Annotated in this window: 111 protein-coding genes and 1 pseudogene (1 of these 112 running past the window's edge); 39 read left to right on the forward strand and 73 right to left on the reverse strand. The window is 65.8% G+C overall.

Features of this window, described 5'->3' with window-relative positions:
- Window positions 1–194: 194 nt before the first annotated feature.
- The 12 genes from QZZ29_RS05900 to QZZ29_RS05955 are packed head-to-tail and all read left to right on the forward strand — an operon-like array spanning window position 195 to window position 11,442.
- Window positions 195–1,415 (forward strand): substrate-binding domain-containing protein, encoded by a 1,221-nt coding sequence (locus tag QZZ29_RS05900; protein WP_291382062.1) that lies wholly within the window; start codon window positions 195–197, stop codon window positions 1,413–1,415.
- A 19-nt stretch (window positions 1,416–1,434) separates the two neighbouring features.
- Window positions 1,435–2,199: an ABC transporter ATP-binding protein gene (locus tag QZZ29_RS05905; RefSeq protein WP_291382063.1), complete on the forward strand. Its 765-nt coding sequence runs from the start codon at window positions 1,435–1,437 to the stop codon at window positions 2,197–2,199.
- Window positions 2,196–2,945 (forward strand): ABC transporter ATP-binding protein, encoded by a 750-nt coding sequence (locus QZZ29_RS05910; RefSeq protein ID WP_291382064.1) that lies wholly within the window; start codon window positions 2,196–2,198, stop codon window positions 2,943–2,945. Before QZZ29_RS05905 ends, QZZ29_RS05910 begins: the two co-directional genes overlap by 4 nt.
- Window positions 2,942–3,817: a branched-chain amino acid ABC transporter permease gene (locus tag QZZ29_RS05915; protein WP_291382065.1), complete on the forward strand. Its 876-nt coding sequence runs from the start codon at window positions 2,942–2,944 to the stop codon at window positions 3,815–3,817. The genes QZZ29_RS05910 and QZZ29_RS05915 overlap by 4 nt, the downstream gene beginning before the upstream one ends.
- Before the next feature lie 2 nt (window positions 3,818–3,819).
- Window positions 3,820–4,959, forward strand: a complete 1,140-nt coding sequence (locus QZZ29_RS05920; protein ID WP_291382177.1) for a branched-chain amino acid ABC transporter permease — start codon at window positions 3,820–3,822, stop codon at window positions 4,957–4,959.
- On the forward strand, window positions 4,956–6,521 hold the full coding sequence (locus tag QZZ29_RS05925; protein ID WP_291382066.1) for an AMP-binding protein: 1,566 nt from the start codon (window positions 4,956–4,958) through the stop codon (window positions 6,519–6,521). Before QZZ29_RS05920 ends, QZZ29_RS05925 begins: the two co-directional genes overlap by 4 nt.
- On the forward strand, window positions 6,514–7,185 hold the full coding sequence (locus QZZ29_RS05930) for a TetR/AcrR family transcriptional regulator (protein ID WP_291382067.1): 672 nt from the start codon (window positions 6,514–6,516) through the stop codon (window positions 7,183–7,185). The genes QZZ29_RS05925 and QZZ29_RS05930 overlap by 8 nt, the downstream gene beginning before the upstream one ends.
- Window positions 7,182–7,931, forward strand: a complete 750-nt coding sequence (locus tag QZZ29_RS05935) for a 3-hydroxybutyrate dehydrogenase (protein ID WP_291382068.1) — start codon at window positions 7,182–7,184, stop codon at window positions 7,929–7,931. The genes QZZ29_RS05930 and QZZ29_RS05935 overlap by 4 nt, the downstream gene beginning before the upstream one ends.
- Window positions 7,928–8,842 carry an alpha/beta hydrolase gene (locus QZZ29_RS05940; protein ID WP_291382069.1) on the forward strand — a complete coding sequence of 305 codons (915 nt, stop codon included), beginning with the start codon at window positions 7,928–7,930 and terminating at the stop codon, window positions 8,840–8,842. The genes QZZ29_RS05935 and QZZ29_RS05940 overlap by 4 nt, the downstream gene beginning before the upstream one ends.
- Complete coding sequence (locus QZZ29_RS05945) at window positions 8,839–9,615, forward strand: CoA transferase subunit A (RefSeq protein WP_291382070.1); 777 nt, start codon at window positions 8,839–8,841, stop codon at window positions 9,613–9,615. The genes QZZ29_RS05940 and QZZ29_RS05945 overlap by 4 nt, the downstream gene beginning before the upstream one ends.
- Window positions 9,616–9,619: 4 nt before the next feature.
- The gene (locus QZZ29_RS05950) at window positions 9,620–10,261 is read left to right on the forward strand and encodes a 3-oxoacid CoA-transferase subunit B (RefSeq protein WP_291382071.1); all 642 of its coding nucleotides are present in this window, start codon (window positions 9,620–9,622) and stop codon (window positions 10,259–10,261) included.
- Window positions 10,258–11,442 carry an acetyl-CoA C-acetyltransferase gene (locus tag QZZ29_RS05955; RefSeq protein ID WP_291382072.1) on the forward strand — a complete coding sequence of 395 codons (1,185 nt, stop codon included), beginning with the start codon at window positions 10,258–10,260 and terminating at the stop codon, window positions 11,440–11,442. The genes QZZ29_RS05950 and QZZ29_RS05955 overlap by 4 nt, the downstream gene beginning before the upstream one ends.
- Window positions 11,443–11,512: 70 nt before the next feature.
- Here QZZ29_RS05955 and QZZ29_RS05960 read toward each other — a convergent pair whose 3' ends face one another.
- The 5 genes and pseudogenes from QZZ29_RS05960 to QZZ29_RS12770 form a co-directional block, all read right to left on the reverse strand.
- Complete coding sequence (locus QZZ29_RS05960) at window positions 11,513–12,628, reverse strand: bifunctional 2-methylcitrate synthase/citrate synthase (protein WP_291382178.1); 1,116 nt, start codon at window positions 12,626–12,628, stop codon at window positions 11,513–11,515.
- A 48-nt stretch (window positions 12,629–12,676) separates the two neighbouring features.
- The gene (gene prpB / locus QZZ29_RS05965) at window positions 12,677–13,570 is read right to left on the reverse strand and encodes a methylisocitrate lyase (RefSeq protein ID WP_291382073.1); all 894 of its coding nucleotides are present in this window, start codon (window positions 13,568–13,570) and stop codon (window positions 12,677–12,679) included.
- Between the two features lie 23 nt (window positions 13,571–13,593).
- Entirely contained in the window at window positions 13,594–15,102 is a 1,509-nt protein-coding gene (locus QZZ29_RS05970; RefSeq protein WP_291382074.1) for an MmgE/PrpD family protein, read from the reverse strand.
- Window positions 15,099–15,518: an FCD domain-containing protein gene (locus QZZ29_RS12765; protein WP_366479169.1), complete on the reverse strand. Its 420-nt coding sequence runs from the start codon at window positions 15,516–15,518 to the stop codon at window positions 15,099–15,101. Before QZZ29_RS12765 ends, QZZ29_RS05970 begins: the two co-directional genes overlap by 4 nt.
- A 33-nt stretch (window positions 15,519–15,551) precedes the next feature.
- Window positions 15,552–15,758: pseudogene (locus tag QZZ29_RS12770) on the reverse strand (GntR family transcriptional regulator); the annotation flags it as partial.
- Window positions 15,759–15,974: 216 nt separating this feature from the next.
- On the opposite strand from QZZ29_RS12770, the gene QZZ29_RS05980 reads away from it, so the two are divergent.
- The gene (locus QZZ29_RS05980) at window positions 15,975–16,097 is read left to right on the forward strand and encodes a hypothetical protein (protein ID WP_291382076.1); all 123 of its coding nucleotides are present in this window, start codon (window positions 15,975–15,977) and stop codon (window positions 16,095–16,097) included.
- A 149-nt stretch (window positions 16,098–16,246) separates the two neighbouring features.
- Window positions 16,247–16,567 (forward strand): hypothetical protein, encoded by a 321-nt coding sequence (locus tag QZZ29_RS05985; protein WP_291382077.1) that lies wholly within the window; start codon window positions 16,247–16,249, stop codon window positions 16,565–16,567.
- A 106-nt stretch (window positions 16,568–16,673) separates the two neighbouring features.
- Here QZZ29_RS05985 and QZZ29_RS05990 read toward each other — a convergent pair whose 3' ends face one another.
- From QZZ29_RS05990 to ppdK, 4 genes are all read right to left on the reverse strand, one after another.
- Entirely contained in the window at window positions 16,674–17,840 is a 1,167-nt protein-coding gene (locus tag QZZ29_RS05990) for a glycine C-acetyltransferase (protein WP_291382078.1), read from the reverse strand.
- A 25-nt stretch (window positions 17,841–17,865) separates the two neighbouring features.
- Window positions 17,866–18,915: an L-threonine 3-dehydrogenase gene (tdh, locus tag QZZ29_RS05995; protein WP_291382079.1), complete on the reverse strand. Its 1,050-nt coding sequence runs from the start codon at window positions 18,913–18,915 to the stop codon at window positions 17,866–17,868.
- Window positions 18,916–19,064: 149 nt separating this feature from the next.
- Entirely contained in the window at window positions 19,065–19,244 is a 180-nt protein-coding gene (locus QZZ29_RS06000; RefSeq protein WP_291382080.1) for a hypothetical protein, read from the reverse strand.
- 51 nt (window positions 19,245–19,295) lie between these two features.
- Entirely contained in the window at window positions 19,296–22,019 is a 2,724-nt protein-coding gene (gene ppdK / locus QZZ29_RS06005; RefSeq protein WP_291382081.1) for a pyruvate, phosphate dikinase, read from the reverse strand.
- Window positions 22,020–22,316: 297 nt separating this feature from the next.
- Between ppdK and QZZ29_RS06010 the strand changes: the two genes are divergently transcribed.
- Window positions 22,317–23,492 carry an aminotransferase class I/II-fold pyridoxal phosphate-dependent enzyme gene (locus tag QZZ29_RS06010; RefSeq protein ID WP_291382082.1) on the forward strand — a complete coding sequence of 392 codons (1,176 nt, stop codon included), beginning with the start codon at window positions 22,317–22,319 and terminating at the stop codon, window positions 23,490–23,492.
- An 18-nt stretch (window positions 23,493–23,510) separates the two neighbouring features.
- On the opposite strand, the gene QZZ29_RS06015 is transcribed toward QZZ29_RS06010, so the two are convergent.
- Entirely contained in the window at window positions 23,511–25,253 is a 1,743-nt protein-coding gene (locus tag QZZ29_RS06015) for a DEAD/DEAH box helicase (protein ID WP_291382083.1), read from the reverse strand.
- A 132-nt stretch (window positions 25,254–25,385) separates the two neighbouring features.
- Here QZZ29_RS06015 and QZZ29_RS06020 point away from each other — a divergent pair, with 132 nt between their 5' ends.
- The 4 genes from QZZ29_RS06020 to nrdG all read left to right on the forward strand — a co-directional run bounded on the left by QZZ29_RS06020 (window position 25,386) and on the right by nrdG (window position 30,690).
- Window positions 25,386–26,567, forward strand: a complete 1,182-nt coding sequence (locus tag QZZ29_RS06020; RefSeq protein ID WP_291382084.1) for a GGDEF domain-containing protein — start codon at window positions 25,386–25,388, stop codon at window positions 26,565–26,567.
- A gap of 74 nt (window positions 26,568–26,641) precedes the next feature.
- Window positions 26,642–27,730: a hypothetical protein gene (locus QZZ29_RS06025; protein ID WP_291382085.1), complete on the forward strand. Its 1,089-nt coding sequence runs from the start codon at window positions 26,642–26,644 to the stop codon at window positions 27,728–27,730.
- A gap of 156 nt (window positions 27,731–27,886) precedes the next feature.
- Window positions 27,887–30,118, forward strand: coding sequence for an anaerobic ribonucleoside-triphosphate reductase (gene nrdD, locus QZZ29_RS06030; protein ID WP_291382086.1), 2,232 nt, complete (start codon window positions 27,887–27,889; stop codon window positions 30,116–30,118).
- An 11-nt stretch (window positions 30,119–30,129) separates the two neighbouring features.
- Complete coding sequence (nrdG, locus tag QZZ29_RS06035) at window positions 30,130–30,690, forward strand: anaerobic ribonucleoside-triphosphate reductase activating protein (RefSeq protein ID WP_291382087.1); 561 nt, start codon at window positions 30,130–30,132, stop codon at window positions 30,688–30,690.
- Here nrdG and QZZ29_RS06040 read toward each other — a convergent pair.
- The 5 genes from QZZ29_RS06040 to QZZ29_RS06060 form a co-directional block, all read right to left on the reverse strand.
- Window positions 30,687–31,286 (reverse strand): hypothetical protein, encoded by a 600-nt coding sequence (locus QZZ29_RS06040; protein WP_291382088.1) that lies wholly within the window; start codon window positions 31,284–31,286, stop codon window positions 30,687–30,689. The genes nrdG and QZZ29_RS06040 overlap by 4 nt on opposite strands.
- A gap of 314 nt (window positions 31,287–31,600) precedes the next feature.
- Window positions 31,601–31,762 (reverse strand): hypothetical protein, encoded by a 162-nt coding sequence (locus QZZ29_RS06045; RefSeq protein ID WP_291382089.1) that lies wholly within the window; start codon window positions 31,760–31,762, stop codon window positions 31,601–31,603.
- A gap of 81 nt (window positions 31,763–31,843) precedes the next feature.
- Window positions 31,844–32,356, reverse strand: a complete 513-nt coding sequence (locus tag QZZ29_RS06050) for an ATP-binding cassette domain-containing protein (RefSeq protein WP_291382179.1) — start codon at window positions 32,354–32,356, stop codon at window positions 31,844–31,846.
- A 133-nt stretch (window positions 32,357–32,489) separates the two neighbouring features.
- Complete coding sequence (locus tag QZZ29_RS06055; protein WP_291382090.1) at window positions 32,490–34,055, reverse strand: SDR family NAD(P)-dependent oxidoreductase; 1,566 nt, start codon at window positions 34,053–34,055, stop codon at window positions 32,490–32,492.
- A gap of 129 nt (window positions 34,056–34,184) precedes the next feature.
- Window positions 34,185–35,108 carry a LysR family transcriptional regulator gene (locus QZZ29_RS06060; RefSeq protein ID WP_291382091.1) on the reverse strand — a complete coding sequence of 308 codons (924 nt, stop codon included), beginning with the start codon at window positions 35,106–35,108 and terminating at the stop codon, window positions 34,185–34,187.
- A 101-nt stretch (window positions 35,109–35,209) separates the two neighbouring features.
- On the opposite strand from QZZ29_RS06060, the gene QZZ29_RS06065 reads away from it, so the two are divergent.
- Window positions 35,210–38,626 carry a proline dehydrogenase family protein gene (locus QZZ29_RS06065; RefSeq protein WP_291382092.1) on the forward strand — a complete coding sequence of 1,139 codons (3,417 nt, stop codon included), beginning with the start codon at window positions 35,210–35,212 and terminating at the stop codon, window positions 38,624–38,626.
- Window positions 38,627–38,666: 40 nt separating this feature from the next.
- Here QZZ29_RS06065 and QZZ29_RS06070 read toward each other — a convergent pair whose 3' ends face one another.
- From QZZ29_RS06070 to QZZ29_RS06080, 3 genes are read right to left on the reverse strand one after another with little or no spacing between them, the layout of a single operon-like run.
- The gene (locus QZZ29_RS06070) at window positions 38,667–39,419 is read right to left on the reverse strand and encodes a gamma-glutamyl-gamma-aminobutyrate hydrolase family protein (RefSeq protein WP_291382093.1); all 753 of its coding nucleotides are present in this window, start codon (window positions 39,417–39,419) and stop codon (window positions 38,667–38,669) included.
- Window positions 39,416–40,183: a glycerophosphodiester phosphodiesterase gene (locus tag QZZ29_RS06075; protein WP_291382094.1), complete on the reverse strand. Its 768-nt coding sequence runs from the start codon at window positions 40,181–40,183 to the stop codon at window positions 39,416–39,418. Before QZZ29_RS06075 ends, QZZ29_RS06070 begins: the two co-directional genes overlap by 4 nt.
- A complete protein-coding gene (locus tag QZZ29_RS06080) occupies window positions 40,180–41,109 on the reverse strand; it encodes an alpha/beta hydrolase (RefSeq protein WP_291382095.1) in 930 nt (309 codons plus the stop codon). The genes QZZ29_RS06075 and QZZ29_RS06080 overlap by 4 nt, the downstream gene beginning before the upstream one ends.
- 81 nt (window positions 41,110–41,190) lie before the next feature.
- On the opposite strand from QZZ29_RS06080, the gene QZZ29_RS06085 reads away from it, so the two are divergent.
- From QZZ29_RS06085 to QZZ29_RS06100, 4 genes are all read left to right on the forward strand, one after another.
- Window positions 41,191–42,585 (forward strand): MFS transporter, encoded by a 1,395-nt coding sequence (locus QZZ29_RS06085; protein ID WP_291382096.1) that lies wholly within the window; start codon window positions 41,191–41,193, stop codon window positions 42,583–42,585.
- A 72-nt stretch (window positions 42,586–42,657) separates the two neighbouring features.
- Window positions 42,658–43,086 (forward strand): OsmC family peroxiredoxin, encoded by a 429-nt coding sequence (locus QZZ29_RS06090; protein WP_291382097.1) that lies wholly within the window; start codon window positions 42,658–42,660, stop codon window positions 43,084–43,086.
- A 32-nt stretch (window positions 43,087–43,118) separates the two neighbouring features.
- Window positions 43,119–43,601: a hypothetical protein gene (locus QZZ29_RS06095; protein WP_291382098.1), complete on the forward strand. Its 483-nt coding sequence runs from the start codon at window positions 43,119–43,121 to the stop codon at window positions 43,599–43,601.
- Between the two features lie 27 nt (window positions 43,602–43,628).
- On the forward strand, window positions 43,629–44,414 hold the full coding sequence (locus QZZ29_RS06100) for an EI24 domain-containing protein (protein WP_291382099.1): 786 nt from the start codon (window positions 43,629–43,631) through the stop codon (window positions 44,412–44,414).
- Here the strand turns inward: QZZ29_RS06100 and QZZ29_RS06105 are convergent.
- Entirely contained in the window at window positions 44,411–44,905 is a 495-nt protein-coding gene (locus QZZ29_RS06105; protein WP_291382100.1) for a MarR family winged helix-turn-helix transcriptional regulator, read from the reverse strand. The genes QZZ29_RS06100 and QZZ29_RS06105 overlap by 4 nt on opposite strands.
- Window positions 44,906–44,983: 78 nt before the next feature.
- Between QZZ29_RS06105 and QZZ29_RS06110 the strand changes: the two genes are divergently transcribed.
- The 9 genes from QZZ29_RS06110 to QZZ29_RS06150 all read left to right on the forward strand — a co-directional run bounded on the left by QZZ29_RS06110 (window position 44,984) and on the right by QZZ29_RS06150 (window position 53,910).
- Entirely contained in the window at window positions 44,984–46,405 is a 1,422-nt protein-coding gene (locus QZZ29_RS06110) for an RNB domain-containing ribonuclease (protein WP_291382101.1), read from the forward strand.
- Window positions 46,402–47,001, forward strand: a complete 600-nt coding sequence (locus tag QZZ29_RS06115) for a class I SAM-dependent methyltransferase (protein WP_291382102.1) — start codon at window positions 46,402–46,404, stop codon at window positions 46,999–47,001. Before QZZ29_RS06110 ends, QZZ29_RS06115 begins: the two co-directional genes overlap by 4 nt.
- A gap of 85 nt (window positions 47,002–47,086) precedes the next feature.
- A complete protein-coding gene (locus tag QZZ29_RS06120; RefSeq protein ID WP_291382103.1) occupies window positions 47,087–47,233 on the forward strand; it encodes a hypothetical protein in 147 nt (48 codons plus the stop codon).
- A 35-nt stretch (window positions 47,234–47,268) separates the two neighbouring features.
- Window positions 47,269–47,853, forward strand: a complete 585-nt coding sequence (locus QZZ29_RS06125; protein WP_291382104.1) for a CDP-alcohol phosphatidyltransferase family protein — start codon at window positions 47,269–47,271, stop codon at window positions 47,851–47,853.
- 23 nt (window positions 47,854–47,876) lie between these two features.
- A complete protein-coding gene (locus tag QZZ29_RS06130) occupies window positions 47,877–48,299 on the forward strand; it encodes an FHA domain-containing protein (protein ID WP_291382105.1) in 423 nt (140 codons plus the stop codon).
- A gap of 8 nt (window positions 48,300–48,307) precedes the next feature.
- The gene (locus QZZ29_RS06135) at window positions 48,308–49,030 is read left to right on the forward strand and encodes a MerR family transcriptional regulator (protein WP_291382106.1); all 723 of its coding nucleotides are present in this window, start codon (window positions 48,308–48,310) and stop codon (window positions 49,028–49,030) included.
- Window positions 49,031–49,130: 100 nt separating this feature from the next.
- Window positions 49,131–49,694 carry a MerR family transcriptional regulator gene (locus tag QZZ29_RS06140; protein WP_291382107.1) on the forward strand — a complete coding sequence of 188 codons (564 nt, stop codon included), beginning with the start codon at window positions 49,131–49,133 and terminating at the stop codon, window positions 49,692–49,694.
- 190 nt (window positions 49,695–49,884) lie between these two features.
- Entirely contained in the window at window positions 49,885–53,295 is a 3,411-nt protein-coding gene (locus QZZ29_RS06145) for a pyruvate carboxylase (RefSeq protein WP_291382108.1), read from the forward strand.
- A gap of 117 nt (window positions 53,296–53,412) precedes the next feature.
- Window positions 53,413–53,910 (forward strand): flavodoxin domain-containing protein, encoded by a 498-nt coding sequence (locus QZZ29_RS06150; protein WP_291382109.1) that lies wholly within the window; start codon window positions 53,413–53,415, stop codon window positions 53,908–53,910.
- A gap of 203 nt (window positions 53,911–54,113) precedes the next feature.
- Here QZZ29_RS06150 and QZZ29_RS06155 read toward each other — a convergent pair whose 3' ends face one another.
- A complete protein-coding gene (locus QZZ29_RS06155; RefSeq protein WP_366479141.1) occupies window positions 54,114–54,647 on the reverse strand; it encodes a MarR family transcriptional regulator in 534 nt (177 codons plus the stop codon).
- A gap of 83 nt (window positions 54,648–54,730) precedes the next feature.
- Between QZZ29_RS06155 and QZZ29_RS06160 the strand changes: the two genes are divergently transcribed.
- Window positions 54,731–57,838: an efflux RND transporter permease subunit gene (locus QZZ29_RS06160; RefSeq protein ID WP_291382110.1), complete on the forward strand. Its 3,108-nt coding sequence runs from the start codon at window positions 54,731–54,733 to the stop codon at window positions 57,836–57,838.
- Window positions 57,839–58,209: 371 nt separating this feature from the next.
- Here the strand turns inward: QZZ29_RS06160 and QZZ29_RS06165 are convergent, their stop codons facing one another.
- Window positions 58,210–58,569 carry a helix-turn-helix domain-containing protein gene (locus QZZ29_RS06165; protein WP_291382111.1) on the reverse strand — a complete coding sequence of 120 codons (360 nt, stop codon included), beginning with the start codon at window positions 58,567–58,569 and terminating at the stop codon, window positions 58,210–58,212.
- Between the two features lie 106 nt (window positions 58,570–58,675).
- On the opposite strand from QZZ29_RS06165, the gene QZZ29_RS06170 reads away from it, so the two are divergent.
- The 5 genes from QZZ29_RS06170 to QZZ29_RS06190 all read left to right on the forward strand — a co-directional run bounded on the left by QZZ29_RS06170 (window position 58,676) and on the right by QZZ29_RS06190 (window position 62,039).
- Window positions 58,676–59,095: a DoxX family protein gene (locus tag QZZ29_RS06170; protein ID WP_291382112.1), complete on the forward strand. Its 420-nt coding sequence runs from the start codon at window positions 58,676–58,678 to the stop codon at window positions 59,093–59,095.
- Between the two features lie 164 nt (window positions 59,096–59,259).
- Window positions 59,260–59,607 carry a luciferase family protein gene (locus QZZ29_RS06175; protein WP_366479144.1) on the forward strand — a complete coding sequence of 116 codons (348 nt, stop codon included), beginning with the start codon at window positions 59,260–59,262 and terminating at the stop codon, window positions 59,605–59,607.
- A 59-nt stretch (window positions 59,608–59,666) separates the two neighbouring features.
- On the forward strand, window positions 59,667–60,521 hold the full coding sequence (locus QZZ29_RS06180) for an SDR family oxidoreductase (protein WP_291382113.1): 855 nt from the start codon (window positions 59,667–59,669) through the stop codon (window positions 60,519–60,521).
- A 562-nt stretch (window positions 60,522–61,083) separates the two neighbouring features.
- On the forward strand, window positions 61,084–61,218 hold the full coding sequence (locus QZZ29_RS06185) for a hypothetical protein (RefSeq protein WP_291382114.1): 135 nt from the start codon (window positions 61,084–61,086) through the stop codon (window positions 61,216–61,218).
- Between the two features lie 485 nt (window positions 61,219–61,703).
- Window positions 61,704–62,039 carry an RNA polymerase-binding protein RbpA gene (locus QZZ29_RS06190; RefSeq protein ID WP_291382115.1) on the forward strand — a complete coding sequence of 112 codons (336 nt, stop codon included), beginning with the start codon at window positions 61,704–61,706 and terminating at the stop codon, window positions 62,037–62,039.
- Here QZZ29_RS06190 and QZZ29_RS06195 read toward each other — a convergent pair.
- The 52 genes from QZZ29_RS06195 to QZZ29_RS06450 form a co-directional block, all read right to left on the reverse strand.
- Window positions 62,036–62,773, reverse strand: a complete 738-nt coding sequence (locus tag QZZ29_RS06195; protein ID WP_291382116.1) for a polyprenol monophosphomannose synthase — start codon at window positions 62,771–62,773, stop codon at window positions 62,036–62,038. The genes QZZ29_RS06190 and QZZ29_RS06195 overlap by 4 nt on opposite strands.
- The gene (lnt, locus tag QZZ29_RS06200) at window positions 62,770–64,308 is read right to left on the reverse strand and encodes an apolipoprotein N-acyltransferase (RefSeq protein ID WP_291382117.1); all 1,539 of its coding nucleotides are present in this window, start codon (window positions 64,306–64,308) and stop codon (window positions 62,770–62,772) included. Before lnt ends, QZZ29_RS06195 begins: the two co-directional genes overlap by 4 nt.
- A gap of 22 nt (window positions 64,309–64,330) precedes the next feature.
- Window positions 64,331–67,075: a DEAD/DEAH box helicase gene (locus QZZ29_RS06205; RefSeq protein WP_291382118.1), complete on the reverse strand. Its 2,745-nt coding sequence runs from the start codon at window positions 67,073–67,075 to the stop codon at window positions 64,331–64,333.
- A gap of 9 nt (window positions 67,076–67,084) precedes the next feature.
- A complete protein-coding gene (locus QZZ29_RS06210) occupies window positions 67,085–68,014 on the reverse strand; it encodes a diacylglycerol kinase family protein (RefSeq protein ID WP_291382119.1) in 930 nt (309 codons plus the stop codon).
- Window positions 68,011–68,739, reverse strand: coding sequence for a twin-arginine translocase subunit TatC (tatC, locus tag QZZ29_RS06215; protein ID WP_291382120.1), 729 nt, complete (start codon window positions 68,737–68,739; stop codon window positions 68,011–68,013). Before tatC ends, QZZ29_RS06210 begins: the two co-directional genes overlap by 4 nt.
- 28 nt (window positions 68,740–68,767) lie before the next feature.
- Complete coding sequence (gene tatA, locus QZZ29_RS06220; RefSeq protein ID WP_291382121.1) at window positions 68,768–68,983, reverse strand: Sec-independent protein translocase subunit TatA; 216 nt, start codon at window positions 68,981–68,983, stop codon at window positions 68,768–68,770.
- Between the two features lie 35 nt (window positions 68,984–69,018).
- Entirely contained in the window at window positions 69,019–69,936 is a 918-nt protein-coding gene (locus tag QZZ29_RS06225; RefSeq protein ID WP_291382122.1) for a WYL domain-containing protein, read from the reverse strand.
- The gene (locus QZZ29_RS06230) at window positions 69,929–70,942 is read right to left on the reverse strand and encodes a WYL domain-containing protein (protein ID WP_291382123.1); all 1,014 of its coding nucleotides are present in this window, start codon (window positions 70,940–70,942) and stop codon (window positions 69,929–69,931) included. Before QZZ29_RS06230 ends, QZZ29_RS06225 begins: the two co-directional genes overlap by 8 nt.
- A complete protein-coding gene (gene hisG / locus QZZ29_RS06235) occupies window positions 70,943–71,785 on the reverse strand; it encodes an ATP phosphoribosyltransferase (RefSeq protein ID WP_291382124.1) in 843 nt (280 codons plus the stop codon).
- A 9-nt stretch (window positions 71,786–71,794) separates the two neighbouring features.
- Window positions 71,795–72,058 (reverse strand): phosphoribosyl-ATP diphosphatase, encoded by a 264-nt coding sequence (locus tag QZZ29_RS06240; protein WP_291382125.1) that lies wholly within the window; start codon window positions 72,056–72,058, stop codon window positions 71,795–71,797.
- Between the two features lie 79 nt (window positions 72,059–72,137).
- A complete protein-coding gene (gene ribH, locus QZZ29_RS06245) occupies window positions 72,138–72,608 on the reverse strand; it encodes a 6,7-dimethyl-8-ribityllumazine synthase (protein ID WP_291382126.1) in 471 nt (156 codons plus the stop codon).
- Window positions 72,605–73,846, reverse strand: a complete 1,242-nt coding sequence (ribA, locus tag QZZ29_RS06250; RefSeq protein ID WP_291382127.1) for a GTP cyclohydrolase II — start codon at window positions 73,844–73,846, stop codon at window positions 72,605–72,607. Before ribA ends, ribH begins: the two co-directional genes overlap by 4 nt.
- A complete protein-coding gene (locus QZZ29_RS06255) occupies window positions 73,843–74,436 on the reverse strand; it encodes a riboflavin synthase (RefSeq protein WP_291382128.1) in 594 nt (197 codons plus the stop codon). The genes ribA and QZZ29_RS06255 overlap by 4 nt, the downstream gene beginning before the upstream one ends.
- A complete protein-coding gene (ribD, locus tag QZZ29_RS06260) occupies window positions 74,436–75,470 on the reverse strand; it encodes a bifunctional diaminohydroxyphosphoribosylaminopyrimidine deaminase/5-amino-6-(5-phosphoribosylamino)uracil reductase RibD (protein ID WP_291382129.1) in 1,035 nt (344 codons plus the stop codon). Before ribD ends, QZZ29_RS06255 begins: the two co-directional genes overlap by 1 nt.
- Window positions 75,458–76,111, reverse strand: coding sequence for a ribulose-phosphate 3-epimerase (gene rpe, locus QZZ29_RS06265; protein ID WP_291382130.1), 654 nt, complete (start codon window positions 76,109–76,111; stop codon window positions 75,458–75,460). The genes ribD and rpe overlap by 13 nt, the downstream gene beginning before the upstream one ends.
- Window positions 76,112–76,120: 9 nt before the next feature.
- Window positions 76,121–77,476, reverse strand: a complete 1,356-nt coding sequence (locus QZZ29_RS06270) for a transcription antitermination factor NusB (protein WP_291382131.1) — start codon at window positions 77,474–77,476, stop codon at window positions 76,121–76,123.
- On the reverse strand, window positions 77,473–78,405 hold the full coding sequence (gene fmt / locus QZZ29_RS06275) for a methionyl-tRNA formyltransferase (RefSeq protein WP_291382132.1): 933 nt from the start codon (window positions 78,403–78,405) through the stop codon (window positions 77,473–77,475). Before fmt ends, QZZ29_RS06270 begins: the two co-directional genes overlap by 4 nt.
- A 21-nt stretch (window positions 78,406–78,426) precedes the next feature.
- Window positions 78,427–80,328, reverse strand: coding sequence for a hypothetical protein (locus tag QZZ29_RS06280; RefSeq protein ID WP_291382133.1), 1,902 nt, complete (start codon window positions 80,326–80,328; stop codon window positions 78,427–78,429).
- On the reverse strand, window positions 80,328–81,491 hold the full coding sequence (gene metK, locus QZZ29_RS06285) for a methionine adenosyltransferase (RefSeq protein ID WP_291382134.1): 1,164 nt from the start codon (window positions 81,489–81,491) through the stop codon (window positions 80,328–80,330). The genes QZZ29_RS06280 and metK overlap by 1 nt, the downstream gene beginning before the upstream one ends.
- A 59-nt stretch (window positions 81,492–81,550) precedes the next feature.
- On the reverse strand, window positions 81,551–82,783 hold the full coding sequence (gene coaBC, locus QZZ29_RS06290; protein WP_291382135.1) for a bifunctional phosphopantothenoylcysteine decarboxylase/phosphopantothenate--cysteine ligase CoaBC: 1,233 nt from the start codon (window positions 82,781–82,783) through the stop codon (window positions 81,551–81,553).
- A gap of 6 nt (window positions 82,784–82,789) precedes the next feature.
- On the reverse strand, window positions 82,790–83,056 hold the full coding sequence (rpoZ, locus tag QZZ29_RS06295) for a DNA-directed RNA polymerase subunit omega (protein WP_291382136.1): 267 nt from the start codon (window positions 83,054–83,056) through the stop codon (window positions 82,790–82,792).
- 53 nt (window positions 83,057–83,109) lie between these two features.
- The gene (gene gmk, locus QZZ29_RS06300; protein WP_291382137.1) at window positions 83,110–83,664 is read right to left on the reverse strand and encodes a guanylate kinase; all 555 of its coding nucleotides are present in this window, start codon (window positions 83,662–83,664) and stop codon (window positions 83,110–83,112) included.
- Window positions 83,661–83,975, reverse strand: a complete 315-nt coding sequence (mihF, locus tag QZZ29_RS06305; protein WP_291382138.1) for an integration host factor, actinobacterial type — start codon at window positions 83,973–83,975, stop codon at window positions 83,661–83,663. Before mihF ends, gmk begins: the two co-directional genes overlap by 4 nt.
- Window positions 83,976–84,012: 37 nt before the next feature.
- On the reverse strand, window positions 84,013–84,870 hold the full coding sequence (gene pyrF, locus QZZ29_RS06310; protein WP_291382139.1) for an orotidine-5'-phosphate decarboxylase: 858 nt from the start codon (window positions 84,868–84,870) through the stop codon (window positions 84,013–84,015).
- A 51-nt stretch (window positions 84,871–84,921) separates the two neighbouring features.
- Window positions 84,922–88,242: a carbamoyl-phosphate synthase large subunit gene (gene carB, locus QZZ29_RS06315; RefSeq protein WP_291382140.1), complete on the reverse strand. Its 3,321-nt coding sequence runs from the start codon at window positions 88,240–88,242 to the stop codon at window positions 84,922–84,924.
- The gene (gene carA, locus QZZ29_RS06320) at window positions 88,242–89,390 is read right to left on the reverse strand and encodes a glutamine-hydrolyzing carbamoyl-phosphate synthase small subunit (RefSeq protein ID WP_291382141.1); all 1,149 of its coding nucleotides are present in this window, start codon (window positions 89,388–89,390) and stop codon (window positions 88,242–88,244) included. The genes carB and carA overlap by 1 nt, the downstream gene beginning before the upstream one ends.
- On the reverse strand, window positions 89,387–90,685 hold the full coding sequence (locus tag QZZ29_RS06325; RefSeq protein ID WP_291382142.1) for a dihydroorotase: 1,299 nt from the start codon (window positions 90,683–90,685) through the stop codon (window positions 89,387–89,389). Before QZZ29_RS06325 ends, carA begins: the two co-directional genes overlap by 4 nt.
- Entirely contained in the window at window positions 90,682–91,638 is a 957-nt protein-coding gene (locus QZZ29_RS06330) for an aspartate carbamoyltransferase catalytic subunit (RefSeq protein ID WP_291382143.1), read from the reverse strand. Before QZZ29_RS06330 ends, QZZ29_RS06325 begins: the two co-directional genes overlap by 4 nt.
- A complete protein-coding gene (gene pyrR, locus QZZ29_RS06335) occupies window positions 91,635–92,180 on the reverse strand; it encodes a bifunctional pyr operon transcriptional regulator/uracil phosphoribosyltransferase PyrR (RefSeq protein ID WP_291382144.1) in 546 nt (181 codons plus the stop codon). Before pyrR ends, QZZ29_RS06330 begins: the two co-directional genes overlap by 4 nt.
- A 51-nt stretch (window positions 92,181–92,231) precedes the next feature.
- Complete coding sequence (nusB, locus tag QZZ29_RS06340) at window positions 92,232–92,663, reverse strand: transcription antitermination factor NusB (RefSeq protein ID WP_291382145.1); 432 nt, start codon at window positions 92,661–92,663, stop codon at window positions 92,232–92,234.
- Window positions 92,664–93,227, reverse strand: a complete 564-nt coding sequence (gene efp / locus QZZ29_RS06345) for an elongation factor P (protein WP_291382146.1) — start codon at window positions 93,225–93,227, stop codon at window positions 92,664–92,666. It lies immediately after the preceding gene.
- Window positions 93,228–93,267: 40 nt separating this feature from the next.
- Complete coding sequence (gene aroQ / locus QZZ29_RS06350) at window positions 93,268–93,711, reverse strand: type II 3-dehydroquinate dehydratase (protein ID WP_291382147.1); 444 nt, start codon at window positions 93,709–93,711, stop codon at window positions 93,268–93,270.
- Window positions 93,712–93,759: 48 nt separating this feature from the next.
- Window positions 93,760–94,890, reverse strand: a complete 1,131-nt coding sequence (gene aroB, locus QZZ29_RS06355) for a 3-dehydroquinate synthase (protein WP_291382148.1) — start codon at window positions 94,888–94,890, stop codon at window positions 93,760–93,762.
- Entirely contained in the window at window positions 94,887–95,402 is a 516-nt protein-coding gene (locus QZZ29_RS06360) for a shikimate kinase (RefSeq protein WP_291382149.1), read from the reverse strand. Before QZZ29_RS06360 ends, aroB begins: the two co-directional genes overlap by 4 nt.
- On the reverse strand, window positions 95,402–96,586 hold the full coding sequence (gene aroC / locus QZZ29_RS06365) for a chorismate synthase (RefSeq protein ID WP_291382150.1): 1,185 nt from the start codon (window positions 96,584–96,586) through the stop codon (window positions 95,402–95,404). Before aroC ends, QZZ29_RS06360 begins: the two co-directional genes overlap by 1 nt.
- 65 nt (window positions 96,587–96,651) lie before the next feature.
- A complete protein-coding gene (locus QZZ29_RS06370) occupies window positions 96,652–97,500 on the reverse strand; it encodes a hypothetical protein (RefSeq protein ID WP_291382151.1) in 849 nt (282 codons plus the stop codon).
- A gap of 3 nt (window positions 97,501–97,503) precedes the next feature.
- Window positions 97,504–98,217: a PilN domain-containing protein gene (locus tag QZZ29_RS06375; protein ID WP_291382152.1), complete on the reverse strand. Its 714-nt coding sequence runs from the start codon at window positions 98,215–98,217 to the stop codon at window positions 97,504–97,506.
- A complete protein-coding gene (gene pilM / locus QZZ29_RS06380) occupies window positions 98,214–99,275 on the reverse strand; it encodes a type IV pilus assembly protein PilM (protein WP_291382153.1) in 1,062 nt (353 codons plus the stop codon). The genes QZZ29_RS06375 and pilM overlap by 4 nt, the downstream gene beginning before the upstream one ends.
- Before the next feature lie 49 nt (window positions 99,276–99,324).
- Window positions 99,325–100,107, reverse strand: a complete 783-nt coding sequence (locus QZZ29_RS06385; RefSeq protein WP_291382154.1) for an A24 family peptidase — start codon at window positions 100,105–100,107, stop codon at window positions 99,325–99,327.
- A 9-nt stretch (window positions 100,108–100,116) separates the two neighbouring features.
- Entirely contained in the window at window positions 100,117–101,646 is a 1,530-nt protein-coding gene (locus QZZ29_RS06390) for a hypothetical protein (RefSeq protein ID WP_291382155.1), read from the reverse strand.
- Between the two features lie 17 nt (window positions 101,647–101,663).
- Entirely contained in the window at window positions 101,664–102,332 is a 669-nt protein-coding gene (locus QZZ29_RS06395) for a type II secretion system protein (RefSeq protein WP_291382156.1), read from the reverse strand.
- Entirely contained in the window at window positions 102,325–104,148 is a 1,824-nt protein-coding gene (locus QZZ29_RS06400; RefSeq protein ID WP_291382157.1) for a prepilin-type N-terminal cleavage/methylation domain-containing protein, read from the reverse strand. The genes QZZ29_RS06395 and QZZ29_RS06400 overlap by 8 nt, the downstream gene beginning before the upstream one ends.
- 100 nt (window positions 104,149–104,248) lie before the next feature.
- The gene (locus QZZ29_RS06405) at window positions 104,249–104,698 is read right to left on the reverse strand and encodes a type II secretion system protein (protein ID WP_291382158.1); all 450 of its coding nucleotides are present in this window, start codon (window positions 104,696–104,698) and stop codon (window positions 104,249–104,251) included.
- 98 nt (window positions 104,699–104,796) lie between these two features.
- A complete protein-coding gene (locus QZZ29_RS06410) occupies window positions 104,797–106,026 on the reverse strand; it encodes a type II secretion system F family protein (protein ID WP_291382159.1) in 1,230 nt (409 codons plus the stop codon).
- 18 nt (window positions 106,027–106,044) lie between these two features.
- The gene (locus tag QZZ29_RS06415) at window positions 106,045–107,391 is read right to left on the reverse strand and encodes a PilT/PilU family type 4a pilus ATPase (RefSeq protein WP_291382160.1); all 1,347 of its coding nucleotides are present in this window, start codon (window positions 107,389–107,391) and stop codon (window positions 106,045–106,047) included.
- Between the two features lie 37 nt (window positions 107,392–107,428).
- The gene (locus QZZ29_RS06420; RefSeq protein ID WP_291382182.1) at window positions 107,429–109,096 is read right to left on the reverse strand and encodes an ATPase, T2SS/T4P/T4SS family; all 1,668 of its coding nucleotides are present in this window, start codon (window positions 109,094–109,096) and stop codon (window positions 107,429–107,431) included.
- 78 nt (window positions 109,097–109,174) lie between these two features.
- Window positions 109,175–110,050 (reverse strand): shikimate dehydrogenase, encoded by an 876-nt coding sequence (locus QZZ29_RS06425; RefSeq protein ID WP_366479162.1) that lies wholly within the window; start codon window positions 110,048–110,050, stop codon window positions 109,175–109,177.
- Entirely contained in the window at window positions 110,029–111,147 is a 1,119-nt protein-coding gene (mltG, locus tag QZZ29_RS06430) for an endolytic transglycosylase MltG (protein ID WP_291382161.1), read from the reverse strand. The genes QZZ29_RS06425 and mltG overlap by 22 nt, the downstream gene beginning before the upstream one ends.
- Entirely contained in the window at window positions 111,140–111,607 is a 468-nt protein-coding gene (gene ruvX / locus QZZ29_RS06435; protein ID WP_291382162.1) for a Holliday junction resolvase RuvX, read from the reverse strand. The genes mltG and ruvX overlap by 8 nt, the downstream gene beginning before the upstream one ends.
- The gene (gene alaS, locus QZZ29_RS06440) at window positions 111,600–114,269 is read right to left on the reverse strand and encodes an alanine--tRNA ligase (RefSeq protein ID WP_291382163.1); all 2,670 of its coding nucleotides are present in this window, start codon (window positions 114,267–114,269) and stop codon (window positions 111,600–111,602) included. The genes ruvX and alaS overlap by 8 nt, the downstream gene beginning before the upstream one ends.
- 93 nt (window positions 114,270–114,362) lie before the next feature.
- On the reverse strand, window positions 114,363–114,989 hold the full coding sequence (rpsD, locus tag QZZ29_RS06445) for a 30S ribosomal protein S4 (protein WP_291382164.1): 627 nt from the start codon (window positions 114,987–114,989) through the stop codon (window positions 114,363–114,365).
- Between the two features lie 123 nt (window positions 114,990–115,112).
- Window positions 115,113–115,343, reverse strand: the end of a protein-coding gene (locus QZZ29_RS06450; protein WP_291382165.1) for a replication-associated recombination protein A. 1,101 nt of this gene lie beyond the right edge of the window; the window shows 231 of its 1,332 coding nt (coding positions 1,102–1,332); its start codon lies beyond the right edge, outside the window; it ends in the stop codon at window positions 115,113–115,115.

The raw sequence follows: 115,343 nt of genomic DNA on the forward strand, positions 1-115,343 counted from the left end.
CGGACTTTCAAGAAGCCGCATAACCCCGTGTCCACTGAACGGGGTCAGGGCCAAAGAGGCAACGCATGGTGCTACGCGGAGGTCTCTCATGAGTCAACGCGCTCACTTGACATTGCGCTGTGCGGCTCTTACCTTTACAACGAACCTGAATCACCTGTCAGGTTTGGATCCTTCCAAAGGCGAAAGGTACGCACATGCGGCTCAATTCCAAGGTATTCGCGGGGAGTGTCGCGGCTGTCGCCGCGCTGGCACTGACCGCGTGCGCCCCAGGCGAAACGACCCCCACGACGACGTCTAGCGCGTCCAACTCATCGTCAGCACCCCCCGGCATCACGGACGTGACGGTGGGAGTCCTCACCAGTCAGTCAGGCCCGTTGGCGGGCTACGGCCAGCAGTACCTGGATGGCTTCAAGGCAGGTCTGGACTACGCGACCGACGGCACAAATTCTGTCAACGGCGTCTCCATCAACGTCGAGTATCGCGACGATGCAGGCGACGCTGACACGGCGGTCACCGCAGCCAAGGAACTGATCGGTTCGGGCGTCAACATTCTTGCCGGAACCGTCTCCTCCGGCGTGGCCCTTGCTCTCGCCGAGCAGGCGGATCAGAACAAGGTGCTCTACATTTCCGGGCCCGCCGCAGCCGATGCGATTACCGGTGTCAACCACTACACGTTCCGTTCCGGTCGCCAGAGCGCCCAGGACGTGGCAACTGCGGGAACGTTCCTGAACGACATCGAGGGCAAGACCATCACGGTCTTTGCTCAGGACACGGCATTTGGCCAGGGCAACGCGGCCGCCGTGGATGCCATCCTTGGCGCCAAGGGTGCCACGGTGAACTCGATCCTCGTCTCAGAGGACGTCACCGAGTTCACGACGTTCGCGCAGCAGGTCATTGACGCTAAGCCCGACCTGGTGTTCGTCGCATGGGCCGGAGCCACCTCGGGTGCCATGTGGCAGGCGCTGAGTCAGCAGGGCGTCCTGGACCAGATTCCGGTGGTCACCGGGCTGGGCGACTCCGCGACGTTTGGCGCCTACGGTGACGCTTCGTCGAAGATCAAGTTCCTCAACTACTACTTCCCCGGCGCTCCGGACAACGCGGTCAACACCGCGATGGTCGACAGCATCACCGCGGCAGGTGGAGCTCCTGATCTCTTTAGCCCCGATGGCTTCAACGCGGCGATCATGATCGTTCACGCGATCGAAAGCGGTGCCGGTGACGTGGAGGCGATGATCTCCTCACTCGAGGGCTACACGTTCGACGGTCCTAAGGGAAGCATCACGGTTCGCGCCAGCGACCACGCGATGATTCAGGACATGTATCAGGTGCAGCTTGTCGCCAACGGCGACTCCTACGCACCTGAGTTGCTCGCGACGGCATCCGCCGCCGACGTCGCTCCTCCCGAGATGCCGTAGCGTACCGGTACGGTTCGATATGGCTACCTCAGTCCCGCCCGCGCTGCGCATTGCCGGCCTCGGCCTGCGCATCGGCGGCGCCACCATTCTTGACAATGTCGACCTCGAGGTCGCGCCCGGCTCTATCATCGGCGTGATCGGTCCCAACGGTGCAGGAAAAACCACGCTGTTCAATGTGGTTTCCGGCGTCATGCGGCCAACGGCTGGCACTGTCGAGATGGATGGCGCGGACATCACATCGATGTCAGTGCCGATGCGCGCGCGGGCGGGACTGGGGAGGACATTCCAAACCTCCAACTATTTTCCCCGACTCAGTGTGCTGGAAAACGTCCGCATCGCGGCCCAGGTCTCGCTGGGCGGGAACTACTCCGTGCTCCACTTTCCCCGCCGCGGCGATGAGGCAACGCAACGCGCCCGCGCGCACCTCACATCGGTGGGACTTGGCCACCGCGAGCACGACCTCGCCGGAGACATCTCCCATGGTGACAAGCGCAAGTTGGAGATCGCGGTGTTACTTGCGACGGATGCCCAACTGGTCTTGCTTGACGAGCCGATGGCGGGCGTGGGTTCCGGCGACGTGAGCGGGCTGGTCAACAACATCCGAACGCTTCACGCAGAAAAGGGATGCACTGTCCTGATGGTGGAACATCACATTGACGTCCTGATGGGCCTGGTGGACAAGGTTGCGGTCCTCAACTTTGGTCACATCATCGCGTTCGACACGCCGCAACGCGTCATGGAGGATCCAGTCGTCCAGCGCGCCTACCTGGGCACTGCAGCATGAGCGACGGCACGACCGACGGCTCGATCCTGACGGTGCAGAACCTGTCGGCATCCATCAACGGTCAGCAGGTGGTCGAAGACGTCTCGCTCTCTGTTCCCGCCACGGGAATCACTGCCGTACTTGGGCGCAACGGCGTGGGCAAGACATCGACGCTGCGGGCCATCCTCGGACTGATCTCCAGGAGTGGCGAGATACGACTCGCGGGCGAGCGAATCGACGGCCTGCGTACGCACCGCATCGTCCAGAGCGGTGTGGGCTATGTGCCCGAGGATCGTGAAGTGTTTGCGCGGCTCACCGTTGCCGAGAACCTTGCGCTAGCCGAGCGCCAACGCGAACCCGCGCGCGAACTGGTGAACGAGTTGTTCCCGGATCTGGTTCAGCGCCGGAATCAGATGGCTGGAACGCTGTCAGGTGGACAGCAGCAGATGCTTTCGGTGGCTCGCGCACTCATCAACGACAACCGCATCTTGCTGGTCGACGAACCCACCAAGGGGCTTGCTCCCAAGATCGTCGCCGACGTGACCATCGCGCTTCGCCGGGCGGCGGAGAAGGTGCCGATTCTGCTTGTCGAACAGAACCTTGAGGTGGTGCGCCAGCTCGCTGGCGACGCCATCGTCATCAGCGGTGGGCGCGTTGTCCACACCGGGCGCGCGGTCGAATTCCTCGATGACGAGGCACTCATCAAGCGGCTCCTGGGAGTGTATGCAGAAGCCCCCGCCGGCAACGGTAGCGAGGAATCCGCATGAGTTCTCTCATCCTCGTCACCCTCACTGGAATAGGGCTCGGCGCGCTGTACTTTCTTGTGGCGTCGGGACTCAGCCTGATCTATGGGCTGATGCACGTGCTGAACTTCGCGCACGGCGCCTTCCTCACCTTTGGCGCCTTCATCGGCTGGGAGGTAGCCCGCCGTCTCGACAGCGAATCGTGGTGGGTGTTCGCGCTGTCCATCCTGGTGGGCGGCGTCGTGGGTGCGGCGGTGGCGAGCCTCACCGAACTCGCCCTGATCAGACCGCTGTATGACCGACACATCGAGCAGGTGCTGGTCACCGTGGGTCTCGCCTTGGCGGCGGTGGCGCTGTTCGAGGGAATCTGGGGTGCGGATCCGATCTACATCGCGGGTCCCGCGTGGCTTAAGCAGACCACGGACGTCTTCGGAGCTTCGATCCCGAACACGTATTGGGTGCTGATGGGGGCTGCGACCGCGCTGCTCGTCAGTCTGGTGTTTTTCCTGCGCTATACCCGTTACGGAATCATCATCCGCGCAGGCGTCGAGAACCGGCCGATGGTCACCGCCCTCGGTATCGACGTGCGTCGTGCGTTTACCGTGGTGTTCGCCATCGGCGGTTCCGCGGCGGGGGTGGGCGGGGTCCTTGCCGCGCACTACACGGGCTACGTTTCACCGCACCTGGGTTCGACGCTCCTGATCTTCGCGTTCATCGTCACCGTCATTGGCGGCGTCGGCTCCCTGACAGGCGCCGCCGTCGCTTCCGTCCTGGTCGCGGTGCTCCAGCAATTCGCCAACTACTACCTGAACGGGACGGGCGACTTCATCGTCGTCATCCTGCTCGCCGCGGTGCTCCTGGTGCGACCCGCCGGGCTCATAGGACGGAGGGCATGAACATGACGGAGGCCTCACACGGTTCTGGACGTTCGACTCTGCGCCGCGCGGCACCCCTGGTCGCCGGGGGAGCCTGCGTGGCGCTGCTCGCCACGTTGCCACTCCTCAATATCCGGGTTCCAGGAATCCTGCCCACGGCGACCTACCAACCCGGCACCCTAGCGCTGCTGTCCCTCGCGATGATCTTCGCGGGCCTGGCGCTGTCCTACAACATGCTGCTGGGCACCGCGGGCATGCTGTCCTTTGGGCATGCGCTGTACTTCGGAGCTGGCGCCTACGGTCTCGGAATCGTGCTCGAGAACCTCTCCGTGCCGCTGTGGCCCGGCATCCTCATAGCCTTGGTGGGCGGCCTGGTGATCGCGCTCGTCACCGGGGCGGTGAGCATCCGAGTGACAGGCATCCCTTTTGCCATGGTGACTCTTGCCTTCGCCCAGGGGGGTTCCGTCTTGGTGCGGCGCAACGCCGCCGTCACGGGCGGGGACGAGGGATTGAGCCTCAATACCGATCACGTGCCGGACTTCTTCCTGGGCGTCATCAATACCCGCAATATGTACTGGCTGACGCTCGCGATACTGGTCTTCGTGTACCTCGTTGCGCTGTGGATCGACCGGTCCCGTCTCGGTCACCTGTCGAGAGCCTCTCGCGAGAACGACCTGCGCCTTCAAGTGCTCGGCCTGCGTCCCGCCTACGCGAAACTCATCACGTTTGCCGCGGCCGGCCTGTGCGCATCGCTCATGGGCGTCGTCTACGTGCTGTTGCAGTCGGGAACGACGCCCACGGCCGTCTCGGCGGATCTCACCATCACGATCCTGGTGATGGTGGTGCTCGGCGGTGTGGGGTTCAGGTGGGGCGCCATCGTGGGAGGCGTCCTCTATACGCTGCTGGACCAGCGGCTCACGGTATTGGCGGGCTCCGACGTGATTGCGTCGCTTCCGGACGTATTGCGGGTTCCGCTGTCACAGCCGCTGTTCATTCTTGGCGTGCTCTTTATTCTGGTGGTCATGTTTCTGCCTGGGGGTATCGCCGGAACGGTAGACGCATGGTGGCGCCGGAGGCGGGGACGCGCGCGTGCGACATCCCTGCGCGCGCTCGACGCGGAAAGCGCTGGCGCACCTGACATTGCGCAGGAGGCACGGCCATGACCATTCCCGATGCGGCGTACGGGCAGGCGGCGGAGCCCCACACCATCGGCCGCTGGCTTCTTGGTCGAGCAGCGCAGGATCCCGGCCGCATCGCGATCGACGACCGCGGCGTCACGGTCGACTACCGCACGCTCGCCAGGCGCGCGTCGGATCTGGCGGAGCGGCTGGCGGCGGCGGGCTACGGCGCGGGGCATCGGATCGCCACCATCTCCGGTAGTTCGACCGACCACGTGGTGGCGTTCTTCGCGTGCGCGTTGAGCGGCATCGCGTTTGTGCCACTGTCGTGGCGGCTCACCCCGAGGGAGCTCACGGCGGCGCTGACACGCACGGAACCCGCGCTCGTACTGGTGGACGACGAGCACGGAGCCCTCGCGTGGGAGGCCTTGAGAGCGATGGACCCGGAGCCCCCGGTCGCGAACCTCGGCACCACGGGAGTCGAGGCTGCGGCGCCTCATGCCCGCAGCGTGAAGCCGGCTCGCCCCGTCCGTGATGACGACCCCCTGCTGGTGATCTTTACCTCAGGATCCGAGGCGGAGCCCAAGGGTGTGGTGCTCACGCACGCGAACTGCTTCTGGAACAATCTCGCGTTGGCGCACTCGTTACCAGTACAGCCAGACGACGTGGTGCTCGTGGTGCTGCCTCAGTTCCACGTGGCGGCCTGGAACGTGCAGCCGCTGCTCGCGTGGTGGGTGGGCGCCAAGGTGGTGCTCGAGCGCTCCTTCCAACCTTCGCGCGTCCTGCAGTTGATCGAGGAGCGTCGCGTCACCTGCATGATGGGCGTGCCCACCCAGTACCGAATGCTCGAAGCCGACCGGGACTGGGAATCGGCTGATCTTTCGAGCCTGCGTACGGCCCTGATCGGCGGCGCCACGGCCTCGGAGGCGCTCCACAAGGCCTGGCGGGATCGGGGTGTTCCCCTCACTCAGGGCTACGGGCTCACCGAGGCTGCGCCAAACGTTCTTTATCTCCCGGCGGACGAGGTCGCGGACCACCACGGCGCCGTCGGCCGGCCCTACCCGTATGTGGAGGTCTGCATCGCGGACCCGGAGACCGGATTGCCGCTCGAGGGCGAGGCGTCCGGGGAGCTCTGGGTGAGCGGACCCAGCGTCTTCGCGGGCTATCTGAGCGACCCCGAGGCGACACAGCGCGCCCTGAACGGGCAGTGGCTGAGGACGGGGGACCTAGTTCATCGCGACCAGGATGGCTTGTTCAGCATCGTGGATCGACTGAAAGACATCTACATCTCTGGTGGCGAGAACGTGGCCCCGGCGGAGGTGGAATTCGCGTTGGCTCTGCACCCGCTGGTCGCGCAGGTCGCCGTGGTGGGCGTGCCTGATTCCGTGTGGGGGGAGCGGGGGGTGGCGTTCGTTGTCGCCACGCGGGGCGCCGCGGTCTCCGAGGACGAGATCCTCGCGCACGCGCGTCGCAATCTGGCGGGCTTCAAGGTTCCCGTCCGCGTCGTATTCGTGTCGCGGTTACCCCATTCGGCTACGGACAAGGTCGTGAAGGCCAGACTGCGTGACCGGGCGATCACGCTGATGGAGGAGGCACATCATGACTGAGTTGCATGAGGCCGAAGAGGTGTCGTCCACGGCCGGCCGGCCCCTCACCAGGCGGGGCGAACAGACGCGCGCCAAGCTCTTGGAGGCGGCCGAGCATGTGGTCGCGGACATCGGCTATCACGAGGCGTCGATCGTGAAGATCACCGAACGTGCGGGCGTGGGGATGGGCACGTTCTACCTCTACTTCGACTCCAAGCAGACGGTGTTCGAGGCACTCGTGGTGGACCTCAACCGGCGGGTGAGGCATTCCATGGCCGCCGCGATGGAGGGGACGGGCTCGCGGGTCGAGGCGGAACGTGCCGGCTTCTCCGGGTTCTTTCGCTTCACGGCCCAGCACCCCGCCCTGTACCGCGTGGTGCGCGAGGCGGAATTCGTCTCCCCTCAGATGCTGCGGCTGCACTACACGCGCATCGTCGAGGGGTACATCGCGGGGCTCGAGGCGGCACAGGGCGTGGGCGAGATTGACCCCGGACTCGATCCGGAGGTGACCGCTTGGGCGCTCATGGGCATCGGCGAGCTCATCGGAATGCGCTACCTGCTGTGGGAAAGAGACTCTGACGGTCGGCCGCCTGTGGACCTCGATCCGGACGTCTTTGAGGCGATGATGCGATTCATTCAAAACGCCCTGACGCCCCCGCGTCGGGCGGAAAGCGAGGAGTCATGACGGACAGCATGAAGGGCAAGCGCGCGCTCGTCACCGGCGGTGCCAGCGGCATCGGCAGGGCGTGCGCCGACGCCTTCGCGACGCGCGGAGCCTACGTGACGATCGCCGATATCAACGCCGACGCAGCCGACGAGGCGGCGGCCGCCGTCGGGGGAGAGGCGTGGCATGTGGACCTATCGGACACACACTCCCTCGACGACCTGACGCTTGACGTGGACGTCCTCGTCAACAACGCGGGTTTGCAGCATGTCAGCCCCCTCGAGGAGTTTGACCCCGACAAGTTCCGGCTGCTCCACAGCATCATGCTGGTGGCGCCCTACCTGCTGATTCGCGCGGCGCTGCCGGCCATGTATGAGCGGGGCTGGGGGCGGGTCATCAACATTTCCAGCGTCCACGGCCTGCGGGCGAGCGCGTTCAAGTCCGCCTATGTTTCGGCCAAGCACGGGCTCGAAGGCTTGTCCAAGGTGACTGCTCTTGAGGGCGGTCCGCATGGCGTCACGAGCAACTGCATCAATCCTTCCTACGTCCGTACCCCGTTGGTCGAGAAGCAAATAGCGGACCAGGCGCGGGTGCACGACATACCGGAGGACGACGTGGTCTCGACGATCATGCTCGGGGAGACCGTCATCAAGAGGCTCGTTGAACCGCACGAGGTCGCCTCACTCGCGCTCTGGCTGGCGTCGGAGGACGCGGGCATGGTGACCGGGTCCTCGTACACGATTGACGGAGGGTGGACGGCGAAATGAGCAGTCACGACTACCGCACGGTGGACGTCCCCGTCGAGGGTGGCGCCCTGCGCGTGGGCGTCTGGGAGCCGATCGGCGAACACACCGCTGACGTGCTGATGATCCACGGAGTCACGTCCTCCCACCTGGCTTTCCCGTTCGTGGCCCGCCACCTTCCCGGCGTGCGGGTGATCGCCCCGGACCTTCGCGGACGCGGCCGCAGTTCCGAAGTCGAGGGGCCTGCCGGGATGGATGCGCACGCCCGCGATATGGGTGCGGTGCTCGATCACTTCGCGATCGATCGCCTGGTGGTCGTCGGCCACTCCATGGGTGGCTTCGTGGCCGTGGTGACCGCTCATCACCATTCCGATCGGGTGACCAAACTGGTGCTCATCGACGGCGGCATCCCGTTCGATGTTCCCGCTCAGATCCCACCTGACGACTTGGTGGCGGCGCTCTTGGGACCCACCGCAGAGCGCCTGTCGATGCGGTTCGCGGACGAGGACGCCTATCTCGCCTTGTGGCGAGAGCACCCCGCATTCGTCGCCGACTGGACCGATGAGCTCGAGGACTACGTCCGATATGACCTGGTGCCGGACGGCGACCAGCTACGCCCGGCTACGCGATACGACGTCGTCGTCCACGACACTGCCGACCTCGCGACCGGCTCTGCAATTCGCGACGCCCTCGCGGCACTGCACCACCCCACCCGGCTGGTGACGGTGTGGAAGGGGCTGGTCAATGAGAGGCCCGGGCTGTACGCACCCGAATACCTTGAGCGGGCCCTCCCGCTGCTGCCGACGGTCACTCACGAACGGATCGATCGCTTCAACCACTACACGATCGTGCTGTCGCCCGCAGGCGGCGCCCTCATGGCCCAGGTGATCGGCACCGAGATCGATGCAGCCGCACAGGAAGGAACCCAGAAATGATGGACAAGACCTATGAATCGGCGGCGGCGGCCGTCGCGGATATCGAGGACGGAGCCTCCATCGCCGTGGGTGGCTTCGGCCTGTGCGGCAACCCGATGGCGCTGATCGAGGCCCTTCTCGCGCAGGGCACGACGGATCTTTCGATCGTCTCCAACAATTGCGGGGTAGACGACTGGGGACTGGGAGTCCTTCTCGCGGCACGTCGGATTCGCAAGATGACGTCGTCCTACGTGGGCGAGAACAAGGACTTCGAGCGCCAGTTCCTTGGCGGAGACCTTGAGGTGGAACTCACCCCACAGGGCACCTTGGCGGAGAAGCTGCGCGCGGGCGGATCGGGAGTCGCCGCGTTCTTCACACCCACCGGAGTCGGCACGCAGATGGCCGACGGCGGCCTCCCGTTGCGTTATGACGGCGCCGGTGGGATTGCCGAAGCGTCGGAGGCGAAGGAAGTGCGTCCCTTCACGATTCGGGGCCGCACGCGTGACTACGTCCTCGAGGAAAGCATCGTCACGGACTTTGCGTTGGTACACGCGGCTCTCGGTGACCGCCACGGCAACCTCGTCTTCAATAAGTCGGCGCGCAATTTCAATCCCCTCGCCGCCATGGCTGGCACGATCTGCATCGCCCAGGTGGAAAGACTCGTCGAACCTGGCGAGATCGACGCCGACGCGATACACCTGCCGGGCGTCTTCGTCCACCGGGTCGTGGAGGTGGGCGGGGCCATCGAGAAGCGCATCGAGAGGCGCACCGTGACCGAGTCGGAAGGGAAGTGACGTCATGCCATTGACACGAACGCAGATGGCCGCCCGGGCCGCATTGGAACTGGTCGACGGGTCCTACGTGAACCTCGGCATCGGATTGCCCACGCTGGTCCCAAGTCACCTGTCCGAGGGCGTCACGGTGGTCTTGCAATCCGAGAACGGCATCTTGGGGGTGGGTCAATACCCCACCGAGGAGGCCGTCGATCCCGACCTGATCAACGCCGGCAAGGAAACCGTGACCGTGCTACCCGGAGCGTCGTACTTCGACTCGGCGACCAGCTTCGGCATGATCCGCGGAGGCAAAATCGACGCCGCCATCTTGGGAGGCATGCAAGTGTCCAAGAATGGGGACCTCGCAAACTGGATGATCCCGGGGAAGATGGTGAAGGGACCCGGTGGCGCCATGGACTTGGTGCACGGTGCCCGGCACGTGGTGGTGCTCATGGAGCACGTGGCGCGCGACGGTTCACCCAAGATTGTCGAGACGTGCTCGTTGCCGTTGACGGGCAAGCGGGTGGTCGATCGCATCATCACGGACCTTGCGGTGATTGACGTCACCGGACGCGGGCTTGTGCTGGTGGAACTGGCTCCCGGGGTGAGTGCCGAGGAGGTCGCTGCGGCCACAGAAGCGCCCCTGATCGTGGAGCTGGCGTCATGAGCGGGCCGGAGGTGGTGATCGTCGCCGCCGCGCGCACCCCTCAGGGCAAGTTGCTCGGGGCGTTGTCGTCGCTGACCGCCGTTGATTTGGGGGCGGCCGCCATCCGCGGGGCGCTGGCACAGGGCGCGATCGACCCGGAACTGGTCAACGCCGCCATCATGGGACAGGTGCTGCAGGCCGGAGCCGGACAGAATCCCGCGCGTCAGGCATCCATCGCGGCCGGCATCCCGTGGAGCGTTCCTGCTCACACTGTCAACAAGTTGTGCCTGTCGGGGCTGTCGTCGATCGTCGACGCCTCTCGCATGATCCGCCTCGGCGACGCGACCGTGGTCGTTGCAGGGGGCATGGAGTCCATGAGCAATGCTCCGCACCTGCTGCCAAGTTCCAGAACCGGCTGGAGGTACGGCTCCGTAGAGATGCTGGACCACATGTCACGTGACGGCCTGACCGATGCTTTTGATGGCGACAGCATGGGCGCGTCGACCGAGCGCCACAACACCCGGTTGGGAGTGTCGCGCGAGGATCAGGACACCGTGGCGGCGCTCTCGCACCAGCGGGCAGCCAAGGCCGCGGCTGACGGGATGTTCGACGCGGAGATCGTGCCCATCGAGGTGCCCCAGCGTCGGGGCGAGCCAGTGGTGATCACCGCAGACGAGGGCGTCCGACCGGACACAACGGTCGAGACCTTGTCGCGGCTCCGGCCCGCATTCTCGCCGGAGGGGTCCATCACAGCCGGCAACGCCTCGGGGATTTCCGACGGCGCCGCGGCGGTCGTGGTCACCACCCGCGACAACGCCGACGCACATGGCTGGGCTGTGCTGGCGGTGATCGGGGCGTACGGAGAGGTGGCCGGCCCCGACAATTCCCTTCAGGAGCAGCCAGCGCGCGCCATTGAGCAAGCGTGCACACGGCACGGTATTGCGCCGGGGGACTGCGACTTCATCGAGATCAACGAGGCCTTCGGCGCCGTGGTCGCGCGGTCGCGGGACCAGCTGGGGGTCTCCGCCGATATCGTCAATATTCACGGGGGAGGTATCGCGATGGGCCACCCGATCGGCGCCTCCGGGGCACGTGTCGCCGTGCATGCCGTCCACGAACTGTCACGCAGGGGCGGCGGCACGGCCGTGGTGGCTCTGTGCGGCGGTGGGGGACAGGGTGAGGCGTTGATCCTCACACTGTGACGGTGTCCGGCCGTCACGGCGCTGCCTGCCTTCAACAACGTCGCGTCACCAGAGTCTTCGCTGTGTAGGCCTAGCCGTCCAGGTGGCGTTCGTCGACTCCGTTGTAGACGGAGAGTGGGCGGATCAGCGAGTTGGACGCGAGTTGTTCCATGATGTGCGCGGTCCACCCAGTGAGGCGGGAGGCAACGAACAGCGGGGTGAACATCTCAGTGTCAAAGCCGATCAAGTGGTACGCCGGGCCGGAGGGGTAGTCCAGGTTCGGCTTGATCGCCTTGCGCGATTGCATCGCTTCGTTGAGCGCGTCGTAGAGTTCGGCCATATCGGGGCGGTCGTACTCGACGATGAGCGTGTCGAGCGCCTTCTTCATGGTGGGGACGCGGGAGTCGCCGTTCTTGTAGACGCGGTGGCCGAATCCCATGATCTTTCGCTTGTCCGCGAGTGCCCGCTCGAGCCAAGCATCGGCGTTGTCTGCCGTGCCGATCTCGTCGAACAGGTGCATGACGGCCTCGTTGGCGCCTCCGTGCAGAGGTCCCTTGAGGGCGCCGATGCCCGCCACCACCGCCGAGTAGAGGTCGGACAGCGTCGAGGTGACGACGCGGGCGGTGAAGGTGGAGGCGTTGAAGGAGTGCTCGGCGTAGAGAATCATCGACACGTTGAAAGCGTCCACCACCACGTCGCTCGGGACTTCTCCGAAGGCCATGGAGAGGAAGTTGGCGGAGTAGCCGAGGTCGTCACGTGGCTCGACCAGATCTTGATGCCGACGACGCCGCTGGTCGTAGGCGACGATGGCCGGCAGCTTCGCCAGCAGGGTGATCGATTTCGACAGGTTCGACTCCACCGACGGGTCGGCGGCCGCCGGGTCGAGAGCACCGATCACGCTCACGGCGGTGCGGAGGACGTCCATCGGGTGCGCCGTCAGCGGCAGGTCGTCAATCACGCGCTTCACGATCGGATCGAGGGAACGCTGAGAACGTTCGAGAGCCTTGAACTCGGCAAACTGCCGCGCATCGGGAAGCTCCCCGTGCCACAGCAGGTAGGCCACTGCCTCGAAGCTCCTGCTCGCGGCCAGTTCCGGCACCGGATAGCCGCGATATAGCAACGAGTTAGATGCGGTGTTGACCGTGGAAATGGCGGTGTAGTCGGCCGGCACCCCGGCGAGACCCTTGTAGACGTCTTTGTCTTCCAGCACTGCGAACTCCTTTGAGGTAGTGGGTCTGCTCAGGGGGGTGTGCCTCTAGAGGCTGAAGTTGAAAACGGACTCGTCGAAGGTGTTGTAACCCGCGTAGTCGTTGAGCTCATAGAGCCTCGCCCGGGTCTGCATGTTGGCGACCTCCGAGTTCAAAGAGCCCTCTGCGACCAGGGTGTCCAGGCCGCGCTCAGCCGCTCCCATCGCGAGTCGCAGTAGCGAGACTGGGTAGATCACGATGTTGACGCCCACGTTGGCGAGTTGCTCGTTGGTCAGCAGTTCGGACTTGCCGAACTCGGTCATGTTGGCAAGCAACGGCACGTCGATGGCGCCCCGCATTGCCTCGAACTCGGAGAGGTCCTTCATCGCCTCCGGGAAGATCGCGTCCGCTCCCGCATCCACTAGCTCCTTCGCCCGATCGACCGCCGCGGAGAGGCCCTCGACGGCCCGAATGTCGGTGCGCGCCATGACCAGCAGGTTGGGATCGCGACGCGCGTCCGTGGCCGCACGGATGCGCTTGACCGCGGTATCCGAGTCGGCAATGGCTGTGCCGTCGAGGTGGCCGCACCTCTTGGGGTTGACCTGGTCCTCGATGTGTAGACCAGCGACCCCGGCATCTTCGAGTGTCTGCACGGTGCGGGCGACGTTCATCGGTTCGCCGAAACCGGTATCTGCGTCGATGAGCGTCGGCAGGTCGGTCATCCGCGAGATCTGGCCGCCGCGGTTGGCCACCTCGGTGAGCGTCGTCAGCCCGATGTCGGGAAGTCCGAGATCGGCCGCGATGACCGCGCCCGAGATGTACACGCCCTCGAAGCCCTTCTGTTGGATCAGATTCGCGCTCAGCGGGTTGAACGCACCCGGAATTCGCAGCAGCTTTCCGCTGTCGAGTGACCGTCGAAACGCGGCCCGCTTCTGGGCGGCGGGAATCTTTGAATACAGCACAGTGCTGGTCCTTCCGTTGGGGCTTAGAAAATGCCTGCGGGGTTGCGGATGTCGGACAGATCGGCGGTGACATTCAGGCCAGTGAGTTCAGCTGCCGTCAACTCGGGTAGCCGCTGGGCGATGTCGAGAAACCGATCGATCTCCGCGCCGGCGAGCACGCCGTCTGCCAGGATTCGGAACTTGTGGATGTACTGCGCACGTGCGAACGGTCGGGCTCCCAACGGATGCGCATCCGCCAACGCGATCTCTTCGACCAGTCGAGTGCCGTTGGTCAACTCGAATTCGACACGCCCGCCGAACGCCTTCTGGGCGGGGTCGACCGCGTGATAGCGCCGCGTCCATTCCGCGTCCTCGCGCGTGGTGACTTTGTGCCATAGCTCCACGGAGTCGGGTCGAGCAGCCCGCTGCGGGGAGTAGGACGCGCTGTGATCCCAGGAGCCGTCCTGCAGCGCGACCGTGAAAATGTAGGGAATCGAGTGATCAAGGGTCTCCCGGCTCGCCGTCGGGTCGTACTTCTGCGGGTCGTTCGCGCCTGACCCGATGACGTGATGCGTGTGATGGCTGGTGTGCAGAACCACCGACGCCACGTTCTTGGGATCCTTCAGTTCGGGGTGCTCCCGCCCCAGCTTTCGGGCGAGGTCGATCCAGGCTTGCGCCTGATACTCGGCCGAGTGCTCCTTGGTGTAGCTGTCGAGGATGGCGCGTCGCGGCTCGCCGGCCTCGGGGAGCGGAACCTCGTAGCGGGCATCCTTGCCGCCGAGCAACCAGGCGATCACGCCGTCCTCGCCCTCGTAGATGGGGGTCGGGCTGGTCTGCCCGCGCATCGCCCGGTCCACGGACTCGATGGCCGCCTTTCCCGCGAAGGCCGGCGCATGGGATTTCCACGTCGAGATCTCGCCCTTGCGCGACTGCCGTGTCGCTGTCGTCGTGTGGAGTGCCTGGCCGATGGCCTGGAAGATCGTCTCGGTGGGCAAGCCGAGCAGGGTGCCGATTCCGGCGGCGGCGCTCGGGCCTAGGTGGGCGACGTGGTCGATCTTGAACTCATGCAAACTGATGGCCTTCACCAGATCGATCTGGATCTCATACCCGGTCACGATGCCGCGCACTAGCTCCTCGCCGGTCTTGCCCATGTGCTGTGCCACGGCGAGAATCGGGGGGATGTTGTCACCCGGGTGTGAATACTCGGCGGCGAGGAACGTGTCGTGGTAGTCGAGTTCGCGCACCGCGACGCCGTTGGCCCAGGCGGCCCACTCCGGACTCGTCAGTGCGTCGGTCCCGAAGACGGTGGATCCTCTCCCGCCCCGCGAGACCAGATGTGCCGTGGCCTGGGAGCGCGACGAGACGATCGGCGCGCGGCGAAGTGACGCGGCTGCGACGCTTGCGTTGTCGATAATCCGGTTGATGACCATGGCCTCGACCTCGGCGGTTGCGGGGACGTTCTGGGCCGCCACCTCGGCGAGGCTCCAGGCGAGTTGCTTCTCGCGGGGCAAGGGTTCTGAGCTCGAGTAGACCCGAACGGGGTGAAGCTTCACGGGACGTTCCTTTCCAGGGACTTCAGGATGTAGCGAAGACTGCGGTGCAGGTGCAGTTGGGTCGCGTGGGCAGCGAGCGATTCCTCGCCATCGACGATGGCGTCAATGATCTGCACATGTTCTTGAGCCGCATCCCGTAGTCGCGCCGGGTCGTCCTGCGCGAGTCGACGGATCCGAGTGACGTGGGTGCGCACCCCGTTCAGAGTGGCGACAAGGGTCGGATTGCCGACTGCATGGTCGATGGTTGCGTCGAGCTCGCCGACCAACTCGTAGTAGCGGTGCTTGTCCGCAAGCAGTGCCTCGACATCTTGGAACTGTCGTTGGAGTCCCACAAAGACGGAAACATCGCGGCGCCGCGCGGCCAGCCGTGCCGCTTGCCCCTCGAGTGCCTGGCGAACCTCGAACAGCTCGGTCACATGATCGACTGAAACCGGCGTCACGACGAGGCCTCGACCTGCGTGCTTGGAGACAAGTCCATCGGCGCCCAGACGCGAGAGTGCCTCCCGCAATGGAGTGCGTGACACGCCCAGGCGTTCTGCTTGATCCACCTCGGTCAGCACCGTTCCCGGCGAAAGCTGTCCATCCAGGATCTCGCACCGGAGAGTGGTGTACGCGCGACTGCTTGCCCGTCCTCGTTGATCTCGGGCCTCCCTCATGTATGCACACTACTGCAATGTGGGGCACTTTGGGACGATTAGAGGGCTACATGTATACATTAGTCCTCGCGCCGCCGGAACGCCTCGACGCAGCGAGCGATCTCGCTGCCGGAGTGTGCCGCCGTCGCAACGTCGTCGGAGGTCGGCGCGTTCCGAGACGCGACGCGAGTGATCCGTCTCGGTGGATCCGCGATCTCCTTGTGGAAGGCTGGCGGCATGAATGACGCAGTTCTCATCGCTCACTGGAGCGAGGTTTACGCGCGTCCCGTCTCCGGCGGGGACTTCTCCGAACTCGAAGGAGTGACCCAAGAGGACGCGCCCTGGAGCTATGAGGAGTGAGTGCGGGAGGCATTGGCGGGCGCCACGAGCGCCCTCGACATCGGACCAGGGGGAGCAGAGTTCCTCTCGCAGATCGGTGACGCACTGCCGCGTGACACCGTGGCGACCGAAGGCTGGGAGCCGAACGTGCCCACCGCTTCGATGCGGTCATGGCCCGTCACGAGGCCTGCGACGCGGCAGAAATGGTCCGGGTTTTGCGGCCCGGGGGAGTGCTCGTGACCCAACAGGTAGAAGCGGAGAACCTGAGGCAGTTGCGAGTAGTGCTCGGCTTTGCAACGTCCTATCCGGAACAGACGCTTGAGTCTCACGTCGACTCCGCGTCCGCCGCGGGGCTCGTGATTGAACGCTCCGAGTTGTGGGAGGGGCAGACCACCTTTCCCCATGTGGCTTCGCTGGTGCGCTATCTCGCGATGGTGCGTGGGAGGCGCCCGGCGACTTTTCACCAGAGCGGCACGCGGACGTCTTGCTAGGACTCGAGCCCAAGAGTGCGCCCATCACCTTCGCGGGGCGGAGGTTTCTGCTGATGGCCCGACGCCCAGTCCATGCTGCGTGATACGAGCCGCGCGTCGCGGTTGCCTAGCGCGTTGCCACAAACGCGTCGACGCAGCGACGGATTTCATCGTCCGAGTGCGCGGCCGAGAGCTGCACCCGGATGCGGGCCTTGCCCAACGGCACCACGGGATACGAGAACGCCACTACGTACACGCCGTGCTCGAGCATGCGGTCCGCGACCTGTGCCGCCAGCGCAGCGTCGCCGAACATGACGGGCACGATGGGGTGCTGGCCGTCGAGCAGCTCGAACCCGGCGTCCGTCATCAGCGAGCGGAACAACTCCGCATTGTGCACCAGTCGCTTCCGCAGGTCGCCGCCGCCTTCAAGCAGGTCGAGCGCCGCGAGCGTTCCGGCCACCACCGCGGGCGCCACGGTGTTGGAAAACAGATACGGGCGCGCACGCTGGCGCAGCATCGCCACAATCTCCTTGTGCCCGGAGACGTATCCGCCGGACGCGCCGCCGAGCGCCTTGCCAAACGTGCCCGTGTAGATGTCGACGCGTCCCTCCACGCCCAACAGCTCGGGGGTGCCACGGCCGTGCTCGCCCATGAAACCCACGGCGTGCGAGTCGTCGACCAGCACCAACGCGCCGTAGCGCTCGGCGAGGTCGCAGATTCCCGGCAGGGGAGCGAGGTAGCCGTCCATCGAGAACACGCCGTCCGTGACGATGATGCGCTGGCGTGCGTCGGACGAGGCTTTGAGCTGCTCCTCCAGGTCGGCCAGGTCGCGGTTGCGGTAGCGCAGGCGACGCGCCTTGCACAGGCGGATGCCGTCGATCAGTGATGCGTGGTTAAGTTCGTCGGAGATGATCGCGTCCTCGGCTCCGAAGAGTGCCTCGAACACTCCGCCGTTCGCGTCGAAGCAAGAGGAAAACAGGATGGTGTCCTCGGTGCCAAGGAATGCCGACACGCGCCGCTCGAGCTCCACGTGCAAATCCTGGGTGCCGCAGATGAAACGCACGCTGGCCAGCCCAAAGCCCCACTGGTCCATCCCGGTCTTCGCGGCGTCGATGATCCGCGGGTCGTTCGCCAGCCCCAAGTAGTTGTTGGCGCAGAAATTCAGTACGTCGGCGCCGCCAGCGCTCACGACGGATGACTGTGCGCTTCCCAGCGGACGCTCAACTTTGAGCGTGCCCGCCGCGCGGATCTGGTCGAGCGCGTCGGTCAGTTGCGCCTGCATCGTTCCGTACATGCTTTCTCCTTTCGGTAGTTGGCCGCTAGGCGGGCGCGTCGGTCCAGTCGAGAACGACCTTACCCCCGTGCGCGGTGCGGGCCCTGGCGAAGCCCCGCTCCCAGTCTTGAGCAGGAATGCGATCCGTGACCACGAGGTCGAGCGCTGCTCGGAGTTCGGCGCTTGTCTGGAGCATCGCGCTCATGGCATTCCAGGTTTCGAACATCTCTCGCCCATAGATCCCGGAAATCGTCAGCATGTGGGTGACAACCTTCGCCCAGTCCACCTCGATGGGCCCCGACGGCAGGCCCAGCATCGCGACCCGGCCCCCGTGGGTGAGGTTGTCGATCATCTCCGGCAGCGCCGTGTGATCACCACTCATCTCGAGCCCCACGTCAAAGCCCTCCCTCATGCCGAGCCTTTGCTGAGCGTCGGCCACCCGCTCGGTGGCGACGTTGATGGCGAGGTCTGCCCCCACTTGCCGCGCGAGGCGGAGGCGCGGCTCGGAGACGTCTGTGACGACGATGAAGCGGGCGCCGACGTGGCGCACCACGGCCGCCGCCATGAGCCCTATCGGTCCGGCGCCGGTGATGAGCACGTCCTCCCCGACGAGCGGGAACTTGAGAGCGGTGTGTACCGCGTTGCCGAGTGGGTCGAAGATTGCGGCGAGGTCCAGATCTATACCCTCCGGATGGACCCAGACATTCGACTCGGGGAGAACCACGTATTCGGCGAAGGCGCCGTCGCGGTTGACGCCCAGGCCGGAGGTGCGGTTGCACATGTGGCGGCGGCCCGCACGGCAGTTGCGGCAGGTCCCGCACACGATGTGACCCTCGCCGGAGACGATGGCGCCCACGTGCACGTCGCGAACGCCGGAACCCACCGCCACGACCTCTCCACTGAATTCGTGCCCGGGGATGAGCGGTGGAATGATCGTCGCCGATGCCCATGGGTCCCACGACTCGATGTGGAGGTCGGTGCCACAGATCCCCGTTCGCAGCACACGGATCGTGACGTCAGCGTCGCCGGCAACCGGCTTGGGCACGTCGGCCAGTTCCAGACCGGGGCCCGACGCCTTCTTCACTAGTGCCCGCACGGCGCCCCTTTCCTCGCGGCCGACAGATCCGTCGAGCCGTGATCTCAGTATCTCGCTGTCAGCGGGCGTCGCGGCGCGGCCCCCCACGGCACCAGCATCAACGTGACGCGTCGATAGTCCCCAGACTCCGGGTGGCGAGACCGCGAAATTCACTCGGTGAACGCAGTCGATCCGAGGAACAAAGTCGCGGCGACGGCGTCGTAGGCGCCGAGCGGCGAGGGGTTCTCCACCATCGTCCACGCGGGAAGGGCGATGGCGAGAAGCAACGCGTTTTGAGCAGGCGGTGGCCACACCCCCGCAGACGCCCACTTCGGCGCGAGCAAGCTCAAAGCCCCAAACCAAGCGTCTGCGGTGGATGTGACCAGGCCTCCGCGGCGGCGTTACCGCGTGTCGCCGCCACCCTTCACCACGGCGGCGCGCCCCGCCTCGAGCCTTGCCACCGGGATCCGGAACGGCGAGCACGAGACGTAGTTCAAGCCCACGGCATGGAAGAAGTGAATCGACTCCGGATCGCCGCCGTGTTCGCCACACACGCCCAACTTGATGTCGGGGCGGGTGGAGCGACCCTCCTCGATCGCAATCTTCATGAGGCGACCGACCCCCAGCCGGTCAACGGACTCGAAGGGCGACACGCTGAATACGCCCTTCTCGGTATAGGGATTGAAGAACGCTCCCTCGACGTCGTCTCGCGAGAAGCCCCACGTAGTCTGGGTGAGGTCGTTGGTACCAAACGAGAAGAACTCGGCCACGTCCGCCATCCGGTCCGCCGTCAAGGCGGCACGCGGGAGTTCGATCATGGCGCCCACCGGGATATCCAACTCCACACCCTGCTCGGCCGCGACGGTTGCCAGGATCGCATCCGCCTCGTCCTTGACCAGGTGCAGCTCCATCACCGACGCCGCGAGCGGGACCATGATCTCCGCGTGCGGCGTGCCGCCGGCCTTGATGCGCGCGGCCTGAGCCTCGGCGATCGCCCGCATCTGCAACGTGAACAGGCCCGGGATCACGATGCCGAGGCGCACGCCGCGCAGTCCGAGCATCGGGTTTGCCTCGTGCATGCGCTGCACTGCAGGCAGGAGGAGCGCGTCCCTGTCCACGTCGGGACCCGTCTCCCCGCGTTCCTTGGCCAGTGCCACCTTGACTGAGAGCTCGGTCAGGTCCGGCAGAAACTCGTGAAGCGGCGGGTCGATGAGTCGAATGGTGACCGGGAGCCCGTCCATCTCGGCGAGCAGGCCGATGAAGTCCTCGCGTTGCAAGGGTAGAAGTGCGTCGAGCGCCACCTGCCGCTCATCGTCCGTGGTCGCCAGAATGAGGTGTTCGACCAGTTCGCGCCGCTCGCCCAAGAACATGTGTTCTGTGCGGCACAGGCCGATGCCCTCGCCGCCCCACATGCGGGCCCGCTTGGCGTCGTCCGGTGTGTCGGCGTTCGCGTAGACGCCCAACCGTCTCGCGGCGTCGGCATGGCTCAGGATCTCGTGGACGGCGACGACCAGGTCGCGCGTGTTCTCATCGTCCTCGGGCAGTTCAGAAAGCGCGACGTCGAGACCCTCCTCGAGGTAGCGCACCACGGGGGAGGGCATGACAGGCACGCTCCCGAGGAACACCTCGCCGGTGGAGCCGTCGATGGCGATGATTTCGCCCTCGGTGACCACGCGGTCGCCCACGGTGACGGTTCTGGCGTGGGCGTCGACGTCGAGCGCCTCGGCGCCCACCACGCAGGTGGTGCCCATGCCGCGCGCCACCACGGCGGCGTGAGAGGTCTTGCCGCCCCGACAGGTGAGCACACCCACGGAGGCGATCATGCCGCCCAGGTCGTCGGGGTTGGTCTCCCGACGCACCAGGATCACGTCCTTGCCCTGTGCGGCCCACTCCTGGGCGGTGGCCGAGGCGAACACGGCGGCGCCCACGGCGGCCCCGGGGGAGGCGGCCATGCCCTTTGCCAGCAACTGACGCTCGGCGTTGGGGTCGAACTGCGGAAACATCAGCTTGTTGAGCTGTTCCCCGGTGACCCGCTCAAGCGCCTCATCCTTGGTGATGATGTGCTCATCGACCAGCTGATTGGCGATGCGGAACGCGGCCGCGGCGGTGCGCTTGCCCACCCGGGTCTGCAGCATCCACAGCTTGCCCCGCTCGACGGTGAACTCGATGTCGCACAGGTCGCGGTAGTGGCTTTCGAGAGTGCGCATGGCTTGCCGCAGTTCGTCGAATGCCTTCTTGTCGAGCCTCTCGAAGTCGGCCAGGGACAGGGTGTTCCTGATGCCAGCCACCACGTCCTCGCCCTGCGCGTTCGGCAGGTAGTCGCCGTAGTCGCCCACCATGCCGGTCGACGGGTCGCGAGTGAAGCAGACGCCCGTTCCGGAGTCGTCGCCGAGGTTTCCAAAGACCATGGCCACGATGTTGACCGCGGTGCCGAGATCGTCGGAGATGCGCTCGCGCCGGCGATACAAGCGCGCGCGTTCGGTGTTCCAGGAGTTGAACACCGCTTCGATAGCCAGGTCCAGCTGCTCACGCGGCTGCTGCGGGAAGTCGCGGCCGGACTCGGCCTTGACGATGGCCTTGAACTCGTCCACCAGGTCGCGCAGGTCCTCGGCAAGAAGATCCGTATCGGCCGTGATCCCCCGCTCCTCCTTCTTCGCCTCCAGCGCGTTGCTAAACAGTTCGCCGTCAATGTCGAGCACCGTCTTGGCGAACATCTGGATCAGGCGCCGGTAGGAGTCCCAGGCGAAGCGGGCGTCTCCCGCGAACAACGCGAGCCCCTCAACGGAGGCGTCGTTGAGGCCGACGTTGAGGACGGTCTCCATCATTCCCGGCATCGAGAACTTCGCACCCGAGCGCACGGACACCAGCAACGGATCGTGGGTGTCTCCCAGCAGCCGCCCGAGCGAGTCTTCGAGACGCCGAAGCGCCATGGTGACCTGCACACGCAGTTCCGGAGGGAGTGTCGAGGTCTTCATGTAGATGCGACACGCATCGGTCGTGATCGTGAAGCCTGGGGGCACCGGCAGCCCCAGATTCGTCATCTCGGCAAGGTTGGCGCCCTTGCCCCCAAGGAGGTCCTTGAGGTCTCGGTTGCCCTCGCTGAAGTCATAGACGTACTTCTCCACGACACACTCCCATCCACGGGTCCCGGCACCATTGCCGAGACTCTGTCAGTCTCCCCAAGGTCGGCGTGCCGAAGGGGGGGCTTAGGGCCCGGGTAGACGGGCCTCCGAGCCGGGGACCGTGCGAGGCGAGGGGAGGTCGACCACTCGCCCACCGCGACGAGTGCGATTGCCCCTTCCATTCCCGAGCGACTCGTGGAGCCCCACCCGTGTCGCTAGCGAACCATTGACCCGTCATATGCCCACTGCCATGATGAATCCAGGCAAAGGTGCCCCGCCTAGGCCGGGAAGTTGGTCCCCATGGAACTCTCGGATCGCGCGCGCGGCGCGCAGCTGGAAATCGACAAGGTCACCGACTTCTTCGGAGTCATGGGTGCGCTGGCCGATCAACCCGACGCCCTCGACTTCACCTTCGGAAACCCGCACGAGATGCCTTTGCCTGGCCTTGTCGAGGCATTGCGCGCCCAGGTGGAGCCACAGACCGTCGATTGGTTCGCCTACAAGTCGAGCGTGCGGACGGCGCAGCAGGCCGTCGCCGACGGGCTGACGGCCGAGTTGTCTATGCCCTTCGAGCCGGACGACATCGCCATGACGCAGGGAGCGTTTGGGGCCATCAACCTCGCCTTTCACCTGCTGGCGGACCAGGGCGACGAGGTGATCGTGCCGGTCCCAGGGTGGTTCTGCTACGCACCGATGCTGCGTGCCGCCAATCTTGTGCCCGTGGGAGCATCCCTCGAGCCCGTTTCATGTGATCTCGACGTGGAGGCCATTGCACGAGCCATCACCCCGCGCACCCGAATCGTGGTGGTGAATTCGCCCGCCAACCCCACGGGGCGCGTTTACACCCGCGCCCAGCTGGATGATCTCGCGACAGTCTTGAACGAGGCCTCGGACCGCATCGGCCGCCGGATCTGGCTGCTGTCCGACGAGCCGTATCGTCGCATCCGCTTTGACGACATCCCGTTCACCACCCCCGCGGCCGCATACCCATGGACCATGATCGATTACAGCTACGGCAAGGTGCTGCTCGCGCCGGGGCAACGGGTCGGCTATCTCGCGTTGTCGCCTTCAATGCCCGATGTTGACAAGCAGGCATTCCGCGACGCGTTCACCCCAGTCCAGCTGGCACTCGGCTGGAACTTCCCGAACGCGATCATGCAGTACGCGGTTCCCGCCTTGGAGTCGGTGTCCATCGACATGGTCGAGTACACCGCGAGACGCAATCGCATGTGTGGCGCCCTGCGCGATGCGGGCTACGAGATTACCCGCCCGGAAGGCACGTTCTACCTGTGGGGTCGAGCGCCGGGTGGCGACGGTGACGCGTTCTGCATGCATATGGCCGAGCGTGGGGTGCACCTCATGCCCGGAAGCCTGTTCGACCGACCGGAGCACTTCCGCATCAGCCTCACGGCGACGATGGAGACCATCGAGAAGGCGTTGCCTATGCTCGTCGACGCCGCGTCATTCGGCTCGTAACGGGGTAGCGAAAATCGCTTAGGTGCGCCGGGGCTTGCGAGGTCCCTTGTCACTGCGGCCCCGCATTGGCCCTTGGTCTGGGCGAATCTCGATGAGTTTGCCGCTGATGCGGGTTCCGGAGAGTCTGCGCAGCGTGTCGTTCGGCAACTGGGCGGGAAGGTCTACCAAGGAGAAGTCCGGGTGAATCTTGATGGCACCGAAGTCCCCGCGACTTAACCCGCCCTCGTTGGCGATGGCGCCCACGATCTGGCGGGGCTCCACCTTGTGCCTCTTGCCCACGGCGATGCGGTACGTCGCCATCGGCCCGGAGGCCTCGCGTCGGAAACGCTCTCCCTTGGGGGCATGCTGCGAACGGGAACGGGGTCCGGCCTGGTCCCTGTCGGGAGCAAACTGCGGTGCCCGCACCTCTTCCGCCGGGTCCAGCAGCAGGGGTGTCTCTCCCTGCGCCACCACCGCGAGAGCGGCGGCGACGTCGGCCTCGGGAACGTCGTGGTGTTCGACGTAGTGGCCCACAATGTCGCGGAACGCCTGAATGCGTTCCACCTGGCTCAGCGCCTCCGTGATGCGGTCGTCAAACCGCGTGAGTCGAGTGGCGTTGACGTCGTCCACGCTCGGCAGGTGCATCTGCGTCAGCGGCTGGCGCGTGGCACGCTCGATCGAGCTCAGCAGCCGTCGTTCGCGCGGGGTAACAAAGCTGATCGCGTCGCCCGTGCGGCCCGCGCGACCTGTACGGCCCACCCGGTGAACATAGGACTCAGTGTCAATCGGAATGTCGAAGTTCACGACGTGGCTGATGCGGTCCACATCCAGGCCGCGCGCCGCCACATCGGTGGCAACCAGAATGTCCAGCTTTCCGTCCCGCAACTGCTTGATGGTGCGCTCTCGCTGGGCCTGCACCACGTCGCCGCTGATAGCGGCCGCGCCGTAGCCGCGGGCCCGGAGCTTTTCTGCGAGCGTCTCGGTCTCGTTCTTGGTGCGGGTGAAGACGATCATGGCCTCGAAGTTCTCGACTTCGAGAATGCGGGTAAGGGCGTCGACCTTCTGCGGATACGAAACCACCAGGTACCGCTGCGTCAGATTGACGGACGTGCTCGTCTTCTCCTTGACAGTGATTTCCTGGGGCTCATGGAGGTATTTCGCTGACAAGCGCCGGATCTGGGCCGGCATCGTGGCCGAGAACAGTGCCACCTGCTTGGTCTTGGGAGTCTGAGCGAGAATCGTCTCGACGTCTTCCGCGAAACCCATCTTGAGCATCTCGTCGGCCTCGTCCAGAACCAGGTACTTGACCTCGGACAGGTCCAGGGTGCCCTTCTCGAGGTGATCCATAATCCGGCCGGGAGTTCCCACGACGACGTGAACGCCGCGCCTGAGCGCGGACAGCTGCGTGCCGTAGCCCTGACCGCCGTACACAGGAAGTACGTGTACTCCCTTGGTGCCAGAGGCATACCGTTCGAACGCCTCACACACCTGCAGGGCGAGCTCGCGGGTAGGTGCGAGGACCAGCGCCTGGGGATTCTTCTGGAAGTGGTCCAGCCTTTGGAGGATCGGCAAGGCGAAGGCCGCGGTCTTGCCCGTTCCCGTCTGGGCGAGGCCGATGACGTCACGGCCCGCCAGGAGCGGCGGAATGGTCGCCGCCTGAATGGCCGACGGGGTCTCGTAGCCGACATCTTTGAGGGTCTTGAGAATGGCGGCATCGAGCCCGAGGTCTGAAAATGTGGGTCCGGAGTCCGACTCAGTGGCCGGTAGGGAAGACGCAGGCATGCCTCAACGGTAGGCCCTGAAAGCGTCCGTGGCAGGCACGCGGACCGATTCGCTCCCATTGGGGCCCCGCAAATGGGCACGGAGGTAGGCGCGCTGCTGTTCGGCGGGTCGTGCTGCCTCTAGTCTCAGTTCATGGGAGATCTCGATACCCTTCGCACCGCGCAAGCCGCCGTGGCGGTGTGTGTGTTTCTCCTGCTGAGCCTGGGCACCTACAGACCCACGCATTCGGCCTTTGCCGCGTGGTGGAGCGGTGTTGTCGCCGCGTCCGCGATGGGTACCCTGGCTTACGTCGTCGGGGAGGGCTCGACCGCGACCGCCGCTGCGGTGATCGGCAACGGTGCTTCCGTGCTGGGCGCGTCGTTTGCTTGGGGGGCGGCGCGTTCGCTGCGGGGGCTCCGGGTGCGGTGGTGGTTCCTTGCGGGCCCCGCCGTTGCGACCGGGCTTGCGACGTGGTGGGAGCGGCCCGAAGGGAACTCGTGGCCCGCGGGTGCGTCGTTACTGGCGGCAATGGCGGCAATGCTGGGACTGTCGGCGGCGGAATTGGTCGCGGAGTACCGTACCAACGTGCGCGGGGGGCGTGTGGACCGACGCGCAGAGACGGGACCCGCGATCGCGACCCTGATGGTCGCGTCGGTATTGGCCTCGGCGTTCTATGTGGTGCGACTTGTGACGTTCCTGTCCGTGGGTCCCGACTCGGATTTCTATCGCGACTGGGTCGGCCCCTTCACCACCACTTTTCTGATCATGCTCATGCTGGTGGTGGTTTCGTACACCGTCACCGCACTCAGTCATTATGAGATGGCGCTCGCGTGGAGAGCGAAGGCATCTACGGATGATCTCACCGGCCTGCTACACCGTTCCGCGTTCGTGGAACGTGTCGAGAACCTCATGCGTGACCGCACGGACGGCGGCGCGGTGGCTACGGTCATCGTCGCCGACATCGACCACTTCAAGGACGTCAACGACGTGTACGGGCACAGTTATGGAGACGCCGTGCTCGCGGGCTACTCGCAGGCCATCCGGACGGTTCTTGGGGACGGGGATCTTGCCGCGAGGTTCGGCGGCGAAGAATTCGTGGTCTTCTTGAACGACGCGGATGCCGACAGGGCGATAAAGGTGACGGGTGCCATCAACGACACCTTCATCGACTCCGCCGACCCCGATCGGCACATCCCGACGGTGAGCTACGGAGTCGCGGTCATCCAGGACCACATGAGTCTCCATGAGACCATCCAATTGGCTGACGACGCCCTCTATCGAGCCAAGAGGGCGGGGCGTGCCAGGGTGGTCGCGCACCAGGACGGCGACCTGTAGCGGCGCACATCGCGTGATCGTGGGGGACCGGCGTCCCGGACGAGAGACGATCAAGGCGCCTAGCGTCGACATACATGGTTCCGTTCTACGACCCGATGCGTACATACGAGGACAATGATGCGCACGGCCCGTTCGGCGGCTTTCGGGAGCCTTCGCCGTACGTGTGCGCTGGAAGTCCCTGCGCGGAATTCCTCGGCCATGCGGTGAACCGCCCCTTTGGGATTCCCGCCGGCCCGTTGCTCAACGCCGCATTCTGTGAGGCGGCGTTCCGGACCGGATATGACGTCAACGTGTACAAGACAGTGAGGACCCGCGCCCGCCAGGCACACCCCTTCCCCAACACGCTCGCGGTACACCTGGACGGGCCCTTGACCGTGGAGCGCTCTCGGCTTCCCGTTGTTGCGGACAACGATTTCCGACACGTCACGAGCATCACGAACTCCTTGGGCGTGCCATCGCGAGATCCCGACGAGTGGCAACCTGACATGGCTTCCGCAGTGCTTGCGGCGGGGCGAGGTCAACTGCTCGTGGGGTCCTTTCAAGGCACGCGGGATGATGAGGCCGTGGGCGACCGGGAGTCGGCATACATTGCCGACCATGTGCGCGCGGCGACGCTCGTGGCCGAGACGGGTGCGCGGGTCCTTGAGTTGAACCTCAGTTGCCCGAACGAGGGCGCCGCCGACCTGCTGTGTTTCGACACGCCGATGGTGGTCAAAGTCGCCGATGCTGTCAAGAACGCCGTGGGGGATCTGCCCGTGGTGCTGAAGTTGGCGTACTTTGTCGAAGATCCCCCGCTGGCGCAGCTGGTGGCCGCCACGCGCGACATCGTGCAGGGGTACGCGGCGGTCAATACGATCTCCGCCACGGTGGTGCGCCCGGACGGTCGCCAAGCCTTGCCTGGCGAGGGTCGGGACGTGGGGGGCGTGTGTGGCGCCGCGATCGCGTGGGCCGGGCTGGAGATGGTGGGGCGCCTGGCCGCGCTGCGAGACCGCGGACGTCACGACTTCTCGATCATTGGGGTCGGAGGGGTGCGGAGTCAAGAGGATTACGCCGCTATGCGACACGCCGGTGCCGACGTGGTCATGAGCGCGACTGGCGCGATGTTTGATCCGTTGCTGGGCGTGCGTATTCAGGGCGCTGCTGAGGGCGCGCGCTCTCGCTGACAGGTGGGTCCAGGGACCAACGGCCTATGGATGCCCAAACACTAGAAATAGTGTTGGTGCTTCGCCTTTCACACCATATGTAGTGGTCGGCGGGACCACGAGAGACTGCCCCGAGTGGTGCAATGTCGAAGCGATTGTCAGCAGCAGAGGAGCACCATGAGCATCACGGACCTGAACGGCACGGCATCCCCGGCGGAGGCCTCGAGCGATCAGGCGACGCTCCTCGTCGTCAAGCGTGACGGCCGCACCTTGCGTTTTGATGACGGGCGCATCGGCGCGGCCCTGACAAAGGCCTTCGCGGCGGTCCACGGTGAACGTGGGGCCATGCATGAGCGGTCGATCAAGCACCTCGTCACGCGCGTCGACAAGGAGCTCGCGGAGCGCTTCGTGGGCGAGGTCAAGATCTACGAGATCCAGTCCGTGGTGGAGCACGTGCTCCTGGAGGCCCGGGAGTACGACGTCGCGCAGGCGTATATCGACTACCGCGTGCAGCGTGACTTCTCGCGCAGCAAGGCGACGGACCTCAACCACTCCATCGTGAAGCTGCTCGACAAGGACTCGAGCGTGGTGAACGAGAACGCCAACAAGGACGCCGAGGTGTTCAATACGCAGCGGGACCTGACGGCGGGCACGGTGGGCAAGGCCATCGGGCTGCGCATGTTGCCGGCTCACGTCGCAAACGCCCACCAGAAGGGCGACATTCACTACCACGACCTCGACTATCACCCCTATGCACCGATGACGAACTGCTGCCTCATCGACTTCGAGACGATGCTGTCCAAGGGTTTCCGTATCGGCAATGCGCAGGTGGACTCGCCCCGGTCCATCGGCACGGCGACGGCGCAGATTTCGCAGATCATTGCGAACGTGTCCTCGAGTCAGTACGGAGGCTGCACCGTCAACCGCATCGACGAACTGCTGGCCCCCTACGCGGCCATGAACCACGCGAAGCACGAGGCCGACGCGGAGCAGTGGATCGAGGACGTCGACCGGCGCGCCGAATTCGCCGCATCGAAGACCCGTAAAGACATCTACGACGCCATGCAGTCGCTCGAATACGAGATCAACACGCTGTTCACGTCCAACGGGCAGACGCCGTTCACCTCGTTGGGGTTCGGTTTGGGCCACGGATGGTACGAGAAGGAGATCCAACGCGCGATCCTTCAGAACCGCCTCAGCGGACTCGGCAAAGAGGGACGCACCGCGATCTTCCCCAAGCTGCTGTTCACCATCAAGGAGGGGCTCAACCGCAAGGCCGGCGATCCGAACTACGACATCAAGGAACTCGCCGTCGAGTGCGCCACCAAGCGCATGTACCCCGACGTGCTGAACTACGACAAGATCGTCGAACTTACGGGCTCCTTCAAGGCCCCCATGGGCTGCCGGTCTTTCCTGCAAGGGTGGGAGGACGAGAACGGCGACGACCGCGTCGAGGGGCGCATGAATCTCGGCGTCGTGACCCTCAATTTGCCGCGCATCGCCCTGGAGTCTGAGGGCGACGTCGGCATCTTCTGGGCGCTGCTTGAAGAACGCCTGGCGACGATGCGCGACGCCATCATGTACCGCGTGGAGCGGTGCAAGGAGGCCGTGCCGGGCAATGCGCCCATCCTCTACGTCCACGGTGCATTTGGTAAACGTCTCAACCCCACGGACGAGGTCGACACCTTGTTCCGAGGCGGACGCGCGACGGTGTCGCTCGGGTACATCGGGCTGTACGAGGTCGCGACGGCCTTCTTCGGTCCCGAGTGGGAGAGCAACCCCGACGCCAAGCACCTGACGTTGAGCGTGCTGGAGTCGCTCCAATCGCACGCCAAGGAGTGGACCGCGGAGTCGGGGTATCAGGTGAGCGTGTACTCGACGCCGAGCGAAAGCCTCACGGATCGTTTCTGCCGTCTCGACAAGGAACGTTTCGGTTCGGTCCCAGACATCACCGACAAGGACTACTACACGAACAGTTTCCACTACGACGTGCGCAAGAGCCCCACGCCGTTCGAGAAGCTCGACTTCGAGGCGGAGTACGCGCGTTACACGTCGGGTGGGTTCATCCACTACTGCGAGTACCCGGTGCTCCAGCAGAACCCGAAGGCGCTCGAGGCGGTGTGGGACTACTCGTATGACCGCGTGGGCTACCTCGGAACGAACACGCCCATCGACCGCTGCTACGAGTGCGGATTCGCGGGCGACTTCACCCCGACAGCCCGCGGCTTCTCATGTCCGGGATGTGGCAACGAGGATCCGCGTACCTGTGACGTCGTCAAGCGCACGTGCGGCTACCTGGGCAATCCCCAGCAACGGCCGATGGTTCACGGACGCCACACGGAGATCGCCGCCCGTGTGAAGCACATGCCCGCCGACGACAACCGCGTGCCGTTGTCTGCACTCGACTAGGGGAGCGCGTCATGTCCCTCACGCCCATCCCGAGGCTGTGGAAGGCCGAGAAGGTCAGTCACAAATACGTCGCCGACTACAAGCCGTTTTCGTTTGTGGACGGCGAGGGAGTGCGTTGCAGCCTGTACGTCAGCGGGTGCCTGTTCAAGTGTGAGGGGTGCTTCAACGAGGGTGCGTGGAGCTTCCGATGCGGGCAGCCCTACACCGATGAACTGGGCGACCGGATCATGGCCGACCTCGCTCACCAGTCCGTCCAGGGGCTATCAATCCTGGGAGGCGAGCCGTTCCTCAACACCCAGGTATGCCTTGACGTGGTGGGCCGTTTGCGCGCCGCGTACGGCCACACCAAGGACGTGTGGTGCTGGAGCGGCTACACGTTCGAGGAACTGATCGCGGACTCCGAAGACAAGCTGGCCCTGCTTGCCGAAGTCGACGTCTTGTGTGAGGGCCGCTTTGAAGAGCATCTGAAGGACCTTTCGCTGGCGTTTCGCGGCAGCAGCAACCAACGGGTGCTGGACGCACGGGCCTCGCTTGCTGCGGGGAGTCCGATCAGGTGGACCGGCAGCGATTAGGGGTTGCTGCGCGCCGCGAAGGCTCCCCGGAGTGACACCTTCTTGCCGCATTCGATCGAGCCGTACTTGAAGATCCTCACGGCCACCTGCAACACGATTGCGGCCAGTACGAACATGACCACGATGTCCACGATCGCCATCCACAGTGGCAGCGAGCCGAAAGCGTTCCTGAGTAGGGCAGTCACCGGCGCGGTGTAGGGGAAGAGGGTAAATACCTGCACGATCCGTGGGTCGGCAGAGGTGATGATCAGCGACACGGCGAGGATCGCGATGAACAGGCTGAAGCTCGCGAGGACCACAAGAGTGCCAACGATCATCGGCCGGGGCTCCAACGCGAGGTGCGCAAAGTCAACGTCGGGGATGTTGATCTTGTCGCGGAGGAACACGTAGCCCGCTGCGATGGGGATCGCGAAAACCAGCATCCGGACAAAGCCGATGATGAACAGGGAGATCACCTTGCCCACGAGGAGCGTCTTCGCCCTGTTCGTGGTGAGGATCATCTCCGTCACGCGGTTCTCCTTGTCCTCCACCGTGGCGGTCAGCATGTGATCACCCATCAAGAGGATCACGATGTAGAAGAGGACCACGTACAGCATCGGGGGGACGACCGACTCGATCCCTCCGGCGAATCAATCCTGGACGCCGCGCTCGCCTGCAAGAGGGAGGACGCCGCGGACGCATACTTGCTGTTGCCAAACTACCCGTCGTTGACCCCATACACGTCGATGGCTTGCGTCGTGGGATCGGCGGGGTACGCGAAGAATGCCTGCACCCGACCCGTCTTGACGTGGGCGATCCCGTCTTCCGCGTTGTCCACCAGGGTCCGCCGGCCGCCTTCGCCGGTTGGGGGTCGACGAGTCGGGAAGCATCAACGTACTCAAACGCGAAGGGTGTGTGGGATTGCGTCTGCTCAGCGCCGCCGGATGAGCTTCCCGAGGCGATGGAGAATAGCGGAGACGACGACCACCAGGCAGGGAACGAGCAGGGTAGCGAGCCAGAATCGCCTCTTGGTGAGCGTGCGCCGTACCTCAACGGTCACGACGTCGCGCGGAGCGTGCGACCTCATCATCATCCGGTCTCCTTCGCGTCGGCCCAGTACACCGCAACGAAGATGTCATCCAGGGATATCAGCGTGGGCGTGAAACCTCGGACCTTACTGCCAGCGCACGTCCCCGACGGCGCCGTAGGCGCGAGCCACGCCGTCCTTGAGGAACAGAATCCGGTCGCAGAGTCTCTCGACCTCCTCCATGTGGTCGGTCACCATCACGACGGCGGCGCCCGCGCGCTTCTGCTCCTCGATGATGTCCATCAAGAGCCGCCGGTTCACGGGGTCGGAGCCCTTGGTGGGCTCATCAAGAATGAGGAGTTCGGGATCATTCATGATCGTGACCCCCGACTGAACCTTCTGCCGCTGTCCCTGCGAGAGCTTGTCGACGCGTGCCGTCGCCCTGTCAGCAATCCCGACCCGTGAGAGATATTCGAGCGACCACGTCTTCGCTGAACCATGATCGAGGCCCTTGAGTCTGCCGAAATGGGTCATCACGTCGATGACGGATTCCTTGTGATAGAGCCCTCGCTCTTCTGGGAGATACCCGAGCCGGTCTCCACGGTCAGGGCTGAACTCGCCTCCACCGATGTGGAGCACGCCACGCGTCGGCCGGTACATGCCGAGCAACGCCCGAAGTGTTCAATGCGGACGAACGGATTGCTGGCGGTCGAGGGTGCTACAACACGCATGATCCTCATGCTATGGGTGCCAGTACGGAGCGTTGCCGGAACACGGTCCCCTGGTCCGGTGACTACCAGCCGGACGGTTTGTAATCCTTAAGGAAGACTCCGAAGATGTCCTCTCCCTGCTCGCCTCTCACCACCGGGTCATACACCCTGGCGGCGCCATCTACGAGGTCTAACGGGGCGTGGAAGCCCTCTTCCGCAAGGCGGATCTTGGTGGGGTGCGGACGTTCATCGGTGATCCAGCCGGTGTCCACGCTCGTCATGAGGATGCTGTCCGTCTCGAACATCTCGCGCGCACTTGTCCGGGTCAGCATGTTGACTGCGGCCTTGGCCATGTTGGTGTGAGGATGGCCAGGTCCCTTGTATCCGCGGCTGAACACGCCCTCCATGGCCGAGACGTTCACCACGTACGCCCGGCCACGCCTGCTCGCCGACGATGCGGCAGCCGCCGCCAGCTGGGGTCGCAGCTGGTTGATGAGAATGAAGGGAGCGGTCGAGTTGCACAACTGCACCTCGAGGAGTTCGAGCGCGTCGACATCCCCAACGCCCTGCACCCACGAGTTGGTGTCGTGCAGGTCGGGGATGAGGCCTCCTGCGTCGATGGCACTGCCGTCGGCGAGCTTCGCGAGCGATGATGAGCCGGGCGCAAGGGCCAAGTCCGTGAGCCGTTGGGCGTTGACTCGGGCGACATCGGCCCTGCCGTCGCGCTCGGCCGACGCGCCCATCTGCGCGGCGTGAGCCGACGCAAGCGCAGGGTGAGTGACCACCGCTTCCGCCAGTGCGTGAGGGTGCGGGTCGGCCGTCCTGCCGAGGGTCATCATGCGAGGGCCATGGCCCTCCGCCCACAGCCCTTTCGCGACGGGAACCCGTTCGGCGTCGGCGAGAGGCGAATACGCACCGGGGGAGCGGCGCACCGTCTGTGCGGCATTGTTGATGAGGATGTCGAGGGGACCCTGCGCGGCCACCGTCTGGGCGAGCGAGACCACTTGTGAGGGGTCGCGCAGGTCGATACCCACCACGGTGAGGCGGTGAAGCCACTGGCCGGCGTCGTCCATCGCAGCGAAACGCCGGACGGCATCGTGGGGGAAGCGCGTCGTGATGGTGGTGTGGGCGCCGTCTCGCAGCAGGCGCAGCGCGATGTGCATGCCGATCTTGGCGCGGCCACCCGTGAGAAGCGCGCGCCTGCCGGACAGATCGGTGCGGGCATGGCGCTTGGCGTGACTGAGTGCGGCGCAATCGGGACAGAGCTGGTGATAGAACGCGTCCACGACGTGGTACTTCTGCTTGCAGATGTAGCAGGGTCGCGGCTTGACGAAGGTGCCCGCGATGGGCGCCGAGGCCGTGGCGGTCAGGGTGAGGCCGCGGGTCTCGTCATCGATGCGGTCGGGCGCACCGGTGGCGGTGGCCGCCACCACGGCGCCGTCAGCCTCGGCGATGGCGGCACGCTTTTCGCGGCGGCGCGTCTGCTTGACGGCCTTCACCATCCGCGAGGTGGCGTGCCGGACCGCGACAAAGTCAGGATGATCCTCGCCCACCTCGTGGAGACTCCCCAACACTCGCAGCGTGGTCGCTAGATCGTCGGGGTCGATGCCGCCAGACACGCTGGACGGTGGCGGGGAATCGTGTGGCACGCGAAGGAGCCTACCCAAGCACGGCGCGGCGCGTGTGCTGCACTGACGGGTTGCCGATGCCCCTTCTCGTTGTGCGCACGCCATCGAGCGCAGCGCAGGACTACCGCCACCGTGTGGGTACACCTTCCACTAGACGGGAACAGATGGTGCGGTTCCGGCCATCGTTCCGAGCTCCTGTGCCGCGTGCTCAAGCGCGGAACGTACGGCGCCGATCGCCGAGTCGTGCCGTGACGAGCGACGAGCCGCGGTAAATACGGTCCGGTGGGCGGCGGGGTCTAGCGAATGCGCGAGCGCGGCCATGTCTCCGCGACCCCACATGAGACCCGGAAGCAGTCCCACCGCCAAGCCAGACTCGATGTAGCGAACGTGCGCCTGGAGATCGGCGGTCTCGAATCGCACGTCGGGCTCGAACCCCACAGTCCGGCACGCCTGCTCCGCGAAGTGGCGCGTCGCGGTTCCTCGCGGCTCCATCACCCAGATGGCGCCCGCCAGGTCCGAAAGCCCTGACGCGTCCACCCACGGCCCGCCCACGCACAGCCTGATCTCGTCGGTGACGAGCGGACGACGGTCGACGTCGGGGTAGTGGGGCGCGGAGTGATGCGGGTATTCCTCCGCCACCACGAGGTCGAAGTCGCGGGCCCACGTGTCCGCAAGGGCGGCTCCCGGCTCGGATTGCGTGACGAGTACCCGCAGTTCGGGGTGGGAGGTGCCAAGGGCGCGCAACGCGGGAGGCACGAGCGCCAACGCGGCGGACTGGAACACCGCGAGTCTTACGGTTCCCCGCACGGACTGCCGGTGCAGCCGGAGTTCCGCTTGCGCCTCCTCGAGGGTTGCGAGCACCGCGTCCGCATGGACGACCAGTCGCTCTCCAGCGGGGGTGAGCCGAAGGCGACGGCCGGACCGCACGGTGAGGGGTACCCCGGCCTCCCGCTCGAGCGCCGCCAGCTGCTGCGACACTGCGGACGGCGTGTACCCCATGGCGTCGGCCGTGGCCGCGAGGGTGCCGCGCACGGCGAATTCCCGGAGCATCGCGAGTCGGGTCAGATCGAGCATGACAATAGTTAAGCACGATTGATGTGTTTGCTTGAGAAATGTGAACTGGTGCTGATCGCGTAAACGGCGCAGACTGTCACAAACGCCGAGAAGGAGTACCGATGCGCGCAATCCCTACGACGTCGCCAGGGATGGTCGCCCAGCACCACGGGACGGATGACGTTACGGCCGTCGTGAAGGACTGGTTGGTGAGGTCCCGGGCGTATCCGGTCAGGGGGTCGGCCAAGCTGCTCGCGGGTTTGCTGAGAGAAGAAGGCGGCCTCGCATTTCTGACGCAGTTTGTTGACGGCGTCATTCGCCCCGAGGACACCCGCGTGGCGGCCAAGAACTTTCGTGCCATGGCGGCTCGCAACACGCATTTCCTTCCGATCTACCAGCGGGCCCTGCTGCGCATCGGTTCCTGGGCTTCTCACCTCTTGCCCGGCCTCGTGGTGGCGGTGGCCCGGCGCACCGTGCGGCTCATGGTGTCGCACCTGGTCGTGGATGCCACTCCCGAGCGGCTTGGTCCGGCTCTGGGCGCGTTGCGTGCACAGGGACACCGCCTCAACGTCAACCTCTTGGGAGAGGCCGTGCTGGGGCGCGCCGAGGCCGCGCGGCGTTTGGAGCGCACCGAGGCGCTGCTGAGAAGGTCCGACGTCGACTACGTTTCCCTGAAGGTGTCCGCGGCCGTCGCCCCGCACAACCCGTGGGCTTTCGAGGAGAACGTCGCGCACATCGTCGACACGTTGCGGCCGCTCTTCAGGGCCGCCCTCGACGCCGACGGCGCGTTCATCAACCTTGACATGGAGGAGTATCGCGATCTCGACCTCACGATGGCGGTGTTCACCACACTGCTCGGCGAGGACGAATTCGCGGGACTGACCGCCGGCATCGTGCTCCAGGCCTACCTGCCAGACGCCATGGGCGCGATGGTTCACCTCCAGGAATGGGCTGCCGCGCGCGTGGAGCGTGGGGGCGCGCCCATCAAGGTGCGGCTGGTCAAGGGCGCCAACCTCTCGATGGAGCGAGTGGACGCCGAGGTCCACGGCTGGCCGCTCGCCACGTGGCACACCAAGGCGGAGTCGGATGCCCAGTACAAGCGGATGGTCGACTATGCGCTGGTCCCTGAGCGCACTCGCGCAGTCCGCGTAGGGATCGCCGGGCACAACCTCTTTGACATTGCCCACGCCCACCTGACGTCCAAGGAGCGGGGTGTCGAGGACGCAGTCGACTTTGAGATGCTGCTCGGCATGGGCGAGCACGTGGCGCGCGCCGTCACCCAGGACGTCGGTGCGCTTCGGTTGTATACGCCCGTGGTTCACCCCCGGGAGTTTGACGTCGCGCTCGCCTATTTGGTGCGCCGTCTCGAGGAGGTGGCGAGCACACAGAACTTCATGTCCTCCCTGTACGACATGGACGCCAACCCGGATGTGTTCGAGCTCGAGCGGCACCGCTTTGTGGAGTCCTGGGGCATCGCGGAACAGCCCGCCGAACCCACCCATCGAGCAGTTCAGCGTCGTCGGGGGTCGGAATGGGTTTCAGGATTCTCCAACGCGCCCGACATGGACCCCTCGGTGCCCTCGACCCGAGCCTGGGCGAGAGAAATTCTGGTCAAAGCCGAGACGTCGAAGGCCGGCCGTTCCACCCTTGATGCCGCACGGGTGGACTCCGCCTCACAACTTGACCACGAGGTTGCCACCGCTCACGCGGGCGCCGACGCGTGGCAGGCGCTCAGCGCCGAGGACCGGGCGGCATTGCTTCACGCCGCCGGGGAGGCGCTAGAGTCCCACCGCGCCGAACTCATCGAAGTCATGATGTCGGAGGCAGGCAAGACCATCGACCAGGCGGATCCGGAGGTTTCCGAGGCGGTCGACTTCGCTCACCACTACGCGGAACGATCCCTCGACCTGTGGGCAATGCCAGGAGCAGCGCCGGTGCCGCGCCACGTCACCCTGGTCACGCCGCCATGGAACTTTCCCGTGGCGATCCCCGCGGGATCCACCCTGGCTGCGCTTGCCGCAGGTTCCGCGGTCATCCTCAAGCCCGCCGCGCAGTCGGCGCGGTGCGGGGCGGTCCTTGCGGAGGCGCTGTGGGAAGCAGGGATTCCCCGTGAGGTACTCCGCCTCATCACGATCAACTCCAAGGTCCTGGGAAAGCCGCTCATCACCGACGAACGCATCGACCAGGTGATCCTCACCGGCGGATACGAGACCGCCGAGAGATTCTTGTCGCTGCGGCCGAGCCTGAACCTGTTAGCGGAGACCAGCGGCAAGAACTCCATCATCGTCACCCCGTCGGCCGACGTGGACCTGGCGGTGAAGGACGTGGTGGCATCGGCGTTCGGTCATGCCGGGCAGAAGTGCTCGGCGGCCTCGCTCGTGATAGCGGTCGGCTCCATCGCCACCTCACGACGTTTTCTGACCCAGCTGGAGGACGCGGTGACGTCGCTCGTTGCAGGGCCGGCCTCCACGGCCACCACACAGATGGGGCCCGTGATCGAGCCCGTGTACGGGAAGTTGGAGCGCGCACTGACGAGTCTCGAGCCGGGCGAAAGGTGGGTGGTCGAACCGCGAGACCTTGACGGCAGAGGCATGGCGTGGACGCCCGGGCTCAAGACGGGAGTCGCCCCCGGATCGTTCTTCCACCAGACCGAATGCTTCGGCCCGGTGCTCGGCATTATGGTCGCGGATACGCTTGAGGAAGCAATGGCCCTGCAAAATGCGGTCGACTACGGCCTGACGGCGGGGCTGCACTCCCTGGACAAGGCGGAGATTGAAGGGTGGTTGGCCACCGTTCAGGCGGGCAACGTCTACGTCAATAGGGGAATCACGGGCGCGATCGTGCAGCGTCAGCCCTTCGGCGGATGGAAGCGGTCTGTTGTCGGCCCCAGTTACAAGGCGGGAGGTCCGCATTATCTCCAGTGCCTCACCGATTGGGCGCCCCGTGACGCCGCCCCCACCACCGAAGTCCTCCCACGTGGAGACAGTGTGGAGGCCTTCCTCGAGTGCGCCGAGGCGCCCGTCTGGGTGCGAGACGCGGTGACGGCCGATGCGCGCGCATGGACCTCCCAATTCGGCACGGCGATCGATCGGACGGGCCTCGTCTCCGAGGCGAATGCGTTGCGCTATGCACCCGCCGATACGGACATCCGTTGGGACGGAGTTGCCCCAGCGAACGCGCTCGTCCGGGTCTGCGCGGCCCGCGTCAGGACCGGCGGCGGGGGAGTAGTGTCCTCACCCGTGCCGCTGCCGGCGGACGTGGCAGAGGCGCTGGATGCCGAAGGCGTGAGCCTGCGGGTCGAGCCGTGGGACGCATGTCTGCAACGAGCGGCGAAACGGCTCGGGGGACGAGTGAGGGTGGTGGCCGCCGCCGGAAACGCGGTTCACGGAACGGCCCAGGTGGCGGTATTCGCTCAGCCCGTGACCGCCAACCCCGAACTTGAACTGCTGCCCTTCCTGCGCGAGCAGGCGGTGTCGATCACCACACACCGATTTGGAACGCCGTTCGAGGTGGCGCGCGAAGTGGCGGACGCGCTGTAAGAGGCACCGCATGGTGGCCAGCACCGCGCTGCAGGGGAAACTAGGTGCGCTGCCTGGCCGCGCGATCTTGTGCGTGAAACGCGCGTGCGGCGGTGACAAACGCGTCAAAGAGACCCTGGGCGCCGGGATCTTGCTCGGGGTGCCATTGGGTAGCCACGCAGAAGGTGAGCGAAGGGTCCTCGACCGCTTCGATCACGCCGTCATCGCCCCATGCCGAGACAATCAGCCCGTCACCCAACTGCGCAATGGACTGGTGATGGTAGACCGGAACGTCGCGTCGGGCGGGGTGCAGATGCGCGAGCAGGGTCCCTGGCACCATCGAGACCGGCATCGTCACGAAGACACCGTCGCTGCCTTGATATCCGGTGTGGCCCACCACGTCGGGCACGTGCTGCACCAAAGAGCCGCCTCTGGCAACATTGAGGACCTGTGCGCCCCTGCAGACGCCAAGGATCGGCAGGTCACGACCCTGCGCGGCCGCGATCAGCGCAAATTCCCACGCGTCGCGTTGGCGGCGCGGCGGGTCCGTTTCAGGGTGAGGTGCTTGCGCGTAGGCGACGGGGTCGACGTCGTAGCCACCCGAGATGCACAGCCCGTCAAGTCCATCGAGCACCTCAGCCGCGCCAGCCGGTTCGGTGTCTTGTGGGGGCAAGACGACGATTGTCGCTCCGGCCCGCTGAATCGGCACGATGTACGACGTGGGCAAGAAGACTGCCGGGACGTCCCACACGCCCATGACGGCACGTTCAAGATAGCTGCTGACGCCGATGAGGGGGCGGCGAGGCTCGGTCACTGCCACCTGCCTCGGGCCACCAGTAGCTCCTTCAAGAGGTCAGCGCGGTCTGTGACGATGCCGTCGACACCGAGATCGAGCAAGTCGGCCATCCGATCTGCGTCGTTGATCGTCCACACGTGAACGACTTTGCCGGCCGCGTGTGCCGCACTCAAATGCCGCTTCGTGAGAAGCGGTACGGGTCCCATCGACACGGGAATCTGAAGGGCATCGACCTTCCTGAGCGCGCCGGCCACATTCGCACCCGCCATGCCACCCAGGAAGAACGCGGCCGCCTCACGGGTTCCGGCGGACGTCGCCACCGGTCGCGTGAGGCGCGCGGTCGTGGCGTCGCGTCTCGCCGTGGAAAAGGAGGCGAGGCAGACGCGATCGTGCGCCTTGGTCTTCTCGATCGCCTCCGCCACCGGACCGATGCCGGACTCCGCCTTGACGTCGATGTTCACCCGCAGGTCTGGCCACGTGCCGAGGATGTCCTCCAGCATCGGAACGGGCTCTTTGCCGCTGATGCGGGCGAGCTTCACCCGCGCCCAGGGGAGGTCGGCGACCTCACCCGTGCCGTCCGTCGTCCGGTCCAGAGACTCATCGTGAAGAGCGACCGCGACCCCGTCGACAGTGCCGTGTGCGTCGGTTTCCACATAGCGAAAGCCCATATCGACCGCCGCCTGGAACGCGACCATGGAGTTCTCGAGCCCATCACGGGAGAACCCTCTGTGCGCGAGGGCGGCAACGGAGCCTGCCGCGCCAAAGTACGGGTGTGAACTCATGGGATCACACTATCGAGCCAGCGCATGATTGACCTCAGATACTGCTCGCGGGGCGCCTCCTGCGACAGCGACAGTTCGTGAACGCCTCCGGGGATGACCAGCTGCTCCACGTCGTCGCCGATCCGCGGCGCCAGCCGAACAATGTCGTCGACGTTCAGCACCGTATCCTGCCGATCCAGCAGGGGATTGCGGGGCACGTCCGGGCCGCATGAGTCAGACATCGCGACCAGTACGGGAACGCGCACGCCAAGGCCATGGGACACCCGGGCCCGAGCGCGCCGTACCGCGGCCAACCACGCCGCTCGAATGGGCACACCGGTCGGTCGCTTGAGGGCGAAGTCGAACTCCCACCGGCCCCCGCCGGAGACATGTTGATGCTGGGCATAGACCGATGGGGCGGAAGCCACCACCGCCAACGGGCGGATCGCCGCGAAGAGGGGCAGCAGCGTCATCCTGGCCCTGTCGAGGCGGGTGAGCCTCGTCCCGAACAGGGGGGAGTCAAGAATGAGGCCCGCGAGAGCCGGGTGGGGTCGGTCCGCCGCCCAGATGGCCGCCGTCAAGCCGCCAGTCGAATGCCCATGGATGACGATGGGGAGGCCGGGGTGCATGGCGGCAAGTGCAGCGACGGCAACAGCGATGCCGTCGCCCTGCTCCGCCGCATCGGCCATGTAGTGCGGAATGTCCCCAGTCCTCAACGAGCGCCCTGCGCCCGCCAGATCCACCGCGTAGAAGGCGTGTCCGGCGTCGGTGAACGCCCGTGCAAGGTGGTCCTGGAAGAAGTAGTCGTTGTAGCCGTGCACGTGCAGCACCGCCAAGCGCGGTGAGTCGGGTTGCGTCAGGGGCCGGACCAGCGTGATGGGCGCGATCGACACCCGCTCAAAGCCCGGCAAGAGGTCGGGAGTCCAGCGGCTGACCGATGAGCCCATGTAGGGAGCGTATCCGGCGCGACTCGCCGTGCTGGGACGGTTCGCCACCCTTCGTTCATCAAGACCGGGCACACTGTCTCCATGAGCAATGGAGCTGACCCCACAGACCTGCCTTCCGTCCGCGACGCGATGCCGCCCGAGGGCGGCTATCCGGATGTCCCGCGATCCCGGGTGGTGGCGTGGGCGCTGTGGGACTGGGCCACGCAACCGTTCAACTCCGTGATCATCACTTTCGTGTTCACGGCGCTGTACCTCACGTCGGATAACTTCATCGATCCGGCGTTGGTGCCGCTGGGACAGGGGAACGACGCCTACGACGCGGCGATCGCCCACTTGACGAGCAGCCTTGGCTGGGGAATCGCGTTGGCAGGCGTGCTGGTCGCCGCACTGGCGCCAGTCCTCGGTCAGCGAGCCGACGCCACGGGACGACGCAAGGCGTGGCTGGGGTTGAGCACCGCGCTGTTGGTCGCGAGTATGTTCGGGCTGTTCTTTGTGCAGGCAACACCGCCGTACTTCTGGCTCGGCGTGAGCCTGATCGCCGCCGGGACGGTGGTCAGCGAGGTGGCCGGCGTCAATTACAACGCGATGATCGTGCAGGTATCGACCCCCAAGACGGTCGGTCGCGTGTCGGGCCTCGGCTGGGGCATGGGCTACTTGGGCGGAATTGTGGCCCTCGTCATCGTGGTGGTTCTCGATGGCGCCGATTGGTTGGGGATGGACACCTCGAACGGCATGGCCTATCGCCTCATTGCGGTCGGTTGCGCCGTCTGGACCCTTCTGTTCGGATGGGCCGTCTTTGTGTTCGTGCCGGAGGCTCCCCGCGCCGACCGGCCGAGGGTGGGGCTGCTCCGGGGATACGCGGTCCTGTGGAATGACCTCAAGGATCTCTGGAATCATGCCCGGTCCACACTCTGGTTCTTGCTTGCGTCGGCCGTGTACCGGGACGGTCTCGCCGGCGTCTTTACCTTTGGCGCAATCATTGCCGCCAAGTCGTTCGGCTTCTCGGATCAGCAAGTCATCGTGTTTGGTATCGCGGCAAATCTCATCGCTGGCGCGTCGACCGTGGTCGCCGGACGCTTTGACGACAGGCTGGGGCCGCGCACCGTCATCGTTGCGTCATTGACGGTCATCATCGTCTCGGGGGTGCTGGTGGTGGCCCTTCAAGCCGTAGGCGCCGTGGTCTTCTGGGTCTTCGGTCTCGCTCTCAGCGCCTGCGTCGGCCCCGCTCAGGCGGCGTCCCGATCCCTGCTCGCTCGTGTGAGCCCGCCGGGCCGGGAGGCCGAGATCTTCGGCCTGTACGCGACCACCGGGCGGGCGGCGTCCTTCCTCGCCCCCGGAATGTGGGCCTTGACGATCGCCATCACTGGCGCCACCATTTGGGGCACCCTGGGAGTGATCTTCGTGGTGCTCGTCGGGCTTGTTCTGCTCACCCAGGTGCGGACTCCGGCGGACAAGGGGGCGTCCACTCAGGTCTGACGTCGCGGAAGGAAGTGACCCTCGGGTTCGTTGCACAATGCGAGGGGGAGTCGTCTAGTCGCAAGGAGAATCATGAGCGCGATCAGCACCGCCACTGCCACCTGGTCCGGATCGTTGCCCGAGGGCGCGGGCACGACGACCTTGGCGTCGTCGGGACTGGGCACTTTCGGTACGTCGTGGAAGGCCCGATCTGAGGGTTCGAACTCCACGACGACCCCTGAAGAGCTCCTGGGTGCGGCACACGCGGCTTGCTACTCGATGGCCATGGCCCATGCACTGGGAGACAAGGACCTGGTCGCCAGCTCGATCGACGTCAGGGCAAGAGTCACCTTCGTGCCCGGCAAGGGGATCACCCACATCGGCCTGAGCGTGTCGGCGGACATCTCGGGGCTCACGCCCGACGAGTTTGCCGCGCTGGCCGAAGAGGTGAAGGGCGCGTGCCCCGTCTCGCAGGCGCTCACCGGAACGACGATCGAACTAGAAGACGTCACGCTACTGTAGCCGCGACATACCACCCGGGGTATAGTCGTCCGATGCGCCTCTTCTGGACCGAACTTGGTCGCTGGCCAGCAAAACGCTGGTGGTTCGCCGTTGCGACGGCGATCGCGACCTACCTGTTCATCGCCCTGCCCACCGATCTCATCGACAACCCGGTCTTTGGTCGTGACGTGCCGGTCACGTCCTGGGCCAGGGGAGTGTTGCTGGTGAGTTCTGTGCTGGCGGGTCTGGTTGCCGCCACCTACGTCGCCGGGCCAGACACGGCACCTCGACGACGCGAAGGTCGGCTTGGATGGGCGGGCGGCATCGCCACGTTTTTCGCAGTCGGGTGCCCCGTGTGCAACAAGCTTGTCCTGCTTGCCTTGGGCTACACCGGCGCCATCCAATACTTCGCCCCTATTCAGCCGTACCTGGCGGTGGGAGCGATCGCGTTGCTGGGCTGGGCGTTCGTCGCCCGCGTGCGCCGGGAACGCTCGTGCAGGCTGCCGTCCCAGCGGAAGGTTCATGCGGACGCCTAGCCCCGTCCTGGCGGTACCGTGCACTTCATGCGCGCGCTGAAGGACTTCGCCCAGGGCATCGGCCTGTATTGGCGTGGTGTGCGCACCTGGAGCGCGGATCCCACCTCGATGGCGATCGGGCTGATCCCAGGACTCATCACCATGGCGCTGTTCGTCGCGATCTTCGTGGCGCTCGGGTGGGGCCTCGCGGGTGCGACCCGTTGGATCGCCGACTCTGCCGTGGGTGCCGATAGCGGGCTGCATGGCATCGTCCAGTTCGTTGCGGGATTGGCGCTGGTGGGGGCGTTCCTGCTGATCGTGGTCTACGCCTTCGTCACCGTCACCTCGGTGGTGGGCCAACCGTTCTTCGAGCGGATTTCGCATCGCGTCGACTCGCGGCTCGGCCCCGTTCCGGTGACGCCCGCGTGGCCATGGTGGAGCAATGCCGCGCGCGGCGTGGGGGAGGGGGCGCGACTCCTGCTCCTCACGGTCCCGCTCGCGATGGGGCTGTTCCTCCTCGGTCTGATTCCGGCCGTCGGAACGGTCGCCTCATGGGTTCTAGGGATGCTGATCGGCGGATGGTTTGTGGCGCTCGATTTCACCGCTATTCCGTTTGAACGCCGGGGAATGGCGCTCCGCGACCGCAGGCGCATCCTGGGCACACGCCGTGCCCGCACACTCGGCTTTGGCGCGATGGCCTTCGTCATGTCGGCGGTGCCCCCGCTGGCCGTCCTCACGATGCCGTCTGCAGTGGCGGGAGGAACGATCCTCGCAAGGCTCGCCCTTGACGAGGTCTCGGCCGACACCCGCGATGCGCCGGGGCCGAGGGGCTAGCGGTCGAGAGACGACTCGAGCGCCGCGACCTCTCCCTGGCACGTCGCGGGGCTGGCGTCTCGGCCGATCGCCAGCAACTGCTGCGCCAGCGACTCCCGATCTGCCGAGGAAGCGAGGGGGCCCAGCTGCGCCTCGATCGCGGCGACGTAGGCGGATTCGGCGGCCAGAGCGGCCCGGGCGCCCGCAGGACTAAGAACTACCCAGGTGCCACGCATGTCCGCATCGCATTCGAAGCGCTCCAGAAGACCCCGCTTCTGCATGCGCGTCACCTGATGCGACGTACGGGACTTCTCCCAGGCGAGCATGTCGCCGATTTCACGGGGTCGCGCGCGATGGTCGGGAAGCTGTGCCAGAGCGCTGAGAATTTCAAATTCGGGCAGGGACACCCCCGCCGCTTCCTGAAGTTGCTGCTCTACTCCGGTGGTGACCTGGCGGGTTGCGAGGTGCAGGGCGCGGAAGAGCGTCACGTCGATGCTGCGAGTATCGCCCATAGTGCAAGGTTAGCCGGGCTCGGTGACGCGTCAAGGAACGCGTGCGAGCCTGCACATTAGTCCACATACTCTGGTGCCATGCCGAATCGCAGACTGGTAGCGCGCGCACCCCTGGACGAGTTGGTTCCGCGGTTTGTCCAGATTCGCGAAGAAGAGGGCGTGCGGGTGACCCGCGGCGCGGCAGTTCTGGCCGAGGTGGCTGACCGTGAGGAGGAGCCCAAACACATCGTCGGCGACCGTGTGGATCTGACGGACCTGCCGTTCGTCACCATCGATCCGGACGGTTCGCGCGACCTGGACCAGGCAATTCACATGGAACGTGCGGGCGACGGCTGGCGAATCCGCTACGCCATCGCAGACGTCGCAGCTCACGTCAGCCCGCGGGGAGCCTTGGACGCCGATACCTGGGACCGAGTCGAGACGGTGTACTGCCCGGACCTGATTGTGGGGCTGCATCCGCCGACCATGTCCGAGGGCTACGCCTCCTTGCTGCCTGGGCAGCGCACCAAGGCGGTGGTGTGGGACCTGGTGGTGGCTGGCGACGGCACCCTGAGGTCGACCGACGTGCGGCGTGGTTGGGTGGTATGCGTGCGGCAGTACTCGTACGCCGAATTGGCGGACGCGCCCCCGCCCGAGGCCGTCGCGTTGGTCTCGTTGCTGGCGGAGTTCGGGGCCGCGCGTCGGAGCGTTCTCCGCGAGGCGGGGGCCGTGACCCTTCCTAAGCCCAGCCAGGAGGTCGAGCGAGATCAAGGAGGACTGAGGCTTGCGTTCCGCGCCGCGCGGGGTATCGAGGATGACAACGCGCAGGTGTCGCTGGTGACGGGCATGGCGGCCGCTCGGCTCATGCTTGACGCGGGAGTGGGAGTGCTGCGCACCATGCCTCCGGCGTCGGACGACGCCGTGCGCCGGCTGAAGCGTCAGGCGCTAGCACTGGGTGTCGACTGGCCGCGCGGTGCGGAGTATTCAGGCGTGCTCGACACGATCGACGCCGCATCGGCAACGGGCGCGGCCTTTCTCACCGCGGCGGTCACGCTTTTCAGGGGGGCCGCATGGGAGCCGTTCGATGCGAGCCGGGGTCTACCTGCACCCGACAATGTCACCCACGGTGCACTCGCCGCGCCCTATGCCCACGTCACGGCGCCGTTGAGGCGCCTGGTGGACCGCTATGGCACCGAGATCTGCGTGGCTCACGCCGCCGGGCAGCCGGTCCCATCGTGGGTGACGGACGCCTTGCGTGGACTCGGGAAGACCATGATTTCCGGCGTGCGCCGTGGAGGGAGGGTCGATCGGGCCTGCATCGACGCCGTGGAGGCAGCGGTGCTCGACTCGCATGTCGGCGAAGAATTCGCCGCGGTGGGCCTCGACAAGGACACGATTCAACTGGCCGAGCCTGCGGTGGTGGCTCGCTGCACAGGCGACATCCGCGTTGGAAGGCGAATGCGGGCAACGTTGGTGCACGCCGACATCCGCGACGGCGTCAGATTTGAGGCAGCTCCATGACCGATGCTGAGCGGCACCAGGCGTGGGAGGCGCGTTACGGGGCATCCGCCATGTGGACGGGCAAGGTGAACGCCCATCTGAAGGAATGGATCGGTTCCCATCCGGACATGAGCCCCGGAACGGCCATCGACCTTGCGTGCGGAGAAGGCGGCGATGCAATCTGGTTGGCCACCCGAGGATGGCACGTCACGGGCGTCGACTTCGCACGGGCCGCGATGGTGAGAGCGACCGCCGCCGCGGAAGCCCGTGGGGTGGAGGCCACCTGGGTGGTCGCGGACCTGACGACGTGGGTCGCCGAGATTTCCGCGGACCTGGTCACGGTGTCCTTCCTGCATGAACCGGAGCACGTCCGTGCTGCGGTGTGGCGGTCCGCGGCGCGAGCGGTGGCCGAGGGCGGCACGCTCCTGATCACAGGACACGCCCCGGACGTCGCGGGCGCACCTGGACCGCCAGCGGAAATGCGCTTCACGGCCGAGGAGGTGGTGTCGGCCCTGGGCGCTCCCTGGCGTGCCGATGTGCGCGAGGCGCGCAGGGATGGGATTGGGCGCCATGCGGGCCATGTGGTCATCGACCTCATCATGACCCTCACGCGCTAGATCGCAATCGCCGTCAGTTGGACGCGTCGTGTGGCGGCGCAGGCCTCCGCGGAGTACGTTCGAAGTACCCACGAAAGGAGGCGCCATGTCCGACGACAATGCACCCAGCAGGCACGAGGTTTTCGAGCAGATTCGCGCAAGCGAATTGGCTCGAGGAGCTTCCGAGGATGATGCCGCGCGCGTCGCCGCCGAGAAGGTCGATCAAGTGATGGAGCTCAAGAAGGCTGATTAGCCTCTCCCGGGGGTTCGGGCCCCTACGATGACTCCATGGCGCCCGAAAATCCCCCCGCGTCGTGGTGGCGCCTCAACGCCACCCTTCCCAACCTCATCACCCTGGCGCGCATGGCGCTCATGGTCGTCTTTGTCGTGCTGCTGGCGAGTCATGAGGACGCCTGGGCCATCACGGCGCTGGCGGTGGCCGGGACGACCGACTTCCTCGATGGATACCTCGCGCGTCGTCTAGACCAGACGTCTGAGTTGGGACGCATGCTCGATCCGGCCGCGGATCGCCTCCTCACGGTTGCCGTGGTGGTGGGCCTCGCGTGGCGAGACATTGTTCCGTGGTGGCTGGTCGCGGTCCTGCTCGTCAGGGACGCGGTGATGGCCGTCGCCCTGCTCTCGTTGGCGCGGAGGAGACTGCCCACTCCTGTGGTGACCTTCCTGGGCAAGTCGGCTACGGCGGCGCTCTACGTCTTCCTTCCGCTGTTGTACCTGGCATTTGATCGGTGGGATGGACTGCACACCTTCGCCCTGTGGGGAGCGGCCGCGGCCGCGGTCGCTTATTGGGGATCCGCCGTGCAATACCTCGCGCAGGCACGTCGCGCAGGTTCCGATGGCGTGCTGACACCCTAGAATGGTCGGTGAAAGGAGGCGCTATGTCATACGACGAGTCGCCAGCCGAGCGGACGATGTCACTCGGCTCGCATTTACCAGCCGACGAGGCCGGCCCCGCGCGCCTCAGCAATCAGGACCAGGTCGCGGTTGACGCCCTTGCCGAAGACCACGCCTTGCTTGTGGTGCACCACGGCCCCAACCAGGGGGCACGCTTCCTTCTGGACGTCGATCTGACGACGGCTGGCCGCTCGGTGTCATGCGACATCTTCCTCGATGACGTCACCGTGAGCCGTGAGCACGCCCACTTTGTGCGCGCGGGCACCGATTTCCTGGTGCGTGACGCCGGGTCCCTCAACGGAACCTACGTCAACCGCGAACGCGTTGCCGAGGCCGAACTGCGTGAAGGCGACGAGGTGCAGATTGGCAAGTACCGCCTCACCTTCTACCCTGGTCACCGGCGCTAGGCACTGCGATGAGTGAGCCGGCGCCGCAACTGCCGTCGCCGCGAGCCGAGTCGGCGCGCACCACGTGGCCACACCAGTTGTCGCACGCGCCGACGTTGCGGGTGGGGGACGTCCTGGCTGCGCTTCGCGTCGAATTCCCGTCTCTCAGTTCATCGAAGTTGCGCTTTCTCGACGCACAAGAGCTGGTTGCGCCGAGTCGCGCAGCGTCGGGGTATCGGCAGTACTCTCACGCGGACGTCGAGCGGCTGCGCTACGTCCTGCGTCAACAGCGAGACGCCTATGCGCCGCTGGGAGTGATCAAGGAACGTCTGAACACCTTAGACCGTGGCCTGGCGCATGAGCCACTGTCGTTGGCGGCGGCGGGGGATGGTTCGGGCGGCCTGGTCTCCATCGACGACGCCGCTCGATTGGCCGCCACGACGCCCGAGGTGGTGCTGTCGTTGGCCGACGAGGGTCTTGTGGTTCCTCAGTCCCCGGGGCTGTTCGAGCGGTCGGCAGTGCCGCTGATGTCCGCGTGCGCCCAGTACCTTGAAGCGGGTGCAGATATGCGCGAGTTGCGCGCGTTGGCGCGGGCCGCTCGGCGCGAGGTGGAGGCTACTCGAGCGGCCGCCGCACCCTTGCGCAGAAGGGACGACAGGGGCTTGGAGCAGGCCGCTAGGGCGCAGCGAACACAGGCCGCAGGCACACTGTTCTCGGCTTTGCTGCGAGAATCGAACCCCGACGGCGGGTAACACCTCCGGGAAACGCGACACGCGGTAGCGTGAAGTGCCGAGGTCGTTGAATCGGAGGGCGTGAAACCCTAACGTTGAGGTCGAAGGTGAAGGAGAGGTCATGGTGGACGCTGACATCCCAGCACGCGACCAAGGCGTGCTCTTCAGCGACGGCCTGACCTCCATCGACGAGGACGCTGGATATCGCGGTCCTGCCGCCTGCAAGGCCGCCGGAATCACCTATCGCCAGCTCGACTATTGGGCACGTACGGGACTCGTGGAGCCCACGGTGCGTTCGGCTACCGGCTCGGGCACCCAGCGACTGTACGGATTCAGGGACATTCTCGTGTTGCGGGTGGTGAAGCGCCTGCTCGATTCTGGGGTCTCGCTACAGCAGATTCGAAGCGCCGTCGAGCATTTGCGTGAGCGCGGAGTGGACGACCTGTCACGTATCACATTGATGTCCGACGGTGCTTCCGTGTATGAGTGCACCTCCGACGACCAGGTGATTGACCTGGTACAGGGCGGACAAGGCGTCTTCGGCATTGCGCTCGGCAAGGTGTGGCGAGAACTCGAAGGGTCCCTTGCGAGCTTGCCGGCAGACCGCGGCCACACCCACGGCACCTCCGCCAACGTCGTGGACGAACTGGCGCAGCGTCGGGCGCGCAAAGCGACCGCCAGCTAACGGTTCTTCATCCCGCGAGCGCCCGCGTTCGGAGCGCTCGATTCCGCCTCATGCTCGCGGCAAACGCATACTCACCCCCGTGGAATCTGCGCGCCGGAGCCTGACATTGTGGGTCCAAGGTCGGTAGACACCGGTGACGACGTGGTCGGCAGATAACTGGCAAGATAAAGCCATCGTCGAAGGGATACCAATGTTTTCTAAGGTCCTCGTTGCCAATCGTGCTGAGATCGCCGTGCGCGCGTTCCGTGCCGCTGTCGAGAACGGCGCGAAAACGGTGGCGGTCTTCCCCTATGAGGATCGCATGTCGGAACACCGTTTGAAGTCGGACGAGGCATATCAGATTGGCGAGATCAACCACCCGGTGCGCGCCTACCTCGACATCGACGAGATGATTAGGGTCGCGAAACTTGCCGGGGCCGACGCGATCTATCCCGGATACGGCTTCCTCAGCGAAAACCCCGAACTCGCACGAGCTTGTGCCGACAACGGCATCACCTTTGTGGGACCGCCAGCTTCGGTGCTCGAAATGGCGGGAAACAAGAAGACTGCGATCGACTCCGCCAAGAGCGCCGGCATTCCTGTGCTGGCGTCCACGGATCCGGGCACCGACATCGACGCTCTGATCTCCGAGGCGGATGACATCGGATTCCCGATCTTCGTCAAGGCGGTCGCCGGCGGCGGCGGTCGCGGCATGCGCCGGGTGGAGCGCAAGGAGGACCTCAAGAGTGCGCTGAAGGCGGCGATGCGCGAGGCCGAAGCGGCCTTCGGCGACCCGACCGTGTTCCTGGAGCAGGCGGTGATCCGCCCCCGTCACATCGAGGTGCAGATCCTCGCCGATGCGGAGGGAAACGTCGTCCATCTGTACGAGCGGGACTGTTCGCTCCAGCGGCGGCACCAGAAGGTCGTGGAAATCGCCCCCGCCCCCAACCTTGATCCCCAGGTGCGCGAGGCCCTATGCCGCGACGCCGTCGCCTTCGCCACGTCGATTGGCTACGTCAACGCGGGCACCGTTGAATTCTTGCTGGACACCGAAGGGGCGCGCGCGGGTCAGCACGTCTTCATCGAGATGAACCCCCGCATCCAGGTGGAGCACACGGTGACTGAGGAGGTTACCGACATTGATTTGGTGAGCGCCCAGTTGCGGATCGCGTCGGGGGAGACGCTCGAACAGATTGGGATCCGCCAAGAGGACATTCGTACCAACGGATTCGCTATTCAGACGCGCATTACCACGGAGGACCCGGCGAACGGCTTCCTGCCCGACACGGGACGCATCGTCGCGTACCGCAGCCCCGGTGGTGCGGGCGTGCGACTCGACGGCGCGACTGGTCTGGCGGGCGGTCGTGTCACCGGTCACTTCGACTCCATGCTGGTCAAGCTGACGTGCCGCGGGAGGGATTTCCCCACCGCTGTCAGCCGCGCCCGGCGCGCGCTTGCGGAGTTCCGCATTCGGGGAGTGGCCAACAACATTCCCTTCCTGCGCGCCGTGCTCGACGACCCCGAGTTCTTGGCGGGGGAGTTCTCCACGCGATTCATCGAAGAGCGCCCCGACCTGGTTGCCGTGTCGCAGTCCAAGGAGCGGTCCACCAAATTGCTCTCGTACTTGGGTCACGTGTCGATCAACCGGCCCCAAGGGGAACCGCCGGCGATGATCCGCACCGCCACGAAGTTGCCGACGCTCGACACCACGGGAGATATTCCAGACGGTGCCTTGCAACACCTGCGTCGGGTGGGGCCAGCTCAGTTCGCGGCCGACCTGCGCGCGCAAACCGCGCTGGCCGTGACGGAGACGACGCTGCGCGACGCCCACCAGAGCCTACTGGCAACGCGCTTGCGCACCTTCGACATGCTGCAGTCGGCCGACCACGTCGCACGTCTCACGCCGCAACTCCTGTCCGTCGAGGCGTGGGGTGGCGCCACGTACGACGTGGCCATGCGGTTCCTGAGCGAGGACCCCTGGAAGCGGCTGGCGGCGTTGCGCGAAGCGCTGCCCAACCTGCCCATCCAGATGTTGCTACGCGGACGCAACACGGTGGGCTACACGCCGTACCCTGACGAGGCGGCCCACGCCTTCGTCCACGAGGCCGCGGCAACGGGCGTCGACATCTTCCGCATCTTCGACGCCTTGAACGACATCGAGCAGATGAGGCCCGCTATCGATGCGGTGCTGGAGACCGGAACCGCGGTGGCCGAGGGCACGCTGTGCTACACCGCGGACCTCACCAACCCTGACGAGACGCTCTACACGCTCGACTACTACCTGAAGCTGGCGGAGAAACTCGTAGCGTCGGGCGTCCACATGCTCGCCATCAAAGACATGGCGGGCCTGCTGCGGCCGCCGGCCGCGCGCACGCTGGTGACGGCCCTGAGGAAGAATTTCGACCTGCCAGTGCACCTGCACACTCACGACACCGCCGGCGGGCAGCTGGCGACGCTGCTGGCAGCATCGGAGGCGGGCGTGGATGCGGTAGACGTCGCCAACGCTGCGATGGCGGGCACCACCTCCCAGCCGCCCATGTCCGCCCTGGTCGCGGCACTTGAGCATACGGAGCGCGACACAGGGCTCTCCCTCGAGGCGGTGACCGACCTTGAGCCGTATTGGGAGGCCGTGCGACGCCTCTACGCGCCCTTCGAGTCCGGGCTTCCCGGACCCACAGGACGTGTCTACCGGCACGAGATTCCCGGGGGCCAGCTGTCAAACCTGCGTCAGCAGGCGCTCTCGCTGGGCCTGGGGGAGCGTTTCGAGGACATCGAGAACATGTACGCCGCGGCCGACCGCATCCTGGGTCGGCTGGTGAAGGTCACGCCCTCGTCCAAGGTGGTAGGTGACCTGGCCCTGCATCTTGTCGGACTGGGCGCCGACCCCCAGGACTTCGCTGAGAATCCCGCGTCCTACGACGTTCCCGACTCGGTGATCGGCTTCCTGCGCGGCGAATTGGGCGACCCGCCGGGAGGCTGGCCCGAGCCGTTCCGTGAGAAGGCGCTCACCGGTAGGGGAGAGACCAAGTCGATGGTGACTCTCAGTGACGAAGACCGAGAGGTTCTCGCCGAGTCCGGCCCGGCGCGCCAGCGTCGTCTCAATCACCTGTTGTTCCCCGCTCCGGCGGACGACTTCGACAAGGCCGTCGAGCTGTACGGTGACATCTCGGTGATCGACACCTACCACTACCTGTACGGGATGACGCCGGGCAGTGGGGAAGAGGTCAACATTCACATGGAGAAGGGCGTGACCATGTTGGTGACGCTCGAGGCCATCGGGGAGCCGGACGACCACGGGCTGCGGTGGGTGATGTTCAACTACAACGGTGCCATCAGGCCCGTGCAGGTGTTCGATCAGTCGGCTGAGGTCACAGTGCACGCCCGGGAGAAGGCCGACGCCTCGGTGCCTGGCCAGGTTGCCGCACCCTTTGCCGGTTCCGTGACGCCGCTCGTGGGCGTGGGGGACGCCGTGGCGGCTGGCGGCACGGTGGCCACGATCGAAGCCATGAAGATGGAGGCCTCGATCACCACTCCCGTCGGTGGCACGGTGACGCGAGTGGTGGTGAACGGCACCGAACCGCTCCACGGCGGCGATCTCGTGGTGGTGATCGACGGCACGTAGAGATTGGGACTTTCTGAGCCATCATGCCTGGTACACGGTATTTACCTGGGACCATAGGACGTTTGACCTGGGCCCATTGGTGGCCAGCGAGAGAACATGGTTCGCAGGAGGTGCGTCATGAAGGTGTTGGTTGCAGTGGGGTCGAAGTATGGGTCCTCACGTGAGGTCGCGAGGACAATTTGTGACGCCCTGGAAAGCCAAGGCTTCGACGTGGATCTGTCGGACGCCGCTGATGTACGCTCCGTGACGCCGTACAACGCCGTCATCCTCGGGTCCGCGGTGTACGGGGGATTGTGGCGGCGCGACGCCTCGGCCCTGGCCAAGGAGCACCGCGAGGCGCTCAAGGCCCGCGATGTGTGGACCTTCTCGGTCGGCATGGAAAACGTGGTGGTCGCGGGCCAACCCAAGGACGAGGCCTACGGGATTGCAGAGTCGATCGGCGCCCGTGAACACCGTCGCTTTGCAGGCGCGCTGGATCCTGAAAAGCTGAACATCGGTGAACGGGCGCTGATTCGCGCACTCGACCCGCCGCTGGGAGACTTCCGGGACTTTGCCGACGTACGCATGTGGGCGCAGAACGTTGGTGCAGAGTTGCGCGAGGCTGCAGTCAGTTAGCCTTCCGGCACTCTGTCACGCATACCCAAGCGTGGGAGACCATCGGTGGGGCGAACGGGCTGTTGAACGGCCATTCTCCAGCAGCGACTGCGAGCAACAAGACGACTCTCACAACAACTGGACCTCAGTCACGGGGTCAGCCCACCACCATGGACACCAATAACCTGACAACCTCGAGTTCTTGCACATACACGAGTGTCACGTTATCGACTGGGAACTTGGACCACGGTCCTGACCGGGTCTATGTGTCCGTCTGCTGCCACACCCGGTGGCTTCATCAGCGCCGATGGCCCGTCAGACGCTGATGTGATGTCGCCACCGTACAGGTGCTCCGCAGCTCGTCGCAGGGCTACGAGGGCTGTCGCTACGGTCCGCACGCTTTCGTCGTCGAGGCGGGACAAGAGGGCGACGCGATGTCCGGAACCTTCCGCCATAAGTTGCTCCACCAACTGTGAGCCGCGAGCCGTCGGATGTATGTGCCGAGCTCGGCGGTCAGTTGGATCCGCGACGCGTTCGACGAGCCCTCGATCTTCGAGCCGATCCACCAGTCCAGTTACTGACGCCGGACTGATCCTCAACGCGTCGGCCAACTCATGGCTCACCAAAGCCCCATCGACGTGCAGGACCAATAGGACCTTCAACTGTTGCATTGTCAGCGTGGTCTGTAACAGAGCGGTGAACTGTGCGCGCGAAAAGAGACGTATCAATGCCGCCTCGTCCTCGGCGATGGCCGCCATGACGCCGTCGCGATCCACCGTGTACCTCGATTCTTTAGTGTACCCGTACTATCAATCCTATCCGCATTGTAAGGGAGATGCTCATGACCCGTCTTGCCCACCTCAGTCTTGCCAACCGCGCCGTAGTGGCACTGGCCACCGCGATCCTTATCGTGGCAGGCGTCTTCTCGACGACGTCGCTGAAGCAGGAACTGATTCCATCATTGGAAATTCCGCTCGCGGTGGTGGTGACCCCTCTTCCGGGTGCGGCGCCTGACGTGGTTGAGCGGCAAGTGACCGAGGTGGTCGAGGCTGCTGTCGGAGGTGTTGCAGGCCTTGAGGGAACTGAATCCACCAGCAGCAACAGTCTCTCAGTGGTGACGGTAGAACTGGCCTATGGCACCGACATGCAGGTTGCCCAGCAGAATTTGGAACAACTACTGTCGCGTGCGGCCACAGGACTGCCCGCGGGAGCCACGCCCTCGGTGATCACGGGCAGCCTAGACCAATTTCCGGTGGTGCAACTTGCGGTGGCCGCCCCACAGCTGGACGAGCAGGAGTTCGTGACCCGGGTGGAGGAAGACATCATTCCCCGGTTGCGTGGAGTTGAGGGAGTCCGCGAGGTCACTTTGTCGGGGGCCCGGGAGATGCGGGTGGAGGTCGTTCCGGATCCGGCCGCCATGGCCCGCGCGGGCGTTGGGCTGCAAGCCTTAAGTTCTGCGCTGCAAGCCAACGGCGTGGTCATCCCCGCCGGAACGATCACCGACGGGCAACGTAGCCTGAACGTGGTGGTCGGCCAGCGGCTGACCTCCGTTCAAGACATCGCCTCGATCGCACTTCCCGCCGCTGAAGCGTCCGCGACACCGGTCTTGCTGGGTGAGGTGGCTTCCGTTACAGAGAACCCAATACCCGCCACATCGTATGCGCGCACGAACGGTCAGGCGAGCATCGCACTTGCCATCACGAAGACGCCCGACGGCAACACCGTCAGCGTGTCCCATGGTGTACGCGAGTTGATTCCGGGAATTGAGGCGGCACTGGGAGGGGGCGCTGCGGTCGATGTGGTTTTTGACCAGGCTCCGTTCATCGAGAAGTCGATCGAGGACTTAAGTACCGAAGGACTCCTCGGTCTGATCTTCGCGGTGATCGTGATTATGCTCTTCCTGCTCTCGCTGCGTTCCACGTTGGTCACGGCAATTTCGATCCCACTGTCGCTGCTCATTGCGATGACCGGTCTGTCGGTGGGCGGATTCTCCCTCAACATCCTCACTTTGGGAGCGCTGACGGTGGCGGTCGGGCGAGTGGTAGACGACTCGATCGTCATCATCGAAAACATCAAGCGTCACCTCGGTTACGGGGAGCCCAAGGGGAAGGCGATTCTGGCCGCAGTCGGCGAGGTCGCCGGCGCGGTGACATCGTCCACGATCACCACTGCTGCGGTGTTCGTGCCGATCGGGATCGTCGGGGGCCAAGTCGGTGAACTCTTCCGCCCCTTCGCTTTCACCGTGGCCGTGGCGTTACTCGCCTCTCTGCTCGTGTCCCTGACAATCATCCCGGTGCTCGCGTACTGGTTCCTGCGGGCCCCAGCAGACCACGCGCTCACGACGGTGGACCGAGACAGTGTCGAGGAGCGTGAACGCCACGGACTTCTCCAGCGTAGCTACCTCCCGGTACTTCGAGGGGCTCTTTCCCACCCGGTGTTGACGTTGGGAATTGCAGTCGCCGTGATCGCCGGTACCGTCGCGGGGGCGACACGGCTAGAGACCAACTTTATTGGCGACGCTGGCCAGAACACCCTGAGCATCGACCTAGAGCTTCCACCCGGAACCAGCCTGGATGTCACCGATGCTGCTGCGCGACAGGTTGAGGATGCTATAGCCGAGCTGGACGGAGTCGAGACTTACCAGGTAACCGTCGGCTCAGGCGGAGACGGACTGCAGGCGGCGTTCCTGGGAGGCGGCGGTTCGAGTGCAGCCACGTTCGCGATCACCACCTCCTTGGACGCGGACCAGGATCGCGTCGAACGAGAATTGCGGGCCGCCATTGGCGAAATGGACGACGTTGGACAGTTGACAGTGAGTGCAGGCCAGGCCGGATTCGGTCTGCCGCCCGTGGAGGTCGTGGTCCGCGCCGACGACGACCAGACCTTGCGCCTTGCCGCAGAGATGGTCGCCGAGGCCATGGCGGACGTTGAGGGCACAACCGACATCGTGAACAACCTTGCCACGGACGCCCCAGCCATCCACATCCAGGTCGACCGCGCAGCGGCCACCCGGGCTGGCACCAGCGAGAGCGAGATCGGACGGGCCGTAGCCGGCCTGCTACGCGGCGCGCCCATCGGTCAGGCCAACATTGCCGGACGCCCGATCGACGTTGTCATGCTCTTAGGACAGGCGCCTGCCGATGCTCAGGCACTGCGCGCCACCCCCATCCCCACCGCCAGTGGATTCGTCACGGTGGGGCAAGTGGCCGAGGTGAGCGAGGTGCAGCAGCCCACGCAGCTGACCCGCCAGAACGGGGAGCGCACGGCAACCGTGACTGCCACCGCGACCGATCAGAACCTCGGGGGTATCACCTCCCGGCTGCAGGAGCAGCTCGATATTCTCGACCTGCCGGATGGTGCCCAAGCCGAGATCGCGGGTGTCAGTGCCGAGCAGCAGTCGGCGTTCGCCGACCTCTACCTGGCGTTACTCGCGTCCATCGCGATCGTGTACGTCGTGATGGTCGCCACGTTCCGCTCGCTGCTGCAGCCACTCATTCTCCTCGTATCGGTGCCGTTCGCCGCCACCGGTGCGCTCGCCTTGCTGCTGCTGACCGGCACACCACTCGGAGTGCCGGCGCTGATCGGGTTGCTCATGCTCGTCGGCATCGTGGTCACCAATGCGATCGTCCTCATCGACCTGGTCAACCAGAAGCGTAAGCAAGGACTGCCTGTGCGGGATGCCGTGATCGAGGGAGCCCGGTACCGGCTGAGGCCGATCTTGATGACTGCGGCGGCGACCATCGGTGCCCTGACTCCGATGGCGCTGGGACTGACCGGCGGTAGCGTGTTCATTTCGCAGCCGCTGGCACTGGTCGTCATCGGCGGGCTGACCACGTCCACGCTACTGACGCTCGTGCTCGTCCCGGTGCTGTACAACCTCGCCGAACGTGCCGGTGCGACCGTGCGTGAGCGGCGAGGCCGCCGTCGGGCCACCACATCCCCTGCGTGACCATGGCCTGACGTGCGCTTGACTACGGAACTCCACGACCGGGTAGGTTCCTGCGCTCGTCATGGGCCGCCATCACCGCCTGCCTCGCGGGTCGCGGCAATCGGACGCGGCGGCCCGCTGATCCATCTCATTGCGCGCACCTGTGCGGACACCCACACGAAACGTCGCAACTGGACACCGCCCGCGCAACCCGGGGATACCACCAAAATTCTCTGCTCTCACGCTCACGATCCGGCCGTGGGAACTGAGCGCGACCCCGGGGCGTATCACACCGCAGTCCCCAAGGTCTTCCGACCAGCCAGCGACTGTGCAAGCCAAACTCAGGAAGCCGGAGAAACTTGTGGACCGCCACCAACGACGTCGTGCGGGGATCAGTCGGGCAACGGTCGCCAGTCTGACGCCCAGGACGACATCGCGTTGATGACCGAACCCAGAGCCTGCCCCTTGGCCGTCAACTCGTACCGCGGCGCGCCTGCGGCGCCCCGGCAATGACGCGAGACGAGCCCTTCTCGTTCCAACTCGCGCAACCTTGCAGTGAGCAGGCGGTCGGACAGCCCCGGGATCGCTGCGCGGATTTCACCGAAACGCTCGGCGCGGGCCATCAGCGCGCGAAGAATGACACCGTTCCAACGTCGGCCGAGCAACTCGACGGTGTAATGGAACGATGGGCAGTAACTTCTGCGGTCAGTGTCCACCGCACCGCTCACCTCGTCCGCCACGTCGGCCCTCAAGTCGACTCCTTACGCTACAACAAAATTGACCTGCTCCCAGCATACTGCTATAACTCAACAGTACGGAAGACTTACCTTTAGTAAGCACTAGTCTAGGGAGAATGACGTGGAGATCTTGGTACTGATCGGCAGGGTGGTGTTCGCCTTGCTGTTTCTTGGGTCAGGCTATGGCCACTTCGCACAAAGGCAGATGATGACCGGCTACGCCGCCAGCAAGGGAGTACCCGCGGCCAAGCTGATGGTCCCGCTGACGGGATTGCAGCTTCTGGTCGGCGCCCTGATGGTGGCCCTCGGGATCTGGCCGGACGTCGGCGCCTTGCTACTCGTCGTCTTCCTGGTGCCCACCGCCTTCATGCTGCACGGTTTCTGGGCAGAGACGGACCCAGGAGCCAAGTCCATGGAGCAGACCCAATTCCTGAAGGACCTGGCCCTCGCTGGTGCGGCACTGGTCATGTTCGCCGTCTTCGCCAACCTTGGCAGTGATCTCGGCCTTGTCCTGGTCGGTCCGGCGTTCAGCCTGTCGTGAGCAACGCAACCCACGGGGCTTTGGCTGTGCGCCCTGGCCCACGCCCGTCGACCACCCCGAGCAACCCCCACACTCAGCTCGACCAGCAGCCTGGCGACGACCAACCGCGGCAGCGCCTCATGGAGCAACTACATGACCTTCCAGGGGTGGCCTGGGCGGGATCAATGATCTCTGTCCCGGGGGCACTGGCACTGTCTCTTCCCCAGGACCTAGCGCTGGGTCCAGTTGCCGCGTTCATGGTCGGCACCGAGTTTGCCCACCTCCATCCCGTTCCCGACTACTCCCTGCACCTGGTACTGCCCGCCGCGGCCGCCGAGGCCGCGATCGACGCGGGTTGGGCTGAGCAGCACCCCATCGCCCGCCTCGGCATCATCTCGCCGGGCGCGGTCATGGTCTACGCCCCACGTGACGCTCACGAGGCAGACATCGCCGCTGGTCTTGTCAGGGCGTCCTACGCCTACGCCACCGGTTCGGAACTTCCGCTCAGGGCAGGGGAGCACGGCGGGCACTGACGACACGGCCCGGCTATCGGGTCGTGCTGATCCAAAAACTACTCAAGGAGGAGTAACTCATGACAGGACGACTCGAGGGCAAAGTAGCTCTCATCACCGGCACGGCAGACGGCCAAGGGCGCGCCGCCGCCCTCGCCTTCGCTGCTGAAGGTGCCAAAATCGTAGGCTGCGATCTCAAGGCGGACCTGGCCGAGCAGACCGTCGAACTGGTCCGCGCGCGGGGCGGTGAGATGGTCTCGATGCAGCCGCTCAACCTGAGCGACGAGGCCGCAGTACAGCGCTGGATCGACTTCGCCGTCGAGCAGTACGGCGACTTCGACATCCTGTATAACAACGCCTCTGGAGTCCGTGGCGGCACCATCGAGTCATTGACCCGCGCGGACTGGGAATTCGACATGACCAACGAGGTCACGATTCTCTTCCTGGCCATCCAGAAGGCCCTGCCGGTCTTCAAGCGCAAGGGCCGCGGCGCCATCCTCAATACCGGCTCAGTGGCTGCGATGATCGGCTCGGCCATGCCCGGGAATGTCGCTGGCAACCTCGTGCACAACGTGGCCAAGGGCGCCGTCCTTCGCCTGACCACTAACTTGGCCGTCGAACTGTCTCCGTGGAACATCCGTGTCAACGCCGTCTCTCCAGGGTTCATCGATACGCCGGCGACACGATCCCTCCTGGAGGCCGGCGGTCGCGGACCGGTCGAGCGCGCATTGCTTAACCCCCGCGTCGGGCAACCTGAGGACATCGCCATGGCGGCGGTGTACCTGTGCTCGGACGAGGCCGACTACGTCACGGGCGCGAACCTGGTCGTGGACGGCGGTTGGGTCGCCGGTGGCGGCGTGGGCCGCCCAGATCCTGAGATCGAACAGATCTTCGGCGAGGTGATGAAGAAGTTGGCAAACGCCCCGACAGCCTGACGGCGAGGATAGTGGTGAAGCCCCCGAACAAAGATCCTCACTGAACTCGAACGACTGTTCGCGACCCGGTCGCGGGTGACCGCAGGGCGGCGTGAAGCCCACCGTGAGCACCTTCTGGCGATCTGCAGTGTGCGGGGGGTCGTGGATAGGTGCTGTGGATCCCGCCCATGGGAATTCTCAGCGGGTGAAGTGTTCCTGGTCTCAGGATGAGGACACAGCGGCAAGGGCCGGCGGCCAACTGACCCATCGGCCCTTGCCGCGAACGGAGAACCCGTCGTCGGCGCGGTATGACGGTAGGTGGTTGCTTTGATCATCGACGCGAAGACCGTGCTTGCGGCATTGACAGTGGTTCACGATGGCGTCGCGCAGCGGGGGAGGGCGAGTTTCGATCTCGCCGGGATGCGGCTAGAACCCTCGTTCTGACGGAGAGGATCAGGAGTGCACGACAACACCTCGCGAGGTGCGAAGTCGACCGATGACGGCGCTCTCTGAAATTCTCCAGCTCTGCCTTGGGTTCTCGTGGTCGTCGCAACACTCGCTACCTCTGAGAGTTGCGACAACCGTGCCCGATTCATCGATCAATTCATCACGGCCCCGCAAGGTCTACCGGGAGGCCGTCTACCGGGAGGCCGAGAGGGTCCGGTTCCTGGAAGCGTTCGAACGCCTCGTCGAGGACCCCCAGCTGTGGGCGCCGTGACGCTCCACGACGAGGTCGTCGCATTGGGCTGCGAGGGCGCGTATCAGACCTTCACCCGCTAGATCCGCGACCGCGGCCTGCGGCCGCCGTGTACGCCGCAGCCGACGAAACCCGCCGCGCCACCACCGCCACGAACCTGCGCTAACCTACCCACGCGACCTGGGCAACTTCACCGAGCAACTGTGAGGAAGATCGGCGAGCGCCGTCACTGGCGAACCATTTTGTCCCATCGCTGACACGATTACATGAGACCGGACAACGCGCGAACCTACTCAGCACCGTGCTTGCACGCAGAGTGACATAATGTGCATTATCGGCGTTATGCACCACCGGTCTGTCGAGCCGTGGAATCTGTCCGCAACTGGCAAATCCTGCCCGCTGACGCCCTGGTAGCGCCTTTTGCGCGAGCCCGTGACTGGAACATTAGCGCGGCATCGGACGTTCCTTGATGTACGGGTCACAAACCCGCCTGAAGGAGGCTCAACATGGCCGATCGTGCACTGCGCGGAATGCGTCTGGGAACCCAGAGCATGGAGCGTACCGCTGGCATGGATCTCGCGGAACGCCACGAGGTTCACTATGACTGCCCCAAAGGGCACGTCCTCGTCTTTCCCTTCGCCGCCGAGGCGGACGTGCCGCTGTCCTGGGAGTGCCACTGCGGCTCGCTCGCGTTGCTTCGTGATGGTGAGCGTCCGGAGCCGCGAGAGGTGCGCCACCAGCGCACGCACTGGGACATGCTCCTGGAGCGCCGCACCATCGCCGAGCTCGAGGAACTCCTCCAGGAACGCCTTGCCGTTCTCAGGGCCAGTCGCGGGGCCTAGGCGTCCTGCCTGCGGGCGCCGCGTCGCCCGCCGAACACTCTCTGAATTCCCCACCATGTGACCTTGGCGAGCGCTTCGCGAATGATCGCGCCGCTCATCTTCGAGGCGCCGGCGTTGCGTTCGACAAACGTGATCGGCACTTCGCTCACGGTGCCACCGGCGAGCATCACGCGCCACGCCATGTCGATCTGAAAGCAGTACCCCTGAGACTCCACTTGCGCCAGGGCGAGCTTTCGCAGGATCGGGGCGCGGTAGCTGCGGAAACCGGCCGTGGCATCCCTGATCGGCACGCCGAGCGCCAACCTGACATAACGGTTCGCATTCGTGGACAGGAACTTGCGATGCGCTGGCCAGTTGACCACGGTGCCGCCGGGAATCCATCGTGATCCGATCACCAAGTCGTGGTTCTCGGCCTGCGCCAGAATCTTCGGCAGGTCCTGGGCTCGATGTGAGCCGTCGGCGTCCATCTCGATGACCACGCCGTAGTCGCGCTCCAGTGCCCACGAGAACGCCGCCAAGTATGCCGCTCCGAGCCCCTGCTTCGCGGCACGATGCATCACGAACACGTGGTCGTCGATCGTGGCGCGACCGTCGGCCCACTCCCCCGTTCCATCCGGCGAGCCGTCGTCCACCACCAGAATGTGGGCGTCGGGTGCGACATCGCGCACGCCGTCCACCTGGCGAGGCAGCGACTCGATCTCGTTGTACGTGGGAATGATGATAAGTGTCTTCATGAACGGCCCCTCCCGCGGGATCGACTCAGGAGCACCCCGAGCGCGACCAGGCCAGCAAGAAGCTCAAGCCCGACAGCGAGTGGTCCTCCCCAGTGGGATGCAGGCGTGAGGGTCGTCCTGAGCGGGACGGTGGCGATGCCGGCGTCCCTCGTGAACAGTTCGGCACGGTCGATCACGCGTCCAGTGGGCGAGATGACCGCGCTGACGCCCACGGTCGAGACCTGGAACGTGGCCCGTCCCGTCTCCATCGCCCTGATTCGCGACATCGCGAGCTGCTGGGTGCTTTCGGCCGTGGCACCAAAGGTCGCGTTGTTCGTCTGCACCGCCAGGAACTCGGCGCCCTCTCGCACCGCCTGACGAGGCACCCAGTCGTAGGCCACCTCAAAACAGATGATCGGGCCGACGGTCACGTCCCGATCAAGCGACGTGATGGGCACCTCGATTCTAGCTGGCCCCTCCCCCGGCAAGACATCGACGCTCACGCGATCCACGGCACTCGAAAAGCGCCTGGCAATTGACCTCATAGGGATGTATTCGGCGAACGCGGCAGGCTGTTGCTTCCGATACGCGGCCCCCGGCAGAGCCTGACCGCTCGGCAGCCACACAAGCGACGTGTTGTAGCGGCCGTTGACGGGCGTGTAGTCGTTGGTGCCGAGCAACAGGGGCGCGTTGAATGCCTGGGCCGCCTCCGTGACGGCGGCGGCCGTCTCTGCATCCTCGCGGGGATCGATATCGGAGGCGTTCTCGGGCCACATGATGAGGTCCACGGCCGCGTTGGGGTGTGCCTGCGCGAGCGCGAGAGTCGCGTCGCGATGATTGTCGGTGACCTCGCGGGCACGCGAGAACGAGTCGAGGCCCTCATTGGCGAGGTTGCCTTGCGCCCATGCCACCGTGATCTCGCCGTTTTGAGCACGCCCGTCGAGCGGAAGCCCGATGGGCAGGATGGCGATCGCGATGACGGCGACGAGTGTGGCAAGCCCCTGAATGACGCTCCGCTCCCGCAGCGCCAGCAATCCGACACCCAGAATTGCTCCAAGCAGGGCCACGGCAAGCGATATGAGCGGCACGCCCCCAAGCCAGGCCAGGCGAGCCACAGGTGAGTCGGCCATGCTGAAGGCGAGACGTCCCCACGGAAAGCCGCCGAACGGCCACGCGGACCGCAATTGCTCCGCTCCGACCCAGAGCAGAGCAAAGGCCGCGGGCTCGAGCCACACCAAACGCCCCAGGGTGCCCAGGCGCGTCATGCGGGCCGTGAGAGCGCCCACAAGGCCGATGGCGATGGACTCCGCTGCGGACAATGCCACCCAGGGAATCCAGCCCACGGCGACGTAGGCCCACCACAAATGCGGCAACAAGAACGCCATTCCGAACAGCCATCCCAGCCCAAATCCGCTGCGCGTGCGGGCGTCGCGCAACGCCATATAGAACATGCTGACGGCGAGGAATGCGATCGGCCACCAACCCACGTCGGGGAAAGCCAGGAACAGGGCCAAGCCGCCAGCCCCCGCGAGAATCACCCGGCGCGCTGTGGACACCGGACCATCGTACGTGGTCGCCTCAGTAGGCCACGACACCACGGCGCATGGCACCGATGGCCGACACTGCCCGGTCCCGCGTAGTGGCGGACGGTGCGACCTGGGCGATCTGATCGAGGGCGTCGATCACCTGCTTGCACCACCGCACCATGTCTCCTGGAGCGATCGTGGTGCCGTCCAGCACCGTGTCGAGCCCCTTTCCTTGAGCCCAACCATGAATCGACCGCACCAAGCCCCAATGAGGCGGAGGAAGGGCAGCCAGCTGGTGCTCGGTGTGCATGTCGTCCACTCGCGACCAGATTCGCTGAGTCTCGCGCAGCGCGTGTCCCAAAACTCCTTGCGAGCCGCCCGGGACGTGAGGGGCACCCTCCCCGTCGTCGCGACGCGCCGAGTAGAGCAGTGTGGATACCGCGCTCGCGAGGGCTGGCGGGTGCAGTTGGTCCCAGACACCCTTGCGCAGGCACTCCGCGATGACGATGTCGTTCTCGGCGTACAGGGTGCGCAGCATGCCGCCCACGCGAGTGACAGTGAGGTTGTCGCCCTCGCCTTCCACGTAGCCGAGCTCCTTGAGGACGTGGCAACGGCGGTCGAAGATCGCCGCAATGGAGCCGGTGGCTCGTGAGATCTCGCCGGTGAGGCGGTCCTTGTCCCTGAGGGTGCGGAAGTAGCGCTCCGCCCACCGGGAGTGATCCTCCCGGTCTGGGCAGGCGTGACAAGCGTGAGATCTGATGGCGTGGCGGACGCTGTCGAGTTCCGTGCGTGGCGCCTCCGCGGGGGCGCGTGCGGCGCGGGCGGCCTGATGCATCGTGCGGCCCTCGCCCGCCACCCGGGATCCCAACTCCTTACGCGCCCGTGGATCCTTCGGCTGGAACCTTCGCGGTAGCGTCATCGTGCCCACCACATCGAGGCCCGAGTGCAGGTCGGCCAAAGAGAGTCTCAGGAGCCGGCCGGAGTCGCTGACCACGCTCGGGCGGGGCGCGTGCGTGTCACTGTCCGGGTGAACCACCACCGCGTACCCGGCGCGCCGCCCGCCTCCGATGCGCACGAGGTCGCCGCGGGACAACGAACTCAGCTGGGCCGCAGTGGCCTCCTTGCGAGCTGCGCTCGCGACCCTCGCCGTCTTCTTCTCCGCCCTGCCCAGCCGTTCCCGCAGCGCGGCGTACTCGTGGAAGTCGCCTTTGTCGCACTCCATCGCTTCCCTGAACCCCTGCAAGGACGCCTCCAGCTCGCGCACGCGGCGCGCGATGCCCACCACCGACTGATCCGCCTGGAACTGGGCAAAGGACATCTCCAGCACATCGCGGGCACGCGGCACGCCCGACGTGGCCACGAGGTTGATCGACATGTTGTAGTTGGGCTGGAACGACGAGATCAGCGGGTAGGTGCGTCGAGACGCCAACCGCCCCAACTGATGTGCGTCGAACCCGGGGTGTTCGACCACCACGGCGTGTCCCTCGACGTCAATGCCGCGCCGGCCCGCGCGCCCTGTGAGCTGGGTGTACTCCCCCGCCGTGAGGTCCTTGTGGCCTTGGCCGTCCCACTTCACCAGCTTCTCCAGCACCACGGAGCGTGCGGGCATGTTGATGCCCAGTGCGAGGGTCTCCGTGGCGTACACCACCTTGATGAGTCCCGCGGCGAAGAGTTCCTCCACCACCTCCTTGAACAGCGGGATCAGGCCAGCGTGGTGGGCGGCGAGACCCGCCTCAAGGTGGTCCCGCCATGCCGCGAACCCGAGCGCGCCCAGATCCTCGGGGGCCAGACCCGCGCAGCGCGTGTCGACGATCTGGCGGATCCGTTCACGCTGCTCGTCAGTGGTGAGCACGATGCCGCCGTGACGGACCTGTTCCACGGCGTCTTCGCACCCCGCCCGCGAAAAGACGAACACTATCGCGGGGAGCAGCCCTTGGGCGTCGAGCTGGTCGACCACGGCGAATCGCGGCGGGCTGCGACGAGGCTTGGCCCCTGGGCCGCCGCGACCCCGGTAGCTGCCTCTACCTGGTGCGCCGCGGTGTTCCGGCGGGCGGGATCGCCTGACGATCGCGTCAATCTCTGGGTTGAGGCGGGCGGCCGTGGCGGGGTCGGTGGGGTCGGTGCCCGGTGCATAGAGATCGAACATCCCCTCGCGCAGCAGCACGTGGGGCCACAGCGGCACGGGCCGCGTCTCCGACACGATGACGCGCGTGTCGCCACGCACTTCGGTCAGCCAGGCGCCGAACTCCTCGGCGTTGGACACGGTCGCGGACAGTGCCACCAGTGCGGTGGCCGCACCGGCATTGACGATGACCTCCTCCCACACCGAGCCTCGGAAGCGGTCGGCCAGGTAGTGAACCTCGTCGAGCACCACCACGCCGAGGTTGTCGAGGTCGCGCGAGTCCGCGTAGATCATGTTGCGGAGCACCTCGGTGGTCATGACCACGATGTCCGCGTGCGGGTTGATGGACGTGTCCCCCGTCAGCAGGCCCACCTTGTCCGGTCCGTAGTGCGCGCGCAGGTCGCCAAACTTCTGATTGCTCAGTGCCTTGATGGGGGTCGTATAGTACGCCTTGAGCCCCCTGCGATGCGCGTGCTCCACCGCGAATTCGCCCACCACGGTCTTTCCGGCGCCCGTGGGGGCGGCGACCAACACCGAATGGCCCTCCGCGACCGCCTCACAGCCCTCCCGTTGGAAGTCATCGAGCGGAAACGGCAGGGACTCCTCGAAAGCGAGCACCTCCGGGGTGCGCCGTCGCCGCTGCGAGGCTGCATAGCGTTCGGCCGGGCTGGTCACCTTGCCAATCTAACGCGGACGAGCCCCAAGAACGCGCAGCGCCTTGGGCACAACTTCGATGGTGAGCGGCTGTCCACCCACCAATTCACCGTCGGCGAAGGCGGGCGGCAGCACCGCTCCCCCACCGGCCTGGGAGATCGTGACCTTGCGCGCCTCCATGATGCGCACGCGAGGGTCGTCGATGTGCGAACCGTCATACAGTTTGGGAAAAATCTGGAGGATTTCCCGGCGTTTCAGCGGTTCCGTGATCACGAATTCCAGCATGCCGTCCGTCACCGATGATGCGGGAGAAATGCGCAGTCCACCCCCAAACACGTGCGAGTTGGCGACGGCGACAAGGGTGCACTGCTGAGTCCACGTGACGCCGTCCACCGTGACCTTGACGCCGTAGGGGCTGTAGCGCGGCAACTCCCGAAGCATCGCCACCTTGTACTTCACGGGTCCGCGGGGATACCTGAGCCTGCGCGCATACGCCGCGATCGCCGCGTCGACGCCCCCGGACAGCACCGCAGCAAAATAGCGCGGCGACGCCGGCACCTCGACCCCGTTACCCGAGATCTTGCCGAGGTCGATCGTGGCGACTTCGCCCTGCAGTCCCAGTTCGATGCGCTCGACCGCCTCGCCGATGTGATGAACGGGAAGGTCTAGGGTGATCGCCGTGTCGTTTCCGGATCCTGCGGCGACGATGCCAAGCGGGAGTTTCCTCTCGGCGCACACCTGGATTCCCAGGTGGACCATTCCATCACCGCCTACCACGACGAGCGCGTCCAGGTGGCGTCTGGCCTTGACGGCCGCCTCGTAGGACGCCGGCCACGATCCGCGAGAAAGGTCGTTAACCTGATGACCCTTGGCGGCAAGCAGCGCCAGCGTCTCTTGCCCCCAGGCCCGGCCCCTGCCGGATCCCGAAGTGGGGTTCGTAATGACTCCTACCTTGCTCACACACGCTCCTTCGCGCGGCGCCGGGCCCGAAGCGCGCCGATGCCGATGGCGCCAAAGTACAGGGCGGTCATGGGAATGGCCATGACGATCATGGTGATCGCATCGGGTGTGGGGGTCATGACGGCCGCGAACACGAAGATGAGCAGCACGGCCCAACGCCACCCCTTGAGCCAGGTGCGCCACGGCACGATGCCGAGCCACGTCAGCGCGACCATCACCACAGGGAAGGCAAACGCAAGCCCAAAGGCGATGAGCAGCCGCATGGCGAACGTCAGGTACAGCTCCGCATCGAGGAGTTGCTGAGTGCCGTCTGGACGGAAGTCCGTCAAGATGGTGACGGCATGGGGGAACACCAACCACGCGGCAAAGATGCCGACCAGGAACAGCGGAATGGCGGCGGCCAGGAACCCGACGGTATAGCGCCGCTCCTTGCCCGTCAGTCCCGGCATCACATACGTCCATACCTGGTACAACCACCAGGGCGAACTGAGGACCAGACCCAAGAAGAACGCGACCTTGAAGTGCATGTCGAGCGCCGTCGCGAGTCCGGCGAAGTTGACGGACACGATCGCGTCATCGGTCGATGCGGCTTCAAGGAGCGGGCGCTGCAATGCCTCGAACGCTGGATCGAAAAGGAACCACCCTGCGACGGCCGCGACCGCGATTCCGACGATGGAGTAGATGATGCGGTTGCGCAACTCCACCAGGTGTTCGCGGAGGGGCATGTGCGCGCCCGACGCGCGCCGGGCCCTCCTACTTGTCGTTCGACTCATCCTTGGTCGAGGGAGTGGTCGAGCCCTCGCCCGTACCCTTGGTCTCCTCGTCCGACGTCAACGACTTTGTCTCTTCCTTGAGGATCTTCAACGACTTCCCCACGCTGCGCGCCAATTCAGGCAACCGGGGCGCGCCAAAGAGCAGCAGAACCACAATCAACAGAACGACAATGTGCCATCCGCGTAGTGCGCCCATAGAAACGTTCCTCTCAGACTCGGGTAGTGGCCATTCTATGCCTGGGCGGCAAGCACAGCCCGCGCCTGACGCGCGAGTTCGCGTGCGAGGGGTTCCGGACCCACTGTGGTGAGCGCTGTGCCGACGGCCAGCAGCTGACCCGCGATGGCGGAAACGTCGGCGACTCCGAACCGGGCGGTCACCACTTTGTCGGTCTCGTCGAGCTGCACTCCGGGAAATGATTCAAGCAGCCAACGCGCGTGCGCATCGGCCACCACCTCGGCCTCGAAGTTGGCAATGAGTGAGAAGCCGGAGCTCTCGCTCGCGGGTGTCGTGACGGCCTCGGTGCCGATCACGGCGGACATGATCCGGTCCACCCTCAGGGTGCGGTAGTCCCCCGCCCGCCTACAAAAACACTCGACGTAGGAGGTGCCATCGATCACGACGATGCGGTGGGGCTCGATCACACGCAAGGTGCGCTTGTCGTTGGCATCGGCATAGCCGACCTCCACCACAACGGCGGCATCGATGGCGTCGCGCAACGTGGCGGCCACGGCGGGATCGACGCTTCCGGTCGTCACCGAGCGCACTGCGTCTTTGTCGCCCACGGCATCGATGAGCTTGGTCAGTGCCGTGTGGGCGGCCTCGGGCGCGGCCCCTCCGGCGACCACTGCCGACAAGGCGCCGATCAGTGCCACGCCTTCGCGCGGCGAAAGTCGCACCTGGCCCACTCCCTGGGAGTTGGTGAGGCGAATGACGCCCTCGTCGAAGGCCCAACCGTCGAAATCGATGAGGTCCTGCGGGGCGTGGCCGGGAACACCGGACACCCAGAGCAACTCGACGTCGCGCCGCACCTGCGCGGCGGTGACCCCGAAGTGTTCGGCGAGTTCCTCGACGGTCGCCTCTCCCTCGCGCTCAAGATACGTGACCAGGCCGAGCAGTCGGGTCACGCGCGGTGCGGTGCGTTCAGCCACGATCCCCTCCCCCACGTGTCTGGGCGCCCCCGGAGCGTTCCGCAGCGCGCAGCGCCGCGCTGGCCTCGTCGCGCACCTGTTGCGCAATCGCATCGGGAGTCATCACGCGCGCGCGCCCGGCGAGCCCAAGTACCTCTTCCTTGATGGCGTCGGCGTGCCGATACTGGACTTCGAAGAGGTCCCAATCGCCGTCCGCACCCGCGGCGGTCCCCCGGCGTCGGATCGCGTGGCCGGACTCGGGTCGCAGGCCCACCACCGCAGTGTGTGATTCGCCCGTATCTCCCCACGAGGGCTCGGGTAGCGGCTGCGGAATCTCATACGCGTCCTCGCCCCCAACGGTGGTGACGGTGCCATGAATGCGGCCCAGCCGGAAGGTGCGGGGCTGACCCCTGTCGCGGTCGAAGGCGTACAGATACTCGGCCCCGGCGCGCAGGATGATCTGCCAGGGCTCCACCGTCCGGGTGGTGTGCCCAGCACTCGCGGAGGTGTAGTCGAAGGTGACGGCCGTTCGACGCGCGCGGGCGTCGACGATCGTGGCGGTAGCGTCGGATGTTGACGAGGCCTTCGCCCCCAGCGTCAGGGGCGTGCGCGGCGCGGCCGAGGAGGCCGAGGCGATCTTGGTGAGGCCCTGGTGTGCGTCGGGGCCCAACGTCGCCCCTTGCCAGTATTCGGCGGCGAGGGCCAGGACGGCGGCCTCTGCGGCCGTGAAGCTTATCCCAGGCATCGCGGCATCGGACGCGTCGATCTTGTAGCCGATCTCGTCGCCGTGAGTCGGATCCACGACGGTGCGCAAGGGAATACCCATGCGCCGCAGCTCGTCCTTGTCGCGTTCAAACATCCGTTCGAAGGCGGCTTCGCGCCTTCTCGCCTCGTCGGGAGGCACGTGAGTGTCAGCGGGCTCGTAACCCACAACCGTGGCGCGTATCTGCGCACGGGTCATGCGCACCCTGGCGTGCGTCAGGGCGATGATCAGGTTGAGCAGCCGCTCTGCCGGATCGACCGCCATCTAGACCCTGACCGCCAAGAGTTCCGTTGTCAGGATCGCCCGTGCCCCGGCGGCGTAGAGCGCATCCATCACGTGGTTCATTTCGCTGCGGGGCACCATCACCCGCACCGCCTGCCAATCGGATCCGTGCAGGGGCGTCACCGTGGGGGCCTCGAACCCTGGTGTGATCGTCACCGCGGCCTCCAACTTGTCCCCAGGGACGTCGTAATCCATGAGGATGTATTGCCGCGCCATCAGCACCCCGCGGAGGCGTGCCGCGAGCACCGCCACGTCCGCTTCGGGGACAGATTTGGCGCGCACCAGGATCGCCTCCGACTTGAGGAGCGGCTCGCCAAAGACCTCAAGTCCCGCCGCCTTCAGCGTGGTGCCCGTCGACACGACGTCGGCCACGGCGTCGGCCACACCCAAGCGGACGGAGGACTCGACCGCGCCGTCCAGACGCACCACGTCTGCCTCGATGCCGAAGGACCTCAAGTGGGTGTCTACCAGGTGCTCATAGGACGTGGCGACGCGCTTTCCTGCCAACTCCTGAATGGTGGTGATGTGACCAACGGGAGCCGCATAGCGGAAGGTTGACCCCCCAAAGCCGAGCTCGAGAATCTCGGTCGCCGCGGCACCACTGTCGAGCAGCAAGTCGCGCCCGGTAATGCCGGCGTGCACGGTTCCCGAGCCCACGTAGACAGCGACGTCTCGGGGCCGCAGAAAGAAGAACTCGACGTCGTTGCGCGAGTCCGTCAGGACCAGTTCACGAGGGTCACGACGCTGCTTGTAGCCCGCCTCGACCAGGAGCGACACGGCCGGCTCGGACAAGGACCCCTTGTTGGGTACCGCGATACGTAGCATGGCGGCCCCCTACAGGTATTTCTCGACGTCGGCGAGGGTCAGGCCCTTGGCGATCATCATGACTTGGGCGTGATACAGCAGTTGTGAAATCTCCTCCGCCGTCTCGGCGTCCGATTGGAATTCGGCGGCCATCCATGACTCGGCGGCCTCTTCCACGAGCTTCTTGCCGATGGCATGGACTCCCTGATCGAGGAGCGCGACGGTGCCGGAGCCCTCCGGACGCTGCTGGGCGCGTGCGGAAAGAGTGTCGAAGAGTTCGTTGAAGGAAGTCACGCGGCAAGCCTAGTAGGACTCGCCCGCCTCCAGGCGACAGGGCGCGGCGTGGATGTCACAGGGCCCGCGCCGCGCGGGTTCAGACGTCGAGTGACGCCAACACCGCCGCGGTGGCCAGTGCCGCCGCGACGGTCTCGGCTCCCTTGTCCTCTTGAGAACCCTGGAGTCCCGCCCTGGCGAGCGCCTGGGCGTCGTTGTCCGTGGTCAACACGCCGAATCCGACGGCCACAGCGTGGGTGCGGGCCACGTCGGTGAGTCCTCTCGTCACGGCTTCACAGACATAGTCGAAATGTGGCGTGTCTCCTCTGACAACAACCCCGAGACAGACGATAGCCTCGGCGCCGCCGCGGGCGAGCTTCTCAGCGACCACGGGAAGTTCAAAGGCGCCGGGAACCCGTATCACCCGCGCTGTTGCACCAGCCGCCTCGACGGCCCGCAGAGCGCCCGCCACGAGTCCGTCCATGACCTCGGTGTGCCACATCGAGGCGACGATGTCGACCGTCTTGCCAGCGCCGTCAATGGCGATGCTCGGCGCACCGTGAGCGCTCACGCGTCGTCTCCCAGGAGGTGTCCCATGCGCTCCACCTTAGTGCGCCGATACGCCGCGTTTTCGGCGTGTTCACCCGCGTGGTGAGGCACGCGCTCGGTGACGTCGATGCCGGAGGCACGGAGCCCCTCGACCTTGGCGGGGTTGTTGGTCAGCAACCGCACCCGGTGAAGGCCCAGGTCCGCCAGGATCGCTGCCGCCGCGCCATACTCGCGACGATCCACGGGCAAGCCCAACTCGACATTTGCGTCCACCGTGTCTCGCCCGGCGTCCTGCAGCGCATAAGCCTGAATCTTGGAGATGATGCCGATGCCGCGCCCCTCGTGTCCGGTCAGGTAGACCACGGCGCCGCCATCGGCCTGCACGCGCACGAGTGCGGCGTCGAGTTGCGGACCGCAGTCGCAGCGCAACGAGGAAAAGGCGTCGCCGGTCAGGCATTCGGAGTGCACACGCACCATCGGCACATCGCGGCCGGTGGGTTCCTTGTACACCGCGAGGTGCTCGTCACCCGTGCGCGCGTCGCGGTAGGCCTTGACAACGAACTCGCCGTGCACGGTGGGCAGTCGGGCTTCGCCCTCGAGAAGTACCCGGTGGGGTTGAGGCTCGACCTGCAGGGGCAGGTCGGCCTTGGCTCGGCGGTAGTGGATGAGGTCCGCGATGGTCATGAGGGTGAGACCCTCCGTGGCGGCCAGAGCGGAGGCGTCTCCTTGACGCATCATGGTCCCGTCGTCGTTGACGAGTTCGGCGATCACGGCCACCGGCTCAAGGCCCGCCAGGCGGCACAGATCCACGGCCGCCTCAGTGTGACCGGGGCGATGGAGAACTCCGCCGGGAACGGCGCGAAGCGGCAGGACGTGCCCGGGTCGAATGAAATCCTCGGGCCCCGCGTCTGCACGAGACAGCACCTGCAAGGTGTGGTGTCTGTCGGCCGCGGAGATTCCGGTGGTCACACCCTGCGCGGCGTCTACCGACACCGTGTAGGCGGTGCGCCGCGGGTCTTGGCTGTGGGGAACCATCAAGGGCAGGTTCAAGGCATCAGCCTTGGAGCTTTGCATCGGCGCGCACAGGTATCCACTGGAGTGCCTGATCCCCCAGGCGACCCACTCGACCGTGGCGCGCTCGGCAGACATGATGAAGTCGGCCTCGTCCTCGCGGTCATGGGAGTCGCAGACCAGCACCGGCTTGCCGCGCTCCAGCTCCGCGAGCGCCCGCTCCACGAGCGCGATCGACGAATCGGTCACCCCTGTACGCCCATCATGCGCTCGACGTATTTGGCAATCACATCGACCTCGACATTGGCTATGTCTCCGACCGCGTAGTCGCCAAACGTGGTCTCCGTCAGCGTGGTGGGGATGAGAGATACCGTCGCGCGGTCACCGTCGAGTTCCGCCACGGTCAAGGAAACGCCGTTGAGTGCAATCGATCCCTTGCGGACCACGTAGCGCAGAAGATCCGCGGGCAGGGAGAACGTGAGGTCGTCCCATTCCGGTTGCGAGTCGCGCGCCACCAACGTGGCGACGCCGTCGACGTGCCCCTGCATGATGTGTCCACCGAGGCGTCCCGTGGCGGGCATGGCCCGCTCGAGGTTGACCCGAGAACCCTCAGTGAGGTCACCCAACATCGACGTCTCCAGGGTGATGCGCATGACATCGGCCGTCCAAGAGTCGCTATCGAGGCTGGCCGCCGTCAAGCACACCCCGTTCACGGCGATGGACTCTCCGTGGACAAGATCGTCGCCGAGCCCGGTCGAAGAGATGGTCAGTCGAGCCGCCGCGCCGTGATCCTCGATTGAGGTGACGGTTTCGACCGACTGAACGATGCCGGTAAACATTACGTTCCCTTCGTCATGTGGGCCGTGACCAGGCAATCCGCGCCGAGGGTGGTGATGGATACGTCCCCACCCCTCAACGCGTCGGCCATGGACGCGATTCCCAAGTCCGTGATCGCGGACACCCCAGCGCCCAGCAAGGCCGGCGCGATGTAGACGTTGATCTCGTCGACCAGTCCCGCGCGCAGGAACGCGGACAGGATGTGGCTGCCGCCCTCGACAACAACCGTCCGCACCTGCCTGGCTCCAAGAGTCTCGAGCGCGGACTGCGGATCGTGAGTCCCCAAGGCTACCGCGTTGTTGTCGCGCCACACGCGCGCGCCCGGCGTCGGTGTCATGCCCATCACCGCGCGCAGGGGCTGATGCGCCGCCTGCACGCCGGAGGGCCGCGCTGACAGCGACGGATTGTCGGTGAGCACGGTGCCGGTGCCAACCAGGATTGCGTCAACGTCGGCACGCGTTCGGTGGGCATGGTCGCGGGCCGACTGACCGGTGATCCAGAAACTCGAGCCGTCCGCCGCGGCGATCTTGCCGTCGAGCGTCTGCGCCCACTTCGCGATCACGTACGGCCTGCCAAGACGCATGGACTCGAGCCAGCGTGCGTTGAGTGACTCTGCGCCCGCATGGGGGATCAGCACCGTGTCGATTCCGCGCTCCAGGAGCGTCAACGCACCACCTTGGGCCAGCGGATTCGGGTCTGCCACCGCGTACACCACGCGAGCCACGCCCGCGTTGGTCAAGGCGTCGGTGCAGGGGCCGGTGCGCCCCGTGTGATTGCAGGGCTCCAGCGTGACGTAGGCGGTGGCCCCCATCAGTTCCTCGCCCGCTCCCCTGGCTGCTTCGATCGCGGCGACCTCGCCGTGCGGGGTGCCGGCGCCCCGGTGAAAGCCCTCGCCGATGACACGGCCGGTGGCGTCGGTGATCACGGCGCCCACCCGGGGGTTGGGTCCGTGGGCGGGACCCAACGCCGCAAGCGACACCGCCAGGTCCATCGCCTGGGAATCGTTGAGGGGCCCGCGCATCGCTAATGCCGGCACGCGTCGCGGATCGCCTGGATGGCTCCGGCACGGTCCGCAGGACCGAAGATCGACACGCCCGCGACTAGGGTGTCAGCGCCTGCGGCCACCGCGTAAGGGGCCGTCTCCACGCTGATTCCCCCATCGACCTGGAGCCATGGCGCGGCTCCTGCCTGCTCGGCCGCCGCCCTGAGCGCGGTCAACTTAGGCAAGGTTTCCGGCATGAACGACTGTCCCCCGAAACCGGGCTCAACCGTCATGACCAGCACCATGTCGACGTCCTCGAGGAGATCCGTGACCGCGTCGGCGGGGGTTCCAGGCTTGATCGCGACCGCCGCCCTGGCGCCCGTCGACTTGATATCCGCGGCGCACTGACGCGCATCCCTCGCGGCTTCGAAATGGAAGGTGACCGAGGCCGCGCCGAGCTCGGCGTATCGCGGAGCCCACCGGTCCGGGTCCTCAATCATCAGGTGGACGTCGAGCGGAAGTGGGGACACCTCGGCGAGCCGCTTGACCACCGGCAGACCGAGAGTGAGATTGGGTACGAAGTGCCCGTCCATGACGTCCACGTGGAGCAGATCTGCCGTGGACACCTGCGCCATCTCGCTCTCGAGATTGGCGAAGTCTGCAGCAAGAATCGACGGCGCAATGCGAATGCTCATAGCACCAACTTAGCGCGCTCCGTCGACCGTGAGCATCGCCAAGTACATCGAGTCGGTGCCATGAACGTGTGTCCACATCTGCACGTCCATGTCAGGGCCCCATTGGTCGACATCTGTCCCGGTGACATCCGCGATCCCCGCCCGAGCGTCGAGGCGTCGCAGACCGGACGCCGCGACGATTGCCGTCGTTTCGGACAACACCGGAGAGCACGTGACGTAGGCGATCACGCCGCCAGGGGCGAGCATTCGCCCTGCATGACGCAACAGCCTCGCTTGGAGTTCGGTGAGATCGTGAAGATCCTCCGGCGTCCTCCGCCACCGCGATTCGGGTCTGCGTCGAAGCGCGCCCAGTCCGGTGCAGGGCGCATCCAGGAGGATGCGATCGTATGGACCGCCCTCCCACGTGGTCGAGTCGCCTACGTGAACGGTGACGACGCCAGGCGGAAGCGCGCGGATATTCTGTTCGACCAGACGCGCCCTGTGCTCGTGAAGCTCAATCGCGTCCACACGGGCCCCCCGCCGAGCCGCAATGGCACCCAAGAGGGCCGTCTTGCCCCCCGGCCCGGCGCACGCATCGAGCCACCGCTCTCCCGGTGACGACGGTCGAGCCGCGTCCGACGTGAGCGCGGCCGCCACCACCTGACTGCCTTCGTCCTGAACGCCCACCAGTCCCGCATCAACGTCGGCAAGACCTCGCGGCGCACCGCCCCCAAGAGTGACCCCGTAAGGCGACAGGGCCGTGGGTTCTCCACCCGTCGCACGTGCGACCGCATTCCTGTCCGCGAGACCCGGGCGCGCCGCCAAGGTGACCGCCGCTGGCGTGTTGTGTGCGGCAAGAAGCAATTCGACCTCGTCCGCGCGCCCCCGCGCCGCCAGGGACCTCTCCAGTTCCGCGACAATCCACACGGGATGGGAATGCCGGGTGGCGACCGCCGCCCTCCCATGACCCCCGGCGACCACGGCCAGCCACGCCTCACGATCCCGCTCGACGATGCGCCGCATCACCGCGTTGACCAGGCCGCTTGCCCGGCCGGCTCCGGCGGCCTTCGCGAGCTCGACAGTTTCGGATACGGCGGCGTGCGTGGGGGTGCTCATCGACAGCGCTTGGTGTGCGCCCAGCCACAGCACGGCGCGCACGGTGACGTCAAGGGAGTCGGGCTGCCTGTTGGCCGCCTTGGCGATGACGGCGTCATACAGGCCGCTCATGCGCAACGCGCCATATGCCAATTCGGTCGCGAATGCCGCCTCACGGCCGCCAAGGCGTGCCTGCCGCAGGATGCCCGGCATGGCCAGATTCGCGTAGGCCCCGTCGACTTCTACGGCAAGGACACAGTCGAGCGCCGCGCGGCGCTGTGGGTCGCTCATGCCTCGCCCAGCTGGGCGGTTTCGCCCCATCGGGCTCCCCGCCACCAGTCACCGGCGTCCATCGCCTTCTTGCCCGCGGGCTGGATCCACGACATGCGCACCGGCGCGCTGCCGGTGCCCACGGTCACTCCCTCTGCGTCCGCTCGCAACAGACCCGGCGTGGTGGAAGCTGCGCCCGTCACCGTCACCGGCCCCACCTTCGCCGTGGAGCCATCGGGCAGAGTGGTCCAGGCGCCCGGGGCGGGCGTACACGCCCTGATGGCGCGGTCCACCACGTGTGCGGGCAGGTCCCAACGGATGAGCGCGTCGCGGCGAGTGAGCTTGGCCGCGTGGCTGACCCCCTCCACGGGCTGCGCGACGGGCTGCGCGACGCCTGCGCCCAGTGCCTCGAGAGAGTCTTTCAGCAGCGACGCGCCCACCGTCGCCAGGCGTGTGAGCAGGTCTCCCGCGGTGTCCGCGGGACGAATGCGCTCGGTGGCCTGCCCGATCAGCGGTCCCGTGTCGAGTCCCTCCTCGATCAGGAAGGTGGAGGCGCCCGTGACGTCGTCGCCGGCCTGGATGGCGCGCTGCACGGGCGCGGCTCCCCGCCAGGCCGGAAGCACCGAAAAGTGCAGGTTCACCCAACCCAAGCGCGTTGCTTTCAGCAAGGCGGGACGCAAGATCTGACCGTACGCGACCACCCCGGCGGCATCGGCCTGCACGGAGCGCACACGCTCGACGAATGCGGGTTCGGACGCGTTGGCGGGAGTCGCGACCTCAAGGCCAAGCTCGAGCGCGCGCATCTTCACGGGACTGGGGTGCGTGGCGCTGCCGCGCTTTCCCTTTGCGTCTGGCCGCGTGACCACCAGAGCGACCTCGTGGCCCCCGTCAACGAGGGCTTGGAGGGATGGCAGCGCCACCTCGGGAGTTCCGGCGAAGATCAGACGCATGGGCTCCATCGTAGGCGCCGGCTACGTTCCCGGAACTGCGTCGACTCGCAGGAACAGGGGCGGGGCCGACGCTGCCGATCGTGCGACGGCCACGGCGCGGGCGGCACTCACGAGCGCGGGCATCACTCCGCGTCCTGACAGGACCCAGGCACCCTCGGCGTCCCGCGCGAGGTCGTACGACAGGCCCTTTGCGGCTTCGGCAAAGGCATCAATCGCATCGGGCGGTCCCTCTAACCTCATGGCTCTGCGGTGCGGAGGCAGCCCCAGCTGCTGCCGCTGCGCGAGATCCTCTGCTCCGGTCTCCCAGCCGTCCCACGTCACCAGTGCGCTGCGGACGGGCTCGGGCACCTCCCCCACCACGCTCACTGCCCCGCGGGAAGCCCTGGGGGCTGCCAACGCCGCGGCGTTCATCCAGCGGCGCACCGTCGCATACTCCGCGCCAAGCCCTTCGCCCACGTTGACGCGCGCCCCAATGATGGCTAGGTGACCGTAGCCGTCGGCCACGGCCGGAAGTGCTGCGGGAGTGGCCACCACCAGTCCCGACGTGACCGCGCCGTCGGCGACGATGCCCGTGCCGGACGACGACACCACCATCGGTACGTCGGGGGCCATCTTGGCAACCTGGGCGGCCAGCCTCTCCACGCCAAGGCCCGCAGGCATGAGCCGGTAGCCCTGGCACTCTGGGCAATGCCAATGGGCCGCCTCTGATCCACATTCCCGGCAGCGCGGCGTGCCCTCGCCCGACGACCGTTGCAGATCGCCGCCGCATTCGGCGCATTCGGCCCACGTGGAGCATCGTGCACATCTCAGACCGCTCGCATAGCCCGCTTGAGGCACGAGGATGCCCCCCACGCCGTGGCGCGCCGCGGCGAGGAGCGGGGCCCACACGGAGCCGGGCATCCAGTGCTTGCCCTGTCCACCCTCGCGCACGCGACGCTCGGGACCAACGATGTCCACGCGGGGCAGCGCGTCGCGCGCAGGCACCGTGCCGACCCGGTGCGCAAAGCCGTGTTCCACGAGTGCCACGGCGTCCGCAGACAGCGCGTAACCCGCGGCCAGGAACGACGCGCCCGTGTCTTGGGCCCGCATGGCGGCGACCGTGCGCGCGTGCGGGTAGGGCGCACGCGGCTCGGAGAACGTGGTGGATCCTTCATCCCAGATGGCGATCGCCGTCAGGTCGGGTACGGGTTGCCACGCGGCGGACCGCGTGCCGATCACGAGTCCGGCGAGTCCCCGCATGGCGGCCAGGTAAGAGCCGTATCGAACCGACGGGCCATCGTCCGCGTCAAGCAACACGAAGTGCCCGCCCGAACGCGCCGTCCACCGGTGCAACCCTGCGGCGACGGCCTGGGCGGCGACGGCCTGGGCGGCCCGAGCGTCGGGAACCACCACGATCGCCGTGCCGCCATCAGCGATCGCGGCGAGCGCCCACGCCAGTAACGCCTCCGCAGGGGCTGCGGCCGCATTGGCGGGCGGCGCCGCCCACGCCGAGCGACTCCCAGCGGCCGTGGGCAGCCCATGCTGTGCGGACACGCCCCTCCACGCCGCGACCGACGTCGCGTCCAGGTTCTGCCGCGCCATGCCCTCCCAATCGAGTTTCTCGACGGAGGCCACGCGCGCGGGCGCCATGAGCCTCAGCACATCCCACAGCGAGCCGCCGTAGCGCTCCGCGATCGCCGCTGCCAAGTCCAACGCGTGCTGCGTGAACGAAGGCACGGCTCCGGCGGACTTGATGGCCTTGAGCGCGTGCGGGGATTCGTCGGCGGACAGCTCCACCACGACGGCGGAGCTGAGGCGACTGGCGAACGGGACTCGTACCCGGCTGCCTACCTGCACGATCCCGGCGAGCGATTCACCGATCGCATAGTCGAACGGCCTGTCGAGGTGCGGCAGCGGGCTGTCGACGACGACCCTCGCGATCACTAGACCGCCGCGGCGAGAGCGTCGGCGCGGTCGGTGCGCTCCCACGTGAAGTCTGGCAGCTCCCGCCCAAAGTGACCGTAGCTGGCGGTCGACCGGTAGATCGGCCGACGCAGGTCTAGCTGCGCAATCAAGGCGGATGGGCGCAGGTCGAACACCTCCCGCACCGCCTTGACGATGCGCTCGGGATCCACCGTGTGCGTGTTGAACGTCTCGACATAGAGGCCCACGGGCGTTGCCGTGCCGATGGCGTAGGCAACTTGGAGCTCGCAGCGGTCGGCAAGACCGGCGGCGACGATGTTCTTGGCCACCCAGCGCATCGCGTAGGCGGCGGAGCGGTCCACCTTCGACGGGTCCTTGCCGGAGAAGGCGCCGCCGCCGTGTCGCGCCATGCCGCCGTAGGTGTCCACGATGATCTTGCGTCCGGTCAGCCCGGCGTCGCCCATCGGACCCCCAATCTCAAACCGCCCGGTGGGGTTGATGAGGGAACGGTGGCCGGACGAATCGAGGTTGTAGCGCGCGAGCACGGGCGCGATGACCGCCGCCTCGACCTCCTGGCGGAGATCGTCGATGTTGCCGCCCTCGCGGTGCTGGGTGGAGACCACCACGGTGTCCACGGAAATCGGCGTGTCGCCGTCGTATCCGATGGTCACCTGGGCCTTGCCATCGGGCCTCAGGCCCTCGATAACCTGCTCCTTGCGCACTTGGGCCAGGCGGAACGTCAGCGCATGTGCCATGGCGATGGGCAACGGCATGAGTTCGGCCGTGTCCCTGCACGCGTAGCCAAACATCAGGCCCTGGTCTCCCGCGCCCAACTCGATCGCATCGGTATCCGTCGCCTGGCCGACCCCCAACCAGATGTCGGGACTCTGCTCGCCGATGGACACGGAGACGCCGCAAGAATCCGCGTCAAAGCCGATGCTCGACGACGTGTAGCCGATGTCCCTCACCACCGCCCGGATGGTGGAAGGAATGTCGACATAGGCCTCGGTGGTCACCTCGCCGGCGACGTGGACAAGGCCAGTGGTCACCATGGTTTCGACCGCAACCCGTGACATGGGGTCCTGGCGCAGCATGTCATCCAGAATGGCGTCAGAGACCTGATCACAGACTTTGTCGGGGTGTCCCTCGGTCACAGACTCGGAAGTGAACAGGCGCAAAGACATAGCGTTCAGCATACTTGTCACCTCCGACATGAAGCCGCCCGGTGGAACGGCTCGGCGGGCTATCGCGGGAGCCGCGCGGCCACCTGGTCGAGGATGGCGTGTGCGACAACCAGTTTGGTGCCACTGCTGGTGCCGACCACCTCACCCGTCGCGTCGAGAATCGTCACCGCAGTGGGGACATTGCCGAAGCCGACGGTCGCGCCCACAGGGTTGACGACCAGCAGATCCGCGCCCTTGCGCACCGCCTTGGCGCGCCCATGATCGAGGACGCTTCCCGCGCCGTCGCCCGTCTCGGCGGCGAACCCCACCATGATCTGGTGTGAAGACTTTGACTCGATGAGGGACCGCAGGATGTCCTCGGTTTCGACGAGCTCAAGCACGCGGGGGTGCCCGTCCTTCTTGATCTTGACGGCGCTGGACTCGGCCGGTCGGAAGTCGGCCACTGCCGCGGCCATGATGACCACGTCGGCCCCGCTGGCAGCGCTCCGCACCGCATCGGCCAACTCCGAGGATGTCTCCACGTCGATGCGCGAGATGCCCTCGCCCAGCGGCAACGACACGTTGGCCGCCACGACGGTGACGTCCGCGCCGCGCTCTCGGGCGGCCTCGGCGAGCGCAAAGCCCTGATGGCCCGAGGATCGGTTGCCAAGGAAGCGGACGGCGTCGATGGGCTCCCGGGTGCCGCCGGCGGAGATCACGACGCGGACGTCGCCAAGGTCGCCCCACTCACGTGTGGCGGCGGAGGCTGCGTGTGTGTCGATCTGCATACGGCCGGCGACCGCGTAGAGCGCCGCTACCAGGTCTTCCGGTTCGGGAAGCCGTCCCGGCCCGGAGTCGGCGCCTGTCAGTCGGCCCACCGCAGGCTCGATCACGTGAACACCGCGCGCCACGAGTGTCGCGATGTTCGCCTCGGTCGCAGGGTTGCGCCACATCTCGCTGTGCATCGCGGGCGCCACGACCACGGGGGCGGTGGTGGCGAGCAGTGCGTTTCCCAGCAGATCCCGGGCCTCACCCGCGGCCATCGACGCCAAGAAATTGGCGGTGGCGGGGGCGATGAGCACCACGTCAGCACGCTGGCCCAACATGATGTGCTCGACGGAGGGCACGTTTTCAAAGGTTCCCGATCGAGCGGGTTCGCCCGTGAGCGCCTCCCAGGTGGCGCGTCCCACAAACTGAAGAGACGACTCCGTGGGGATCACGCGCACCGAGTGACCATCCTCTTTGAGGCGGCGCACCACCAGTGCGACCTTGTAGGCCGCGATGCCGCCGGTGACGCCCAGCAGCACCCGCATCGCGGGCTAGACCTCGTGCTCGCCGAGAACGAGAAGATTGCCGTTGTTGATCTCGCGCAAGGCAACGGAGAGCGGCTTGTCGGTGCTGTCGGCCTCAACCAATGGGCCGACGTTTTCAAAGTGGCCCTCGCCAAGCGCCTCGTAGTACGCGTTGATCTGGCGGGCACGCTTGGAGCCGTAGATCACGAGCGCGTACTTGGAGTCCACCTTTGCAAGCAACTCGTCGATGGGCGGGTTGGTGATGCCCTCGGGGTGTGCAACGGTTCCAGACAACGTCAATCCTCTCCTCGCTCGCGCCCACCTTGAGGCAGACAGCGCCACCCATCTTAACCTGCTGAGGCCACAATCGCCTGCAACTGCTTGACGGCGTCCTCCAAGCGGTCGTTGACGAGCGTGATGTCGAACTCGCTCGCGGCCGCCAACTCCTCCCTAGCGGTCCGCAATCTCCGTTCGCGCTCCTCGGCGGACTCGGTGCCACGGATTTCAAGACGATCAACGAGCGCCTCGAATGAGGGTGGCGCCACGAACACGAAGAGCGCCTCCGGCATCACCTGCCTGACCTGCCGCGCACCCTGAAGATCGATCTCCAGCACCACCGGAATGTCGCGGGCCAGCCGCTCCTCCACGGCAGCCCGCGGCGTGCCGTACCGGTGGATGCCGTGCACGACCGCCCATTCGAGCAGCTGGCCTCGGTCGGCCATGCGCGTGAACTCTTCTGGGGATACAAAGTAGTAATGCACGCCGTCGCGCTCGGACGGCCGCGCGGGCCGCGTCGTCGCCGAGACCGAGACCCACACCTCGGGCATGCGCTCCTTGAGTGCTGCGACCAAGGTGCCCTTGCCCACGGCCGAGGGGCCGGCCACGACGACGAGTCGGCTCATCCGCGTTCGCGCGCCACCAGAGCGTCGACTTGATGGGTGCCGAGCCCCCGCACGCGGCGGGCCCGGGAGATACCGATGTCCTCCATCACGAGGGTCGCTCGCTTGGGTCCGATTCCGGGCAGGCACTGGAGAAGGTCATGCACCCGGATGCCCGCAAGAGCTTCATCCGCCTTTGCCTGCCTGATAGCCTCGCTGAGGTTCATCTCACCGTGAGACAAACTCTCCTTGAAAGCGCGGCGCGCGCTGCGCACCGCGGTCGCCTTGACGAGAGCCTGAGCGCGCTGCTCGTCACTGAGTTCCGGTGTAGCCATGCCACCTCCTTGTTGAAACGCCGTGGGACTCGCGGCGTTACTCGCCTGCCTCCACCGTGCCCAAAGCGTACTGAGCCGCTCCGGCTGCGGCCTGAATGGCGCCTCTCAACTTCTCCACAAACGGTCCTGCCACCAAGATCCCCCGCGATTGAGTCACGAGCACTCGGGAACGGACTGCGCCGAACACTTGCGCGACTTCCGCCGGGCTTGCGCCTTGGGCGCCCACGCCTGGGGAAAGGAGTGGTCCGTTGACGGCGACAAGATCGATACCGAGCTCACGCACGGCATCCCCGACGGTCGCCCCCACGACGAGCCCGATCGAGCCCATCGGGGTAGCGCCAGCGTTCAGGTCGGCGGCTCCTTCCGCGATCGCACGCGCCACGGAGACGCCGTTCGCGTCGGTCGCGTGCTGCACCGACGCGCCTTCCGGGTTGGAGGTCAGTGCGAGCACAAACACTCCCTTGCCCGTGTGCGCGGCCAACTCGAAGGCGGGTCGCAAGGATCCAAAACCCAGATACGGGGAGACCGTGATCGCGTCGGCCTCGAGCGGCACGCCCTGGGCGAGATACGCGTCGGAATAACCTTCCATGGTCGATCCGATGTCTCCGCGTTTGACGTCGAGGATCGACAGCAGCCCCTTTTCCTTGGCATTCTTGAGCGTGTGCTCCAACGCGGCCACTCCCCTGGCTCCGTGGCGCTCATAGAAGGCCGCATTGGGCTTGACGGCCGCCACCGATCCCGCCGAGGCCTCCAGCACGGCATCCGAGAAGGCCACCAACGATTCCGCGGTGTCCGTCAGACCCCATCGGGCGAGCAACTCCGGATGAGGGTCGATGCCGACACACAGAGGGCCCCACTGTCGGATTGCCGCGTCGAGTCGCGCACCGAATGTCATGGGACCTCCGTTCCTTGCCTCCAGAACCCACGTCTTGTATTAGGGGCCACTCTACCTGGGCGTTCTCATCGATGCGATGTCTCGCGCCACATCTTGCAGGCTCATCACCTCAAAGCGCCCTCGCTGGAGCGCCTCGATCGCCTGGACCGCCGCCGCAAGTTGCTGCGTGGTGGTGATGATCGCCACGTCCGCCGCCGTGGCGGCTGCGCGGATCTCATAGCCGTCTGCGCGCGCGCCTTGACCGGACGGGGTGTTGACAACCATGTCGATGTATCCGTCATTGATGAGGTCCACGATGGTGGGCTCCCCGTCAGGTCCCTTGCCCTGAGACTTCTTGCGGACCACTTCGGAGGGAATTCCGTGTCGCGACAGAACTCGGCGCGTTCCCTCCGTTGCCAGGATGGAGAATCCCAACTGATGGAGCCGTGCCACCGGGAAGGTGATGGCCCGCTTGTCACGGTCCGCCGTCGAGACGAAGACGGTGCCGGACAGCGGCAGACCGCCGATGGCGCCGGCCTGCGACTTCGCGAACGCGAGCGGGAAGGTCTCATCGAACCCCATGACTTCGCCGGTGGACCGCATCTCGGGGCCCAGAATGGAGTCCACCGCAAGGCCGCCATGCGTGCGGAAGCGCTTGAACGGCAGCACGGCCTCCTTGACGGCGATGCGAGCGTGATCGTCGTACACGCTTGCGTCGAGTTCTGGAAGCATTCCCTCCGCCTTCAACTCCGCGATGGTGGCGCCCAGCATGACGCGCGCGGCCGCCTTGGCCAGGGCAACTCCGGTCGCCTTGGCCACAAACGGCACCGTCCGGGATGCTCGCGGGTTCGCCTCCAGGACGTACAGCACGTCGCTGGCGAGCGCGAACTGCACGTTCATGAGTCCCCGGACGCCGATGCCGCGCGCCAGCGCCTCCGTCGAGACCCGGATGCGGTCAAGATCCGCCGCCGACAACGTCACCGGGGGCAACACGCACGCCGAGTCCCCGGAGTGGATTCCCGCCTCCTCGATGTGCTCCATGACGCCGCCAAGGAACATCTGGTCGCCGTCAAAGATGGCGTCAACGTCGATCTCGATCGCATCGTCCAGGAACTTGTCGATCAGCAGCGGAGCATCCGTCACGTGGTCCCCCACGCCCGCCATCCGGGTGCCGTAGTCGGCGAGCTGCTCGCGCGAGTACACAATCTCCATGCCGCGGCCGCCGAGCACGTACGACGGCCTCACGAGCACGGGATAGCCGATGCGTTCGGCGATCTCGGTCGCCTCGTCGATCCCGTGAGCGGTGCCGTACTGCGGAGCCGGCAGGCCCGCGGTCTCCAGCACCACGCCAAACTCGCGACGGTCCTCCGCCTTGTTGATCGCCTCCGGCGTGGTGCCCAGGATGGGCACCCCCGCGTCGGAGAGCCGCTGGGCGAGGCTCAACGGCGTCTGGCCACCCAACTGCACCAGCATGCCCTTGATGGGCCCCGCGGCCTTCTCCGCCTCATAGACGGCCATCACGTCCTCGAAGGTGAGTGGCTCAAAGTAGAGGCGATCGGACGTGTCGTAGTCCGTCGAGACCGTCTCGGGGTTGCAGTTGATCATGACGGTCTCGTACTGGTCCTTGAGCGTGAGTGCCGCATGCACGCACGAGTAGTCGAACTCAATTCCCTGTCCGATGCGGTTGGGCCCGGAGCCGAGGATGAGGACGGCCTCCCGCTCGCGGGGCTGCACCTCGTTCTCCTCGTCGTAGGAGCTGTAGTGGTACGGGGTGTGCGCCTCGAACTCGGCGGCGCACGTGTCCACCGTCTTGAACACCGGAATCACCCCGGCATCGACGCGTGCCGAGGCGATCGCGGACTCGTCGATGTGTCGCAGCTTGGCCATCTGGGCGTCCGAGAATCCGTGGCTCTTAGCGCGCCGCAGCAAAGGTTCGTCCAGGCCCGGCGCACCGGTGACCTCGAGTGCGATCTCGTTCATCAACAGGATCTGGTCCAGGAACCAGGGGTCAATGCCGGTGGCGTCGAAGACTCGGTCCACCACATCGGGGTCGTTGATCGCGGCTCGCAGCGCCTGCTGGACCTGGATCAGTCGCTGCTCGGTGGGGATCGCGCACTGAGCCAGGAGCGCATCGAGTGCCTCGCCGGTGGGCGGTTCGCCCTCCCAGTGGAACACCTGACCCTTCTTGTCGATCGACCGCATCGCCTTGCCCAGCGCTTCGGTGAAGTTCCTGCCGAGCGCCATGGCCTCCCCTACCGACTTCATGGTGGTGGTGAGCACGGGGTCGGCCGCCGGGAACTTCTCGAAGGCGAAGCGGGGTACCTTGACCACCACGTAGTCGAGGGTCGGCTCGAAGCTTGCGGGCGTGGAACCGGTGATGTCGTTGGGGATCTCGTCGAGCGTGTACCCGATCGCCAGCCGCGCGGCGATCTTGGCGATCGGAAAGCCCGTGGCCTTGGAGGCGAGGGCCGACGAGCGCGACACGCGCGGGTTCATCTCGATCACGATGACGCGCCCGGTGGTTGGCTCAACGGCAAACTGGATGTTGCAGCCGCCGGTGTCGACTCCCACCTCACGGATGACCGCGATGCCGACGTCGCGAAGCTTCTGATACTCCCGGTCGGTGAGGGTCAGGGCCGGCGCGACCGTGACGGAGTCTCCGGTGTGCACGCCCACCGGGTCCAGGTTCTCGATGGAGCACACCACCACAACGTTGTCGTGCTTGTCGCGCATCAGCTCGAGTTCGTATTCCTTCCACCCCAGGATGGACTCCTCGAGCAGCACCTCGGTCGAGGGCGAATAGCGCAGTCCCGCCCCGCCGATGCGGCGCAGATCCTCCTCGTCGTAGGCAAGGCCCGAGCCGAGGCCTCCCATGGTGAAGGAGGGGCGCACCACGACGGGGTATTTCAGATCCTCTGCCGCCGCGACCAGCTCGTCCATGGTGTGGCAGATGTGGGAACGGGCGCTGTCCGCGCCGCAGCGCTCCACCACGCCCTTGAAGAGCTCGCGGTTTTCTCCCAGGTTGATGGCCTCCAGGCTGGCGCCGATGAGTTCGACGTTGTAGCGCTCCAGAATGTCCGCCTCAGCCACCGCAATCGCCGCGTTGAGCGCGGTCTGGCCGCCCAGGGTCGCGAGCAGCGCGTCGGGGCGCTCCTTCTCGATGATCCGTTCGATCACGTCGGTGGTGATCGGCTCCACGTAGGTCGCGTCGGCGAACTCGGGGTCGGTCATGATCGTGGCCGGGTTCGAGTTGAGCAGCACCACGCGCAGGCCCTCGGCCTTGAGCACCCGGCACGCCTGGGTTCCCGAGTAGTCAAACTCGCAGGCCTGGCCGATGACGATCGGGCCGGAGCCGATCACCATTACGGTGTGGATATCGTCGCGGCGGGGCACTAGCGGGTCCCTTCCAAGGTGCGTCGACCGTTCATGAGGTCGAGGAATCGGTCAAAGAGATACGCGGCATCGTGCGGGCCTGCCGCCGCCTCCGGGTGGTACTGGACCGAGAAGGCGGGCAGGTCGAGGCATTCGAGCCCCTCCACCACATCATCGTTGAGGCACACGTGGCTGACATGGACACGGCCGTAACCGTGGGGCGACTCGCTCGCATCACCCAGCGGTGCGTCGACCGCGAAGCCGTGATTGTGGCTCGTGATCTCCACCTTGCCGGTGGTCCGGTCCATGACCGGCTGGTTGATGCCGCGGTGGCCAAAGCGGAGCTTGTAGGTGCCATAGCCGAGCGCACGTCCCAACAGCTGGTTGCCGAAGCAGATCCCGAACAGGGGCACGCGCGCGTCGAGAATCGCGCGGATCACCTCGACGGTCCGGTCTGCGGCGGCCGGGTCGCCGGGGCCGTTGGAGAAGAACACGCCGTCGGGCTCGCGCGCAAGGATCTGGTCCGCGGTCCACGACGACGGAACCACGGTTACCTTGATGCCGCGCTGGGCCATCAGTTCGGGTGTCGTGGCCTTGATGCCAAGGTCGACGGCGACCACGTGCGCGACCCGTTCGACGCCGTCGGGCGGCTCGATGACGTAGTCGCCGTCGATGGAGACCGCGTCGGCGAGGTGCGCCCCCGCCATCGGCGCTGCGGCGCGCACCCGGGCCAGCAAGTCCGCATCGTTCGCGAGGGCGTCTCCGGAGAAGATCCCGCCGCGCATGGAGCCGAACGTGCGCAGGGTTCGGGTGAGCTTGCGGGTGTCGATGCCCGACATGCTGACGATGCCCTGCTCCGCAAGGTCGTCGCCGAGGGAGCGCTGCGACCGCCAGTTGCTTGGTCGCCTCGCCGGTTCCCGCATGACAAACCCTGACACCCAGATGCGGCGGGACTCGGCGTCCTCGTCGTTCATGCCGGTGTTGCCGATGTGCGGCGCCGTCATGACCACGATCTGCCGGTAGTACGACGGGTCGGTGAGCGTTTCCTGGTAGCCGGTCATGCCGGTGTTGAAGACGATTTCGCCGAGGGTCTCGCCGCGGGCCCCGTATGCCTCGCCGCGGTACACATCACCGTTCTCGAGGACGAGCACGGCCGGTTCGTTGGTCACGCGAAGGCTCCTTCACATCGGGGGTCAAGAAAGGTGGGCGTGCCGCGCAGGAACGTCGCCACCGCTCGGCCGGGCAACACCCTGCCAGCGTAGGGACTGTTCCGCGACCTGCTCGCGTGCGAGACGGGATCCACGGTGTGCTCCGCGCGGGGGTCCACCAGGGTCAGATTCGCCGGTTCGCCCGCCGCGATGGGCCGGCCATGCCACTGCGACACGCGGCCGATAGCGGCGGGCGTGGTCGACATGACTCGTGCCACATCCCTCCACGTCATGAGACCGGAATCGACCATCACGCTTTGGACGATGCCCAGCGCGGTCTCGAGCCCGGTCATGCCGAAGGCGGCCGCGGCCCACTCGCAGTCCTTGTCCTCGACGGGGTGCGGCGCGTGGTCCGTGGCAACGATGTCGATGGTGCCGTCCGCAAGCCCCTGACGCACGGCGTCGACGTCCTCGGCGGTGCGTAGCGGCGGGTTGACCTTGAACAGCGGGTTGTAGCTGCGCGCCTCCTCGTGGGTGAGGAACAGGTGGTGTGGCGTCGCCTCGGCCGTCACCTGGATGCCGCGCGACTTGGCCCACCGGACGATGTCCACGGAGCCGGCGGTGGACAGGTGCTGGAGGTGCACCCGGGAGCCCACGTGCCCCGCCAGCAGCACGTCGCGCGCCACGATCGACTCCTCGGCTACCGCGGGCCAACCCGTCAGCCCGAGTTCGGCCGAAATCTCGCCCTCGTGCATCTGCGATCCCTCGGTCAGGCGCAGGTCTTGAGGATGCTGCAGCACGGCGCCGTCAAAGGACTTCACGTACTCGAGGGCGCGACGCATGATGACGGGGTCGTTGACGCAGATGCCGTCGTCGCTGAACAGCCGCACCCTGGCGCGCGAGTGCGCCATCGCGCCCATCTCCGACAGGTGCTCGCCCTTGAGGCCCACCGTGACCGCTCCCACGGGGTACACGTCCACCAGGCCCACCTCGCGGCCGCGTGACCACACCTGCTCGACAACGCCCGCGGTGTCCGCCACCGGGGTGGTGTTGGCCATCGCATGAACGGCGGTCCAACCGCCTCTGGCCGCAGCACGGGAGCCGGTCTCGATGGTCTCGGCGTCCTCGCGGCCGGGCTCGCGCAGGTGGGTGTGAAGATCCACGAGTCCGGGCAGTAGCACCAGGCCGTCCGCGTCCACGCGCACGGCCGTCGACGGGGCGTCCCCCACCGGAACGATGACCCCGTTCACGACCGCAACATCGGCCGCCTTCTCGCCGTAGACAAGCGCGCCGGAAATGATGAATGCGCCGCTCACATCTGCTCCTCTCCCGCCAAGAGCAGGTAGAGCGCCGCCATGCGCACCGCCACCCCGTTGGCCACCTGTTCCACGATCACGGAGCGGGGGCTGTCCGCCGCTTCCGCCGAAATTTCCAGGCCCCTGTTCATGGGGCCGGGGTGCATGATGATCGCGTGCTCAGGCAGGCGCGCCATCCGCTGCCCGTCGAGCCCGAACAGCCGCGTGTACTCCTGGGGGCTGGGGAAGAACGCCGCCCCCCCGCCGGTCATGCGTTCGCGCTGGACCCGCAGCATCATCACGGCATCGATCTGGGGCCCGTCGAGCGCCGCGTCCAGTCCGTGCACCACGGTCACGGGCCACGGGCCGATGCCCACAGGCAGCAGCGTGGGCGGCGCCACGAGAGTCACCTTGGCGCCGAGCGTGGTCAGCAGGTGAACGTTGGAGCGCGCCACGCGCGAGTGGAGGATGTCCCCCACGATCGCGACGTGAAGGCCGTCAAGGCCCTTGCCGTCGGGGCCGTCCACGAGGTGTCGGCGCATCGTGTAGGCGTCCAGGAGTGCCTGGGTGGGGTGCTGGTGGGTGCCGTCGCCGGCGTTCAGGACGCTGCCGTGCAGCCACCCGCCGTGGGCCAGCTGGTCGGCCGCGCCGGACGCCCAGTGGCGGATGACCACCGCATCGGCGCCCATGGCCTGGAGCGTCAGCGCCGTGTCCTTGAGGCTCTCGCCCTTGGACACGCTGGAGCCCTTGGCGGAGAAGTTGATGACGTCCGCGCTGAGGCGCTTGGCGGCGGCCTCGAAACTGATGCGCGTGCGCGTCGAGTCCTCGAAGAACAGGTTGACCACCGTCTTGCCGCGCAGCGTGGGCAGCTTGCGGATCTCGCGCTCCTGCGTGGCGGCCATCTGCGCCGCCGTGTCCAGAATGAGCACGGCCTCCTCCCGGCTGAGGTCCTGAGTGCCGAGGAGGTGCTTCATCGCTCGCCTCCGGTCAGGATGACCGCGTCTTCGCCGTCGACCTCCGTGAGGTGGACATCCACCCTTTCCGAACGCGAGGTGGGGATGTTCTTGCCCACAAAGTCGGCTCGGATCGGCAGCTCCCGGTGCCCCCGGTCCACCAACACAGCCAACTGGACCGATTGCGGCCTGCCCACGTCCTTGACCGCGTCGAGTGCGGCCCTGATGGTGCGACCCGTGTGGAAGACGTCGTCGACCAGGATGACCACGGCGTCGTCGATCCCCTGCGGAGGCAAGGTGGTGGGCCCGATGGTGCGGGTCGGTTGGCGGTACAGGTCATCGCGATACATCGTGATGTCGAGCGCGCCGCAGCGTTCGCGCGCGTCGAATCCGCTTTCCACAGTGGCGATCTTTGCCGCCAGCCGCTCGGCCAGCGGAAGCCCGCGCGTGGGGATTCCCAGCAGGACGATGTTGGCGGCACCGCCATTGCGTTCGAGAATCTCGTGGGCAATGCGGGTGAGCGCCCGATCAATGTCGGGCGAGCCAAGAATGGTGCCGGTCAAGGCGGCCTCCTTCTCCGCCTCACAGGACGGCTCTTAAAGGGGTGTTGCCCGTCAGCCTAGCGGAACACCGCCACCGGGTTGGGCTGCGTCCTCAGCGATTCTGCCCAGCACGCCGTTGATGAATCTGGGCGAGTCGTCGGTCGACAAGTCCGTGGCCAGATCGACGGCCTCATCGATCGCGACAGCTGCGGAAACGTCGTCGTTGAAGACAATCTCCCAGACGGCGATCCGCAGCAGGGCGCGGTCGACAGCCGGCATCCGATCGACGGTCCATTCCGTCGAGGCCGACTGGAGTAGATGCTGAATCTCGGTCCAGTGGGCCACCACTCCCCGGACGATCTCGGCCGAGTACTCGGGCAGAGCCGTTTCCCGTCCGGACAGCGCGACGCGCTCCTCCAGAATATGAGAGACGTTCGCGCCCCGTTGGTCCGCCTCGAACAGGACGTCCAGAGCGCGTTTGCGAGCCTTGGTGCGTGCGCTCATCTAGTCGTTGACACGGCTGAGGTACTCGCCCGAGGTGGTGTTGACCTTGACTTTGGTGCCGGCCTCAAGAAACAGCGGCACCTGAATCTCGCGGCCCGTCTCCAGCGTGGCGGGCTTGGTTCCGCCGGACGACCGGTCGCCCTGCAAGCCCGGTTCGGTGTACGTGACCTCGAGCACGACTGACGGGGGCAGCTCCACAAAGATGGGGTTGCCGTTGTGTGAGCCGATGAGCGCCTTGTCGTTCTCCAGGAGGAAATCCTTGGCGTCGCCCATGATCTGAGGGCTCACCGGGATCTGGTCGAAGGTATCCGGGTCCATGAAGATGTAGTCCGTGCCGTCGTTGTACAGGTATTGCATGTCCCGTCGGTCTACGGTCTCGAACTCGACCTTGGTGCCCGCGTTGAACGTCTTGTCGACCACCTTGCCGGACATCACGTTTTTCATCTTGGTGCGCACGAACGCGCCGCCCTTGCCAGGCTTGACGTGCTGGAAGTCGATGATCGTCCAGAGGTTGCCGTCGATGTTCAGTACGGAACCGTTCTTGATGTCGTTCGAGGTCGCCACAATCGTCCTTGCAGTTGAGTGAAAAAGTCCGTCCGCCAGTCTAGCCGACGCGCCCCGCCACGGCCTGAAGAGCCAGCCGATACGAGTCGACGCCGAATCCGGCGATCGTGCCCGTCGCCACGCCGGAGATCACGGAGGTGCTTCTGAAGGCTTCGCGGGCGTGTGGGTTGGTGAGGTGCACCTCCACCAGGGCAAGCCCTGCCGCGGTGACCAGCGCGCACGCATCGCGCAGGGCGTAGGAGTAGTGGGTGAAGGCCGCGGGGTTCAGTATCACGTGGGTGCCGGTGTCGACGGCCTCGTGCATCCAGTGCACCAGGTCGGTCTCGTCATCCGACTGGCGAAGGGTCGCCTCGAGACCTACCTCGGAGCCCCACTGCATCACCAACGCGGCGAGCTCGTCGTGCGTGGTCGAACCGTACTTCTCGGGTTCGCGCGTGCCGAGGCGCCCTAGGTTGGGGCCGTTGACCACAAGGACGTTGCTCATGCCGCCCAGCGTAGCGGCGACCTCAGGCCGCCTTTCTACGGCGCGCGGCTAGCGGCTGACGGCATCGTACGCAGCCACCAGCAATGTTGGGTCGGGCCCTTCGAGACGTTGGGGGTTGCCGATGCCGTGCAACACCACAAAGCGCAACAGGTCTCCCCTGCTTTTCTTGTCCCGCTTCATGGCGGTATAGAGCGCATCCCACCGTTCGGCCGCATACGTGGTGGGCAAGCCCAACGAACGAAGGACGGAACGATGCCGGTCAACCTCCTCGTCTGACAGCTTTCCGACCAGACGCGACAATTCCGCGGCATAGACCATGCCTACGGACACGGCGGCTCCGTGCCTCCACTGGTAGCGCTCGGTGTACTCGATGGCGTGGCCAAAAGTGTGGCCGTAGTTGAGGATCTCCCGATGGAAGGACTCCTTGAGGTCCGCGGCAACCGCCGACGCCTTGACTGCGACTTTTCGCGCCACAAGCTCCGCCAGCACTGGCACGGCCGCGGGATCAAGTTGACGCGTATCGGCGCCCGAGGCTGTTCTGGAGCCCGACTGAGGAGCGTCCGCCGTCAGCAACGGGGCGTTGGCCTCGATAATGGTGAGGATCTGGGGGTCTGCTATCAATCCACCCTTGACCACTTCGGCCAGACCGGACACCAGATCATGCCTGGGTAACGTGAACAGGCGATCCGTGTCGCACCACACGCTGAGCGGTTCATGGAACGCGCCCGCCAGGTTCTTACCCTCCGCCGTATTGATGCCCGTCTTGCCACCGACCGCCGCGTCCACCATGCCCAGCAAGGTGGTGGGCACCTGGATGACGTCGATGCCGCGCAGCCACGTCGCTGCGACGAATCCGGCCAGGTCGGTGACGGCGCCCCCGCCGAGACCGATCACCACATCAGAACGAGTGAAGTCGGACTTGCCGAGTACCTGCCAGCAGAAGGCCAGCACCTCCGCCGTCTTGCCTTCCTCGGCATCGGGAACCTCAGCCCTGACAGGAGTCATCCCCCGTGCCTCGATCGCGCGGCTCAGCGCGTCGGCTCGGGACGTCATCGGCGCGGAGTACACGATGAGCGCCTTGCGGACCCGCTCGGGAATCGAACTGGCGACGGCCTCGTCAAGGCCCGCACCCACGGTCACTGTGTACGGCTTCGCCGTGGCGACCGTGATCTCGGTCACGAGACGGCCTGCGCAATCTCGGCGGCGATTTGGGAGGGCTTGCGGTTGTCCGTCAGCACGGTGACCGTTGCGAGGCGCTCGTAGACCGGGCGGCGTTCGTTCATCAAGGCGAGCCACTTCTGCCGCGGGTTGCCCAGCAGTAAGGGCCTTGTCGCGTTGAGGCCAACCCGGGGTACCGCGGCGGTCAGGCCGACGTCGAGGAAGGCAACCGTTCCCCCGCCGGCCGCGTATTGGGCCAGCAAAGATTGGGTTTCGCCGTCGATCGGTGCGCCTCCGCCGAGGCTGAGTACGCCGTCGTGCTCGGCGATCGCCGTGGCCACTGCCACGCGCTCGACCTCACGAAAGTACTGCTCGCCGTCGGACACGAAGATGTCGGCCACGGAGCGCCCTTCGGCCGCCTCCACATCGGCGTCGGTGTCGCGCAAGTCTGTACCGAGCAGGCGCGCCAACACCACCCCCACGGAAGACTTTCCGGAGCCGGGAGGTCCAATGAGGACGACGACGGGAGCCATCAGCGCAGCGAGTCGGGGATGGAGGCCTTGTAGGCCTCGATGTTGCGTCGAGTCTCGGCGACGGAGTCGCCTCCGAACTTCTCCAGGAGCGCATCGGCGAGGGTCAGCGCGACCATCGCCTGTGCCACCACCGCTGCAGGGGCGACGGCGCACACGTCGGAGCGCTGATGGATGGCCTTCGCCGCCTCGCCGGTGGCCACGTCGATCGTGTCGAGCGCTCGCGGCACCGTTGAGATGGGCTTCATCGCGGCCCGGACGCGCAAAGGCTCACCGTTGGTCATGCCACCTTCGACCCCACCCGCGCGGTTGGTGCGACGGCGCACTCCCCCATCGACGTACTCAATCTCATCGTGAGCCGCGGAGCCCCTCCGGGCTGCGGTGCGCATCCCGTCGCCCACTTCGACCGCCTTGATGGCCTGGATGCCCATCAAGGCGCCCGCGAGCCGGGAGTCGAGGCGTCGGTCCCAGTGGACATGTGATCCGAGCCCGACGGGCAATCCGTACGCGACCACCTCGGCCACTCCGCCTAGGGTGTCGCCGTCCTTCCGGCACTGGTCGATCTCGGCCACCATCGCGGCGGAAGTCTCGGGATGGAAGCAACGAATGGGGTCGGCGTCTAAGGCCGGGGTGGAGCCAGCGGGCGGCAGGGCCGCATCCTCCGGCACGGTAATGGGACCCACCTGAACCGTGTGGGACACCAGCTCGATGCTGGCGGCCTGCCGCAGGAACGCCTCGGCGACGGCGCCAAGCGCCACCCGGGCCGCAGTCTCCCGGGCGGAGGCGCGCTCGAGGACCGGGCGCGCGTCATCGAAGCCGTACTTGGTCATGCCCACCAGATCCGCGTGGCCCGGACGCGGTCGAGTCAACGACTGCGCCCGGCCGCCCTTGAGGAGCTCCGGATCAACAGGGTCGGCGGACATCACGGTCTCCCATTTGGGCCACTCGGTGTTGCCGATCATGATGGCGACGGGCCCACCCTGCGTGAGCCCGTGGCGCACGCCACCGAGGAACGTCACTTCGTCCTGTTCAAAGGCCATCCGCGCGCCCCTGCCGTAGCCGAGCCGCCTCCGGGCCAACCCGTCGCGAACGACCTGCGACGTGACCTCGACGCCTGCTGGCAACCCCTCGAGGGTGCCCACCAGGGCCTGACCGTGTGATTCACCAGCAGTAAGCCATCTGAGCATGGGGCTCATTCTTCCATGACTAAGGCCGGGCGCCATGCGGCAGCCCGGCCCGAGTCACCGTTGAGTTAGGGAGTGCCCGCGTTTCCCGTACCCGGGATGGGAACGAACGCGTTTCGCGTGATGTCCCCAGTGAATGGAGGGGTCGTGGCGGGCTCCTTGATCGGCAGCGACAACTCCGGGTCGAACAGGTTGAAAACCAGGCCCGTGATGTTGATCACCCAGTCGCCTTCCTCCAGAAGAGGTCGGGCAGCCTGGGCATCGGCGCCGGCAGAACGAGAAATGTCGAAGTTCGTCACGGTGAAGAAGCGCGAATTCTGCGTCTGCATATCCAGGAGGAAGCGCAAGATGGGCGCTGGCTTGCCCTCCGTGGTGATCGTCACGGGCGTCTGCACAAGACCCGTCACTTGCGGTGAATCCGCCACGGGAGCGGGCGTGTCTGCGGGTGCGACAGGATCGGCGCTAGGCGCCGCCGAGGCGCTTGGCTCAGCGGTAGCATCCACACCGGTGTCGGCGTCCGCGGGGTCGGCGCCCACCGCGACACCGACGTCGCTGGTGGGTGGCACGACATCCGTGGGGGTGCCGTACGTCATCGTCACCGTCGGCAGTCCCTGCTTGCGCAGGCTGTCGTTCACGAGCCGCTCCAGTGCGGCCTGTTCTGGCGTCGGGGGTAGATCCAGACTAATCGCAGCAATCTCCGCGTACCAGTCGTCGACGTTCTTCTCTGCACTCTGTGCAGCCAGGATTTGCGTGTCCAGGAGATCGTTGAATTCCCGAGCACTCTCGAGTTCCGTCGTCGCAGTCGAGGTCTTTTCGAGCTCCGGCGAGATGAGCAGGAAGTACACGCCCGCCCCCACCAGGATCGAAACGAGGAGCGCGCCCAACATCCACACGACAGTTCCGGAAGCGTTCTTCATGATCTAGCCTTCGCTTTCTGCAGAGGGAGACGGAGACGGAGTCACAAACTCCTGCTCGGTCACCGTGCGCACCGACAGGGCATTCGACGTGATTCGCGTTGATCCGGTGAATGTCCAGTACGGAGTCTCACCTTCGGCGGGCGGCCCAATCGTGATGGAGGCGATGTAACTGTTTTGAAAAGCGGGCAACTCGTCGAGCGCATCCTGAAAAGCCGCGACGTCTGCCTCGCTTGCAGCCTCGCCCGAGAAGAACAATTGGCCGAGATCCGGTTGCTGGAAGGGAGTCCCGTCAAGCAACAACGGCTCAGACGGAGTCGCCGCAGACACCGCCAAGGTCGTGAGTGAGATGCCAGTCGGAGTCGACGTGAGAAGCGAGTTGAGTTGCGTCGCCCACGTGATGTCGGCGCTGCCGGCCAACGCCCGAGCATTCACCGCGTTGTCCAGTGCCGCCCGCAACACGGGGATGTAGTCGTACGTCGCAAGTTCCTCCTGCTTGGCGGCGGTCTTGCTCTGCTCAGCGGCCAGGTCGGACTCTGCCGACACGCGAACCGAATAGGCGTAATACCACGCACCCGCTACAAGTGCGAAGAACAGCACCACCACCACCACGATCAGACGCTTGGAGCGCCTGGCCTTGCGGCGCATTTCGATCTCGGGCGGAAGGAGATCGACAAGCGGGGTGCGCGGCGCACCGACTGCTTCCGGTACGGCGTTCATGCTGCCTCCCCAAACGTCAGGCCGACCGCCACGGGAACGTTGGCCTCGAAACCGCGCACGGCATCGGCTCCCAACTTGCTGCCGATGGTCACGCGCGCAAAGGAGTTTCCGAAGGTGACGGGGAGCCGGCTGGCGGTCGCAAGATGCTGGCCGAGGCCGCGTAGGTGGGCCCCGCCGCCGGTAATGACCACCCGCTCGATAGCCTCGCCGTGGTTGTTGCTGGAGTAGTAGACGAAGGTGTTGCGCACCGCGTCGACAAGAGAGCGCGCGGAGGCAGCGATCGCGTCGTGGGCGGGCACCAATTCCCTGTCCGACGGCGGTTCCATTCCAATGTTGAACTTGATCTGCTCTGCCTGCTGCGCATCAATACGCAGTGCCGTGGCCACCGCGTCCGTCGCCTTGTGACCGCCTGAGGACAGGGTGCGTACCAAGCGGGGTTGGCCCGCCTGGCAGATGACGATGTTGGTCATCTGAGCGCCGATGTCGACGAAGGCCACCACGCGAGACGACAGATCCCCTGCAAGTTGAGCTCGAATCAAAGCGAAGGCGTTGATGTCTACGCCAACGGTTTTGAGCCCGGCGGCATCAACCGCGAGAAGGTTCTGGGACACCAAAGCCTTGGGCGCCGCAACCAGGATTCCGCGCAGTGTCGAGGCGCTGGCCCCCTCGAGAGTCCCCGTCGGATAGAAGTCGAGCACCGATTCGTCGATCGACATCGGCAGCACATCCTGCACCTGGAACGGGAGTGAGGATCGCAACTGCGCCATCGGCATCTCGGGCAACTCGATTTCGCGCACCACCACGCTTTCGGCGCCGACCCCGATAATGACGTCCTTTGTCTTGGGGGACACGATCGAGACGGCGTTCCTAATGGCGGTCGCGACGGCGCCGACATCGACGACTTCGCCGCCTTCAAGCGAGCCGCGCGGAATGGTGACCTGGGCGAAACCCGTGAGGATTCCGGTTCCGGTCGCCATGTCGTTCTTGTTGGCGAACTCAACTTCGGCAAGCTGCACGTGCGTCGAGCCGAGGTCGAGGCCTAGTCGGTGGATTGCCACTTTTTCCCCTTCTTCCAAGGTTCGGTAGTGCTATCGGACACTTTGGTCATCAACTCAAGCCACCCGTCACAAGATCGACATATCCGTGCCCGATCCAGTTTCCTGCAAGGATCCCCAGCCAGGCGCCCGCGATGAGCCAGGGGCCGTACGGGATGGCCACTCCGCGCGCGCGCCTGCTGCGGATCACCACGGCGACTCCCACGACTCCCCCGATCAGCGGCCCCGCGATCGCACCCACCGCGACCGCGCTCCACCCCACGGCGCCGAGCGCCAAGCCGAGCATGCCGGCGGCCTTCACATCGCCGAAGCCCATTCCCTTCGGGTAGGCGAACCACAACGCGAAATACACGCCCCCAAGGATCGCGGCGCCGATCAGTGCGCGGGCCAGAATCCACCACTCGTTCTCCATGCCTGCATAGATGGCGATCGCGACTGCCAGCACGGGGTACGCGGGCAGCGTCAGTGCGTCGGGCAAGCGCCGGTGCTCCAGGTCGATGGCAGTGAGAGCCACCGTGATCACTGCCAGGTACACCAGGGCAACTGCCAGCGCGCTCGTTCCGAACACGTCCGCTACCAGCGCGAACACGATGGCCACCGTAAGTTCTACCACCGGATAGCGGGCCGAGATCGGCTCGTGACAGTGACGGCATCGGCGCCGTAACAGCACCCATGACAGTACGGGAATGTTGTCGTACCACGCGAGGTCAGTGCGACAATTCGGGCATCGGCTGGAACCCGTGCGCCACTGCTCCCCCGAAGGTACGCGTGCGATGAGGACGTTGGTGAAGGAGCCGCAGAGCAATCCCAGGCACGCCCCGATGAAGACGATCACGACGCCCGACTATGACACTTCACGCTTGTTGACCAGCTCCACGTCGAACCCGATGATCGAGCTCGTGCCAGCGCCCAGGTCGACTCCGGGCACGCCCACGTTCTCGTACACCATGTCGGAATCGTTCTTGAGGTCGACGGTGCCGCCGTAGATCTGCCCGCGGAAGTTGCCGTGCGGGTTCATGCTGACCGTGCCCGGCGCATACAGGAAGGCCTCGATATTGGCGTCAAATACAATGCTCGTCGAGTTCGACTCGAGGCCGCGCGAGCCGGTGGTGGGCGCCGAGTACGGCACGATGATCCACAGCTTGTGGGGGGCTCCGTCTCCAGATGTGACGGTGAACGACGTCGTCACGCTGAGGCCGTTGAGGAAAATCGCGGTGTCACCGTACAGTGCGAGCGCGCCCTTCTTGATGTCGATGGTGCCGGGGCACGACGAAGGCAGGTCGTAGACAGTCTTCCCTGTCGGGAGGGCGATCGGAGTCGAATCGTTCCAACTGTTGCAGGGGCTGTTTCCGTCCGGGCCGCTCCAGGACGCGTCCATGCGCACACCGAAGTCTGCGGCGGTCTTGACCGTGAAGCCCTCCGCTATCCAGGTCGCGGGCGTCCACTCGATCTGCGGCAGCCCCACCGACGTGAGGTTGGGGATCGCGGAGGCGCCGACATTGGCGGTGATGCCGCCGAGGGCCGTGAGATTCGTGTCGGTCGCGCCGCCGAGCAAGGCGGAGCCGTTGATCGTGATCGCCTTGCTCAGGCTGAGGTTGCCCGAGCGCACGGTGATCGAACCACTCACAGCGTTGGACTCCGACGACGCGGACGTGCTGAGGTTGTTTTGCGTCCACACGTCGCCGTCGACCACGCAGTTGTTCTGCAAGTCGAGGGACCCAGCGGGAAGGAACACGGAGCCGACCGTCTTGATCTGGCTCGACCCGCCCTTACAGGTCCAGTCTCCGCTGTCGATCCACACGTTGGAACTCTCGCCTGGGGTTCCCGGCTCTAGATGGAAAGCCGCGCTCGTACCGAGGCCATTCGCGGAGAAGATGGCTGCAGTGGCACCAGGCGAGTACACCGGTGTGAGGTTGACCTTAGCCTCAAGCGTACGCACCGGCTGAAGTCCCTGCTGTGCGTTAACGGCTGTGGAGGTCGCGCTGATGACCGCCAGGCTAGGGACATCCGAAAGAACATCGCTGCTATCGCAGGTCAGGTTAGTGACGACCCCCGCGGCGTCCACCTTGGAGTAGTCGATCGTCACCACGACTGTACTGGCCTCCGGACCCGACCCGTACGTGAGGCCGCTGAATGCCGGGCCCGGACAGGGCGTGGTGGGGCCTTGCAGGATCGCCATAGTGGTGTCGACAGCGGCTTCCGCGCTGTGAATCTCGGCGGTGCGGACGCGGTCCCGACCGGAGTCGTTCGCGGCAATGATGGTCATACTCACGACGACGCCGGCAACCATGATCCCCAACAACGCGACACCCATTGCCATCACGAGCGCGACGCCGGAGTCATCCTGGCGGCGCGTGATGAAGAAGCGAGACATGGCGGCCCTCTCTTTTCCTATGGTGTGGGCACGACGTTGCACGTGAGTGAAGGATAGCCGTAGACCGTGTTGCGTCCCGTAACGACGGAGGTCAACACCTGCGGCTTTGAGCCCGTCTTCGCGTCGGGATCAGTCATGCGCAAAGTGACGCGGATGTTCTGCGCGTCGGTACCCGACGGGAGGGTGGTGTCCACCCAGAAGGGCGGCCATGACTGCGAATCCGTGGCCGCGAAGGTGGCCGACGGCGCGACGAGGTTGGAAGCGACGCGGCTCCACGACGTGGCCGTGCTCGTGTCGTCGGGCTCCCACTCGCGATACTCCAGTGCCCCATACTCGCTGTCAGGGGGGAACTTCACGCGCCACTGCACGCACATGTCGTCTCCGCCCTCCTGCGTATAAATCCGCAGCGAGTAGTTGGCCGGCACCCCCGATTCGGCGACGCCGTCGTTCAGGGGATCAAGGATCAGGTTGCCCGAACGGATCTGCCGGTCGATCTGCGCCAGGCCCAGCCGCCCCTGCTCGACGGCACGCTGACGACCGAGGTTGTCCTTGGCCTGGTACATCATGGTGATCATGAGGCTCAGGATAATCGCCATCAGCACCGAAAAGATGGTCATCGAGACCAGCAACTCCACCAGGGTGAAGCCACCCTCTTCGCGCCGCGCGCGTCGGAATCGCCTAACCATTGGGGCTCTCCTTGAACAGCGCCGCCGCCTGCGAACCATTGATGATCGTCTTGACCGTCATGGTCCACGGGGTGAACGAAGACGCCGCAGTCGGCTCGATGTCGTAGTAGATGATGACCTGCACCAAACCGTTGCCGGCGGACACCGAACAGCCATCGTCGCCCTTGCAGTCCGTGGACGACAGCACGTTGAAGAAGGTGCGTGTCACGTCGATCGTTCCGGTGGCGGTGACGGTCGCAAGGCTTGTCGTCCACGTAGCGGATCCGATGTCCCAGTGCCCGAGCAGCCCGGTGCTAAGCGAGAAGGAGGAATATCCGGTGCCATCCCAATACTCGATAGACCCGCTCCTGTCCCACGTGGGATCCACCGCAGTGGCGCCCACGCCGCGTTGCACGGAGACCGAGTCCGCGTAGTTGGTCATCTTGACCAGGTAGTCGTCGGCGCCGGCCCAGTCATCACCGGTCACACCTCCGACCACCACGGAACCAATGCTCTTTTGCGCCCCGGCCGACGTGCAACCCGACGTACTTCCCGTGACGGTGGTGCAGCCCACCGAGGAGTTGCCGGCGACGGTGGCGAAGCGGGCCGCCCACGCTCGGTCCGACGGCGGCCCGGAGGTGCCGACGCTCGCGAAGGAGAGCGTCTTGCCGTCCACCGTGAGCCCCATACTCGCCGTGTTGCCGGTGCCAGTGACCGAGCCAGTCCCACACGGTGCGCCTGCCGTGACATCGAAGGCCAAGCCTGTGGTGCAGGCCTGCGTGGTGACGGCGCGAGCCGTTCCGGTACGGGAGTCATCGGAGCGAACGTTGAAGGTGAAGGGGCCCGAGCTGAGTCCGTACGTCGAGTCCGCTCCGAAGCCGCTGACGTCGGCAGGGTTCGGAGGCGCCGCGCCCGTAGTCGCGTCGTCTGAAGCCTCGTTCTCGTACAGTGTGGAACCGCGCGTCCAGCCGTTCGCGCTCGGCGACGTGGAGTCGAAATTGTCATCCCATAGCACTCCACCGAGGCTGGCCACGCTGGTCGCCTTGGACACCTGCTGGCTCGAGACGCGTGCGGAGGAACTGCCAGTGGTCATCTGCATCTTGTAGTACGGGGACCCGTTCAGCAGAGGCAGGAGCGCTGACCCGTCGAGTGATGCCGCGGACGCGGAGACGCTGATCTTGCTGGTGGAGGCCGTCGCCTCGAACTGTGCCTGGCACGCCGCGAGGTACGGGGCCTCGGCGTTACCACAGGCGCTCCCGGTCGGGGCGTAGGCGGTAGAGGTGAGCACGGTCTCGACCGTGTCACCGCTGCCACGCTTGTTCCACGACGCGACCACGACGAGACCTCGCGCGTTCGCGTTTCCGGCCTGGTCGGCCGTCACGTACGTGCGGACCGTAAAGGTGTCACCGTTGCCCGACGGCGATGACACAAGCTGTTTGTTTGAACCGGTACCATCGAACAACGGTGGCCACGGGCTTGTCAGGACCTGGTCGGATCCGGTCGAACCAATCAAGAGCGCATAACTGCGAGAACTGACCGTGAGCGTTGAGCCGGTGACGAAGGGGTCCCCGCCAGCGGCGGTCACGAAGCCGGAGTACAACCCCTTCTTGAGGTAGTGCCACGGCATCGAGCGCAGTTGTTCCATGGCCTGGTTCGCGATTGCTGTTGACTCCTGGCGCGCCTGGGACTCCGCGTTCGTGGTGAGCGCCCGCGCCTGGACAGTGATGATTGCGATCAGCACGATAGCGATGACGAGCATGGCGACAACGAGTTCGACCAACGTGAATCCTGCGTCACGTTGGTTCAACTTGTCTCGCCGAACTCTTATCACGTTCATCTCTTTCCTCAGCAGCCTTACCAGTGTTTCCTCGGGTGGAGAGAGGTTTTGCCTCTCTCCACCCGAGGCCGCGACTTGCTATCGCACTAGCTCAGGGAACCTATACCGCTCCGTCACACGTGCCCGGCTCAAGGCCACCCTCTGCCGAGTACTTGAAGCCGTCAGTTGCCGCCACGTCGCCCGACGGGTTGCTCACAGACACACACCAAGTGACCGCCTCTGTGCCGGCCGTGGAAGTCTGGCTGTCAAACACAACGTTGGCCGAAGCGTTACCGACATCGTCCGTGCCGAGCAACCAGTGACCAGAGGTGGCATCCTTCGAGACGGTGGGGGGCGTTCCGGTGGCGTCAACATAGTAGGTGGCCATTTCCTTGCCAAGGGTAGACACATCGGCCTTGGCTGCGGAGTCTTCGGCCTTCTTCCGCTGGTTCAGGAAGATCGGAATGGCGATAGCGGCAAGAATGCCGATGATGATCATGACCACAAGAAGCTCAATGAGCGTGAAGCCCTTGTCTTCCTTGGCCAACTGCTTGCGAACACGAGCCATCATGATAGTTCTCCTTAAACGTTGATCTTCATTGTGAGTAAGTAAAGGCGGTTTCCCGCCTCCTTGAAGGGCTCAACACCCCTCAAAGTCTGTGTGTGGAGTTATTGAATAAGGTCAAAGACCATGAAGATAGGCATGTAGAGGGCGACAATCATGCCGCCGATGATCGAGCCGAGCACTGCGATCATGAGTGGCTCGATCAGCGAGGTGAGCGCCGCGGTGGTGGCCTCTACCTCTTGATCGTACAGATCTGCAATTTTGTCCAGCATGGTGTCAAGCGCCCCGGTGTCCTCGCCCACGGCCATCATTTGCACGGCCATGGGCGGAAACACCGGGTGCTGCGCAAGCGGCGCCGCAAGCGACTGGCCCCGCCTCACCGAGTCCTTCACGGACGCCGTGGCCTTCTCGATCACCACATTACCCGATGCCTGACCAACAATGTCGAGAGCCTGAAGAATCGGAACTCCCGCCCGCACCATCGCCCCAAAATTTCGGGCAAATCGTGCTAAAGCGATCTTCTTCATCAAAAGGCCAAAAACGGGCAATTTGAGTTTGATGGGATCGAGACGCTCGCGAACCGAGTACTTATTCTTATTTCTTTTCCACCATGCCATGAAGGTGATGATTCCCACAACGATGAGTGGCGAACTCCACTTCAGCACGTCTGACATGGTCACCAGAATCTGGGTGGGCAACGGAAGTTCGCCGCCCAGATTCGCAAACATCTCTACGAACACGGGCACGATGAACAGCAACATCCCGATCACCGCCACAATGGCGATGACGAACACCACCACGGGATAGGCCATGGCTGACTTGATCTTGCCCCGCAGTGCCACCTCGGATTCGAAGTTGCCGGCGATCGACACCAGCACATCGTCGAGGAAGCCTCCCACCTCCCCGGCCCTCACCATGTTGATCATGATGGGAGGAAAGACGTCGGGGTGCTTGCCCAGCGCCTGCGAGAAGCTCTGACCCGTCTCAACGTCATTGCGCACGTAGCCCAGGACCTTCGCCAGCGGCTTGCTCTCGGTCTGCTCGGTGAGGATCATCAACGCCCGCAACAGCGACAGTCCGGCACCGATCATCGTGGCGAGCTGCCGCGCCATGATCGAGATGTCCTTCAGCGTGATCTTGGGGCCAAAGCCGGGGATATTGATCTCGCGATTGAGGCCGCTGTTGCCCTTCTCCGAGACGTTGAGCACCGTGAGACCCCGGTCCCTGAGGCGCGAGGATACGAAGGACGCCGAGGCGCCCTCCATGGTGTCTTTGTGCACCTTGCCCGCGGAGTCGCGGGCGGTGAACTCGTACTTCTTGGTGACTGTTGCCATGTCGTCGTGCCTCCCTCCTTAGGTCGTCACTCTGCCGCAGAGTCGCTTGAACTCTTCGACGCTGTGGCACGTCTCCGCGCCCACCTCATACGAGATGGCGCCGTTCTTGACCAACTCCGCGAGGTGCTGGTCCATCGTCTGCATGCCCAAGTTGGCTCCCGCCTGCAACGCCGTATAGATCTGGTGAACCTTGCCTTCGCGGATCAGGTTGCGGATGGCCGGAGTCGCGATCAGCACCTCGACTGCAGCCGCACGGCCGGGTCCGTCGGCCCTTCTCAGCAGGGTCTGGCACAGAATTCCCTGAATGGCCGTTGCCAGCTGCGTCCTGACCTGCCCCTGCTGGCCCGCCGGGAACACGTCGATGATGCGGTCGATCGTCTGTGCCGCGTCCTGCGTGTGCAGCGTCGCGAACACGAGGTGGCCGGTCTCGGCAGCCGTGAGGGCCACCTGGATGGTCTCCAGGTCGCGCATCTCACCAATCAGGATAATGTCGGGGTCCTGACGCAGCACGTGCCTCAGCGCGGCCTGGAAGGAGTGGGTGTCAGCACCCACCTCGCGTTGATTCACGAGGCTGCGCTTGTGGCGGTGCAGGAACTCGATCGGGTCCTCGACCGTCATGATGTGGGCGCTACGCGACCGATTCGCGAGGTCCACCAGCGACGCGAGGGTGGTCGACTTACCCGAGCCCGTGGGCCCCGTCACCAGAACCAGTCCACGGGGCAACGCCGCAAAGGCGTTGACCGCCTCCGGAATTCCGAGTGCGTCGAGGGACTTGATCTCGTACGGAATCATCCGGAAGGCCGCGCCCACGGAATCGCGCTGACGGTAGATGTTGACGCGGAACCTCGCCTCACCCACCAGGGCGTGTGAGAAGTCGAGTTCAAGGCGTTCCTCGAACTCCTCACGCTGCTTCTGAGTCAGCATCGCGTAGAGCGAGCGCTGCAGGCCGTCCTGGCTCAGCGGCTCATAACCTGGTAGGGCCGCCAACTGGCCGTCGAGGCGCACCATTGGGGGCGCCCCGGACGTCAGGTGAAGGTCGGAGGCTCCAACGGTCATCATCGCCCTCAAGGCGATGGCGATGTCCAGGTCGCCGGACCGCGTCTCCTGCGCCATGCCGACGCGCTGCTGCCTGGTAGCGGCGCCGGCGCCCGGCTGCTGTGACGGCGCGCCATCGCGTGCGGGCGGCTCAGGCGCCGGGCCAGACGGCGCGGCCCCATAGTTCTGCGGAACGGGGGCCTGCGGCGCAGGCGATAGCTGTTGCGGCGCCGCGCCGTACTGCGGAGCTTGGGGGGTCGGGGCTTGGGTGGTCGACGGTGACGTTCCCGCGGGTGTGCCCTGCTCGGCAGGGTCGAAGTAGGTGTTCATCGCGCATTGCCTCCTGGCACGCTCACGTTGCTTGGGCTCACTTGACGACCCTCAGCAACTCTTCCAGGGACGTCAGCCCCGCTTGCGTCTTAGCCCAGCCGTCCATGAGCAGCGTCTCCATGCCGTTCGCCACCGCCGTGCGCGTAATCTCTGCAGACGAGGCCCGCGAGACCGCAAGCCGCTCCAAGTCCTCGTCCATCACCATGATCTCGTGGAGCGCAAGCCGCCCTCGATACCCGGTTTGCGAACATTGCGAACAGCCCACCGGCGCGGACAACGTGACCTCGCTGCCCTTGACGTGGGGTTGAATCTTCTCGGGCAACTGGCTTGTGGGAAACGGTCGGTCCTCCTGGCAGTAGGTGCACAGCCGACGGGCCAAGCGCTGCGCCACCACGCAGTCCACCGCAGAACCCACCAGGAACGGCTCCACATCCATCTCAATCAGGCGGGTGATGGCCGATGGCGCGTCGTTGGTGTGAAGAGTCGACAACACCAGGTGGCCGGTGAGCGCCGCCTCGATCGCAATCTGCGCAGTCTCCTGGTCGCGGATCTCGCCCACCAGCACCACGTCGGGGTCGGCGCGCAGGATCGACCTGAGGGCCGACGCAAAGGTCAATCCCGCCTTCGGGTTCACCTGAACCTGGTTGATCCCGGCGATCCGGTACTCCACCGGGTCCTCGACCGTAATGACGTTGATCTCTGGGCGCGCGATCTGGTTGAGCGTCGCATACAGGGTGGTGGACTTGCCCGAGCCCGTGGGTCCCGTGACCAGGATCATTCCGTAGGGCTTGGTGAACGACCTCCGGTAGCGCAACGTGTTCGTGTCGCTCAGTCCGAGGTCTTCAAGGTCGAGCGCCGCGGTGGTGTTGTCGAGGATACGCATGACGACCTTCTCGCCCCACACCGTGGGAAGGGTGGCGACACGGAGGTCAATCTTGCGGCCCTGGTGGTTGACGGAGAGTCGACCGTCCTGGGGCTTACGACGCTCGGCGATGTCGATGTCGCTCATGATCTTGAGTCGAGACGTCACCCCAGCCGACGAAGCCCGGGGCGCCCGTTGCATCTCATGCAGCACGCCGTCGATCCGGTAGCGGATAGCCATGTCCTTCTCGCCGGGCTCGATGTGAATATCAGACGCGCGGTCCAGGATGGCCTGCGTGATGAGCAGATTGACGAACCGCACGATGGGGGCGTCATCCTCCGTGGAGCTCGACAGCCCACCCAATTCGCCAGCAACGTCGCCGACGTCGCCCAATTCATCCTGAAGTTCGTCCAGTTCGGAGTCGGCGCGGCAGAAGCGGTCAATGGCGGCATTCACGTCCTCGTAGGTGGCGATGACCGGAACCACCTGCATGCGCGACGCGGAACGGAAATCGTCGACTGCAACCACGTTGGAGGGATTGGCCATCGCCAGTTTGAGGACGTCACCGTCTCGGGAGACGGGGAGGGCGTTGTGGCGGCGACACAGCGCCGCCGGCACCAACGCGACCGCCGACTGGTCCACCTGGTAGGACGTGAGATCCACGAATTCCATGCCGACCTGCTGCGCGAGCGCGCGCACCAACTGCGACTCGGTGATCATGCCGAGCTCTACGAGGGTGCGACCGAGCGTCTGCTGCCTAGCCTGTTGTTCGTCAATGGCATCCATCAACTGGTGCTCGGTCAAAGCACCTTCTGACATGAGGATCTCGCCTAGCTGTTGCACTCGCTCTCCCAGCCTGTCAGTCACCCCTGGAATTCAGGAACCAAAACTAACATCGGCAAGGGCCTTAGCGATAGAGCCTTATGACGTAGTCAACACCCGGTTGAGAGCCGCCTCCATTGCTCCAAAGGGCGCGGTCAGCCCCGTCATCAGGCGCACCTGCTCGCCCGCCTGGTGCAGCAGCATCCTCACCCCGGAGATGGCTGTGCCACCGCCGCGCGACCACCCCTGGGCGAGAGGAGTCACGAGCGGTGCATACACCACGTCAAGCAGATGCCCTGAGGTGCCGACACCGCCGCGCTGCAATCTTTCGGCAAGTTCCCCACCCGCGTCGGCGGGGATGGTCGACACCACGACGTCAGCCGTGGCGAGAGCCTCGAGCGCTTCCGCCGAGGCCAAGTCCACGAATCGGGGCTGCACACCCATCTTTGACGCCGCGCGCATCAGGGATCCGGCTCGAGCCCGGTCTCGCACAAGGACGCTCGGGTTCCCCGCACGCATTGAACCCAAAGCGGCCAGTGCCGACGTTGCAGTCGCGCCCGCGCCGATCACCACCGCACGGGACACAGACGCCACGCGCGCTTCCGCGAACACCGCGACCACTCCGTGAATGTCGGTGTTGGCACCCACCCACTGCCGGTACTGCCCCAATCCGGAGGACACGAGGGTGTTGACGGTGCCAACGAGCTTCGCCTGAGGCTCGACGAAGTCGGCGAGGCGCGCGGCCTCGAACTTGAGTGGCATCGTGAGGGACAGACCCGCCCACGAGTCGTCCCGGCCGGCAAGGAACTCCTGCAGCCCCGCCGCGTCAACGTCAATGGCCTCGTACGTCCAGTCCAAGCCCAGTGCCGCGTACGCCGCCGAATGCAACACGGGAGACAGCGAATGCGACACCGGGTGACCGAGAACAGCTGCCCGGCGACGCGTCGGCAGCGCTACTTGTTCGCGTCGATCCACTGCCGCAGAATCTGGGAGTTCTTGAGGTGGTCGTCGTAGGTGGTGGCGTAACGCGTCTCGCCGGTATCGAGATTCACCGTGACGTAGAACAAGTAGTCATGGCTCGCAGGGTTGACCGCGGCGTCAATGGACTTGGCGCCAGGTCCGGCGATCGGCCCGGGAGGGAGCCCCGCGTACATGTAGGTGTTGTACGGGGAGTCGACCAGCTTGTCATCCGCGCTGACGAATGGCCCGTCTGAGGGCGCGATGTACTTCACTGTCGCGTCAAGCTCGAGGTTCATTTCGCGATCCAGCCGGTTGTAGATCACTCCCGCGATGAGCGGTCGGTCGACGTCGAGCTTCGCTTCCTTCTCAATCAACGAGGCCACCGTGAGGATGCGTTCGCGATCCTGCGGCGCGACGCCGGCGTCATCGAGAGTCTTGATGGTCGTCGCGATCATCTCCCGCATCACGTCGGACGGAGTGACGCCTGGGTTGAACTGATACGTCGACGGGAAGAGCCATCCCTCGAGATTGCCAGCCGCTTCGTCGGGCAGCCCCAGCGCGGCGGTGTCTTCCGCGGCGGCCCTGACCTCGTCAAGTGACGCCCCCGTCAGCGAGGCGATCTTGTCGAAGTAGTAGTCAAGGGCCTTGCCTTCGGGAACCGTGATCTTGCGAAGGTCGCGGTTGCTCGGGTCGAGCAATGCGAGCAGCGCGTATTCCGCCTTCATCTCGCGCTGCATGAAATAGAAACCGGGCTTGATTCCCGAAGAGTCGGGATTGGCCCTGGCGGCATTGATGAACGCCTGCTCCGACGCGACAACGCCCTGGGCGTACAAGGTGGCCGCGATGTCGGCTCCGGTGTCACCCGGTTCGATCACCACCTGCACGGTGCCTTGGCCCAGACCGTCATAGTCGGCGACCTCAGTGCTGTTGTTGGCAAAGGTGGTGGTGAGGAAGTTGTAGGCCACGGAACCCGCGAGGGCCAGCAGAACCAGTCCAATGGCGATGAACGCCAGCGCCCACTTGCGCCGCCTGGCGCGCCGCTGCAGTCGCTGCACCCGCCGCAAGTCCAGCGACGTCGTGGTAGTCACCTCGGCTTCGAACAGGTCAGTCATGGTTCTCCTCGCGCGCCACCGTTGTGGCCACTGTACCCAGATTCCCCCGCTTCGCAGCATCCAAAACTGTTTCGAGGATAACCACTGCGGCGGCCTGGTCAATAGTCGGTCGTTGGCTCTTGGCACTTCTGCCCGCTTCCCGCATCGCGCGCGATGCGGTCGCTGTCGACAGCCTCTCGTCGACCAAACGCACGGGGGTATCGAGGCGTTCCGCCACGAGTGCCGCAAAGACCCGCGCATCGGCGGCGGAGGCTCCCTCCGCTCCCGACAGGTGCCGAGGCAGCCCCACGTAGATCTCGACGGCGCCGCGTTCGTGGGCGATCGCGGCGATCCGGGCCGGCGCGGCATCGTTGCGCGGAACGGTCTCCACCGGAAAAGCCATGATGCCGTCGGGGTCACTTGCGGCGACGCCGACGCGCACCGTGCCCACGTCGACACCGATACGCACTCCCCTAGCCACGCTCCCCCACGGACCTGGCGATCGCCTCGAGCGCGGCGGGAATGGCGGCCGCGTCCTGTCCGCCGCCCTGCGCGAGGTCAGGCTTGCCGCCCCCGCCGCCACCCAGGGCCTTCGACGCGAGCTTTACGAGGTCCCCTGCGCGCATGCCCGCATCCCTCGCGGGCGCGTTCGTTGCGACGACGATCGACGGCCTGCCGTCGAGATCGGCGGCCAGCGCAACCACCACCGGCTCGCTGTCGCCCAGCCGCGCTCGCACGTCCATCGCCAGGGCGCGCAGGTCGTCGGCGCTGCCCGCGTCGGCTACCGCGAGGCTCGCCAGACGCGTGCCCGCGACCTCGACCGCATTGCCCGCGATCCCGGCCGCCGCCGAAAGAAGCGCCTGCTGGCGCATGCCGGCCAGCTCCTTCTCGACATGAGCGAGCCGTTCCACGAGCGAGTGCACACGGCCCGTCAGCTCGTGAGGTGGGGTCTTCAGCGACGTGGTCAGCTCGCTGACAATCGAGCGCTCCGCAGCCAAGTGGCTGAACGCGTCAGCGCCCACCAGCGCCTCGATGCGGCGCGCACCCGAGCCCACGGAACCCTCGCCGGTGACCGTAAGCAGCCCGATTTGGCTTGAGTTGTCCACGTGCGTGCCCGCGCACAGTTCACGCGAGAAGGGCCCGCCAATCTCGACCACGCGGACGCGGTCGCCGTACTTCTCGCCAAACAAGGCCATCGCCCCAAGCGCCTTCGCCTCGTCGAGCGACATGACGTTGGTGTCGACCGGAAGCTCCTCCCGGATGGCGCGGTTGGCGATGTCCTCGATCTCGCTTCGCGCGGTGCCTGAGACACCCTGGGTCCAGGAGAAGTCGAGTCGCATGTAGCCGGGCTTGTTGTACGAACCCGCCTGGTTGGCCTGCTTGCCCAGCACCTCGTGCAGAGCCGAGTGAATGAGGTGCGTGGCGGAGTGCGCCTTGGACGCAAGCCGACGGTTGAGCGGGTCGACCTCGGCGGAGACCACATCGCCCACGGCGATCGTGCCCTCCTCGACCTTCACCGAATGCACGATGACGTCCTTGATCGGGCGCTGGACGTCCATGACCTCGAGAGTCGCGTTGGGGCCCCGAATCTCGCCGGTGTCCGCATCCTGGCCACCCGATTCCGGGTAAAACGGGGTCTCGGACAGGATGACCTCGACCGATTCACCTGCCGATGCGGCGGGGATGGCCACGCCCTCCTTGATGACGGCGACAATCTTCGACTGCACCTGCAGCTCGTCGTAACCGCGGAACACCGAGGGCGTGGTGGCGGCGACCTCTTGATACGCGCCAAAGTCGCCGTGCGCGCCCTTCTTGGCCTTCGCATCGGCCCGCGCGCGATCCCGCTGCTCCTGCATGAGCGACCGGAAGGCGCCCTCATCGACGGACAGGCCCTGCTCGGCCGCCATCTCCAAAGTGAGGTCGATCGGGAAACCGTATGTGTCGTGGAGCGCGAACGCTTCCTTGCCGCCCAGCACGCGTCCGCCGGCCGACTTGGCAGTCGCGACGGCGGAGTCGAAGAGCGATGTGCCCTGCGCGAGGGTGCGAGCGAACGCCTGCTCCTCTGCGGCGGCGACCGCCTTGATGTGGTCCCAGTTCTTGTCCAACTCGGGATACGACGCCCGCATCGCCTCGTAGCTCGCTTCAAGGAGCTTCACCAAGGAGTGTTCGCTGACCCCCAAGAGTCGCATCGAGCGAACCGACCGGCGAAGCAGGCGGCGCAACACGTACCCGCGACCCTCGTTGCCGGGAGTCACGCCGTCGCCAATCAACATGAGCGAGGAGCGGACGTGGTCCGCGATCACGCGAAAGCGAACATCGTCCTCGCCGTCTTTACCGTAGGCCCTGCCCGAAAGCTCCTGAGCCTTGGCGATGACGGGAAAGACCTCGTCGATCTCGAAGAAGTTCTCGACGCCTTGCTTGAGGAACGCGATGCGCTCGAGACCCGCTCCGGTGTCGATCGCCTTGTGCTCAAGTTCGCGAATGAGCGGGTAGTCCTTGCCCGAGCCGGGGCCGCGCAGGTACTGGTCGAACACCAGGTTCCAGATTTCGAGGTAGCGGTCCCCGCCGGGGTCGACGGTGCCGCCCACCGCGTCCGGCCCGTATGCCGGCCCGCGGTCGTAGTGCCATTCGGCGCAGGGTCCCGCGGGTCCAGGCTGTCCGGTGTCCCAGAAGATCTCTTCGCGCTTCAGGCGCACGATGTGGTCGGGGTTCACTCCCACATTGGTGAGGTAGGTGAACGAGTCGTCGTCTTGTTCCCAGATGGTGACCCAGAAGCGGTCTGGCTCGAAGCCCAGCTTGCCTTCGGATTCTGGACCCGTAAGGAAGTCCCACGCGAACCGAATCGCGCCTTCCTTGAAGTAGTCGCCAAAGGAGAAGTTGCCGAGCATCTGGAAGAACGTGCCGTGCCGGGTGGTCTTGCCGACCTCTTCGATGTCCTTGGTGCGAATGCACTTCTGCACGGAGGCAATGCGGGGGTGGGGCGACGTCTCTGAGCCGATGATGTACGGAATGAACGGCACCATGCCCGCCACGGTGAACAGCAGCGACGGATCGGGAGACACCAACGATGTCGAGGGCACCACGGCGTGCCCCTGGGACTCGAAGTACTCAAGCCAGCGCTTGCTGATCTCCGCCGTACGCATTACTACCTCCACACGAGACAACGCCGCCGGGCCCCGACGTGTGCCATGGGCCCGGCGGACGTTGGTTCAGGTCTGCAAAGTCACTCGTGCGTCTTAACGCGCGTAGTACTCGACAACCAACTGCACTTCGCAGATGATCGGAACGTCCGCACGCTTCGGCCGACGCAGCAACTGGGCGGTCAGCTTCTCGAGCTGAACGTCCAGGTAGTCCGGCACCTCAGGCAACACGTCGCGGTGTGCACCGGCGGCGGCAGCCATGTAGGGCTCCATGGTGACGGCCTTGGCCTTGACCTGGATGGTCTGGCCGGGCGAGACACGGAACGAGGGGCGGTCGACGATCTTGCCGTCGACGAGGATGTGGCGGTGCAGCACCGTCTGGCGGGCCTGCAGGATGGTGCGGGCGAAGCCGGCGCGAAGCACGAGCGCGTCGAGACGCATCTCCAGCAGCTCGACAAAGGCCTCGCCGGTCAGACCGGCTTCCTTGCGAGCCTCTTCGAATGTGCGCGCCATCTGCTTCTCGCGCAGGCCGTACTGGGCGCGAAGACGCTGCTTCTCGCGCAACCGGACGGCGTAGTCGCTTTCCTTGCGACGCGCGGTACGACCGTGCTCGCCGGGCGGGTAGGGACGCTTCTCGAAGTGCTTGACGGCCTTGGGGGTGAGCGCGATGCCGAGAGCGCGGGACAGGCGCACCTGGCGGCGCGCGCGTTGAACCTGAGTCATTACTTTCCTTAAGTGTGGGCGTGTCGAGACACGCCAGAGCCGTTCACTATCTGTGATGTCGCGGCGACAGCAGCCAACCGTCCGCGAGGGCAGGCGACCATGATAGCAAGAAACCGCGGAAAGTCAGTTCTCTCGCCCTAAGAGCCTGCGGAGGGTTGCGAGGCGGTCCGAGAGCGACCGCTCGTTGCCGTGTTCCGTGGGTCGGTAGTACCGGGTTCCGGCAAGCGATTCAGGCAAATACTCTTGCGCCGCCACGCCGTGCGCGGCGTCGTGCGAATACTCATAGCCCTTGCCGTGGCCGATGCGCTCGGCTCCCGCATAGTGCGCGTCCCTCAGGTGCGAGGGGACCACGCC

It is taken from the genome of Demequina sp., assembly GCF_016278765.1.
GTDB lineage: Bacteria > Actinomycetota > Actinomycetes > Actinomycetales > Demequinaceae > Demequina.

Coding starts and splice junctions, on each gene's coding strand:
- QZZ29_RS05955 (WP_291382072.1), top strand. CDS start 10,258: ATGAGCGGGCCGGAGGTGGTGATCGTCGCCGCCGCGCGCACCCCTCAG.
- QZZ29_RS05990 (WP_291382078.1), bottom strand. CDS start 17,840: ATGTACGGAACGATGCAGGCGCAACTGACCGACGCGCTCGACCAGATC.
- rpsD (WP_291382164.1), bottom strand. CDS start 114,989: ATGACTCAGGTTCAACGCGCGCGCCGCCAGGTGCGCCTGTCCCGCGCT.
- QZZ29_RS06130 (WP_291382105.1), top strand. CDS start 47,877: ATGTCATACGACGAGTCGCCAGCCGAGCGGACGATGTCACTCGGCTCG.
- QZZ29_RS06390 (WP_291382155.1), bottom strand. CDS start 101,646: ATGTCTCGCTTCTTCATCACGCGCCGCCAGGATGACTCCGGCGTCGCG.
- mltG (WP_291382161.1), bottom strand. CDS start 111,147: ATGACTGACCTGTTCGAAGCCGAGGTGACTACCACGACGTCGCTGGAC.
- QZZ29_RS05910 (WP_291382064.1), top strand. CDS start 2,196: ATGAGCGACGGCACGACCGACGGCTCGATCCTGACGGTGCAGAACCTG.
- QZZ29_RS06175 (WP_366479144.1), top strand. CDS start 59,260: ATGATCTCTGTCCCGGGGGCACTGGCACTGTCTCTTCCCCAGGACCTA.
- QZZ29_RS06045 (WP_291382089.1), bottom strand. CDS start 31,762: ATGATGATGAGGTCGCACGCTCCGCGCGACGTCGTGACCGTTGAGGTA.
- QZZ29_RS06125 (WP_291382104.1), top strand. CDS start 47,269: ATGGCGCCCGAAAATCCCCCCGCGTCGTGGTGGCGCCTCAACGCCACC.
- QZZ29_RS06025 (WP_291382085.1), top strand. CDS start 26,642: ATGGTTCCGTTCTACGACCCGATGCGTACATACGAGGACAATGATGCG.
- QZZ29_RS06405 (WP_291382158.1), bottom strand. CDS start 104,698: ATGATGGCTCGTGTTCGCAAGCAGTTGGCCAAGGAAGACAAGGGCTTC.
- QZZ29_RS06145 (WP_291382108.1), top strand. CDS start 49,885: ATGTTTTCTAAGGTCCTCGTTGCCAATCGTGCTGAGATCGCCGTGCGC.
- QZZ29_RS06400 (WP_291382157.1), bottom strand. CDS start 104,148: ATGAACGTGATAAGAGTTCGGCGAGACAAGTTGAACCAACGTGACGCA.
- QZZ29_RS05930 (WP_291382067.1), top strand. CDS start 6,514: ATGACTGAGTTGCATGAGGCCGAAGAGGTGTCGTCCACGGCCGGCCGG.
- QZZ29_RS06050 (WP_291382179.1), bottom strand. CDS start 32,356: ATGTACCGGCCGACGCGTGGCGTGCTCCACATCGGTGGAGGCGAGTTC.
- QZZ29_RS06155 (WP_366479141.1), bottom strand. CDS start 54,647: ATGGCGGCCATCGCCGAGGACGAGGCGGCATTGATACGTCTCTTTTCG.
- QZZ29_RS05980 (WP_291382076.1), top strand. CDS start 15,975: ATGAATGACGCAGTTCTCATCGCTCACTGGAGCGAGGTTTACGCGCGT.
- aroQ (WP_291382147.1), bottom strand. CDS start 93,711: ATGAGCAACGTCCTTGTGGTCAACGGCCCCAACCTAGGGCGCCTCGGC.
- QZZ29_RS06160 (WP_291382110.1), top strand. CDS start 54,731: ATGACCCGTCTTGCCCACCTCAGTCTTGCCAACCGCGCCGTAGTGGCA.
- QZZ29_RS06360 (WP_291382149.1), bottom strand. CDS start 95,402: ATGGCTCCCGTCGTCGTCCTCATTGGACCTCCCGGCTCCGGAAAGTCT.
- QZZ29_RS06075 (WP_291382094.1), bottom strand. CDS start 40,183: ATGAGTTCACACCCGTACTTTGGCGCGGCAGGCTCCGTTGCCGCCCTC.
- QZZ29_RS06105 (WP_291382100.1), bottom strand. CDS start 44,905: ATGGGCGATACTCGCAGCATCGACGTGACGCTCTTCCGCGCCCTGCAC.
- QZZ29_RS06085 (WP_291382096.1), top strand. CDS start 41,191: ATGAGCAATGGAGCTGACCCCACAGACCTGCCTTCCGTCCGCGACGCG.
- gmk (WP_291382137.1), bottom strand. CDS start 83,664: ATGAGCCGACTCGTCGTCGTGGCCGGCCCCTCGGCCGTGGGCAAGGGC.
- QZZ29_RS05945 (WP_291382070.1), top strand. CDS start 8,839: ATGATGGACAAGACCTATGAATCGGCGGCGGCGGCCGTCGCGGATATC.
- QZZ29_RS06135 (WP_291382106.1), top strand. CDS start 48,308: ATGAGTGAGCCGGCGCCGCAACTGCCGTCGCCGCGAGCCGAGTCGGCG.
- nrdD (WP_291382086.1), top strand. CDS start 27,887: ATGAGCATCACGGACCTGAACGGCACGGCATCCCCGGCGGAGGCCTCG.
- QZZ29_RS06115 (WP_291382102.1), top strand. CDS start 46,402: ATGACCGATGCTGAGCGGCACCAGGCGTGGGAGGCGCGTTACGGGGCA.
- QZZ29_RS06065 (WP_291382092.1), top strand. CDS start 35,210: ATGCGCGCAATCCCTACGACGTCGCCAGGGATGGTCGCCCAGCACCAC.
- QZZ29_RS06090 (WP_291382097.1), top strand. CDS start 42,658: ATGAGCGCGATCAGCACCGCCACTGCCACCTGGTCCGGATCGTTGCCC.
- QZZ29_RS06180 (WP_291382113.1), top strand. CDS start 59,667: ATGACAGGACGACTCGAGGGCAAAGTAGCTCTCATCACCGGCACGGCA.
- QZZ29_RS06040 (WP_291382088.1), bottom strand. CDS start 31,286: ATGCTGTACGTGGTCCTCTTCTACATCGTGATCCTCTTGATGGGTGAT.
- QZZ29_RS06060 (WP_291382091.1), bottom strand. CDS start 35,108: ATGCTCGATCTGACCCGACTCGCGATGCTCCGGGAATTCGCCGTGCGC.
- QZZ29_RS05985 (WP_291382077.1), top strand. CDS start 16,247: ATGGCCCGTCACGAGGCCTGCGACGCGGCAGAAATGGTCCGGGTTTTG.
- QZZ29_RS05900 (WP_291382062.1), top strand. CDS start 195: ATGCGGCTCAATTCCAAGGTATTCGCGGGGAGTGTCGCGGCTGTCGCC.
- QZZ29_RS06410 (WP_291382159.1), bottom strand. CDS start 106,026: ATGGCAACAGTCACCAAGAAGTACGAGTTCACCGCCCGCGACTCCGCG.
- QZZ29_RS06415 (WP_291382160.1), bottom strand. CDS start 107,391: ATGAACACCTACTTCGACCCTGCCGAGCAGGGCACACCCGCGGGAACG.
- QZZ29_RS06095 (WP_291382098.1), top strand. CDS start 43,119: ATGCGCCTCTTCTGGACCGAACTTGGTCGCTGGCCAGCAAAACGCTGG.
- QZZ29_RS05925 (WP_291382066.1), top strand. CDS start 4,956: ATGACCATTCCCGATGCGGCGTACGGGCAGGCGGCGGAGCCCCACACC.
- metK (WP_291382134.1), bottom strand. CDS start 81,491: ATGTCTTTGCGCCTGTTCACTTCCGAGTCTGTGACCGAGGGACACCCC.
- QZZ29_RS06140 (WP_291382107.1), top strand. CDS start 49,131: ATGGTGGACGCTGACATCCCAGCACGCGACCAAGGCGTGCTCTTCAGC.
- QZZ29_RS06190 (WP_291382115.1), top strand. CDS start 61,704: ATGGCCGATCGTGCACTGCGCGGAATGCGTCTGGGAACCCAGAGCATG.
- QZZ29_RS06015 (WP_291382083.1), bottom strand. CDS start 25,253: ATGCCTGCGTCTTCCCTACCGGCCACTGAGTCGGACTCCGGACCCACA.
- QZZ29_RS06100 (WP_291382099.1), top strand. CDS start 43,629: ATGCGCGCGCTGAAGGACTTCGCCCAGGGCATCGGCCTGTATTGGCGT.
- QZZ29_RS06010 (WP_291382082.1), top strand. CDS start 22,317: ATGGAACTCTCGGATCGCGCGCGCGGCGCGCAGCTGGAAATCGACAAG.
- QZZ29_RS06255 (WP_291382128.1), bottom strand. CDS start 74,436: ATGTTTACCGGCATCGTTCAGTCGGTCGAAACCGTCACCTCAATCGAG.
- fmt (WP_291382132.1), bottom strand. CDS start 78,405: ATGCGTCTGATCTTCGCCGGAACTCCCGAGGTGGCGCTGCCATCCCTC.
- QZZ29_RS05935 (WP_291382068.1), top strand. CDS start 7,182: ATGACGGACAGCATGAAGGGCAAGCGCGCGCTCGTCACCGGCGGTGCC.
- QZZ29_RS06375 (WP_291382152.1), bottom strand. CDS start 98,217: ATGAACGCCGTACCGGAAGCAGTCGGTGCGCCGCGCACCCCGCTTGTC.
- coaBC (WP_291382135.1), bottom strand. CDS start 82,783: ATGCGGGTGCTGCTGGGCGTCACCGGCGGCATCGCGGCCTACAAGGTC.
- QZZ29_RS06330 (WP_291382143.1), bottom strand. CDS start 91,638: ATGAAGCACCTCCTCGGCACTCAGGACCTCAGCCGGGAGGAGGCCGTG.
- hisG (WP_291382124.1), bottom strand. CDS start 71,785: ATGCTACGTATCGCGGTACCCAACAAGGGGTCCTTGTCCGAGCCGGCC.
- mihF (WP_291382138.1), bottom strand. CDS start 83,975: ATGGCTACACCGGAACTCAGTGACGAGCAGCGCGCTCAGGCTCTCGTC.
- QZZ29_RS06150 (WP_291382109.1), top strand. CDS start 53,413: ATGAAGGTGTTGGTTGCAGTGGGGTCGAAGTATGGGTCCTCACGTGAG.
- aroC (WP_291382150.1), bottom strand. CDS start 96,586: ATGCTCAGATGGCTTACTGCTGGTGAATCACACGGTCAGGCCCTGGTG.
- QZZ29_RS06080 (WP_291382095.1), bottom strand. CDS start 41,109: ATGGGCTCATCGGTCAGCCGCTGGACTCCCGACCTCTTGCCGGGCTTT.
- alaS (WP_291382163.1), bottom strand. CDS start 114,269: ATGCGTACGGCGGAGATCAGCAAGCGCTGGCTTGAGTACTTCGAGTCC.
- QZZ29_RS06370 (WP_291382151.1), bottom strand. CDS start 97,500: ATGAAGAACGCTTCCGGAACTGTCGTGTGGATGTTGGGCGCGCTCCTC.
- QZZ29_RS06270 (WP_291382131.1), bottom strand. CDS start 77,476: ATGAGCGACCCACAGCGCCGCGCGGCGCTCGACTGTGTCCTTGCCGTA.
- pyrF (WP_291382139.1), bottom strand. CDS start 84,870: ATGACATTCGGTGCGCGACTCGACGCGGCAATCCGACAGTGGGGCCCT.
- QZZ29_RS06020 (WP_291382084.1), top strand. CDS start 25,386: ATGGGAGATCTCGATACCCTTCGCACCGCGCAAGCCGCCGTGGCGGTG.
- QZZ29_RS05920 (WP_291382177.1), top strand. CDS start 3,820: ATGACGGAGGCCTCACACGGTTCTGGACGTTCGACTCTGCGCCGCGCG.
- QZZ29_RS06120 (WP_291382103.1), top strand. CDS start 47,087: ATGTCCGACGACAATGCACCCAGCAGGCACGAGGTTTTCGAGCAGATT.
- rpe (WP_291382130.1), bottom strand. CDS start 76,111: ATGAGCATTCGCATTGCGCCGTCGATTCTTGCTGCAGACTTCGCCAAT.
- QZZ29_RS05950 (WP_291382071.1), top strand. CDS start 9,620: ATGCCATTGACACGAACGCAGATGGCCGCCCGGGCCGCATTGGAACTG.
- QZZ29_RS06110 (WP_291382101.1), top strand. CDS start 44,984: ATGCCGAATCGCAGACTGGTAGCGCGCGCACCCCTGGACGAGTTGGTT.
- QZZ29_RS06230 (WP_291382123.1), bottom strand. CDS start 70,942: ATGGCGGTCGATCCGGCAGAGCGGCTGCTCAACCTGATCATCGCCCTG.
- tatA (WP_291382121.1), bottom strand. CDS start 68,983: ATGGGCGCACTACGCGGATGGCACATTGTCGTTCTGTTGATTGTGGTT.
- QZZ29_RS06395 (WP_291382156.1), bottom strand. CDS start 102,332: ATGGTTAGGCGATTCCGACGCGCGCGGCGCGAAGAGGGTGGCTTCACC.
- QZZ29_RS05940 (WP_291382069.1), top strand. CDS start 7,928: ATGAGCAGTCACGACTACCGCACGGTGGACGTCCCCGTCGAGGGTGGC.
- QZZ29_RS05915 (WP_291382065.1), top strand. CDS start 2,942: ATGAGTTCTCTCATCCTCGTCACCCTCACTGGAATAGGGCTCGGCGCG.
- nrdG (WP_291382087.1), top strand. CDS start 30,130: ATGTCCCTCACGCCCATCCCGAGGCTGTGGAAGGCCGAGAAGGTCAGT.
- tatC (WP_291382120.1), bottom strand. CDS start 68,739: ATGCCCCTCCGCGAACACCTGGTGGAGTTGCGCAACCGCATCATCTAC.
- nusB (WP_291382145.1), bottom strand. CDS start 92,663: ATGAGCGCACGCACCAAGGCTCGCAAACGCGCTCTGGACGTCCTGTTC.
- QZZ29_RS05905 (WP_291382063.1), top strand. CDS start 1,435: ATGGCTACCTCAGTCCCGCCCGCGCTGCGCATTGCCGGCCTCGGCCTG.
- QZZ29_RS06195 (WP_291382116.1), bottom strand. CDS start 62,773: ATGAAGACACTTATCATCATTCCCACGTACAACGAGATCGAGTCGCTG.